At 68.9% G+C, this 115,343-nt stretch carries 102 protein-coding genes, 2 pseudogenes and 2 riboswitches (1 of these 106 running past the window's edge); of the genes and pseudogenes, 49 read left to right on the forward strand and 55 right to left on the reverse strand.

Annotated features, from left to right (window positions below; all coding sequences use genetic code 11):
• Positions 1-1,110 (forward strand): hypothetical protein (locus tag SREC43747_RS21230; RefSeq protein WP_029719351.1); only part of this gene is annotated, 1,110 nt, incomplete at its 5' end.
• Positions 1,107-1,565 carry a WD40 repeat domain-containing protein gene (locus tag SREC43747_RS21235; protein WP_029719352.1) on the forward strand — a complete coding sequence of 153 codons (459 nt, stop codon included), beginning with the start codon at positions 1,107-1,109 and terminating at the stop codon, positions 1,563-1,565. The genes SREC43747_RS21230 and SREC43747_RS21235, both read left to right, overlap by 4 nt.
• A 269-nt stretch (positions 1,566-1,834) precedes the next feature.
• Here the strand turns inward: SREC43747_RS21235 and SREC43747_RS20125 are convergent, their stop codons facing one another.
• The 4 genes from SREC43747_RS20125 to SREC43747_RS0101345 form a co-directional block, all read right to left on the reverse strand.
• Positions 1,835-2,419 carry a superoxide dismutase family protein gene (locus SREC43747_RS20125; protein WP_160173020.1) on the reverse strand — a complete coding sequence of 195 codons (585 nt, stop codon included), beginning with the start codon at positions 2,417-2,419 and terminating at the stop codon, positions 1,835-1,837.
• 112 nt (positions 2,420-2,531) lie between these two features.
• Positions 2,532-3,125, reverse strand: a complete 594-nt coding sequence (locus SREC43747_RS0101330) for a sugar O-acetyltransferase (protein ID WP_029719354.1) — start codon at positions 3,123-3,125, stop codon at positions 2,532-2,534.
• Between the two features lie 192 nt (positions 3,126-3,317).
• A complete protein-coding gene (locus tag SREC43747_RS0101335; RefSeq protein WP_029719355.1) occupies positions 3,318-3,743 on the reverse strand; it encodes an arsenate reductase ArsC in 426 nt (141 codons plus the stop codon).
• A gap of 321 nt (positions 3,744-4,064) precedes the next feature.
• Positions 4,065-4,427, reverse strand: coding sequence for an ArsR/SmtB family transcription factor (locus tag SREC43747_RS0101345; RefSeq protein ID WP_029719357.1), 363 nt, complete (start codon positions 4,425-4,427; stop codon positions 4,065-4,067).
• Positions 4,428-4,509: 82 nt separating this feature from the next.
• Here SREC43747_RS0101345 and SREC43747_RS0101350 point away from each other — a divergent pair, with 82 nt between their 5' ends.
• Together SREC43747_RS0101350 and SREC43747_RS0101355 are read left to right on the forward strand one after the other, a co-directional pair.
• Positions 4,510-4,941, forward strand: a complete 432-nt coding sequence (locus SREC43747_RS0101350) for an ArsI/CadI family heavy metal resistance metalloenzyme (RefSeq protein WP_029719358.1) — start codon at positions 4,510-4,512, stop codon at positions 4,939-4,941.
• Positions 4,942-5,059: 118 nt separating this feature from the next.
• The gene (locus SREC43747_RS0101355) at positions 5,060-6,538 is read left to right on the forward strand and encodes an aldehyde dehydrogenase family protein (RefSeq protein ID WP_029719359.1); all 1,479 of its coding nucleotides are present in this window, start codon (positions 5,060-5,062) and stop codon (positions 6,536-6,538) included.
• A 200-nt stretch (positions 6,539-6,738) separates the two neighbouring features.
• Here SREC43747_RS0101355 and SREC43747_RS0101360 read toward each other — a convergent pair whose 3' ends face one another.
• The 4 genes from SREC43747_RS0101360 to SREC43747_RS0101375 all read right to left on the reverse strand — a co-directional run bounded on the left by SREC43747_RS0101360 (position 6,739) and on the right by SREC43747_RS0101375 (position 10,187).
• On the reverse strand, positions 6,739-8,202 hold the full coding sequence (locus tag SREC43747_RS0101360) for an aldehyde dehydrogenase family protein (protein WP_029719360.1): 1,464 nt from the start codon (positions 8,200-8,202) through the stop codon (positions 6,739-6,741).
• A 101-nt stretch (positions 8,203-8,303) separates the two neighbouring features.
• Positions 8,304-9,500: an amidohydrolase family protein gene (locus SREC43747_RS0101365; RefSeq protein WP_029719361.1), complete on the reverse strand. Its 1,197-nt coding sequence runs from the start codon at positions 9,498-9,500 to the stop codon at positions 8,304-8,306.
• A gap of 32 nt (positions 9,501-9,532) precedes the next feature.
• Positions 9,533-9,823, reverse strand: coding sequence for a hypothetical protein (locus SREC43747_RS0101370; protein WP_037331149.1), 291 nt, complete (start codon positions 9,821-9,823; stop codon positions 9,533-9,535).
• The gene (locus tag SREC43747_RS0101375; RefSeq protein WP_029719363.1) at positions 9,804-10,187 is read right to left on the reverse strand and encodes a Rieske (2Fe-2S) protein; all 384 of its coding nucleotides are present in this window, start codon (positions 10,185-10,187) and stop codon (positions 9,804-9,806) included. Before SREC43747_RS0101375 ends, SREC43747_RS0101370 begins: the two co-directional genes overlap by 20 nt.
• A 117-nt stretch (positions 10,188-10,304) precedes the next feature.
• On the opposite strand from SREC43747_RS0101375, the gene SREC43747_RS19520 reads away from it, so the two are divergent.
• On the forward strand, positions 10,305-12,938 hold the full coding sequence (locus tag SREC43747_RS19520; protein WP_037331152.1) for a helix-turn-helix transcriptional regulator: 2,634 nt from the start codon (positions 10,305-10,307) through the stop codon (positions 12,936-12,938).
• 451 nt (positions 12,939-13,389) lie between these two features.
• Here the strand turns inward: SREC43747_RS19520 and SREC43747_RS0101385 are convergent, their stop codons facing one another.
• A complete protein-coding gene (locus SREC43747_RS0101385) occupies positions 13,390-13,662 on the reverse strand; it encodes a hypothetical protein (RefSeq protein WP_236622964.1) in 273 nt (90 codons plus the stop codon).
• A gap of 188 nt (positions 13,663-13,850) precedes the next feature.
• Between SREC43747_RS0101385 and SREC43747_RS0101395 the strand changes: the two genes are divergently transcribed.
• The gene (locus tag SREC43747_RS0101395; RefSeq protein ID WP_236622965.1) at positions 13,851-14,657 is read left to right on the forward strand and encodes a helix-turn-helix domain-containing protein; all 807 of its coding nucleotides are present in this window, start codon (positions 13,851-13,853) and stop codon (positions 14,655-14,657) included.
• Positions 14,658-14,670: 13 nt separating this feature from the next.
• Complete coding sequence (locus tag SREC43747_RS0101400) at positions 14,671-14,871, forward strand: DUF397 domain-containing protein (protein WP_029719366.1); 201 nt, start codon at positions 14,671-14,673, stop codon at positions 14,869-14,871.
• A 54-nt stretch (positions 14,872-14,925) separates the two neighbouring features.
• Here the strand turns inward: SREC43747_RS0101400 and SREC43747_RS0101405 are convergent, their stop codons facing one another.
• The gene (locus tag SREC43747_RS0101405; RefSeq protein WP_029719367.1) at positions 14,926-15,339 is read right to left on the reverse strand and encodes a hypothetical protein; all 414 of its coding nucleotides are present in this window, start codon (positions 15,337-15,339) and stop codon (positions 14,926-14,928) included.
• Between SREC43747_RS0101405 and SREC43747_RS22260 the strand changes: the two are divergent.
• The 4 genes and pseudogenes from SREC43747_RS22260 to SREC43747_RS0101415 all read left to right on the forward strand — a co-directional run.
• Positions 15,326-15,511 (forward strand): annotated as a pseudogene (locus SREC43747_RS22260) (hypothetical protein); the annotation flags it as partial. The gene SREC43747_RS0101405 and the pseudogene SREC43747_RS22260 sit on opposite strands and share 14 nt — an antisense overlap.
• A 326-nt stretch (positions 15,512-15,837) precedes the next feature.
• Positions 15,838-15,912: pseudogene (locus SREC43747_RS22125) on the forward strand (hypothetical protein); the annotation flags it as partial.
• A gap of 82 nt (positions 15,913-15,994) precedes the next feature.
• Complete coding sequence (locus tag SREC43747_RS21780; protein WP_269077836.1) at positions 15,995-16,513, forward strand: enolase C-terminal domain-like protein; 519 nt, start codon at positions 15,995-15,997, stop codon at positions 16,511-16,513.
• Positions 16,453-16,989, forward strand: a complete 537-nt coding sequence (locus tag SREC43747_RS0101415) for a gluconokinase (RefSeq protein WP_236622967.1) — start codon at positions 16,453-16,455, stop codon at positions 16,987-16,989. The genes SREC43747_RS21780 and SREC43747_RS0101415 overlap by 61 nt, the downstream gene beginning before the upstream one ends.
• A gap of 152 nt (positions 16,990-17,141) precedes the next feature.
• On the opposite strand, the gene SREC43747_RS0101420 is transcribed toward SREC43747_RS0101415, so the two are convergent.
• On the reverse strand, positions 17,142-17,567 hold the full coding sequence (locus tag SREC43747_RS0101420) for a roadblock/LC7 domain-containing protein (RefSeq protein WP_029719369.1): 426 nt from the start codon (positions 17,565-17,567) through the stop codon (positions 17,142-17,144).
• A gap of 678 nt (positions 17,568-18,245) precedes the next feature.
• Positions 18,246-18,968, reverse strand: a complete 723-nt coding sequence (pepE, locus tag SREC43747_RS0101425; RefSeq protein ID WP_029719370.1) for a dipeptidase PepE — start codon at positions 18,966-18,968, stop codon at positions 18,246-18,248.
• A 94-nt stretch (positions 18,969-19,062) separates the two neighbouring features.
• Here pepE and lhgD point away from each other — a divergent pair, with 94 nt between their 5' ends.
• Positions 19,063-20,265: an L-2-hydroxyglutarate dehydrogenase gene (lhgD, locus tag SREC43747_RS0101430; RefSeq protein ID WP_029719371.1), complete on the forward strand. Its 1,203-nt coding sequence runs from the start codon at positions 19,063-19,065 to the stop codon at positions 20,263-20,265.
• On the opposite strand, the gene SREC43747_RS0101435 is transcribed toward lhgD, so the two are convergent.
• Together SREC43747_RS0101435 and SREC43747_RS0101440 are read right to left on the reverse strand one after the other, a co-directional pair.
• The gene (locus SREC43747_RS0101435) at positions 20,246-20,983 is read right to left on the reverse strand and encodes an ESX secretion-associated protein EspG (RefSeq protein ID WP_029719372.1); all 738 of its coding nucleotides are present in this window, start codon (positions 20,981-20,983) and stop codon (positions 20,246-20,248) included. The genes lhgD and SREC43747_RS0101435 overlap by 20 nt on opposite strands.
• Before the next feature lie 79 nt (positions 20,984-21,062).
• Positions 21,063-21,452 carry a phage holin family protein gene (locus SREC43747_RS0101440; RefSeq protein WP_029719373.1) on the reverse strand — a complete coding sequence of 130 codons (390 nt, stop codon included), beginning with the start codon at positions 21,450-21,452 and terminating at the stop codon, positions 21,063-21,065.
• Between the two features lie 254 nt (positions 21,453-21,706).
• Between SREC43747_RS0101440 and SREC43747_RS0101445 the strand changes: the two genes are divergently transcribed.
• The 3 genes from SREC43747_RS0101445 (at position 21,707) to SREC43747_RS0101455 (ending at position 24,523) form a co-directional block, all read left to right on the forward strand.
• Positions 21,707-22,753: an LLM class F420-dependent oxidoreductase gene (locus tag SREC43747_RS0101445; RefSeq protein WP_029719374.1), complete on the forward strand. Its 1,047-nt coding sequence runs from the start codon at positions 21,707-21,709 to the stop codon at positions 22,751-22,753.
• Positions 22,754-22,844: 91 nt separating this feature from the next.
• The gene (locus SREC43747_RS0101450) at positions 22,845-23,936 is read left to right on the forward strand and encodes a Zn-dependent alcohol dehydrogenase (protein WP_029719375.1); all 1,092 of its coding nucleotides are present in this window, start codon (positions 22,845-22,847) and stop codon (positions 23,934-23,936) included.
• A gap of 89 nt (positions 23,937-24,025) precedes the next feature.
• Positions 24,026-24,523, forward strand: a complete 498-nt coding sequence (locus SREC43747_RS0101455; RefSeq protein WP_051387547.1) for a GNAT family N-acetyltransferase — start codon at positions 24,026-24,028, stop codon at positions 24,521-24,523.
• A 39-nt stretch (positions 24,524-24,562) separates the two neighbouring features.
• Here SREC43747_RS0101455 and SREC43747_RS0101460 read toward each other — a convergent pair whose 3' ends face one another.
• Positions 24,563-25,537, reverse strand: a complete 975-nt coding sequence (locus tag SREC43747_RS0101460) for a D-2-hydroxyacid dehydrogenase family protein (RefSeq protein ID WP_029719377.1) — start codon at positions 25,535-25,537, stop codon at positions 24,563-24,565.
• 73 nt (positions 25,538-25,610) lie between these two features.
• Between SREC43747_RS0101460 and SREC43747_RS0101465 the strand changes: the two genes are divergently transcribed.
• Entirely contained in the window at positions 25,611-26,405 is a 795-nt protein-coding gene (locus SREC43747_RS0101465) for a cupin domain-containing protein (RefSeq protein WP_236622968.1), read from the forward strand.
• Here SREC43747_RS0101465 and SREC43747_RS0101470 read toward each other — a convergent pair.
• The gene (locus SREC43747_RS0101470) at positions 26,353-26,796 is read right to left on the reverse strand and encodes a hypothetical protein (protein ID WP_152528283.1); all 444 of its coding nucleotides are present in this window, start codon (positions 26,794-26,796) and stop codon (positions 26,353-26,355) included. The two genes, SREC43747_RS0101465 and SREC43747_RS0101470, sit on opposite strands and share 53 nt — an antisense overlap.
• Before the next feature lie 380 nt (positions 26,797-27,176).
• Between SREC43747_RS0101470 and SREC43747_RS20130 the strand changes: the two genes are divergently transcribed.
• From SREC43747_RS20130 to SREC43747_RS0101485, 3 genes are all read left to right on the forward strand, one after another.
• A complete protein-coding gene (locus tag SREC43747_RS20130; protein ID WP_051387556.1) occupies positions 27,177-27,575 on the forward strand; it encodes a hypothetical protein in 399 nt (132 codons plus the stop codon).
• A 127-nt stretch (positions 27,576-27,702) separates the two neighbouring features.
• The gene (locus SREC43747_RS0101480) at positions 27,703-30,069 is read left to right on the forward strand and encodes a glycoside hydrolase family 2 protein (RefSeq protein ID WP_029719381.1); all 2,367 of its coding nucleotides are present in this window, start codon (positions 27,703-27,705) and stop codon (positions 30,067-30,069) included.
• Between the two features lie 293 nt (positions 30,070-30,362).
• Positions 30,363-31,859, forward strand: a complete 1,497-nt coding sequence (locus SREC43747_RS0101485; RefSeq protein ID WP_029719382.1) for an amino acid permease — start codon at positions 30,363-30,365, stop codon at positions 31,857-31,859.
• A 30-nt stretch (positions 31,860-31,889) separates the two neighbouring features.
• Here the strand turns inward: SREC43747_RS0101485 and SREC43747_RS0101490 are convergent, their stop codons facing one another.
• The 5 genes from SREC43747_RS0101490 to SREC43747_RS0101510 form a co-directional block, all read right to left on the reverse strand.
• Positions 31,890-32,684, reverse strand: coding sequence for an IclR family transcriptional regulator (locus SREC43747_RS0101490; RefSeq protein WP_029719383.1), 795 nt, complete (start codon positions 32,682-32,684; stop codon positions 31,890-31,892).
• A gap of 141 nt (positions 32,685-32,825) precedes the next feature.
• On the reverse strand, positions 32,826-33,461 hold the full coding sequence (locus SREC43747_RS0101495; RefSeq protein WP_029719384.1) for a sarcosine oxidase subunit gamma: 636 nt from the start codon (positions 33,459-33,461) through the stop codon (positions 32,826-32,828).
• Entirely contained in the window at positions 33,439-36,276 is a 2,838-nt protein-coding gene (locus tag SREC43747_RS0101500; RefSeq protein ID WP_029719386.1) for a 2Fe-2S iron-sulfur cluster-binding protein, read from the reverse strand. The genes SREC43747_RS0101495 and SREC43747_RS0101500 overlap by 23 nt, the downstream gene beginning before the upstream one ends.
• Positions 36,276-36,542, reverse strand: a complete 267-nt coding sequence (locus SREC43747_RS0101505) for a sarcosine oxidase subunit delta (RefSeq protein ID WP_029719387.1) — start codon at positions 36,540-36,542, stop codon at positions 36,276-36,278. The genes SREC43747_RS0101500 and SREC43747_RS0101505 overlap by 1 nt, the downstream gene beginning before the upstream one ends.
• Before the next feature lie 34 nt (positions 36,543-36,576).
• Positions 36,577-37,794 carry a sarcosine oxidase subunit beta family protein gene (locus SREC43747_RS0101510; RefSeq protein WP_029719388.1) on the reverse strand — a complete coding sequence of 406 codons (1,218 nt, stop codon included), beginning with the start codon at positions 37,792-37,794 and terminating at the stop codon, positions 36,577-36,579.
• Positions 37,795-38,263: 469 nt separating this feature from the next.
• On the opposite strand from SREC43747_RS0101510, the gene SREC43747_RS0101515 reads away from it, so the two are divergent.
• The 6 genes from SREC43747_RS0101515 to SREC43747_RS0101540 all read left to right on the forward strand — a co-directional run bounded on the left by SREC43747_RS0101515 (position 38,264) and on the right by SREC43747_RS0101540 (position 46,661).
• On the forward strand, positions 38,264-40,744 hold the full coding sequence (locus SREC43747_RS0101515) for a GcvT family protein (protein ID WP_029719389.1): 2,481 nt from the start codon (positions 38,264-38,266) through the stop codon (positions 40,742-40,744).
• A gap of 47 nt (positions 40,745-40,791) precedes the next feature.
• The gene (locus SREC43747_RS0101520) at positions 40,792-41,985 is read left to right on the forward strand and encodes a glycine cleavage T C-terminal barrel domain-containing protein (RefSeq protein ID WP_029719390.1); all 1,194 of its coding nucleotides are present in this window, start codon (positions 40,792-40,794) and stop codon (positions 41,983-41,985) included.
• 20 nt (positions 41,986-42,005) lie between these two features.
• Positions 42,006-42,839, forward strand: coding sequence for a methylenetetrahydrofolate reductase (locus tag SREC43747_RS0101525; protein ID WP_029719391.1), 834 nt, complete (start codon positions 42,006-42,008; stop codon positions 42,837-42,839).
• The gene (locus SREC43747_RS0101530; protein ID WP_029719392.1) at positions 42,836-44,533 is read left to right on the forward strand and encodes a formate--tetrahydrofolate ligase; all 1,698 of its coding nucleotides are present in this window, start codon (positions 42,836-42,838) and stop codon (positions 44,531-44,533) included. The genes SREC43747_RS0101525 and SREC43747_RS0101530 overlap by 4 nt, the downstream gene beginning before the upstream one ends.
• Positions 44,530-45,120: a cyclodeaminase/cyclohydrolase family protein gene (locus SREC43747_RS0101535; RefSeq protein ID WP_051387557.1), complete on the forward strand. Its 591-nt coding sequence runs from the start codon at positions 44,530-44,532 to the stop codon at positions 45,118-45,120. Before SREC43747_RS0101530 ends, SREC43747_RS0101535 begins: the two co-directional genes overlap by 4 nt.
• 362 nt (positions 45,121-45,482) lie before the next feature.
• Entirely contained in the window at positions 45,483-46,661 is a 1,179-nt protein-coding gene (locus SREC43747_RS0101540; RefSeq protein WP_236622969.1) for a benzoate/H(+) symporter BenE family transporter, read from the forward strand.
• Positions 46,662-46,683: 22 nt separating this feature from the next.
• Here SREC43747_RS0101540 and SREC43747_RS0101545 read toward each other — a convergent pair whose 3' ends face one another.
• Together SREC43747_RS0101545 and SREC43747_RS0101550 are read right to left on the reverse strand one after the other, a co-directional pair.
• Positions 46,684-47,097: a universal stress protein gene (locus tag SREC43747_RS0101545; protein WP_029719395.1), complete on the reverse strand. Its 414-nt coding sequence runs from the start codon at positions 47,095-47,097 to the stop codon at positions 46,684-46,686.
• 96 nt (positions 47,098-47,193) lie between these two features.
• Complete coding sequence (locus SREC43747_RS0101550) at positions 47,194-49,716, reverse strand: DEAD/DEAH box helicase (RefSeq protein ID WP_029719396.1); 2,523 nt, start codon at positions 49,714-49,716, stop codon at positions 47,194-47,196.
• Positions 49,717-49,813: 97 nt separating this feature from the next.
• Here SREC43747_RS0101550 and SREC43747_RS0101555 point away from each other — a divergent pair, with 97 nt between their 5' ends.
• From SREC43747_RS0101555 to SREC43747_RS0101580, 6 genes are all read left to right on the forward strand, one after another.
• A complete protein-coding gene (locus SREC43747_RS0101555) occupies positions 49,814-50,017 on the forward strand; it encodes a DUF8847 domain-containing protein (protein ID WP_029719397.1) in 204 nt (67 codons plus the stop codon).
• 309 nt (positions 50,018-50,326) lie between these two features.
• Positions 50,327-50,821: a TspO/MBR family protein gene (locus tag SREC43747_RS0101560; RefSeq protein WP_029719398.1), complete on the forward strand. Its 495-nt coding sequence runs from the start codon at positions 50,327-50,329 to the stop codon at positions 50,819-50,821.
• Between the two features lie 138 nt (positions 50,822-50,959).
• Positions 50,960-52,825, forward strand: coding sequence for a methylmalonyl-CoA mutase family protein (locus tag SREC43747_RS0101565; RefSeq protein WP_029719399.1), 1,866 nt, complete (start codon positions 50,960-50,962; stop codon positions 52,823-52,825).
• A complete protein-coding gene (gene scpA, locus SREC43747_RS0101570) occupies positions 52,822-55,026 on the forward strand; it encodes a methylmalonyl-CoA mutase (protein WP_029719400.1) in 2,205 nt (734 codons plus the stop codon). Before SREC43747_RS0101565 ends, scpA begins: the two co-directional genes overlap by 4 nt.
• Before the next feature lie 108 nt (positions 55,027-55,134).
• Positions 55,135-56,121, forward strand: coding sequence for a methylmalonyl Co-A mutase-associated GTPase MeaB (gene meaB / locus SREC43747_RS0101575; protein ID WP_029719401.1), 987 nt, complete (start codon positions 55,135-55,137; stop codon positions 56,119-56,121).
• A 163-nt stretch (positions 56,122-56,284) separates the two neighbouring features.
• Positions 56,285-56,638 (forward strand): GntR family transcriptional regulator, encoded by a 354-nt coding sequence (locus tag SREC43747_RS0101580; RefSeq protein ID WP_029719402.1) that lies wholly within the window; start codon positions 56,285-56,287, stop codon positions 56,636-56,638.
• Between the two features lie 109 nt (positions 56,639-56,747).
• Here the strand turns inward: SREC43747_RS0101580 and SREC43747_RS0101585 are convergent, their stop codons facing one another.
• The 5 genes from SREC43747_RS0101585 to SREC43747_RS0101605 all read right to left on the reverse strand — a co-directional run bounded on the left by SREC43747_RS0101585 (position 56,748) and on the right by SREC43747_RS0101605 (position 63,075).
• A complete protein-coding gene (locus SREC43747_RS0101585; protein WP_236622970.1) occupies positions 56,748-58,862 on the reverse strand; it encodes a diguanylate cyclase domain-containing protein in 2,115 nt (704 codons plus the stop codon).
• Positions 58,863-59,186: 324 nt separating this feature from the next.
• Positions 59,187-60,086, reverse strand: coding sequence for an oxidoreductase (locus SREC43747_RS0101590; protein ID WP_029719404.1), 900 nt, complete (start codon positions 60,084-60,086; stop codon positions 59,187-59,189).
• 46 nt (positions 60,087-60,132) lie between these two features.
• On the reverse strand, positions 60,133-60,828 hold the full coding sequence (locus SREC43747_RS0101595; RefSeq protein ID WP_236622971.1) for a M50 family metallopeptidase: 696 nt from the start codon (positions 60,826-60,828) through the stop codon (positions 60,133-60,135).
• Positions 60,829-60,961: 133 nt separating this feature from the next.
• Entirely contained in the window at positions 60,962-62,281 is a 1,320-nt protein-coding gene (locus tag SREC43747_RS0101600; RefSeq protein ID WP_201768603.1) for a M20 family metallopeptidase, read from the reverse strand.
• A 35-nt stretch (positions 62,282-62,316) separates the two neighbouring features.
• Positions 62,317-63,075, reverse strand: coding sequence for an EI24 domain-containing protein (locus tag SREC43747_RS0101605; protein WP_029719407.1), 759 nt, complete (start codon positions 63,073-63,075; stop codon positions 62,317-62,319).
• A gap of 481 nt (positions 63,076-63,556) precedes the next feature.
• Here SREC43747_RS0101605 and SREC43747_RS0101610 point away from each other — a divergent pair, with 481 nt between their 5' ends.
• Positions 63,557-63,982 (forward strand): peptidase inhibitor family I36 protein, encoded by a 426-nt coding sequence (locus SREC43747_RS0101610; protein ID WP_029719408.1) that lies wholly within the window; start codon positions 63,557-63,559, stop codon positions 63,980-63,982.
• A gap of 233 nt (positions 63,983-64,215) precedes the next feature.
• Positions 64,216-65,235 carry an iron-siderophore ABC transporter substrate-binding protein gene (locus tag SREC43747_RS0101615; protein ID WP_029719409.1) on the forward strand — a complete coding sequence of 340 codons (1,020 nt, stop codon included), beginning with the start codon at positions 64,216-64,218 and terminating at the stop codon, positions 65,233-65,235.
• Between the two features lie 353 nt (positions 65,236-65,588).
• On the opposite strand, the gene SREC43747_RS0101620 is transcribed toward SREC43747_RS0101615, so the two are convergent.
• The 7 genes from SREC43747_RS0101620 to ligD all read right to left on the reverse strand — a co-directional run bounded on the left by SREC43747_RS0101620 (position 65,589) and on the right by ligD (position 74,399).
• The gene (locus tag SREC43747_RS0101620) at positions 65,589-66,872 is read right to left on the reverse strand and encodes a dihydrolipoamide acetyltransferase family protein (RefSeq protein WP_029719410.1); all 1,284 of its coding nucleotides are present in this window, start codon (positions 66,870-66,872) and stop codon (positions 65,589-65,591) included.
• 25 nt (positions 66,873-66,897) lie between these two features.
• Positions 66,898-67,893: an alpha-ketoacid dehydrogenase subunit beta gene (locus SREC43747_RS0101625; protein ID WP_029719411.1), complete on the reverse strand. Its 996-nt coding sequence runs from the start codon at positions 67,891-67,893 to the stop codon at positions 66,898-66,900.
• A gap of 115 nt (positions 67,894-68,008) precedes the next feature.
• Complete coding sequence (gene pdhA / locus SREC43747_RS0101630; RefSeq protein ID WP_029719412.1) at positions 68,009-69,106, reverse strand: pyruvate dehydrogenase (acetyl-transferring) E1 component subunit alpha; 1,098 nt, start codon at positions 69,104-69,106, stop codon at positions 68,009-68,011.
• A 27-nt stretch (positions 69,107-69,133) separates the two neighbouring features.
• Positions 69,134-70,591: a dihydrolipoyl dehydrogenase gene (lpdA, locus tag SREC43747_RS0101635; RefSeq protein WP_029719413.1), complete on the reverse strand. Its 1,458-nt coding sequence runs from the start codon at positions 70,589-70,591 to the stop codon at positions 69,134-69,136.
• A gap of 217 nt (positions 70,592-70,808) precedes the next feature.
• Positions 70,809-71,981 (reverse strand): PucR family transcriptional regulator, encoded by a 1,173-nt coding sequence (locus tag SREC43747_RS0101640; RefSeq protein WP_236622972.1) that lies wholly within the window; start codon positions 71,979-71,981, stop codon positions 70,809-70,811.
• 68 nt (positions 71,982-72,049) lie between these two features.
• Entirely contained in the window at positions 72,050-72,901 is an 852-nt protein-coding gene (locus SREC43747_RS0101645) for an acyl-CoA thioesterase (protein WP_029719415.1), read from the reverse strand.
• Between the two features lie 505 nt (positions 72,902-73,406).
• Positions 73,407-74,399, reverse strand: a complete 993-nt coding sequence (gene ligD / locus SREC43747_RS0101650) for a non-homologous end-joining DNA ligase (RefSeq protein WP_037331158.1) — start codon at positions 74,397-74,399, stop codon at positions 73,407-73,409.
• Positions 74,400-74,559: 160 nt separating this feature from the next.
• Between ligD and SREC43747_RS0101655 the strand changes: the two genes are divergently transcribed.
• The 4 genes from SREC43747_RS0101655 to SREC43747_RS0101670 all read left to right on the forward strand — a co-directional run bounded on the left by SREC43747_RS0101655 (position 74,560) and on the right by SREC43747_RS0101670 (position 77,278).
• Positions 74,560-75,315 carry a DsbA family protein gene (locus SREC43747_RS0101655; protein ID WP_029719417.1) on the forward strand — a complete coding sequence of 252 codons (756 nt, stop codon included), beginning with the start codon at positions 74,560-74,562 and terminating at the stop codon, positions 75,313-75,315.
• A complete protein-coding gene (locus SREC43747_RS0101660; RefSeq protein ID WP_029719418.1) occupies positions 75,312-75,944 on the forward strand; it encodes a vitamin K epoxide reductase family protein in 633 nt (210 codons plus the stop codon). The genes SREC43747_RS0101655 and SREC43747_RS0101660 overlap by 4 nt, the downstream gene beginning before the upstream one ends.
• 90 nt (positions 75,945-76,034) lie before the next feature.
• Complete coding sequence (locus SREC43747_RS0101665) at positions 76,035-76,475, forward strand: ATP-binding protein (protein WP_029719419.1); 441 nt, start codon at positions 76,035-76,037, stop codon at positions 76,473-76,475.
• Complete coding sequence (locus SREC43747_RS0101670) at positions 76,472-77,278, forward strand: SigB/SigF/SigG family RNA polymerase sigma factor (protein WP_029719420.1); 807 nt, start codon at positions 76,472-76,474, stop codon at positions 77,276-77,278. The genes SREC43747_RS0101665 and SREC43747_RS0101670 overlap by 4 nt, the downstream gene beginning before the upstream one ends.
• 74 nt (positions 77,279-77,352) lie before the next feature.
• Here the strand turns inward: SREC43747_RS0101670 and SREC43747_RS0101675 are convergent, their stop codons facing one another.
• Together SREC43747_RS0101675 and SREC43747_RS0101685 are read right to left on the reverse strand one after the other, a co-directional pair.
• The gene (locus SREC43747_RS0101675; RefSeq protein ID WP_029719421.1) at positions 77,353-78,192 is read right to left on the reverse strand and encodes a M23 family metallopeptidase; all 840 of its coding nucleotides are present in this window, start codon (positions 78,190-78,192) and stop codon (positions 77,353-77,355) included.
• Positions 78,193-78,908: 716 nt separating this feature from the next.
• Complete coding sequence (locus SREC43747_RS0101685) at positions 78,909-80,078, reverse strand: NAD-dependent epimerase/dehydratase family protein (RefSeq protein ID WP_029719422.1); 1,170 nt, start codon at positions 80,076-80,078, stop codon at positions 78,909-78,911.
• 260 nt (positions 80,079-80,338) lie between these two features.
• On the opposite strand from SREC43747_RS0101685, the gene SREC43747_RS0101690 reads away from it, so the two are divergent.
• Positions 80,339-80,809 carry a GtrA family protein gene (locus SREC43747_RS0101690; protein ID WP_051387564.1) on the forward strand — a complete coding sequence of 157 codons (471 nt, stop codon included), beginning with the start codon at positions 80,339-80,341 and terminating at the stop codon, positions 80,807-80,809.
• On the opposite strand, the gene SREC43747_RS21785 is transcribed toward SREC43747_RS0101690, so the two are convergent.
• From SREC43747_RS21785 to SREC43747_RS0101725, 8 genes are all read right to left on the reverse strand, one after another.
• On the reverse strand, positions 80,778-81,602 hold the full coding sequence (locus SREC43747_RS21785) for a glycosyltransferase family 2 protein (RefSeq protein WP_236622973.1): 825 nt from the start codon (positions 81,600-81,602) through the stop codon (positions 80,778-80,780). The two genes, SREC43747_RS0101690 and SREC43747_RS21785, sit on opposite strands and share 32 nt — an antisense overlap.
• Positions 81,603-81,622: 20 nt before the next feature.
• On the reverse strand, positions 81,623-83,038 hold the full coding sequence (locus tag SREC43747_RS21790) for a hypothetical protein (RefSeq protein ID WP_236622974.1): 1,416 nt from the start codon (positions 83,036-83,038) through the stop codon (positions 81,623-81,625).
• 9 nt (positions 83,039-83,047) lie between these two features.
• Entirely contained in the window at positions 83,048-83,998 is a 951-nt protein-coding gene (locus SREC43747_RS0101700; RefSeq protein ID WP_029719424.1) for an NAD-dependent epimerase/dehydratase family protein, read from the reverse strand.
• Positions 83,999-84,063: 65 nt separating this feature from the next.
• A complete protein-coding gene (locus tag SREC43747_RS0101705) occupies positions 84,064-84,501 on the reverse strand; it encodes an SRPBCC family protein (protein ID WP_029719426.1) in 438 nt (145 codons plus the stop codon).
• Between the two features lie 11 nt (positions 84,502-84,512).
• Positions 84,513-85,337, reverse strand: a complete 825-nt coding sequence (locus SREC43747_RS0101710) for a phosphoenolpyruvate hydrolase family protein (protein ID WP_029719427.1) — start codon at positions 85,335-85,337, stop codon at positions 84,513-84,515.
• Positions 85,338-85,354: 17 nt separating this feature from the next.
• Positions 85,355-86,539: a Tm-1-like ATP-binding domain-containing protein gene (locus tag SREC43747_RS0101715; protein WP_029719428.1), complete on the reverse strand. Its 1,185-nt coding sequence runs from the start codon at positions 86,537-86,539 to the stop codon at positions 85,355-85,357.
• A 304-nt stretch (positions 86,540-86,843) separates the two neighbouring features.
• Positions 86,844-87,008, reverse strand: coding sequence for a hypothetical protein (locus tag SREC43747_RS21575; RefSeq protein ID WP_162832375.1), 165 nt, complete (start codon positions 87,006-87,008; stop codon positions 86,844-86,846).
• 73 nt (positions 87,009-87,081) lie between these two features.
• On the reverse strand, positions 87,082-88,257 hold the full coding sequence (locus SREC43747_RS0101725; protein ID WP_029719429.1) for an acyl-CoA dehydrogenase family protein: 1,176 nt from the start codon (positions 88,255-88,257) through the stop codon (positions 87,082-87,084).
• Positions 88,258-88,360: 103 nt separating this feature from the next.
• Here SREC43747_RS0101725 and SREC43747_RS0101730 point away from each other — a divergent pair, with 103 nt between their 5' ends.
• The 4 genes from SREC43747_RS0101730 (at position 88,361) to SREC43747_RS0101745 (ending at position 93,505) form a co-directional block, all read left to right on the forward strand.
• Entirely contained in the window at positions 88,361-89,008 is a 648-nt protein-coding gene (locus SREC43747_RS0101730; RefSeq protein ID WP_029719430.1) for a TetR/AcrR family transcriptional regulator, read from the forward strand.
• 143 nt (positions 89,009-89,151) lie between these two features.
• Positions 89,152-89,242: riboswitch (glycine riboswitch) on the forward strand.
• A riboswitch (glycine riboswitch) is annotated at positions 89,243-89,339 on the forward strand. It abuts the riboswitch before it with no gap.
• A gap of 104 nt (positions 89,340-89,443) precedes the next feature.
• Positions 89,444-90,547, forward strand: a complete 1,104-nt coding sequence (gcvT, locus tag SREC43747_RS0101735; RefSeq protein WP_029719431.1) for a glycine cleavage system aminomethyltransferase GcvT — start codon at positions 89,444-89,446, stop codon at positions 90,545-90,547.
• 24 nt (positions 90,548-90,571) lie between these two features.
• Positions 90,572-91,852, forward strand: a complete 1,281-nt coding sequence (gene glyA, locus SREC43747_RS0101740) for a serine hydroxymethyltransferase (RefSeq protein ID WP_051387565.1) — start codon at positions 90,572-90,574, stop codon at positions 91,850-91,852.
• 270 nt (positions 91,853-92,122) lie between these two features.
• The gene (locus SREC43747_RS0101745; RefSeq protein WP_029719433.1) at positions 92,123-93,505 is read left to right on the forward strand and encodes an amino acid permease; all 1,383 of its coding nucleotides are present in this window, start codon (positions 92,123-92,125) and stop codon (positions 93,503-93,505) included.
• A 230-nt stretch (positions 93,506-93,735) separates the two neighbouring features.
• On the opposite strand, the gene SREC43747_RS0101750 is transcribed toward SREC43747_RS0101745, so the two are convergent.
• The 3 genes from SREC43747_RS0101750 to SREC43747_RS0101760 form a co-directional block, all read right to left on the reverse strand.
• The gene (locus tag SREC43747_RS0101750; RefSeq protein WP_029719434.1) at positions 93,736-94,416 is read right to left on the reverse strand and encodes a DedA family protein; all 681 of its coding nucleotides are present in this window, start codon (positions 94,414-94,416) and stop codon (positions 93,736-93,738) included.
• Between the two features lie 118 nt (positions 94,417-94,534).
• Positions 94,535-96,118: a D-alanyl-D-alanine carboxypeptidase/D-alanyl-D-alanine endopeptidase gene (dacB, locus tag SREC43747_RS0101755; RefSeq protein ID WP_029719435.1), complete on the reverse strand. Its 1,584-nt coding sequence runs from the start codon at positions 96,116-96,118 to the stop codon at positions 94,535-94,537.
• A gap of 142 nt (positions 96,119-96,260) precedes the next feature.
• Entirely contained in the window at positions 96,261-96,872 is a 612-nt protein-coding gene (locus SREC43747_RS0101760; RefSeq protein WP_029719436.1) for a LysE family translocator, read from the reverse strand.
• A 94-nt stretch (positions 96,873-96,966) separates the two neighbouring features.
• Between SREC43747_RS0101760 and SREC43747_RS0101765 the strand changes: the two genes are divergently transcribed.
• Positions 96,967-97,470 (forward strand): Lrp/AsnC family transcriptional regulator, encoded by a 504-nt coding sequence (locus SREC43747_RS0101765; RefSeq protein WP_029719437.1) that lies wholly within the window; start codon positions 96,967-96,969, stop codon positions 97,468-97,470.
• Positions 97,471-97,554: 84 nt separating this feature from the next.
• Positions 97,555-98,688 (forward strand): hypothetical protein, encoded by a 1,134-nt coding sequence (locus tag SREC43747_RS0101770; RefSeq protein ID WP_029719438.1) that lies wholly within the window; start codon positions 97,555-97,557, stop codon positions 98,686-98,688.
• On the opposite strand, the gene tesB is transcribed toward SREC43747_RS0101770, so the two are convergent.
• Positions 98,689-99,627, reverse strand: coding sequence for an acyl-CoA thioesterase II (gene tesB, locus SREC43747_RS0101775; RefSeq protein WP_029719439.1), 939 nt, complete (start codon positions 99,625-99,627; stop codon positions 98,689-98,691).
• A 59-nt stretch (positions 99,628-99,686) separates the two neighbouring features.
• Positions 99,687-101,108, reverse strand: a complete 1,422-nt coding sequence (pyk, locus tag SREC43747_RS0101780) for a pyruvate kinase (protein ID WP_029719440.1) — start codon at positions 101,106-101,108, stop codon at positions 99,687-99,689.
• A 73-nt stretch (positions 101,109-101,181) separates the two neighbouring features.
• On the opposite strand from pyk, the gene SREC43747_RS0101785 reads away from it, so the two are divergent.
• Complete coding sequence (locus tag SREC43747_RS0101785; RefSeq protein WP_037331161.1) at positions 101,182-101,553, forward strand: VanZ family protein; 372 nt, start codon at positions 101,182-101,184, stop codon at positions 101,551-101,553.
• On the opposite strand, the gene SREC43747_RS0101790 is transcribed toward SREC43747_RS0101785, so the two are convergent.
• Positions 101,501-102,166: a DUF2461 domain-containing protein gene (locus SREC43747_RS0101790; RefSeq protein WP_029719442.1), complete on the reverse strand. Its 666-nt coding sequence runs from the start codon at positions 102,164-102,166 to the stop codon at positions 101,501-101,503. The two genes, SREC43747_RS0101785 and SREC43747_RS0101790, sit on opposite strands and share 53 nt — an antisense overlap.
• Before the next feature lie 112 nt (positions 102,167-102,278).
• On the opposite strand from SREC43747_RS0101790, the gene SREC43747_RS0101795 reads away from it, so the two are divergent.
• Positions 102,279-104,627, forward strand: a complete 2,349-nt coding sequence (locus SREC43747_RS0101795) for an ATP-binding protein (protein WP_029719443.1) — start codon at positions 102,279-102,281, stop codon at positions 104,625-104,627.
• A gap of 121 nt (positions 104,628-104,748) precedes the next feature.
• Complete coding sequence (locus SREC43747_RS21795) at positions 104,749-105,540, forward strand: transglycosylase SLT domain-containing protein (RefSeq protein ID WP_051387571.1); 792 nt, start codon at positions 104,749-104,751, stop codon at positions 105,538-105,540.
• Here the strand turns inward: SREC43747_RS21795 and SREC43747_RS0101805 are convergent.
• Complete coding sequence (locus tag SREC43747_RS0101805) at positions 105,534-106,235, reverse strand: FadR/GntR family transcriptional regulator (RefSeq protein ID WP_029719446.1); 702 nt, start codon at positions 106,233-106,235, stop codon at positions 105,534-105,536. The genes SREC43747_RS21795 and SREC43747_RS0101805 overlap by 7 nt on opposite strands.
• Before the next feature lie 150 nt (positions 106,236-106,385).
• Between SREC43747_RS0101805 and SREC43747_RS0101810 the strand changes: the two genes are divergently transcribed.
• On the forward strand, positions 106,386-107,771 hold the full coding sequence (locus tag SREC43747_RS0101810; protein ID WP_029719447.1) for a GntT/GntP/DsdX family permease: 1,386 nt from the start codon (positions 106,386-106,388) through the stop codon (positions 107,769-107,771).
• A 120-nt stretch (positions 107,772-107,891) separates the two neighbouring features.
• Positions 107,892-110,183, forward strand: coding sequence for a HelD family protein (locus SREC43747_RS0101815; protein ID WP_029719448.1), 2,292 nt, complete (start codon positions 107,892-107,894; stop codon positions 110,181-110,183).
• A 42-nt stretch (positions 110,184-110,225) separates the two neighbouring features.
• Here the strand turns inward: SREC43747_RS0101815 and SREC43747_RS0101820 are convergent, their stop codons facing one another.
• From SREC43747_RS0101820 to SREC43747_RS0101830, 3 genes are all read right to left on the reverse strand, one after another.
• The gene (locus tag SREC43747_RS0101820) at positions 110,226-110,723 is read right to left on the reverse strand and encodes a hypothetical protein (protein ID WP_152528284.1); all 498 of its coding nucleotides are present in this window, start codon (positions 110,721-110,723) and stop codon (positions 110,226-110,228) included.
• Positions 110,724-111,206: 483 nt separating this feature from the next.
• Positions 111,207-113,948: an arabinosyltransferase domain-containing protein gene (locus SREC43747_RS0101825; RefSeq protein ID WP_160173019.1), complete on the reverse strand. Its 2,742-nt coding sequence runs from the start codon at positions 113,946-113,948 to the stop codon at positions 111,207-111,209.
• Between the two features lie 134 nt (positions 113,949-114,082).
• A protein-coding gene (locus SREC43747_RS0101830) for a glutamate synthase subunit beta (protein ID WP_029719451.1) crosses the window boundary here: on the reverse strand, positions 114,083-115,343 show its 3' portion. It continues 245 nt past the right edge of the window; 1,261 of the gene's 1,506 nt are visible here — the last part of the coding sequence; its start codon lies off the right edge, out of view — the gene reads right to left on this strand; it ends in the stop codon at positions 114,083-114,085.

Consider the following 115,343-nt stretch of genomic DNA (forward strand, 5'->3'; position numbering starts at 1 on the left):
GAACTGCCGGTCGGCGCGGCGACGGTGGAAGTCGAGGCGATGACCGCCGAACAGGCGATAGCGGTCCTCAGCAGAGGATTGGAGAGCACCGAGGGGGTGGATTGGCGTCCTCTGCTGGCGAGGACCGGGCGCTGGCCAGTACTGCTCTCCTTGGTCAACAGGCAGGTCCACGACCAGGTTTCCCGCGGTCTACCCGCCGTCGAGGCGGCGCGGCAGGTGGCTGACCTGCTGGCAACCAATGGTCCGGCCACATTGGACGAGGACGATCTCGACCAGCTGAGCGAAGTGGACGTGAACGACCCCGAGCGGCGAAAAGAAGCGGTTGCCGCGACGGTCGAGAGCAGCTTGTCCCTGCTGGCGGAAAAAGACCACCGCAGGCTCGAAAGGTTCCTGGAACTCGCGGTTTTCGCCGAAGACAGCACCATCTACGAGCAGACCTTGCGGACTTATTGGGGCCATACGGCGGGACTGGACGAGCACGAGGTCCGCAAGCTGTGCACGCGCCTGGCGGATTTGTCCTTGGTCCAGGGCTATCGGCTCGACGAAGGGCAACCGCGCCTCTGGCTGCACGACGTCATGCGGGACTACATCCGTCACCGCACGGGCACCGATCTCCCCACACTCCACCGGGCTCTGCTGAACGCCTACCGCGAGCACCTGCCCACTGCGGACGGCGTCACAGCCTGGTGGGAACTCCCCGACACCGAGCCCTACATGTGGCACGCGCTGTCCCGCCACCTCCACGAAGTCGCTTCGGCAACTGGAGACGCAGAACTCAATGCGGTCATCTGCGATTTCCGGTGGATCACCGCGGTGCTTCGCAAGGAAGGCCCGGCCGCGGTGGAACGCGACCTCGAATGCACCAGCCACCCCCTCACGCCTGTGCTCCAACGCGTGATCCGGCAGAACGCGCACCTGCTCGGCGCTCTCGAACCGCACAACGCCTTACCGGCCACGCTGCTGTCCCGCATGTACAGCTCCCCGAGCTGGCCGACTACCGCGCTGCTGCCGCGCGGACCATTCCTCCGCCCTACCTCGCACCTCGGCACGCACTCCCCGACGCTTCCCACCCAGCACTGCAACGCACTCTCGGCCATGACGGGGGTGTGACTTCGGTGGCGATCAGCCCGGACGGCACGTGGCTGGCCAGCGCCAGCTACGACGGCACGGCGCGCCTGTGGAGCCCCGACGGAACACAACTCGCCACCCTCACCGGACACACCGACTCCGTCTCGTCAGTGGCGATCAGCCCCGACAGCACCTGGCTCGCCACCACCAGCCGCGACCGCACAGTGCGCCTGTGGAGCCCCGACGGAACACAACTCGCCACCCTCACCGGACACACCGGCTCCGTCTGGTCAGTGGCGATCAGCCCCGACAGCACCTGGCTCGCCACCACCAGCCACGACGGCGTAGTACACCTGTGGGAGACGGCGACGCGGGAACACGTCACCGCGCTGAAGCTGGACTCCGAGCTCAGGGATTTGAAGTGGTTCCCTTCCGGCAACGCCCTCGCTGTCGGCGGGTCCAGTGGTCTCTACCTGCTCGACCTGCGAACCGAATAGCACGACTGCCGCAAGGCGCTCTGCGCTTCACCTTCCCCGCAGCAACGCGGGAACGGAGACTTGTTCCCGCGAAGCACCGGGTCCTGAAGTGCGGGCACGGCCGGGGCGAAACGCCCGAGGGACATCACTACGGGGGAGCAGTTGGGAGCAGCGCCGTGCGTTGAGCCGCTGCGGTTCGCTCGAGATGCGCTGGACCGGGGAAAGGAGCCCAGCCCGATGTCAAAGGCGTCTCCCGGCGCGCCGGCACCGGGAGACGCGAGAAGCAGTGCTCAGAAGTCGGCGCAGGCGATCTTGCCGCCGCCCTCGGCCTGGTGCACCACGATCGACTTGGCCGCATCGGCGGACCGGTCGTTGTTCACGGTCGTGCCGCCTTCTCCGCGCTCGTCGGCGGTGAAGCCCAGGTGCACCTCGTTGGGCGGCTCCTCGGGCCCCTGCGGGTCGAACTTGAAGTGCGGGCCGCCCGCGTCCTGAGCGCAGGACTGGGCGTGCAGGTGCGAGACGTACTGCTCGCCGGGCTGGAGCCCCGTCATCCGGACGGTGACCGTGGTGCCGCCGTCGTGGAGGGCCAGCCACGCGGTGCCGGCCGTGCCGTCGAAACCGGGGGGCCGGGTGTCCAGCAGCTCGAACTGCCCGGTGCGCAGCTGAGCTCCCTCGATCTGGTCCGCCGGGGTGGCCGAAGGATCACCCATGTCCGCCTGGCCCGCGTGGTGCGAGTGCTCGGCCCCGTGCGAGTGCTCGGAGTGGGAAGGTGCTGGCGCCGACTGCTGTGCTCCCTCGCCTCCGCAAGCGCTGAGGAGGGCACCGGTGAGCAGCGCCGCCCCTAACGCGAACGAACGAGTAGCGGTGCTATGCATGGCATGAAGGTAAGCCATGCCGACTTCCACCAGGCGCCCTGGTCAACAACCTCCGACCCGCGGCTGCGCGATGTGATCTCCGCCGCGCCACCTGACCGCGCCCGGGGCGCCTTCAGCCCTCGTCGCCGATCTCGCGGACCACCCGGGCGGGATTGCCCACCGCGACCACGTTCGCCGGCAGGTCCTTGACCACCACCGACCCGGCGCCCACGACGGTGTTGTCCCCGATGGTCACCCCCGGCCCGACGATCACGCCGCCCCCGAGCCACACGTTGTCGCCGATGGTGATGGGCTCGGCCGCTTCGAGCTTGTCCCGGCGCATCACCGGGTCCACCGGGTGGGTGGGCGTCAGCAGCTGCACGTTCGGGCCGAGCTGGCAGTCCTCCCCGATCCGCACCTGCGCCACGTCCAGGCACACCAGGTTGTAATTGGCGAAGGTGCGCGCCCCCACGTGCGTGTTCTCCCCGTAGTCGAAGAAGAACGGCGGTTTGAGGAACACGCCCTCCCCCACCGAGCCGAGCAGCTGCTGCAGGATCGGGAACACCTTCGACAGGTCCTGCGCCGCCACCCGCCGGGCCTCCTCCTGCAGCGCCACGGCCCGCTGCGCCAACCGCTCGTTCTCCGGATCGTCAGCGATGTACAGGTCCCCGGCCAGCATGCGTTCGCGGTTCGTCCGCGGATCTCCGGCGAAGTAGTCCACAGCCACCCCGCCACCTTAGAGCCCGCTCCCGCGGACGCCAGCACAGCCGCCCGGTGGTTCCGCGAGGCGGAATCCGCGAACGAATGACAGCACCAGTCCACCGGACCGGCACGCGAACCAGAGCGCTTGAGCGACTCCCCCGCTGCAAGCTTCGTCGACCGGATACCGCCTCTTCACGCATCCGGCGCGGGACTGCCCCTACGGCCGGCCCGCACCATCAAACGCCGGGAGGAGCTCGGCGATCAGCTTCCGCACGCGCTGATCGATGTCCTCGCGGATTCGGCGGACTTCGGCCACGGACTTCCCAGCAGGATCGGCCACCTGCCAATCGAGGTAGCGCTTGCCCGGGAACACCGGGCAAGCATCACCGCAGCCCATGGTGATCACCACGTCGGCGGCTTCCACGGCACCGGTGGTGAGCTTCGTCGGGACGTTCCGGGAAAGATCGATGCCGAGCTCGCGCATCACCTCGACCACCGCGGGGTTGATGGTGTCCGCGGGGGCAGAACCGGCGGAACGAACGGCCACCCGGCCTCCGGAGTGGTGCTGCAGCAGTGCGGCGGCCATCTGGGACCGCCCGGCGTTGTGCACGCAGACGAACAGCACTTCGGGTGCAGCGGACAACAAGTCCTCCTCACAGGACAGCGGACGACGAACTGGGGTTCGGTGGAGCACCGCAGGCCGGTTTCCCGGGCTGGAAACCACCGCCGAGCAGCCAGACCGACATGACCCAGGACCGGAACCTCGATGAACGGACCACCGACTCCGGCGGGAGTCCGTCCACCGGTGACGCCGAAAGTCCCCGTGGCCACGGGGTTCGAATCGTTCCCGCGGCGGTGAACGGCGACGTCCCCGATGCCCAGCCCGAGTCGATGGCGTTGCTCAGAACGAACGAGCTGACCCGCACGACCGCGAAGCAGGTCAGCAGCGGCTGCACGGCCCGGGTCACGCCGCTCCTTCTTCGGCGGGGGCCAATGCCCGGGACATCAGCCGCAGGGTTTCGGGACGCACCCGGTAGTAGATCCACGTTCCGCGGCGCTCTCCCTCGATCACCCCGGCTTCCCGCAACACTTTGAGGTGGTGGGAGATCGTCGGGCCGGACAGGTCGAACGCGTCGGTCAGGTCGCACACGCAGGCTTCTCCACCGGGGTGCGAAGCGATCAGCGACAGCAGGCGCAGCCGCACCGGCTCACCGATGGCTTTGAACACCCGCGCCAGTTCCGCCGCTTGGTCCGCGGTCAACGGTTCTCGCAGCACTGGCGAGCAGCAGGGCACCACCTGCGCCGCACCCGAGCTTTGATTCGACATATTTCTATGTTGACAGTTGTCTATTCAAGGAGCAAGCTGCCGATACCAGATGGTTAGACGAACATCTAAACAAGGAGTTGGGATGTCCCGCGTGCAACTGGCCCTCCGGGTCGGCGACCTGGAAGCCTCCATCGCGTTCTACGCCAAGCTCTTCAACACCGAACCGGCCAAGCGGCGCCCCGGCTACGCCAACTTCACCATCACCGAACCCCCGCTGAAACTCGTGCTGCTGCAAGGAGAAGAGGGCCAGCGCGCAGTCCTCGACCACCTCGGCATCGAAGTCGGCAGCACCGAACAAGTCACCGAGGCCATCGACCGGCTCAACGCACTGGGCATGCCGACCCGAACCGAACTGGACACCACCTGCTGCTACGCCCGCCAGGACAAGGTGTGGGTCCAGGGGCCCGGCCAAGAACCCTGGGAGGTCTACACCGTCAAAGCCGACTCAGCGACCTTCAGCGCTCCCACCGCAGCGACCCCGCAGTGCTGCTCCGAGCAGGCAACCGCGGAGTGAGGCCCCTTCCAGAGCCCGGCGAACACCTGTGCCGCCACCTGCCTCTTGCCCGAATGGTTTGATCAAGCTCCCGCTCGGGGTAAGCGCGGAGCAACGAGCACCCGAGCAGGAGAGCGGAATGGCCGTGGTAGATCAGCAACCCACCCCGTACACAGGTTTCGACCGGATGCTGATCGACGGTGAATGGCGGCGCGGTTCCACCGGCGACACCTTCACCGACACCAACCCCTACTCCGGCGCAACGCTGACCGAAATCCAACTGGCCAGCGCCGACGACGTGGACACCGCCTACCGAGCGGCCCAGCGGGCGCAGCGCGACTGGGCCGCCGCTCCCGCGCAGGAACGCAGCGAAGTGCTGCTGCGCGCCGCGGAGATCATGCGGCAGCGCCAGGAGGAGATCGTCGGTTGGTTGATAGCCGAAGCGGGCGGCACTCGGCCGCGGGCCGAGTTCGAATGCCAACTGGTGCGGTCGTTCACCCTGGAAGCCGCGTCCTACCCGACGCGGATGAGCGGGCGGATCCTCACTTCCGGCATCCCCGGCAAGGAGAACCGGGTGTACCGCAAGCCCGCCGGGGTGGTCTGCGTGATCAGCCCGTGGAACTTCCCGCTGCAGCTGTCCAACCGCTCGGTCTCGCCCGCGCTGGCCCTCGGCAACGCGGTGGTGCTCAAACCCGCCAGCGACACCCCGGTCACCGGCGCGCTGCTGCTGGCCAAGATCTTCGAAGAAGCCGGCCTGCCCCCGGGCGTGCTCAACGTGGTGATCGGCCGGGGTCGGGAAGTCGGCAGCGCCCTGCACACCCACCCGGTGCCCAGTGTGGTGTCCTTCACCGGCTCCACCGAGGTCGGGAAGGGAATCGCCCAACAGGCCGGGCTCAAGCGGCTGGCGCTGGAACTGGGCGGCAACGGGCCCCTGGTGGTCCTCGACGACGCGAACATCGAACAGGCCGTCCAGGCCGCCCTGCACGGCAGCTTCGTGCACCAGGGCCAGGTGTGCATGGCCACCAACCGGATCATCGTGGACCGCAGCGTCCAGGACAAGTTCACCGAACTGCTCGTGCAGCGGGCCCGCGAGCTGCGCACCGGGGACCCCGCCTATCCGGAGACCCAGATCGGACCGGTCATCAACCGCACCCAGCTGGAGTCCATCCAGGACAAGATCTCGCGGGCCGAGCAGGACGGCGCGGACGTGCTGGTGTCCGGAGAGCCGGAAGGCCCCGCCGGACTGGTGCTGCCCCCGCACGTGGTCCTCGGGAACAACCGGTCGGCGACCGCGCGGGAAGAAGTGTTCGGCCCGGTGGCCACCATCATCCCGGCCGACGACGCGGAACACGCCCTGCAGCTGGCCAACGACACCGAATACGGCCTGTCCAGCGCGGTGTTCACCGGGAACCTCGAACGGGGGGTTCGCTTCGCCTCCCGGATCGAAGCGGGCATGACCCACGTCAACGACACCACCGTCAACGACGAGCCCAACATCGCCTTCGGCGGGGAGAAGGACTCCGGGATGGGCAGGTTCGGCGGCGAGGGGGCCATCGACGAGTTCACCACAGACCACTGGATCAGCGTCCAGCACCAGCCGCGCGACCTACCGCTCTGACCCCAGGTCGATGTCCTCCACATCGGACGATCCTGCTCCGATGTGGACTGATATCCGTCCCGTGGAACTGAACACCTCTCCCGCTTTGGCCTTGGGAAATCGACTCCACGCGCGACCGGCGCCGGCAAGAGCCGAAGCCTTGCTGCCGGAACGCAACCGCCGGCCCGCCGAACAGCGGACCGGCGGCACCGCGGAAGGGCTCAGAACGGGAACTGCGCGTGCCGGGAGCGGAACGTCAGCCACCTGGTCTCGGTGAACGAGTCCACCCCGTTGCGGCCCCCGAACCGGCCGTAGCCGGAGTCCTTCACACCGCCGAACGGGGCCTGCGGCTCGTCCCCGACGGACTGGTCGTTGATGTGGAAGATCCCGGTCTGCACCCGCTGGCCGATCTCCCAGCCGCGCCGGACGTCCTCGGTGATCACCCCCGCGGTCAAGCCGTACGGGGTGCTGTTGATGACCTCGACCGCGTCCTCCACCCGGTCGTAGGGCAGCACGGTGGTGACCGGGCCGAAGATCTCCTCGGAGTGGATCCGCTGCTGCGGGGTGACGTTGCTGAGCACCGTCGGGGCGAGCAGCGCCCCCTTCGGGGGCTCCCCGCCGCAGTGCGCCACCGCCCCCTTGGCGAGGGCGTCCTCCACCAGTCCGAAGATCCGCTCGGCGGCCGCGGCGCTGATCACCGGGCCGATCACGGTGTCCGGGGCGTCCGGGGCGCCGCAGGGCAGCCCGGCGACCTTCTCGGCGAACCGCTCGGTGAACTCCTGCTCGAGCTCCCGCGGCACCAGCACCCGGTCCGCGGACATGCAGATCTGCCCGGCGTTCATGAACGCCCCGAAGGTGACGGCGTTGACCGCGTAGTCGAGGTCGGCGTCGTCGAGCACCAGGATCGAGTTCTTGCCGCCGAGTTCCAGCACCGCCGGCTTGAGGTGCTTGGCGGCCTCCACCCCGATCGAACGCCCCACCGCGGTGGAGCCGGTGAAGTTGACCCGCCGCACCCGCGGGTCGGCGATGAGCGCGTTGCCGACCTCGGCGGCGTCCGCGCGGGCGTTGGTGACCACGTTGAGCACGCCGTCCGGCAGCCCCGCCTCCTGCATGATCTCGGCCAGCAGCAGGCCTGCCGAGATCGGGGCGTCCTCGCTCGGCTTGAGCACCACCGTGTTGCCGGTGGCGATCGGCACCGCGAACGAGCGGACTCCCAGGATCAGCGGGGCGTTCCACGGGGCGAACGCGGCCACCACACCGGCGGGCTGGCGCAGCGCGAACCCCCACGCCCCGCTGTCCGCACTGGACAGGACTTCGCCGCGCGGCGCGGTGGTCACCGCCGCGGCTTCCCGCAGGACGTCCGCGGCGAGCCCGACGTTGAACAGCGCCCACGGCCGGGTGCCGCCCACCTCCTGGGCCATCAGCGGCACCACGTCGTCGGCGCGTGCTTCCAGCAGATCGGCGGCGCGCAGGAAGATCCGGCGGCGCGTGCCGGGATCGGTGGCGGACCATTCGTCGAACGCGGCCGCGGCCGCGTCCACCGCCGCGGTCGCGTCGTCCGGCGAAGCAGCCGCGACGGTCGCGAACACCTCACCGGTCCAGGGATTGGTGTCCTGCTCGGTGCGCCCGGTCGAGGAGGGGCGGGACGCGCCGCCGATGAACAGCTGCCGCTCCACAGGAGCCATGTGCTTCTCGCTTCCACTCGTTGAAAAGACCCGCACTCGCCGCCCACTCCTACTCCGGTCGGACGGCCAGCGCGGGTCTTCGCTTCTGCTGGACGAAAGGATCAGAGGTTGAACACCTTGCGCGCGGTTTCCCCGAGGATGTTGCGCTTGCCCTGTTCGGACAGGAAAGGGATGCTCATGATCCGCCCGGGCACGTCGAAGTCCCAGTGCGGCCAGTCCGATGAGTACATCAGCGTGTGCTCGGCGTCCATCGCCTTGAAGGTGGACTCCAGCAACCCCATGTCGGTCATCTCCAGGGGCTGCGAGGTGTAGTACATCTCGCGCATGTACTCGCTGGGCAATTTGGTCAGCAGCGGGGCGTCCGACTGGCGCATCAGGTACTCGTGGTCCAGCCGCTGCATCATGAACGGGATCCAGGCCAGCCCGCTCTCGATCCAAATGGTCTTCAGCCGCGGGAAGCGCTCCGGGATCCCGTTGATCACCCAGTTCGTCAGGTGCAGCATGTTGCACGTGACGAACGAGATGGCGTGCGCGGACAAGAACTTGTTCATGTTGGACGTCATCGAGTCCGCCTGGTTCGGCCCGGCGTGGAACCCGATGGGCATCCCCCGCTCCTCCAGCTCGGCGTACACCGGCATGTACTCGTTGCGGTGCACCCCGACGGAGCGCTGGCTGGTGACCAGGAACCCGATCACTCCCGGGTGGTCGGCGAACTCGCGGATGGTCCGCAGCGACGCCTCGGGGTCGTCGAACGGCAGCCCGAGCATCGTCTTGATCCGGTCGTCCGCCGGCAGGACCGTTTCGGTGAACCACCGGTTGTAGGCCATCATCAGCTGGGTGGCCACCGCCTTGTTGGGGTGCAGCCCGATTTCCAGCATCGGCTGCGGGAAGACCACCTGGACGTCGATGCTCATCGCTTCCATCGCCCGGCGCACCAGGGTGACGTCCCGGTGCACGTCGGTTTCCGTCACCGGCTCGGCGAGCGCCGCCTGGTGCGGGATGCGCCCGCTGACGTCCTGCATGGTCAGTCCCGGCGGGTGGTTGTGCAGGGCGACGTGCTCGGCGTACGGCCAGTTCTTCATCATCTGCCGACCGCTGTCGCGCAGCACCGGGTTCTCGATGCGCTCGATGATCTCCGGCCAGGAGTCCAGCTCCACGTGGTGGGCGTCGACGTCGACGATGAAGTAGTCGTCCAGGCCGTAGCGCTCGGTGTCCCGGCGGGCGTTGGCCAGTATTTCCCGGGAGTCGGTGTGAACGGTGATCTCCTGGGTTTCACGCCGCCGAACGGAGTCAACCACGGTGTTGGTCCTTTCTTCGAGGTGCCAAGAGGTCAGCCGGCGACCCTGCTGCGGGAGAACCACAGCGCCAGGTCGAACGGGTTGAGGTCCTGGGACTTCAGCAGCGCGGTCGCCAGCACCACGGCGTCGGTGGTGGCGACGTCGTCGTGGAGCGGGAGGACTTCCTCGTCCGAGCCTTCGTTGGCCGCCGCGTACAGGCGCACCACCGAGCTGACCAGGCGGCGCAGGTCTTCCGCCGCGACCCCGGCTGCCCCGCCTTCGCCGATCAACCGCTCCACCTCGTCGCTGAGCCGGGTGGAGAGCTCAGACAGTGACGTAGACATTGCCGTCCTCCTCGGTGACGGGGAATTCGCGCAGGCGGATGCGCTGGTTCCCGGGGTGGGTCCCGGTGGCGAGGCTGAACTCGAAGCCGTGCCACGGGCAGACGATGTGCAGATTGTCCTCGTCGAAGCGCTGGCCGCGGGTGCGCTTGCCCTCGTCGAGCACCTCCACGACACGCGGCACCAAGCGGCCCTGGCACACCGGTCCGCCCTGGTGGGGGCAGACGTTCTCGTAGGCGTACAACCGGTCTTGGAACCGGAACACGCCGATCGTGGTGCCGGCGACGTCGACCACGCAGCGGCCGCCTTCGGGGACGTCCTCGCTGCGGCCGACCAGGTGCCGTGCAGTCGGCTGAGTCGCGGTCATGTGTCCTCCGTTGGACTCCCGTGCAAGCCCCGGGCGGGGCACGCCCAGACGATGCCCCGGGAGTGACCCAGATCGCATCTGTCATCTGACTGGTCGCGTTAACATCACCCGCCAGCCATGTCGAACGAGGACCATTCCGGCGAACCGGACCACGTCGTCGAAGCGGTTCGGTCCGGAGCCGGGTTCACCTGCGTGCTGCGCGGAGCGCCCGCCTCGGGCAAGACCACCGCGCTGCGGCGCATCGCCCGCGGTGCCGGCGATGTGCGGGTGCTGTGGGCGGTCGGCAGCCCGGACGAGACCGACCAGCCGTTCGCGCTGCTCGAGCAGTTGTCGGACGAGCTGCGCGGGGACGAGGTCGACCCGGTGCGCCGGCGACTGCGCTCCTTCCTCGACTCGCGGCAGCCGGTGCTGCTGCTGGTCGACGACGCCCACTGGATCGACCCGGCGTCCGCGCGGGTGCTCGGCCACGCCGCCCGGCGAGTGCAGGGCCGTCGGATCGGCGTCGTGTTCGCCGCCTCCCACGCGCACCCGCTTCCCGAAGCGCTGGCCGGCCTGCCGGACCTGGAACTGCCCCCGCTCGGCCTGGACGAGGCGCGCGCCCTGCTCACCAGGGCCTCCCTGTCCAGTGCGGACATCCCGGACGGCGTGGTCGCCGAGCTGCTCCAGCGCTGCGCCGGGAACCCGCTGGTGCTGCGGGAGTTCGCGGAGTCCCTCAGCGACGGCCAGTTGTGCGGCAGACAACCGCTCCCCCGCCAGCTGGTCCTCGGCCCCCGGTCCCTGGAGGTGTTCCGCCGGTCGTGGGCGGCGCTTCCCGAGCGCTGCCGCCGTTGGCTGCTGCTACTCAGCCTGGGCCCGGAATCCTTCCCGGTGTGCCTGCGGGCCGCCCAGCTGCTCGGCCTGGAACTCGCGGACCTCGCGCCGGCCGAGTGGGCCGGTGTGGTGCGCGCGGCCGACGCGCCGCGGTGGTCCTCGCCGTTGGAGCGGATCGCGGTGCAGCAATCCGCCACCCGGGAGGAGACCGCGCTGGTGTGCGCCGCGCTGGCCGAGGCCGTGGACGCCGCGGAGTGGCCGGTCGAGCACGCCCGATACCTCGCCGGGGCGCTGACCGATCCCGATCGGGCCGCCACCGCGCTCGCCGCGGCAGCCGTGCCCATGGCGCAGACCGGGCAACTGCTGGAGGCCTACGAGGCCGCGCAGCAGGCCTCCGTGCTCAGCACCGACGCCGCCAAGCGGGAGCGGTACCGCATCGTCACCGCCGAGCTGGCCTGGTTGGCCGGCTACAGCGACCACGCCCTGGACCTGCTCGACCGCGCCGCTCCGCAGCGGTCCGCCGACGCCCGCACCAGCGCCACGATCATCCGGGCGGTCATCCGCGGTTTCACGGACTCGTGGACCAGCGGGTGGCGCCTGCTGCCCGAGGAGGTGCACCACGAGCCGGGCAGCGCCGAGCACGCGTTCCGACTGCTGGTCACCGCCATCACCGCCGGTTGGGAGAACGCTTCGGTCCCGGCGCTGCAGCGAGCCGTGGCCCGGCTGCGCAGCACCGTCGACCCCCCGTTGGAGCTCTCCCCCGGGGTGATGGCCGCGCTGGAGCGCGTGGTCGCCGGGCACAGCGACCTGGACCGGGAGGAGCGCCGGGCGCTGCGCGCCTTGGCGTGGTGGGCGCGACCGTCGGACGCGTTGCACCCCAAGGCGTGGCCGCCGCCGCTGCTGCCGATGTTCCTCGGGGAGGAGGAGCGCTACGCGGAGCTGTTCGCCGAACTGCTGCGCAGCGAGCCGGTGCAGGCCGCGCACAGCACTCGGGCTCTGCTGCTGCTCAAGCTGTCCAGCGCGCAGCTGGCGGTGGGCCAGTGGGACCGCGCGTTGGACAACGCCGGCAAAGGCGCTCGGCTGGCCGACGAGTTGGGCCACCACGCCCTGCGCCAGCAGACAACGCTCTGCTCGGCGTGGATCCACGCCGCCCGCGGCGACCAGGAGGAGTACGCCCGGTGCGCGGACGCCGCCGCGCGGCACCCGGGGCAGCTGCCGCCCACGATGCGGTGGGTGCGCGGCTTGGCCGCGCTGTCCGCCAGCCGCCCGGCGGAGGCCCTGGACTGGCTGCGCGGCCTGCACCACGGCACCGGCACCCCGCACCTGGTCACCCTCCGCCGCATGTCCACAGCGGACCTCGTGGAGGCGGCGGTGCAGGCCAACCGCGCCGACGAGGTCGCCGAGGTCGTGGCGGACTTCGCCGCCTGGGTGTCCGGCGGCGCGGCTCGCTGGGCTCAGTTCGACCTGGCCCGCTGCCACGCCCTGCTGAACCCCGATGAGGCCGAGCACTGGTTCGCCGAAGCCCTCGAGCTCGGCACCAACCGGTTGTGGTCCAACGCCCGGCTGGAGCTGCAGTTCGGTTCCTGGTTGCGCCGCCGCAAGCGCTACCAGGAGGCCCGCGAGCACCTCCGGATCGCCGAGGAGCTCTTCCACCGGCTCGGCGCCACCGCGTGGCACCAGCGGGCGCACGCCGAACTGCGCGCCGCCGGGGAAACCCAGCGCGCCGAACCGCACGACGACCTGACGCCGCAGGAGCACCGGATCGCGCTGCTGGCCGCCGAAGGCCTCAGCAACCGGCAGATAGCCGAGCGGTTGGCGTTGAGCCCGCGCACCGTCGGCTACCACCTTTACAAGATCTTCCCGAAGCTGGACATCACCTCGCGGGCCCAACTCGCTTCCGCGCTGCAGCGGGCCTCCACCCGGAACCGCGGGAGCGGGTGAGGGGCGCGTCCGCCGGCGCGGAAGCCCCGTCAACCACCGCGTTCGGGCTCCCAACTTGCGTCCAATGAGGACTTGTGGCGGCCACCAGCGCGAAGAACGCGATGGCGGGCCCGCTTCGACCGCTCGAAGCGGTGTTGACCGGACAGGTCCTGCGGAGCACGACAAGACGGGGACGAGCATCCGCTCGTCCCCGTCGGGGTGCGCTGGTGGACCCCACCCCGATGCCGGGTCGGGGGGCGCGACACCGGGGTGGGAGTTCGGGGAGCGCGCAGGCGCGGCAGCACGACCAGGCGGGTACCCAACCGGGCTCGGGGGAACACCACTTCGGCCACCCGCACTCGTCATCCCTCGCCTGCACGAATCGGGGGATCGGAAACGGGGGAGGATTTCTCACCGTTCGGCCAACCGGCGCGGAAACGCGGTGCCCGGTTGACCGAAGCCGAACGGGGGTTCACCGTTCAACCGCTCTCGTGGTCTTCAACGCGGCGCGCACGATGGTTTCCATGCAACTCATGCAGGGCATGCCGCCGTATTCGATGTGCTCGATCTGATCGGCGGGGATGGTCAATTCGCATCCGGTGACCACGACCTCGCCGTGATCAGCACCGACGTGCACTACCCGTCGGGATTCCCCGACGACCCCAGCGCGGTAGCGCACCCGCACTACAGGTGGACCCGCACCCTCCTCTTCCGCATTCGGACCCTGGCCCGGTGCTCGCGCCACTGCTGGATCTTCTTGTTCAGCCACGTTCGCATCTCTTTCAGTTCACCTTTCAAGATCCGACGCGTTTGAAAAATAGCTAATTGCAATTGCAGTTAGCCATTCCCCAAAAGGATCAATTTCATAGTTGCAGTTGATCGCGTAGGGCAAGATGACAGGCCATGAGCAACTCGTGGCCTGCAGTGCGACGCGTGCAAGTGGGACTGATCCTCAAGGGGTTGCGGGAGCGCTCCGGCGTCAAACCCTCCCAGATCAACGAACGGCTGGACTGGTACGCCGGCAAGCTCACCAAGGTCGAACGCGGCGACCTGACCGTCTCCGCCGCCGAAGTCGAAGTGCTCCTGTCGATGTTCGGTGTCGAGGACGAGGAAGAAGCCAACCGGCTGCGGGCATTGGCCAAGGAAGCCCGGCGGCGTGATCAGCCCGCACGGGTGCCGGACTGGGCGGCCACCTACGTCGCCTTGGAAGGCGCGGCCGCTGAGCTGAAGGCCTACGATCCCGAGGTCATCCCGGCGGTGCTGCAGACCGAGCACTACGCCCGGGCGATCCTGTCCAACCCGCTCGACAAGGGCCAAGACGTCGAGCCGGCGGTGGCCGAGCGTATGCAGCGTGCCGAGCGGATCCTCAACGGCAACACCACCGAGGTGTGGTGCGTGCTCGGCGAGGCCGCCCTGCACCGGGAGGTGGGTGGCCGCCCGGTACTGCGGGATCAGCTGGAGCACCTGCGCGAGGTGACGACCTGCCCCAACATCACCCTGCAGGTGGTGCCGTTCGACGCCGGCGAGCACGTTGCCCTGGGCTCGAACTTCCGAATTCTGCACCTGGCTGAGCCGGCCGCTACCTACGTCTATATGGAAGGTTTGACCGGCTCGGACTATCTAGATAAGCCCAGCCACACCAGCCGATATGTGAAGGCGTTCGATATGCTTCGTGCCGTCGCGGCATCCGATCGGGAAACCGTGCGGATGCTCGATAAGAGGATCAAAGACCTGACCTAGCAGGGAGTTGACCATGGCCCCGCAGAAGCTCGCCAAGGGATGGCGTAAGAGCAGCTACAGTCAGGGGGCCGAGAACTGTGTTGAGGTCGGCCAGGTTGAGGGCGGCGCAGCTGTGCGCGACACCAAGAACCGCGAAGCCGGGTACTTCACCGTCGACCGAGCACAGTGGGCGGCCTTCATCGACAAGATCAAGTCCGGTGAGCTCGACGGCTGACCACCACAACCACGCTTGACCACGTGAAACGCCCCCACATCCGTGGGGGCGTTTTCAGTTGGATTCCCTCCCGAAAGGAGGCAATGCCTCCCCGGTTCCCACCGGGCGGCCGCACCCGTCCGAGCGCGACCTGCCACGGCCCCAGCTCCGCCAGCGCGCCGGTCCGCACCCCGGGAAATCCAGGGAGCACAGGTGATTGCCCCGGGAGAAGTGGTCGGTGACCAGCGCTTCCGGATTCCGCGGAGACCTCGCCGTTCCCGATCCCGTCGAGCGCGCCGGTTCCTGGACGGTCTCGCCCAAGGTGGGGACCACCGCGCGGAAGTTCGGGTGCACGCCGAATCGCTCCAGCACCGGCCGCAGGTTGCGGGTGAACCCGGCCCGAGCGGGGATGTCGTGGCCGGTGTCCAACCCGTAGCGGGCGAAGGCCTCCGGGTGGTGGTTGCGCAGCACCCCGGTGTGCAGGGGCATCACCGAACCGTCCTCGGCGGCCATCCGGGCGTTCTCACCGAACAGCTGCTGGGAGCAGCTCGGCCTGCGCCGGTGCCGCCTTCCCGACCGGACCTGGGCGAACAGCCGGGAGGTCTCGTCCTCCGACAGGAAGGCCATCGCGGCCGCGGACACCGCGCTGTGGGACATCAAGGCCAAAGTGGCGGGTCGCCCGCTGTACCAGCTGCTCGGCGGAGCCAGTCGGGAACGCTGCCTGGGCTACGGGCACGCCAGCGGACGCGAACTGCCGGAGCTGTTCGACTCCAGCAACGAGCACCTCGAGCTCGGTTTCGAGGCCATCCGGATCCAAACCAGAGTGCCCGGCTTGCCTTCGGTCCACGGGGTCGCCTCCAGCCCCGCCGCCTCCCCGGCGACAGCGGCCGGTACGACTACGAGCCGGCTCGACGTGCTGCCCGACCGGCCGAAGAGACCTGGGACACCCGGGCCTACCTGCGGCACGTCCCGGGCGTCTTCGAAGCCGTGCGCAACGAGTTCGGCCCGGAGCTCGTCCTCCTGCACGACGCGCACCACCGGCTCACCCCGCTGCAGGCGGCGCAGCTCGGAAAATCGCTCGAACCCCACGACCTGTTCTGGCTGGAAGACGTCACCCCCCGCCGAGGACTAGGAAGCGCTGCGGCTGGTCCGCCAGCACACCACCCCGCTGGCCATCGGCGAAGTCTTCAACACCGTCTGGGACTACCAGACGCTCATCAGCGAACAGCCCATCGACTACGTGCGCTCCCCCATCACGCACGCCGGCGGCATCACCGCGGTGCGCCGCATCCTCGACTACGCCGGCATGTACCAGGTGAAGTCCGGGATGCACGGCCCCACCGACGTGTCCCCGATCGGCCTGTCCGCCGCTGTCCACTTGGGCCTCGCCGTGCACAACTCCGGCATCCAGGAGTACATGGTCCACAGTGATGAGACCAACGCGGTGTTCGGGCCCGCCCTCGAGTTCGCCGAAGGCGGGCTGAAGCCCGGCGAAGAGCCGGGGCTGGGCATCCACTTCGACGAAGAACTCGCCGTCGAGCACCCGTACGAACCCGCGTACTTGCCGACTAACCTGCTGCTGGACGGGACGGTGCACGACTGGTGGTGGACACGTCGAAGACACCCGGCGAACCGACCGCCCCCGGCCAGATCGCAGTGGTGATGGGAGTGGCCGGTTGCGGCAAGAGCACGCTCGCCGAGGCCCTGGCCGAGCAGCTGAACTGGAAGCACCTGGACGCGGACGACTTCCACCCGCGCAGCAACATCGAGAAGATGCGCGCCGGGACACCGTTCACCGACGAGGACCGGTACCCCTGGTTGGAAAGCATCCGCGCCGAACTGGACAGGATCGTCGCGCAGGGCAACTCGGCGGTGCTGGCGTGCTCGGCGCTGAAGCGGAGCTACCGGGACATCTTGCGCGCCACCCGGGCCCCGGTGCTGTTCGTGCTGCTCCAAGCCAGCAGGCAGCAGGTAGCCGAGCGGCTGGCGAAGCGGAGCGGGCACTTCTTCCCGGCAGCTCTGCTGGACAGCCAACTGGCCGCCCTGGAGCCGCCGGACAGCTCGGAACCGCACGTGGTCGTGCCGGCTTTCCAACCGGTGGCGGACATGGTGGAAGCGGTGCGCGCCGCCCTGCGGTGAACCGCTCCCCGCTCGAACATCGCTCCCACCACGGGCCCCCGAACCACCCCACCCGGGAAACAGGAAGGGAACTTTCCTCCTCTCTCCGGTAGGAAAGTTCCCTTCCCGCGCACGTTCGTCCGAAGCCGCTGCCGACCGCAGCGACCGCTCGGCTAGGACTGCTCCACTTTGGCGGCCTTCTCGTCGCGCGCCGGCGTGCTCAAGAAGTTCCCGACCCGGGAGACCAACAGGTTCATCTCGTAGCCGATCATCCCCATGTCGGCGTCCTCAGCTCCGAGCACCGCCAGGCACGCACCGCTGCCGGCCGCGGTCACGAAGAGGTAGGCGTGTTCGAGTTCGATGATCGTCTGTCTGGGAGCCCCGCCGCGGAAGTGCACTCCGGTCTGTCTGGCCAGGCTCTGGAAAGCCGCCGAAACCGCCGCCAGGTGGTCGGAATCGGCATCCGACAACTTGCCGGACTTGCCGAGCAACAACCCGTCGGACGACAACACCACCGCGTGCTCGACCCCGACGACCCGGCGCACCAGATCGTCCAGGAGCCAGTTCAGCTTCTCGTAAACCCCAGTGCCTTCGCTCATACCAACCGGCGCCTTTCTTCAAGCTGGACAACCACAGGACCGGAACGGAGCCAGCCCGGCCCTGCACAGCGACCGGGTCCGCCCCAGTCCCCATCCGCGCGCAACGCCCGCGTCCGCAACGCGGCCACCCGCACTGCTGATTCACCTCGCCCGGCAGCGGAAGCACCTCGCTCCCCCGATCGCCGCGCCGCTCCGCCCCCTGGCGAACCAGCAGTCGCAGCAGTGCCACCAAGCCGGGAAACCTTCGAAGACCGGTCGCTGAGCGAGCGGAGCGCAACGGGACGCATCCGCGTCCTCCGGTCATTGCAGACAGTACGGACTGGCCTCACAGCGCCCCACGGCTGGGTTGCAGGAGCGACCTGCTCGTCGTGCTGGTGAGTCGACGCGTCCTCGGAGCCAGCGCAGCGCCGATTGGCATGACCATGCACCGGTCCCCTCGCACTATCTCAGCACACCCAGCCAGTCCGTGGTCCCGTTCCCGGGAAAACCGCCCGGACTCTAGCACAAATGGCGGTGCACAAACAGGAAGTGCGCAGTTCTTCCGGTGGCAGGACACGAGTTGTGCACGAGCGGACACGACCGCCGCCGAAAGCGGCGGAACGCCGTCCCCGGTCGGCGAAATCCGAGAACACCGGCCGGATCCGGACGGTCACTCCCCGCGCGTGGAGCGGTCGGACATCACCGGCAGTCGTACCGCGGTTCGCTGGTGAGCAGGAAGGAGAGGTCCTCCCCTCCGGCCACTTCGCGCACCGGGGCGTTCCGGGTGAACAAGCGGGCGTCGGGCTGCCCGCCGAGAACCGCCTGGTCACCGCTGATCCGCAGCCACGACCCCTCCCGAACGCCCAGCACCGGGACGTCGTTCTCCTCGAGGAATTCCGCGATCCGCTCGTCGCGGGTCTCCCCCATGTGCGTGCTGCGCGGGTCGGGGTCGACGTAGTGCGGGTTGATCTGGAACGGCACCAAGCCGAGGGCCTCGAAGGACGCCGGGGGCACGATGGGCATGTCGTTGCTCGTCCGCAGGCTCGGGCAGGCGACGTTGGTTCCCGCGCTGGCCCCCAGGTACGGCATTCCTTCCTGGACTCGTTCCCGGATCACCTCGACCAGCCCGGTCCGCTGCAGCGCGGACAGCAGTCGGAAGGTGTTCCCGCCGCCCACGAACAGGGCCGCAGCTCGGCGAAGAGCGGCGACCGGGTCGGGCTCCTGGTGCAGGCCGTCCACCGCCACCCCGAGCGGCGCCACCGCCGAACGCACCACCTGCAGGTAGGCGTCCCCGTCGCGCTTGGCGCAGGGGATGAACAGCAGTCGGTCCCGACCGTCCAACCAGTCCGCCACCGCTGGGAGCGCGTGCTCCAAGAAACCCGTCCCGTGCGTGGCCGAGCTCGACAACAGCAGCAGTTCCACGAACACCTCCTCAAGCACTCCTCCCGGCCCGCGCCCCAGCAGGAAAGCTCACAGGTGCTGGCCTCCGGGCCGGTTGATGACCAGGATGTCAGGCATGGCAGGCACCAGCGACGTCACGATCATCGGTGGTGGCATCGTCGGTCTGGCAACAGCGCACGCGCTCGCCCAGCAGTTGCCGGACAGCCGGATCACGGTGATCGACAAGGAACCCGACTGGGGAAGCCACCAGAGCGGCCACAATTCGGGCGTCATCCACAGCGGCCTGTACTACGCGCCGGGCAGCGCCAAGGCCCGGTTCGCCCGGGCCGGCGGTGAAGCCATGTACCGATTCTGCGCCGAGCACGGGATCCCGGTGCACCGCACCGGCAAGGTCGTGGTGGCCACCGGTGAGCACGAACTGCCCGCCCTGCGGGAGCTGTTCCGGCGCGGCAAGGCGAACGGGGTGCAGGTGCGCGAGCTCAGCCGGGCCGAGCTCCGGGAACGCGAACCGCACGTGCGCGGGCTGCGGGCCCTGCTGGTGCCGGAGGCGGGCATCGTGGATTTCCCAGCGGTTTGCCGCAAGCTGGCCGAACTGCTCGCCGAGCACGGCGCGCAACTGCTCCCGGCCACCGAACTGGTCGGGGTGCGCCGGGACGGGAACCAGCTCGTGCTGGCGACCGATCGCGAGGAGATCCGCACCCGGTGGGCGATCAATTGCGCTGGTCTGCACAGCGATGCGGTGGCCGAGCTGGCCGGCACCGAACCACCGGCCCGGATCCTGCCGTTCCGCGGCGAGTACTACCACACGACCTCGTTCCGGAGGCGCCTGGTCAACGCGCTCGTGTACCCGGTTCCGAATCCGGCGTTCCCGTTCCTCGGCGTGCACTTGACCCGGACGATCGACGGTGGCCTGCACGTGGGCCCGAACGCGGTGCTGGCCATGGCGCGGGAGGGCTACGACTGGTGGACCTGGTCGCGGTCGCACGTGCGCCGGCTGCTCCAGGACCGGGCGCTGCGGGAACTCGCCCGCGAGTACTGGCGGACCGGTCTCGGCGAGATCGCCCGTTCGGTGGTGAAGCCGCTGTTCGTGCGGGAGGTGCAGCGGTTGCTGCCGGAGCTGCGGGGGCGGGACCTGCTGCGCGCGGAGGCCGGGGTTCGGGCCCAGGCGGTGACCCCGGACGGCAAGTTGGTGGACGACTTCCTCGTCGTCGAGGACGAGCACTGGGTGCACGTGCTCAACGCTCCGTCGCCCGCGGCCACCGCTTCCCTGCTGATCGGCGAGGACATCGCGGCTCGGATCAGCTCCCGGGCGCGCTGATCGGCTGCGTCCGCTCGACGTCGGCGGCCCACAGGGCTTCCACCTGTTCTTGGAGGGCGCTGGCGAGCACGAAGAGGTCGGCTGGCGACACCAAGCAGTGGTCCGCCGGCTGCGGGATCACCGCCACCCGGCCGGTGGGCGCGTGGTGGACTTCGATGTGCTGGTCGGCGGTGCGCAGTTGCCCGTCGGCGCGCCGCAGGCCGGTGTAGAGCCGAGCGGTGAAGTCGTCCGCTCGGCTCAAGAGCTGGGCGGCTCGTCCGACTCCTTCCCCTCCGGTGCCCGGTCGGGTGGCGAACTGCCGCACGGAGTCGAGCGGGACGGTCACCGCATCGCCCTCGGCGGGTCGTTTCGGCGGCAGGCAGCCGGCCAAGGCCGGCCACGGGGCGTCGTGCCGGATCTTCTCGGCGGTCACGACGCCGTCCACGGCTTGCACCCGCACCGCCCGGCCCGCGCCGATCGCCACCACGGCGGACAGCTCGGCGGTGCCGGCCCCGTCGAACCGCGCGAAGCCGTAGACGGAAGCGGACGCGAGTTGCGCTGCAACACCGGACCAGAAGTCCTCGCACTCGGCGGAGATCGCCTGGTGCTCCGGTTCGCCCGAGGAATTCCGCTCGTCCAGGAGGAATTCGGCGACCTCGGGTGCGCGGCCGGTCAGCAGGCCGCTGAACGCGCTGAGGCTGCACCGCATCACCGGCTCCAGGATCCACCTGTCGGGCATCCGGGAGCATAGTCGACCTCACCCCACCGGGGCGGTGTTTCCAGGAGCGCCACCCGGATGACGCAGTGCCCGCGGCGGTTCAGGACTCGGACTCGGCGTCCGAGCGCCGGCGGACGATCCCGTGCAGCACGCTGCTGACGATGGTGACCACGAGGGCGCCCCAGAAGGCCGGCCAGAACCCGTCGACCTGGAACGGCAGCTGCAGCTGCCCCGCCAAGTAGCCGGTCAGCCAGTACAGCAGGGCGTTGACCACCAGCCCGAACAACCCGAGCGTGAGCACGTACAGCAGGCAGCCGAGGGTTTTCGCGATGGGCTTCAGCACCGCGTTGACGATGGCGAAGATCACCGACACCGCCAGCAGGGTGAGGACTTTGGCCAGCGTGTCCTCACCGGACAACGTGATGCCCGGCAAGGCGGTGGTCACCCACACCGCCACCATCGTGATCAGGACGTGCACCAGTGCCGACACTGCCCAACTCCCCCCTGCGGTCGTCGCGTGGTGGTCGCTTCCGCGATCTACGGTACTTGATCAGCGCTGATCGCCGGAGGAGAGCGAGGGGTGGTCCGCTGCGCTCCGGCGGGGCGGAACCACCGGGGCAAGTGAGACTTGCGCCACATCTCCTTCGAGCTCCCCTCATTGGCGTACTCGGCGGTAGCCTCTGAGCAACTCCGGCGGCGCGGCCGGCACCGGTGGCGCCGCTGCCGCAAGTCGAGAGGAACAGCATGCGCATCGGGATGCCGCTCAACTACAGCGGAGGTTTCAAGGAAACGGTCGACGAGCTCGCCCTGTACGAGAAGGCCGGCCTGGACATCGTCTACGTTCCCGAGGCCTACTCGTTCGACGCGGTCAGCCAGCTGGGCTTCATCGCCGCCCGCACCGAACGCCTGGAGATCGCCTCCGGGATCCTGCAGATCTACACCCGGACCCCCACCCTGACCGCGATGACCGCGGCCGGCCTGGACTACGTGTCCAACGGCCGCTTCACCCTGGGCATCGGCGCTTCCGGGCCGCAGGTGATCGAGGGCTTCCACGGCGTGCCGTACCACGCCCCGCTCGGCCGCACCCGGGAGATCGTGGAGATCTGCCGCCAGGTGTGGCGCCGCGAGCGGGTGCAGCACCAGGGCAAGCACTACAACATCCCGCTGCCCGCCGAGCAGGGGACCGGGCTCGGCAAGCCGCTGAAGCTGATCAACCACCCGGTGCGGGAACGCATCCCGATCATGATCGCCGCGATCGGCCCGAAGAACGTCGCGATGGTCGCCGAGATCGCCGAGGCCTGGGAACCGATCTTCTACCTCCCGGAGAAGGCCGGCGAGGTCTGGGGCGAATCCCTGGCCGCCGGCAAGGCCAAGCGCGACCCGTCCCTGCCGGAGCTGGACGTCGTCGCCCAAGCCCCGCTGGCGATCGGGGACGGTACCGAGGAGCTGCGGGAGCTGATCCGCCCGCACATCGCCCTGTACGTGGGCGGCATGGGCGCGAAGGGCAAGAACTTCTACAACAACCTCGCCCGCCGGTACGGGTACGAAGCCGAAGCCGAGAAGATCCAGGACCTCTACCTGAGCGGGAAGAAGGAGGAAGCGGCGGCCGCCGTGCCCCAGGACCTGCTGGAGAAGACCTGCCTGATCGGTTCCGAGGGCTACGTGCGGGAACGGCTCGCGGCGTTCAAGGAATCCGGGGTGACCACCCTGAACGTCACTCCCCTGGCGGGTACCGCCGAAGAACGCACCAAGCTAATTGAGAAGGTCAAGAATTTGGCCGCAGAAGTCTGATCGTCCCGGCGGCGACGCGGTCCGACCGCGGGAACACCTGCCGGCGCAGATCGACGCACCCGGCGATGGCACCGGGTGAGGGGAGCTGATTATGGCAACAGCACTGGCAGCGGTGCTCCGGGAAACCGGTGGGGACCTCCAGCTGGAGGAGATCGAGCTCAACGAGCCCGGACCTGGTCAGGTGCGGGTGCAGCTGGCCGCCACCGGGGTGTGCCACTCCGACCTGTCGCTGGCCACCGGAGTGCTGCCGCACCCGGTTCCGGTCGTGCTCGGCCACGAAGGCGCTGGCCGGGTGGTGGAAGTGGGCCCCGGGGTCACCGAGCTCGAACCGGGTGACCCGGTGGTGCTCAACTGGACTCCTCCGTGCGGGGAGTGCTGGCACTGCCAGCACCAGGAGCCGTACCTGTGCCCGGTCGCCGGAGAAGAGGCCAAGCAAACGCCTTACGCCAAGCTCGGCGACGGGACCCCGGTGCACCCGGGACTGGGCACCGCGGCGTTCGCGACCGAGACGGTGGTCGGTGCGAACTCCTGCGTCCGCGTGGCCGACGACGTGCCGCTGGAGAAGGTGGCACTGCTGGGTTGCGCGGTGCTCACCGGGGCCGGCGCGGTCTTCAACGCCGCCCGGGTGCGCTCCGGGGAGAGCGTCGTGGTGTTCGGGCTCGGCGGCATCGGCCTGAGCGCCGTGCAGGCGGCCCGGATCGCCGGGGCCGAGCAGATCATCGCGGTGGACCCGGTCGCGGAGAAGGCCGAGATCGCCCAGCGGTTGGGGGCCACCGACTTCCTCGAGGCCTCGTCCGACGTGGCCAAACAGGTCCGCGAGCTCACCGGAGGCCGCGGCGCGGACCACGCCTTCGAGTGCGTCGGCCGGGCCGATACGATCCGCGCGGCGTGGTCGTCCACCCGGCGCGGCGGCCAAGCCACGGTCGTGGGCATGGGGGCGGCCTCGGACCAGGTCAGCTTCAACGCCCTGGAGGTCGCCTACTTCGCGCGGACGCTGCGCGGCTGCATGTACGGCAGCACCGACCCGAAGACCGACATCCCGGTGCTGCTGGACCACTACCGCGCGGGTCGGCTCGACCTGGACTCGCTGGTGTCGGAGCAGATCGGGCTCTCCGACATCGGGGAGGCCTTCGACCAGATGCGCGCCGGGAACGGCGCCCGCAGGTTGATCAACTTCAACTGAGCTGCTGGACCGGTGCCCGGTCGGGGACGAGCGGGCACCGGTCCCCGACGTCCAGCTCAGCAGATGACCGTCTGGAAAGGACTTCGCCAGTGGTGGGCATCGCCGAGGCCCGGTTCCCGGAGCACACCGGTGCGGTGCGCACGCTCTTCCAGGAGTACGCCGATTCCCTCGGCGTCGACCTGTCGTTCCAGGACTTCAAGGTGGAACTGGACACCTTGCCCGGGAAGTACGCGGCGCCGCACGGCCGGGTGCTGCTCGCCCACGACGGGCCCACCGTGCTCGGCTGCGTCGCGGTGCGTCCGCTGCAGGACAGCATCTGCGAGATGAAGCGGCTGTACGTGCGGCCCGCGGGGCGAGGGCTCGGGCTGGGAAGGCAACTGGCCAGCCGGATCTGCTCGGTGGCCGGGGAAGCCGGGTACACGCACATCCGCCTGGACACGCTGACCGGCATGACCGCGGCGAGGAGCCTGTACCGGTCGCTGGGTTTCCGCCCCATCCCGCCCTACTACCGCAACCCGCTGCCGGACGCCCAGTTCTTGGAGCTCGATCTGCGGACCGCCGAGCTCCCCGAACCGCAGGCGGGATAGCGCCGCCCCGCCCCGGGGACGCCCGTTCCGGCGGCCCGGTCAGTCCGCGTTGAGCACCCGGATCGGTTCACCGCGCAGGAACGCGTGGATGTCCTCCACCGTCTCGGCGTAGAACGTGCGGTAGGTGCCGTCGGTGACGTAACCGATGTGCGGGGTCAGCACGGTGCGCGGCGTGCTGCGCCACGGGTCGTCGACGGGCAGCGGTTCCCGACCGAACACGTCGATCCCGGCACCGGCGATCCGCCCTTCGCGCAGCGCTGCTTGCAGGGCGGCTTCGTCGACGATCGGGCCGCGCGAGGTGTTGATCAGGTAAGCGGTGGGTTTCATCAGCGCCAGTTCGGCGGCGCCGACGAGTCCCCTGGTGCGCCGGCTGAGCACGGTGTGGATGGTCAGGATGTCCGAGTCGGTGAACAGCTCCTCCTTGTCCACCCGGACCGCACCGACCTCCTCGGCCGCCTCGTCGGTGAGGTTCTGGCTCCAGGCGATGACGTTCATGTTGAACGCGCGCGCGATGGAAGCCACCTGCTTGCCGAGGCGCCCCAGGCCGAGCACGCCCAGGGTGCGGCCCTCGAGTTCCACTCCGATGTGGTGCTGCCAGCCGCCTTCCCGGATGATCCGGTCCTCGGCGGGGATGTTGCGGGTGAGCGCGAATATCAATCCCCAGGTCAGCTCCGCGGTCGGCGCCCAGGAGCGGTCTTGGGCCGCACCTCCGCTGTTGGTGCCGCACACCGTGATGCCGTGCTCCGTGGCCGCTGCCAGGTCGATGGCCGCGTTGCGCATCCCGGTGGTCACCAGCAGCTGCAGGTTCGGCAGCGCGGCGAGGACCTCGCGGGGGAAGCGGGTGCGCTCGCGCATCGCGGCCACCACCTGGAACGGCTGCAGCTTCCGGACCAGTTCGCGGGGGTCGGCGATGTGCTCGTGGAAGAACTCGACTCGTGCTGGTAAGGACTGCCAGTCGGCGTAGTCCCGGGCAACGCCCTGGTAGTCGTCCAGGACAGCTACTCGAACGTCCATCCGGCCTCCTCCGTGGAATCGCCGGTGATCCTATGCTGAATTTCTCACGTCGAGATCACATCGGGAGCGGCCGGTGGGCGACACTGTAACGATGAACGGCAAACTGCTCCACCTGCTTCCGTTGAGCGAGTACCAGGCCGCTCGAGCGCAGCCGATCCGGCCGGACACCCTGGACCGGGAAGGCTTCACGCACTGCTCACCCGATGTGCCCACCGCGCTCGCCGTGGCCAACACGCTGTTCCAGGAGTCCACCGAGCAGCTGGTGGCGATCGAGCTCGATCCGGAGAAGCTGAGCGCACCGGTCCGGTGGGAGAAGCCGAGCCCCCGCCCTCCTGAAGGGGTGTCCCCGGACGTGCTGATGCCGCACGTCTACGGTCCTCTCGACCCGGAAGCCGTGCTCGACATCCGGTACGCGCGCCGGGACACCCGGGGCCGGTACATCGCTCTGGAGACCCGCAGCCAGACCGCCGAGGAGTACGACCTGCTGCCGCACCCGGAGGGCGGTTGGTACCGGCGGACGTGGACCAGTCCCCGAAGCGTGGAGACCCCCAACGGGCCGCGCCCCACCGCGACGGCCATCTACTTCCTGCTGCCGCCCGGGCAGACCTCGGCCTGGCACGTCGTGTCGTCCGCCGAGTTGTGGCTGTGGCACCGCGGGGGCCCGTTGACCCTGTCCCTCGCCGGGACCGGCGAGGAGCCGGCTGACGACCCGCAGCAGGTGGTGCTCGGCGTCGGGGCGGGCCAGTCCCCGCAGGCGTTGGTGCCCGCGGGCACCTGGCAGCGAGCCACCGCGTCGGCCACCGTGGAGACGTTGGTCAGCTGCGTCGTTTCCCCGGGGTTCGACTTCGCGGACTTCCGCGCGTTGTGAACCGGCCCTTCGGGCGCCGCATCGCTCCCGGCCCGCCGGCCGGGACCGCCCGGCGGACGCCGACCGGGTGCGGGAGCCGCAGCAGCCGGCGCCGGCTCACCGACACCACGGCGAAGGCCATCGCAGCGATCATGATCAGCACGGACACCGCGGGAATGCGGCGGCTGCCGGCGCGCTCCTGCAGCGCTGCCCGCTGCTGGTCGTACACCGCGAGCAGCCTGTCGGCCGGTTCAGCCGGGCTGGGCTCGGAGGCGACCGGCTGGGGCTCGCGTCTGGGCGGGCCCGGCTGGACCAGTTTGTGCTCCACCCAGGCCATGGCGAGCAGCGACCCCATGACCGTGCCTATCCCTGCTGAAGCGGCCAGCACGAACCCGGCCAGTGAATTAATCACTGGCATCACCCCCCGACGCCGTATGACAGGCTGCAGCGATTGCGGTAAAGATCGGCAAAGCCCGCTGGACAGGCCGTGCACCGACCTGAACAGGCATGGATCCCCCTGTGGTTAACCGTATGGCGGCTGCTGCCGGCACGCCGGACACCGCCCGCGCACCTCGCTCGAACAGGGGACGTGACCAGGCCGTTCGGTGAATGACCAACTTGCGGGGCAAATCAGGACTCGTGCACCGCGACCCCCGGCGGCAGAATGGGACATACAACCCGAGGTGTGACACAAGCCCCGTGCGGGCAACGCGGTGTTCCTCGCCGGCGTGTTCCTCACCAGGGGTCCAGCGCTTCTCCAGTCGCCGGTCAACCGAGGGGAGGTAATCGGCCGTGAGGGATTATGCCGTCCACCTGGTCTTCCACCTGCTGGCCGGGCTCCTGGGCGCGATCGCGGGAGTGGCCGCGGGGATGTGGTGGACCGGCCGCAGCCCGGCGGCCTTGTGGCTCGCCATCGGAGCGCTGATCATCGGATTCGTCGTACTGCTCCTGCAGAACCTGTACATCAACGCTCTTCCGAGCCGAGCACGACGAGCGCGACCGGCAGCGCGGCGCCCGGGAACCGCTTCCCGGGAGAGCCGGGCGAACAGGACCCTCCCGGAAGGCGAGTTCCCCTCCGCAACACCGAACACGTGGGTGCAACCGGCGGACCGGGAAGGCCCCGGCGAGGCCGCGGAAGCGGACGTCCCCCGGGAGCGGCGGAGCGCGCACCCACCCACCAAGCGCCTGTGAAGGGCTTCCTCCACCAGGGCGAAACCCGACTCGTTGGCTGGTCAGCCCACTCCCTCTGTGTTCGAATCACCTGGATCGCGGCTGCCGCACGCCGCTCGCTGACCGACGCCAGAGGTGCTGGCCCCCGATGCCCAACGAGTTCTTCCCCTCCGCCAGCAGGTTCTCCCGGCGCGCGCTGTGGCGCACCGCCGCCGTGGTCGCCGCCCTGCTGGCCTTCCCCCGTTCCGCGCCAGCGACCGGCAGCGGAGCCGCCCGCCAGCGCTTCCCCCTGCTGCGGGGGTGGTCGGTCCGCCCGTCGCCCGCGGGACGGGCGGACGCGGTCGACCTCCCGCACAGCCCGGTGCAGCTGCCGTGGCGCGACTGGGAACCGGCCAGTTGGGAACGCTCGTGGCACTACGAGAAGACCTTCGCCTTCCACCCCCAGCGGGGGATGCGGTACTTCCTCGATTTCGACGGGGTGCTGACCAGCGCGACACCCGTGCTCAACGGCCACGAGCTCCCGCAGCACCGCGGCGGCTACCTGCCGTTCCGGTACGAGGTCACCGACCTGCTCCGCACCGAGAACCACCTCGCGGTGACGGTGGACGGCGCCCCCGACCCCGAGGTGCCGCCGAACCACGGACCGGGCCAACCCAGTTCCGCCGTGGACTTCTGGCAGCCGGCCGGGATGTACCGGGAGGTGTGGTTGACCTGCCTGCCGGCCGACCACATCAGCGATGTCTTCGCCAAACCGGTCGAGGTGCTCGACGAGCGGCGTCGCGGTCTGGTCGTGCAGTGCGAGCTCGACCTGGCGGTCGGTGGGCCGGGGTACCGGTTGGGCGTGGAGCTGCGGCGGGACGGGGTCGTCCTCGCCGCGACGAGCCGATCGCTGGCCGCCCTGCCGCCGGGGCGGCACACCGTTCGCTTGGGCCTGGAGCGGTTGTCCGGGATCGAGTTGTGGCACGTGTCCCGCCCCGAGCTGTACGACGTGGTGGTCACGCTCTCGGCGGGCGGTTCCCCCGTGCACGACTACCGGGTGCGGACGGGGTTCCGGGAAGCGGTGTTCACCACCTCCGGCTGCTACCTCAACGGCGAGCGGCTGCAGGTCTTCGGGTTGAACCGGCACCAGCTGTTCCCGTTCGTCGGCGCGGCGATGCCCGCCCGGGTGCAGCGGCGGGACGCCGAAATGCTGCGGCGGGAGCTGAACTGCAACATGGTCCGCTGCTCGCACTACCCGCAGCACCCGGCTTTCCTGGACGCCTGCGACGAGCTCGGGCTGATGGTGTGGGTGGAGCCGCCCGGCTGGCAGCACCTGGGCGGCCGGGAGTGGCTGGCCCGCTCCTACCGGGACGTGCGGGAGATGATCCTCCGGGACCGCAACCACCCCAGTGTCGTGCTGTGGGGCGCCCGGTTGAACGAGACACCGGGGAACGCCGAGTTCTACACGGCCACCGAACGGCTCGCCAAGTCCTTGGACGACTCCAGGCAGACCACCGGCGGCATGCACCCGGCCGATCACGACAGCACCGATTTCCAGCACGACGTCTTCGGCTACAACGATTACGCGTGGACACCGGGCCCGGACGGCGCCCCGCAGCCCGAGCCGCTCCCCCCGCGCACCGATTTCCCCTATCTGATCAGCGAAGCCGTGGGCACCCTCTCCGGACCGGCGAAGTTCTACCGGCGCACCGACCGGCAACCGGTGCAGCAGGGGCAAGCACTGGCGCACGCCCGCGTGCACGATCGCGCGATGCGCGATCCGGCCTGCACCGGGGTGCTGGCCTGGTGCGGGTTCGACTACCCGTCCGGGAACGGGAACGTCTTCCACGGCATCAAGTGGCCCGGCGTGGTCGACCTGTTCCGAGTCCCCAAGCCCGGCGCCGCGTTCTACCGGGCGCAGGTGGATCCCCGGCAGCGGGGGGTCATCGAGCCTTCGTTCTACTGGGACTTCTCGATCATCCCGGTCACCGAGCTCGGCGACCGGGCGGCTATATGGTCGAATGTGGATCTTCTGAAGATCTATTTGGACGGTCTGCACCACTCAGATCTTTCCGCCGCGAGGGAGGAATTCCCCCACCTCGCCTATCCACCGTTCTTCGCCAATTTTTCCAATGTGGATCCTTCGGAACTGAGGATCGACGGCTATCTGGACGGACAACTGGTGGCCAGCCGCAAGTTCTGCGCGGACCGTGGTCTAGACCGGCTGGAGCTCAGCGTGGATTCCGCTGCCCTCACCGCAGCAGAACCGGACGCCCCCCGAGCCGAGCTGCGAGCCACGGACCGCTACGGGAACAACCGACCTCACGTCCGGGGAAATGTTGATCTGACGCTCACCGGACCGGCAATTCTGATCGGCGCAAACCCCTTTCCGCTGTCCGAAACAGGAGGAGCTGGGGCGGTGTGGCTGCGCAGCACCGGAACCCCCGGGACCGCGCTCCTGCGCGCCGAGCACCCCGTTCTCGGCTCAGCAACGGCCCGAATCCACATCACCGCGGACCCCGCGGTCAGCGGTTGACGCCCCCCCGCCACCCGACGCCCCGGGCAGCGCCACAACGGTCCGCGGTGTCGAAAACTCGCCAACACCACCACTGGTCCAAAAGGACCAACGAAGCCCCCGGGGCCGCTTTCACCTCTGCTTTCGCTGCTCGAAAAAACCTTGCGGCGCCAAGGGATTGATCACCACTCGGCAACGAATCCTTGACCGTCTTGCCGAGCGTGATCTGACGAACAATCCTGTTCGTGACAAGTCCCCGGGTTCGCCGGCTCTGCCGGCTTCTCGAGGACACGGGGGGGAGGAGGGCCATCCCAATGACTATTTTGCGGGTCAAATCAGTCGAGCAGTCCATCCGAGACGCGGAAGCCCCTGAATTCCGACTGCGCCGGGTGCTCAGCGCGTGGGACCTGCTGGGTATCGGGATCGGCGCGATCATCGGTACCGGCATCTTCGTGCTCACCGGGGTAGCCGCCGCTACCGATGCCGGACCGGCCATTTCGATCTCGTTCGTGCTCTCCGGCATCGCCTGCGGACTGGCTGCGCTGTGCTACGCCGAATTCGCTTCCGTGGTGCCGGTCGCCGGTTCGGCCTACACCTTCTCCTACGCCTCGCTGGGCGAGTTCTTCGCCTGGCTCATCGGGTGGGACCTGATACTCGAGTTCGTCATCGGTGCCTCCACCGTTTCCGTGGGGTGGTCCCAATACCTGGTGGAGGCGCTCAGCTCGGCCGGACTGGCCTTGCCGGAAGAGCTGACCGCGGCACCCGGAGCAGGTGGGGTCATCAACCTGCCCGCGCTCCTCATCGCGCTGGTGCTGACCGTCGTGCTGGTGGTCGGGATCAAGCTGAGCTCGGCGGTGACCAACGTGATCGTGGCCATCAAGGTGGCCGTCGTCCTGTTCTTCATCATCTTCGGCGCGTTCTTCATCAACACCGCGAACTGGAGCCCCTTCCTGCCTCCGCACCAGCCGCCGGAGCCCGGCACCTCCGCCTCGCCGCTGGAAGACCCGTTGATCAACGCCATATTCGGGCAGACCGGTTCGTACGGGCTCAGCGGTCTGGTCGCCGGTGCCGCGCTGGTGTTCTTCGCCTACATCGGTTTCGACATCGTCGCCAGCGGCGCCGAGGAAACCCGGCGACCGCAACGCGACATGCCCATCGGCATCCTGGGCTCCCTGGCCGTCTGCTCCGTGCTCTACGTCCTGGTGTCGCTGGTGATGACGGGGATCGTGAAGTACACGGACCTGAACACCGCGGCCCCGATGGCGACCGCCTTCCAAGCGATCGGAGCCCCGTGGGCGGTGGGGCTGGTCTCGCTCGGCGCGATCGCCGGTCTCACCACGGTCATCCTGATCCTGATGCTCGGTCAGGCCCGGGTGGCGTTCGCGATGAGCCGGGACGGCCTGCTGCCGACCTGGTTTGCCAAGGTGCACCCCAAGTACCGCACCCCGTACCGGGTCACCCTGTGCACCGGTGTCGTGGTGGCGCTCATCGCCTCGCTCACCCCGATCGACGTGCTGGCCGAGATGACCAACATCGGCACCCTGTTCGCCTTCGTGCTGGTGTCCGCGGGCGTGCTGGTGCTGCGGCGCACCCGACCGGACCTGCCCCGGGCGTTCCGGGTCCCCGGCGTCCCGGTCGTTCCGGCGCTGGCGGTGCTGGCCTGCCTGTACCTGATGCTCAACCTGGAAGGCTGGACCTGGATCCGGTTCGCGGTCTGGATGCTGTTCGGCCTGGTCGTCTACTTCCTCTACAGCAAGAAGAACAGCAGGCTGGCCAGGGCCGAGAGCGGGGAGAGCACCGGCGAGCAGTGACCGGGCGTTCGAGCCGCCGACCAGCTCCGCTCAGGGCGCGTCCAGATAGCCCAACTGGGTGGACAGCTGGTCGGCGGCTCCGCGCAGCAGGTCGATCACTTCCCCGATCCGCTTGCGGGAGAAGCGGTACGACGGCCCGGAAGCGCTCAACGCGGCCACCACCGTGCCGTCGCGGCCGTGCACCGCGACAGCCACCGCGTTGAGCCCCAGCTCGAGCTCCTCGTAGCTGGTGGCGTAACCGTCCCGGGCGATCCGGTCGAAGTCCTTGCGCAGCTGCCCCGCGTCGACGACGGTGCGCGGGGTGTACCGCTCGAGCGGCTCCCGCAGGATCTTCTCCCGCTCGTGCTCGGGCGCGTAGGCGAGCAGGACCTTCCCGCTGGAGGTGGCGTGCAGCGGCGTGCGCTGCCCCACCCAGTTGTGCGCGGTGACCGCGGCGGTTCCGCGGGCCTGGCTGATGTTGATGGCAACGGCGTCGTCCCGAACCGCGATGTTGACCGTTTCCCCCAGCTCGGCGGCCAAGTTCTCGCAGAAGGGGCGTCCCAACCTGGGCAGGTCCATCCGCTCGGTGGCGGCCCCGGCGAGCCGGACCACGCCGAACCCGATGGTGTACTTCCCGCGTTCGCCCTGCTGTTCGACCAGCCCGCGGGCTTCCAACACGCTGACGAGCCGGGAAGCGGTGGACTTGTGCACACCGAGTTCCGCGGCGATCTCGGTGATACCGGCTTCTCCGTTGCGGGCCAGCAGTTCCATGATCGTTATCGCTCGGTCGACGGATTGGACCAGAGCACCAGAACTCCTGCCGCGTCCCTCATCTGCGCTACTCACAGGCCAACCGTATCCGTAGCGGGTCCGTTTCCCGTATTGTTCGCTCGCGCTTCCCACATTCGCACATCAAGAAGAGCGAACCAGGGGCACAAGACCCCCGCCGCGTTCGGGCGGACCCCGGCACCGGCCGCTCGGGCGCGCTCAGCTCCCGTCCCGGTATTCGGCCATCGCGTCCAGCAGCAGGTCGGCCAGGTAGCCGGCGAACGAGCACCGCACCAGCAGCCGGTAGCGCGGTTCCTCGGTCAACTGCCACAGGATCGCCTGGGTCCGGCCGAGGAGCGTCTGGGCGCACCGGCCGGGGCCGAACGACCTCGGGTGCAGATCCAACGAGCAGACCTTCTCCAGCACGTCGCGGGCCATCGGTCCGCGGAGGTCGAGCGTGGTCTGGTTGGCCGAAACGTCCACCACGGAGCCGAACGAATCCGCCAGGCCTCGCGTCAACCGGTCGACGACGTCCCCGATCGCGCCGTCCGGAGCGACCACCAACCACTCGTCCGGGCCGAGCCGCAGCACGGCGGTGGTCTCGTCGCCGTGGACCGCGTTCGGCCGCTCCGTCGGCAGTTCCACCCCGAGTTCCCGGCCGATCCCGGCCACCGCCGGACTCCCCGGGTGGACCCGGAGGTTCACCTGGGTGAGGAAGGGTTCTTCGGCGAGCTGGACGCCGCGGGGACCGGGGACGCTGCGGGCGGCGAGCTCAGCAGCCCGATCGGCGAGCGGGCTCTGCCGCACCGCGCTGCCCGCTCCGGATCGCCGGTCAGCCGGATGCACGACCGTCACGACGGGCTCCTTCCTCGTCGTAGAACACCGGTTTGGTGACTCGTACCGGGATCTTGCGCCCGGCCACCGGGGCGTGCAGGACTTGGCCGGTGCGCTGCCGTCCAGCGCGGACGAGGGCCAGCGCGAAGGTCCTGCCCAGCACCGGGCTGCGGTAGCTGGAGGTCACGTGCCCCAGCATCGGCACCGGTGGCTCGTCCCCCGCCTCCGGGGCAACCAGCTGCGCCCCTTCCGGCAACCGCTCTTCCGGGTCCACCGGCAGCAGACCGACGAGCTGCTCGCGGTCCTCGCGAGCGGTGTCGGGCCTGGCGAGCGATCTGCGCCCGATGAAGTCCTTGTGCTTGGCCACCACCCAATCCATGCCCAGGTCCAGCGGGGTGACCGTGCCGTCGGTGTCCTGGCCGACGACGACGAACCCCTTCTCCGCCCGCAGCACGTGCATGGTTTCCGTGCCGTACGGGGTGATCCCGTGGTCCGCGCCGGCCTGGTGCACCATTTCCCACAGGGCCATCCCGTACCAGGAGGCCGTGCTGACTTCGTAGGCGAGTTCTCCGGAGAAGGAGATCCGGCTGATCCGGGCGGGAATCCCGCCGCGCAGCCGGGTTTCCCGGAACTCCATGAACCGGAAGGCCTCCGGGGAGACGTCCAGTTCCGGGGCGATCCGCCGGACGACCTCACGGGAGTCCGGCCCGACAACGGCCACCGTCGCCCACTGCTCGGTGACCGAGGTGCAGTGGACGGCCAGGTGCGGCCACTCGGTCTGCAGCCACTCCTCCAGCCAGTCCAGGACCGCCTCGGCGTTCCCGGTGGTGGTGCTCATCAGGAACCGGTCCTCGGCCAGCCGCGTGGTGACCCCGTCGTCGAACACCATCCCGTCCGCGGTGCACATCATGCCGTAGCGGGCTTTGCCGACCGGGAGCTTGGCAAACCCGTTGGTGTAGACGCGGTTGAGGAACTCGGCGGCGTCGGGACCGACCACTTCGATCTTGCCGAGCGTGGTGGCGTCCATCATCGCGACCCCGGTGCGCGCGGCGAGGCACTCCCGCCGCACGGCGGCGTCCATGTCTTCACCGGGCCGGGGGTAGTAGCGCGGCCGCTTCCACTGGCCGACGTCCTCGAACACCGCGCCGTGTTCGACGTGCCAGCGGTGCATCGGCGTGGTGCGGACCGGGTCGTAGAGGGCCCCGCGCTCCCGACCGGCCATGAGGCTGAACGAGACCGGGGTGTACGGAGCGCGGAAGCTGGGCGGTCCGAGCTCCGCGGGGGAGGTCCCCAGCAGGTGGGCCAGCAGCCCGATCGCGGTGGTGCTCGCGGCCTTCCCCTGGTCGCTCCCGGTTCCGATGGTGGTGTACCGCTTGACGTGCTCGGCCGAGCGCATGCCGGCGTCGATGGCGCGCTGGACGTCGGCCGCGGTCGCGTCCCGCTGCAGGTCCACGAAGTGGTCCTGCCACTGCCCCGGATCCCCGGAGCGCGCCGGGATCAGCCACAGTGGACGGATCTCGTGGGCCGGTTGTTCCGGGCTGACCACCGGATCCGGTGGTGCGGGCACCGAGAACCCGCAGGCTTCAGCGGCTTCGGCACCGGCGGCCCCGCCCTGCACCAGGCAGCCGGCCAGGTCGAAGGTGCCGCGCGCAGCGCCGACGACCCGCGTGGTGCGGGTGTCCGCGGCGGGGACGAAAGCAGCCGTGGACTCCTCCCACCGGAGCTGGCCGCCCTGCTGGCCGAACAACTGGACCGCGGGGTTCCAGCCACCGCACACCGCCAGCAGATCGCATTCGACGCTGGAGGGGTTCCCGACCAGCTGGCCCTTCTCGTCCAGGCGGTCGAAGTCGATCCCGGTGATCCGGGGATCCCCGGTGGTGTCGATGACCGCGGCGCCGGCGACGACCCCGATGCCCGCTCGCTCCACCTGTTCGACGAGCCGGGGCGGCGGTTCGGGCCGGGCGTCGAGCAGCACGGGGACGGTGCCGCCCGCGCGCTGCACGTCCAGCGCGGTCCAGTAGGCGCTGTCCGATGTGGTGCACACGGCCACCGCGCTGCCCGGCAGGACCGCGTACCGGTGGATGTAGCGCCGCACCGCGGAAGCGAGCATGATCCCGGGGCGGTCGTTGTTGGCGAACACCAGCGGACGTTCGTGCGCGCCGGTCGCCAGCACCACCTGGCGGGTCCTGACGTGCCACAGCCGCTGCATCCCGGGCCGTTCCTCGGCGGCCAGCAGATAACCGTGGTCGTAGCAGCCGACGGCCGTCGTCCGGGTCAGCACCCGCACTTCGGGGAGTTCCGCCAGCTGCAGCACCGACCGGTTGACCCAGTCCGCGGCGTCGAGACCGTCGATGGTCTCCGAACTGCCCTCCAACGAACCACCGAGCTCCCCGTCCTGCTCCACCAGCAGCACCCGGGCCCCGCTGCGCCCGGCGGCGAGCGCGGCAGCTATCCCGGCCGGTCCACCTCCCACCACGACCACCTCGGCGTGCACGTGCTTCTTGTCGTAGCGCGTGCTGTCGGAACCGGAGGACAACCACCCCTTTCCGGAGAGGCTCTGCACCCGCAGCCCGTCCTGGAGCTCGAGCTGGGTGGCCGGCACCATCGGTTCCGGTGCGCCGGTGAGCACCTGGACCAGGGCGTTCGGCTCGGTGCAGTCGGCGGTGAAGATCCCCCGCGGTCGACCGCGGTAGAGGGAGGGGGCCACTTCCACCTGACCGGCCGCCAGCAGCGCGGAGGCCACCGTGTCCCCGGGGTGGCCGGTCAGCTCTCGACCGTCGAAGCTGAACCGCAGCAATCGGCTGCGATCTATCCTCCCGCCGTTGGCCAGCCGCATCAGACCTGCTCCTCGTCGGACTCGTCGGAGCGGAACTCGTTGGTCGCGGTGTTGCGGACGACGGTGAACCAGCGCCGGCAGCCAGCGGTGTGCACCCAGCGTTCGCGGAACTCGCCCGCCGGGTTGTCCCGCATGAACAGGTAGTCCGCCCACGCCGCGTCGTCCAGGGCCGCCGGGTTCTCCGGGTAGGCGGGGCGGACCTGGCCGCCGTAGCGGAATTCGACCTCGTCCCGCGGACCGCAGTGCGGGCATGGGATCAACAGCATGCCGTCTCCTGCTCGTTCCTGATCGGTCTGCTGGTCAATGCGCGACGGCCGCAGCGCCGTGCTCGTCCACCAGGGCGCCGGTGCGGAACCGCTCGAGACCGTAGGGCTCGGCCAGCGGGTGCGGCTGCCCGGTGGCGATGGTGTGGGCGAAGACCCAGCCCACCCCGGGGGTTGCTTTGAACCCTCCCGTTCCCCAACCGCAGTTGAGGAACAACCCCTGCACCGGGGTGGGCCCGATGATCGGGGAAGCGTCCGGCGTCACGTCGACGATCCCGGCCCAGGTCCGGATGACGTGCGCCTGGGCGAACACCGGGAACAGCTCCAGCGCGGACGCCATTTGCCGTTCGACCACCTGCACCGAACCGAGCTGCCGGTAGCTGTTGGGGGCGTCGATGCCCGCGCCCAGCACCAGCTCCCCCTTGTGCGCTTGGCTGCAGTAGACGTGCACGTGGTTGGACATGACCACGCAGGGGTGGACCGGCTCCAGCAGCTCGGAGACCAGCGCTTGCAGCGGGTGGGTCTGGATCGGCAGCCGCAACCCCAGGCCGGCGGTCAGCTGGGACGTCCTCCCGGCTGCCGCCAGACCCACCTTCTCCGCCCCGATCGGCCCTCGGGTGGTCTCCACTCCGACGACCCGGTCGCCCACCGTCCGGATCGCGGTCACCTCGCAGTTCTGGATCAGGTCCACCCCGAGCTGGTCGGCTTTGCGGGCGAACGCCCACGCGACGTGGTCGTGCTTGGCGATTCCACCGCGGGGCTGGAAGGTGGCTCCGAGCACCGGGTAGCGGATCTCCGGGGAAAGGTTCAGTATTGGACAGATTTCGGCGATCTGGTCCGGTTCGAGCCACTCGGCATCGATCCCGTTGAGCTGATTGGCGAAGGCGCGGCGCTGGAAGTCCCGGACTTCCTGCTCGCTGTGCGCCAGGTTCAGCACGCCCCGCTGGCTGAGCAGGAAGTCGTACTCCAGCTCGGCGGGAAGCTCCTCCCACAGCTTCAGCGAATGCTCGTAGATCGCGGCGCTCTCGTCGAACAGGTAATTCGAGCGGATGATCGTGGTGTTGCGGGCCATGTTGCCGCCGGCCAGCCAGCCCCTCTCCAGCACCGCGACATCGCGGATCCCGTGGTTGCGGGCGAGGTAGTACGCGGTGGCCAGGCCGTGCCCCCCGGAACCGACGATGATCACCTCGTAGTTGCTCTTCGGTTCCGGGTTGCGCCAGAGCTGCGGCGGTGGCTCGGGTTGCGACGGAGACACCGGTGCCTCCTGCAGGACAAGTGCTGGGGTGGTTGGGAAGAACAGCCAGCGCCGGAATGCGCGGTGTGCCAGGAAGGCTACGAGCGGGAATCAGCACCGTCAACCAGCGCTCCCCGAACGCTCCCCTTGCCATCCGGACGGATGATCCTTCTTGCTCTCCAAATTAGACGATCTTGGAAATCCGCCCTTCGGGATTCCGAAGTGATCAGTTCTCCTCGCTCGGAGAAGATCAGCAATTCCGATCTCCGCCAGCAGATCACTGTGCGGACCCGGGCATCCGCGTTCTCCTCACTCACCCAGGTTGGCCATGCCCTTTGACAGCAACGAATTCAGGCACTCTCGGTCAGGTCCGCCAGCGGACCGGATGAGATCCGACGATGCCCCTGCCGTGTCCTTGACGCACCCCCGGAACGAGGCGCACTGTTGCGTATAACACACGGAGTTGTCGTAGACGCAACAGGCGGCAACCATGAAATCCAACCCCCAAGTCTTGATCATCGGTGCTGGCATCGTGGGCAGCAGCACCGCGTACCACCTCGCGGAACTTGGGATTTCCGATGTTCTGGTGGTGGAACAAGGCCCCCTGTTCGCCACCGGTGGCTCCAGCTCGCACGCCCCGGGGCTGGTCTTCCAGACGAACGCGTCGCAGATGCTCAGCCAGCTGGCCGCCTACACCGTCCAGTTCCTGTCCGGACTGGAGCACGAAGGCCGCCCCTGCTACTACCGGGTGGGCGGCATCGAGGTGGCCACCACCCAACAGCGCTGGGACGACCTGAAGCGCAAGCACGGTCTTGCCGCCAGCTGGGGCATCGACGGTGAACTGATCACCCCGGAACAGGTCCACGAGCTCTTCCCGCAAGTAGAACCGTCCCGGATCCACGGCGGCTGGTACGTGCCCAGCGACGGGATCGCCAAACCGGTCCGGGCCGCCGCCGCGATGGCAGCCCGAGCCCGCCAGCGCGGGGTCCGCTACCTGGAGCGCACCGAAGTCACCGGTTTCGGCCTCCGCGGCGGCCGGGTCCAGAAAGTGTGCACCAGCCGAGGAGATTTCACCGTGGACGCGGTGATCTGCTGCGCGGGCATCTGGGGTCCCGAGATCGGCCGGATGGCCGGGGTGTCGGTGCCGGTGCAACCACTGGCCCACCAGTACGCCGTCACCACACCGGTCCCCGGGCTGACCGCCGGGCCCGACGAAGTGCAGCAGCCGATCCTCCGGCACCAGGACTGCTCGATGTACTTCCGGCAGGCCGGCGACCGCTTCGGCATCGGTTCCTACCAGCACCGGGTCATCCCGGTCAGCAGCGAAGAACTGGCTCCCACCGCCGCCCCGGGCGACGGCGCGGAGGCTCCGCCGGAAGGGGGCGGCTGGGCCGGGATGGCCTCGGTGCACCCGTTCACACCGGAGGACTTCGCCCAGCCGTGGAAGGACGCCTGCCAACTGATCCCGGCGGTGCAGCAGACCGAGATCGCCGAAGGCATGAACGGGGTGTTCCTGTTCACCCCCGACGGCATGCCCGTGCTCGGCCCCACCACCGAGGTGCCGAACTTCTGGCTCGCCGAAGCGGTGTGGCTCACGCACGGCCCAGGAGTGGGCAAAGCGGTCTCCGAGTGGTTCGCCCACGGCGTGCCCAGCATCGACCTGCGCGCAGCGGACGTGCGCCGGCTGGACCGGTTCGCGCACAGCCCGTCCTATGTGGCCCAACGCAGCGCGCAGAGCTTCCGGGAGGTCTACGACATCATCCACCCTCAGCAGCCGCCGGAGCAGCCGCGGCCGCTGCGCACCAGCCCGTTCTACCCCCGCCAGCAGGAGCTCGGCGCGGTGTTCCTGGAAGCCAACGGGTGGGAACGGCCGCACTGGTACGAGTGCAACACCGGGCTGCTCGACGACCGCGACATCCCCGAACCCGACCCGTGGGCCGGTCGGTACTGGTCGCCGGTGGTCGCCGGCGAGCACCGGGCCACTCGCGAGCGGGTGGCCATGTACGACATGACTTCGTTGACCAGGGCCGAGGTGAGCGGCCCGGGAGCGCTGAAGTTGCTGCAACGCCTGACCACGAACCAGCTGGACCGCGCACCCGGTTACGTCACCTACACCCTGATGCTGGACCACAACGGCGGCATCCGCTCCGACATCACCGTCGCCCGGCTGCGGGAAGACCTCTTCCAGGTCGGCTGCAACGGGCCGCGCGACATCGCCTGGTTGCGCCAGCACGCCGACGACTCGGTGCACATCAGGGACATCACCGGTGGCACCTGCTGCATCGGCCTGTGGGGACCGCGCGCCCGGGACGTGCTGCAGGAACTGGCCGATCAGGACGTGTCGAACGAGTCCTTCCGGTTCTTCCGGGCGAAGCAGCTCCACGTCGGGGAGGTACCGGTGACCGCGCTCCGCCTGTCCTATGTGGGCGAACTCGGTTGGGAGCTGTACCCCTCCGCTGACTTCGGGCTGCGGCTGTGGGACCTGTTGTCCGACGCCGGGAAGGAGCACGGGATCTTCCCCGGGGGGCGGGCCGCCTTCAACGGGCTGCGCCTGGAAAAGGGCTACCGGGCCTGGGGAACGGACATGTGGACCGAGCACGATCCGCACGAGGCCGGCCTGTCGTTCGCGGTCCGGGTGGCGAAGGGGGACTTCATCGGTCGAGAAGCGCTGCTGCGCCGCCAGGAGAGGCCTCTGCGGCGGAAGCTGTGCTGCTTGACCATCGACGACGGGACCGTGCTGCTCGGTTCCGAAGCGGTGTTCGCGGAGGAGAGCAGCAACCGAGCGGTCGGCTTCACCACCAGTTGCGGGTACGGCCACAGCGTCGGCAAGAGCCTCGCTTACGCCTGGCTTCCCGCCGACCTCTCCTCCCCCGGCAGTTCCGCCTTCGTCTCCTACTTCGGTCGACGACATCCGGCAACGGTCGTCGAAGACCCGGTTTTCGACCCCGGTATGGCGCGCATGCGCAGCTGAACACCGGTCGGCAAAGCGTTCAACCCAACCCCAAAGGAGCTTCTCCAATGATCAATTCGGCCCCAGGAGTCCTGCTCTACCCGCGAATCCGCAAATCCCCGTACTTCTACGCCTCGCGGAAGCACGGCGTGGCCATGTACAGCGTGTACAACCACACCTACCACCCCCGGCACTACGGTGATCCGATCGCGGAGTACTGGGCGCTGCTGGAAGGCGTCACGCTGTGGGACGTGGGCGTGGAACGGCAGGTGGAGATCACCGGGCCGGACGCGTTCGAGTTCACCAACATGCTGGTGCCGCGCGACCTCAACAAGTGCAAGGTCGGGCAGTGCAAGTACGTCTTCATCACCAACGAGGACGGCGGCATCATCAACGACCCGGTGCTGCTGCGGCTCGATGAGAACCACTTCTGGCTGTCCCTAGCGGACAGCGACGTCCTGCTGTGGGCCAAGGGATTGGCCTACAGCCTGGGCATGGACGTGCAGATCCGCGAAGCGGACGTGGGCCCGGTGCAGATCCAGGGGCCGAAATCGCTGGACGTGATGGTCGACCTGTTCGGCGACTCGATCCGGGAAGTGCCGTACTACTACGCGGTCCACAAGGAGATCGAAGGCATGCAGGTCGTGGTCTCCCGGACCGGGTACACCGCGGAACTGGGTTACGAGATCTACCTGCACGAGGCCAGCAAGTACGGCGTCAAGCTGTGGGACCTGATCTGGGAAGCCGGCAAGCCGCACGGCATGAAGGTCATCGGACCGTGCCACATCCGCCGCATCGAGGCCGGGATCCTGTCGTGGGGCTGCGACATCACCTACGAGACCAACCCGTTCGAAGTCGGCTACGGCTTCGAGAAGACGTGGATGGTGGACCTCGACCAGGAAGCCGATTTCATCGGCAAGCAGGCGCTGCAGCGGATCAAGCAGCAAGGCATCTCCCGCAAGCTCGTCGGGGTGGAGATCGACGGCCCCAGCGTGGGCTCGTTCAACGACGGATCGATGATCGACGTCTTCGACGTGCACGACCCCCACGGGCTGCGGATAGGCGAGGTCACCTCCGCCTGCTACTCGCCGCGCCTCGGTCGCAACATCGGGTACGCGATGGTGCCCATCGCCTACCAGGAGCTGGGCACCCAGCTGGTGGTCGACACCCAGCACGGACCGCAGGACGCCGTCGTGGTCGAGAAACCGTTCCTGGACCCGACCAAGGACATCCCCAAGCGCGTGGAACAAGCCCCGGCGTAGCTGGATCGCGGTGAACGGACATGAGTTCTGGCCAACTCCAACAAGCGGTGAGCACCCGGTTCGAGGTCCTGCCGCTGAACGACACCGCTGCGCTGGTCGACCACCTGCCGGCGGGCACCACCGTCACCGTGACGGCTTCCCCGCGCCGGGGCCTGGAGCCGACGCTGGAACTGTCGGGCCGCCTGCAGAGCGCGGGATACCGGGCTGTGCCGCACATCGCGGCCCGCTCGGTGTCCAGCACCGGGCACCTGGTGGACGTGCTGGACCAGCTCACCGCCCACCGGATCTCCGAGGTGTTCGTGGTGGGCGGTGACTCCACCGCTCCCGCCGGGCCTTTCCCGGACGCGCTCTCCTTGCTGCGCGCCGCGGAGGAGCTCGGCCGGCTCCCGGAGCGGATCGGCATCACCGGGTATCCGGAACCGCACGCGCTCATCCCCGACGACAGCACGGTGCAGGCGATGGCGCAGAAATCCCGCTACGCGCACTACATCGTCTCGCAGATGTGCTTCTCCGCGGAGACGATCACCAACTGGGTGACCGCGGTCCGCCAGCGCGGGATCCAGCTGCCGATCTACTTGGGCATGCCGGGTGTGGTCGACATGCGCAAGTTGATGCGGATCGCGCTGCGCATCGGCCTCGGGGAATCGACGCGCTACTTGCGCAAGCAGCACGGAATCCTGTCCAAACTGGTCAACCGGTACAGCGCTGACGACTTGCTCGCCCAGCTGTACCCGTTCGCCAACGACCCGGCCAACGGCATCGCCGGTTGGCACTTCTTCACCTTCAACGAAGTCGCCCGCACCGCGGACTGGTTCCAGGAGTTCACGACTCGACACGGGGAGGTTTCGGCATGACGATCCCGTCCGATTTGGAAATCTCCCGGTCCACGCCGTTGAAGCCGTTGCCGGACATCGCTGCCCAACTCGGCATCGGCTCGCACCTGCTGGAACCCCACGGGCGGAACGTGGCGAAGATATCGTTGGAAGCCATCGACGAGCTCGCCGGCAACCCGCAGGCGAAGTACGTGGTGGTCTCCGCGATCACCCCCACCCCGCTCGGCGAGGGCAAAACGACCACCACCATCGGTTTGGGGCAGGCGCTGCACCACCTCGGCAAGCGGTCGGCGGTGGCGGTCCGGCAGCCCTCGATGGGACCGACCTTCGGCATCAAGGGCGGCGCGGCGGGCGGCGGGTACAGCCAGGTCGTGCCGATGGAATCGCTGAACCTCCACCTCACCGGGGACATGCACGCGGTCACCTCGGCGCACAACCTCCTCGCCGCCATGGTGGACAACCACCTGCACAAGGGGAACGCGCTGGGGATCGACCCGATGCGGATCACCTGGCGCCGGGTGATCGACATCAACGACCGCGATCTGCGGAACATCGTCACCGGCTTGGGAGGCCGCAACGACGGCACACCGCGGCAGACCGGGTTCGACATCACCGCTGCCAGCGAGGTGATGGCGGTGCTGGCGCTGTCCACCTCGCTGCACGACATGCGGGCCAGGCTGGGACGGATCGTCGTGGGGTACACCTGCGACGGGAAGCCCGTGACCGCCGAGCAGCTGCGGGCCGCGGGGGCCATGGCCGCGATCATGCGCGATGCGATCAAACCCAACTTGATGCAGACCACGGAGAACACCCCGGTCCTGGTGCACGCCGGCCCGTTCGGCAACATCGCGCACGGCAACAGTTCGGTGGTCGCCGATCTGATCGCCGGGAAGTGCGCCGACTACCTGGTCACCGAAGCCGGTTTCGGTGCCGACATGGGGGCGGAGCGGTTCTTCAACATCAAGTGCCGGGTTTCCGGTCTGCGTCCGGACGCGGCGGTCCTGGTGGTGACGGTCAGAGCGCTCAAGGCCCACTCCGGACGGTACAAAGTGGTCGCTGGCAAACCGCTGCCGGAGGAAATGCTGGCGGAGAACCCCGACGACGTGCTCGCCGGGGCGGAGAACCTGCGCAAGCAGATCGACAACATCCGGTTGCACGGGGTGTCCCCGGTGATCGCGATCAACGCGTTCCCAACCGACTTCCCCAGCGAGCACCAGGCGATCCGGGAAGTGGCCGAGTCCGAGTCCGCCCGGGTGGCGGTGTGCAACCACTTCGCCGAAGGCGGCAAAGGCGCGTTGGAACTGGCCGAGGCGGTCGTGGAAGCGGCCGAGGAGCCCGGGAGCTTCCGGTTCCTGTACTCGGATTCGGCCGGGCTGCGCACCAAGATCGAGACCATCGCCACCAAGGTCTACGGCGCGGACGGGGTCTCGTACCAGCCGGCAGCGGCGCGTGCGTTGGACGACTACGAGGCCAACGGTTTCGGCCACCTGCCGGTGTGCGTGGCGAAAACGCACCTGTCGCTGAGCTCGAACCCCTCTCTGGTCGGCGCCCCCACCGGGTGGACGCTGCCGGTGCGGGAAGTGCGGGCCTCGGTCGGGGCCGGGTTCATCTACCCGATCTGCGGGGAGATGCGGACCATGCCGGGTTTGGGATCGCACCCCGCGGCCGAGCAGATCGACATCGACGAGCACGGGCAGGTGGTCGGTCTGTCGTGACGGCCGAGCGCGAACCGGGTGCCTTCCTCGACATGCCGCTGCGGGAGGCGTTGGCCGAGATCGCCGCGCCCCGACCCACCGCGACCGCGGGAGCGGTGTGCGCGGTGACCACGGCCGCGGCCGCCGCCCTGGTGGAGATGACCGCCCGGTTGTCGGACGGCGCTGCCGGGGCGGCCGCGGCCGGCGCGCTCCGGTCCCGGGCCGAGTCGCTGGTCGACGAGGACGCCGCTGCGTACGCGCGGGTGCTCGAGGCCCAGCGGCGAACCGGCGTGGAACGCCGCGAGGCCCTTCGGGAGGCGTTCACCGCGGCGGCGCAGCCACCGCTGCGCATCGCTCGAGCAGCGGCCGAAGTCGCGGTGCTGGCCGAGCGGGTCGTCGGTGCGGCCGAACGCGCTGTGCGCGGGGATGCGGCGACGGCGGCGTCGCTGGCCGCGGCAGCCGCCCGCAGCGCAACCCGCCTCGCTCGGGTGAACCTCGCGGCAGCGGGTGGCGACCTGGACGCGGCGGCCGCGGGCGATGCGGCGAGCGCCGCGGCAGCCGAAGCGGCGGATTCAGCGTGGCTGGGGGCGCTGGCCGCTCAGGAATGAGCCCGGACCTGCACCAATACCACCCGATCGCTTTCCGCGCGGATGATCACCGGTCGCGCCACCGGAAAGAATCAGATCCACCGGAAAAGTGATCAGCAGCACATTCTCCTGTTCTGGTTTCGCATCGGAAAGGTAGAAACGGCCTGCACTCGGCGCCGCGGCGCTCGAAAATCCCGAACACACCCTTGACCTGCTGAAACTCTGCTGAATCCGCATTTGCAGAACCACCACCGGAGTCCTTTCCGGGGTGGTTCTTCGCATGTGCGGGGAATTGAGACGGGAGGAATATGAAAACTGCGACCCAGCATATGGATCGCCGCCTCCTCGAATCTCCACCGCGCCCGTTTCCGGGTTTTCGGAAATTGCGCGAGGATTTCGGCGCTCGCTACGCCGCCAACGGCTTCGTCGGCCTGGTCTTCGCGGCCACCGGGCCGGTGGCGGTGATCCTCGCCGTCGGTCAGCAGGGCGGGCTGTCCGCGGCCGAGATCGCCTCGTGGATCTTCGGCGTCTTCTTCCTCAACGGCGTGCTCACCGTGCTCGCGTGCTGGGTGTACCAGCAGCCGTTGTCGTTCTTCTGGACCATCCCCGGCACGGTGCTGGTCGGCCCGGCCCTCACCCACCTGACGTGGCCCGAGGTCGTCGGCAGTTTCGTGGTGACCGGGCTGCTGGTGCTGGGGTTGGGGCTGACCGGGTGGATCCGCCGGGCGATGGCGGCGGTGCCCATGCCCATCGTGATGGGCATGGTCGCCGGGGTGTTCCTCGGCTTCGGCCTCGACCTGGTGCGCTCGGTGACCGCGGACGCGCTGATCGCGGTGCCCATGGTGGCGGTGTTCCTGCTGCTGAGCTGGCACTCGGGGCTGGGGAGGCGGATCCCGCCGGTCCTCGGCGCCCTGGTCGTCGGGGTGATCGCGGTGGCGCTGTCCGGCCGTTTCACCGGCGGGTTCGGTTCCGGCGACTGGCTGGCGCGCCCGGTGCTGCAGACACCGGTCTTCTCCGGGCAGGCGATCCTGGAGCTGGTGGTCCCGCTGGCGATCACGGTGCTGGTGGTGCAGAACGGCCAGGGCGTGGCGGTGCTGCGGTCGGCGGGGCACACCGCCCCGGTCAACACCGTCACGATCGCCTGCGGCACGTGGTCGGTGCTGACCTCCTTCACCGGCGCGGTCTCGACCTGCCTGACCGGGCCGACGAACGCGCTGCTGACCGCCTCGGGAGAGCGCTCCCGGCACTACGTCGCGGGCATCTGCTGCGGCGCGCTGGCGGTGGTCTTCGGGCTGTTCGCACCCCTGTTCACCGGGTTGATGCTGGGCGCCCCGGAAGCGTTCATCACGGTGCTGGGCGGCTTGGCGATGCTGCGGGTGCTGCAGAGCTCCTTCGTCACCGCGTTCTCCGGCCGGTTCACCCTCGGCGCGCTGATCACGTTCGTGGTGACCGTTTCGGACGTGCAGCTGTTCAACATCGGCTCGGCGTTCTGGGGCCTGGTCGCCGGCCTCGGCGTGTCCTGGCTGCTGGAGCGGTCCGACTTCACGGCCGCCCGCTCCTGAAGCCGCGGCCTCGCTGGCCCGGTCAGCGCACGATCGTCACCGGGCAGCGGGCGTGGTGCACCAGCTTCAACGCCACCGACCCCACCATCATCCCGGTGAACGCGCCGTGCCCCTTGTTGCCGGCCACCATCAGGTCGGCCTGCATGGACAAGCCCACCAGTTCGTCGACCACGTGGCCGCGGATCAGCCGGGGGCGGATGTCCACGTCCGGGTACTCGGCCTTGACCGGTTCGACCACCTTCGTCAGCGAGCTCCGGGCCTGCTGCTCCAGGTCGCCGTCCGAGACGTGCAACCGGTAGCCGAATTGGACCGGCTGGTGCCACACCGTGATGGCGTGCACCAGGCCTCCGACCTCGCGGACGTAGTCGGCCGCCCAGCGAAGCGCGCGAGCGGATTCGTCGGACCCGTCGATCCCGACCACCACAGTCTTGGGCATGACCGCTCCTCCCGCCCTCGACGACCTGGCTGCTGGCGAACCAGCCGCGGCGGCCCGGCTTCCCGCTGCCGCCATCGACTACCTGCGTCTACTGTGTCACAACTGGTTCACGTCGGTAACTCGAACGACCGCGGTGCCGAGCTCGTCGGATTCCGCCAGGTCGACCTCGGCGCTGATGCCCCAGTCGTGGTCCCCTTCGGGGTCGTCGAAGATCTGGCGCACCAGCCAGCGGTCCTGTTCTTCGGTGATCATCAGCAGGTGCGGGCCGCGGGCATCGGCATCGGTGCCGATTTCGTCGTGCTGTTCGAAGTACTCGTCCAGCGCTTCGGCCCACGCATCGGCGTCCCAGCCGCTTTCGGCGTCGAGCTCGCCCAGCTCCTCGTAGCGCTGCCGGGCGGCCAGTTCCACTCGCCGGAACATGGCGTTGCGCACCTGGACCCGGAACGCCCGCTTGTTGCGGGTGATCCCGCCGGTCTCTTCTTCGACCGGCCCCTCGACCACCGGTTCCGCACCGGGGTTCCGCAGCTTCTCCCACTCGTCGAGCAAGCTCGAGTCGGTTTGGCGGACCAGCTCGCCGAGCCACTCGATGATGTCGACCAGTTCCTCGTTCTTCGCGTCGTCGGGAACCGTGTGGCGCAGCGCGCGGTAGACGTCCGCCAGGTAGCGCAGCACCAGCCCTTCCGAGCGGGCCAACCCGTAGTACCCGATGAACTCGACGAAGTTCATCGCGCGCTCGTACATGTCCCGCGCGACCGACTTCGGGGAGAGCTCGTGCTCCCCGACCCACGGATGCCCCTTGCGGTAGGTCTCGTAAGCGGATTCCAGCAGGTCGGCCAGCGGCTGCGGATGGGTGATCTCCTCCAGCAGTTCCATCCGCTCGTTGTAGTCGAGCCCTTCGGCCTTCATCTGCGCCACGGCTTCTCCGCGCGCCTTCTTCTGCTGGGCCGAGAGCACCGGCCGCGGGTCGTCCAGAGTGGATTCGATGATGGAGACCACGTCCAGCGCGTAGCTGGGCGAGTCGGCGTCCAGCAGTTCGATGGCGGCCAGCGCGAACGGCGACAACGGCTGGTTGAGCGCGAAGTCGAACTGCAGGTCCACCGTGAGCCGCACGCGCCGCCCCTGCTCGTCGGGCTCGTCGAGCTGTTCGACCACCCCGGCGGCCAGCAGCGCCCGGTAGATCGCGATGGCACGCAGGATGTGCCGCCGCTGCGCGGGCCGGTCCTCGTGGTTGTCGGTGAGCAGGTGCTTCATCGCCTGGTAGGCGTCCCCAGGCCGGTTGATCACGTTCAGCAGCATCGCGTGGTTGACCGCGAAGCTGGAGCGCAGCGGCTCCGGTTCGGCGGCCACCAGCTTCTCGAAGGTCTTCTCGCTCCAGGAGACGAAGCCTTCCGGGGGTTTCTTGCGCACCACCTTTTTCTTCTTCTTCGGATCGCTGGCGGCCTTGGCCAGGGCCCGCTCGTTCTCGATCTCGTGCTCGGGCGCCTGCACGACCACGTAACCCGCGGTGTCGTAGCCGGCCCGCCCGGCTCGCCCGGCGATCTGGTGGAATTCGCGGGCCTTCAGGTGCCGGGTGCGCACCCCGTCGAACTTGGTCAGCGAAGTCAGCACCACGGTCCGGATGGGGACGTTGATGCCCACCCCGAGGGTGTCGGTGCCGCAGATGACCTTCAGCAGCCCGGCCTGGGCGAGCTGTTCGACCAGTCGGCGGTACCGCGGCAGCATCCCGGCGTGGTGCACGCCGATGCCGTGCCGGAGCAGTCGGGAGAGCGTCTTGCCGAAGCCGGCGGTGAACTTGAAGTTCCCGATCGATTCAGCGATCTGGTCCCGCTGCTCCCGGGTGGCCACCTTGATGCTCATCAGCGCCTGGGCCTGCTCCACCGCCGAGGCCTGGTTGAAGTAGACGATGTAGATCGGCGCTTGGTTGCCGTGGAGGAGCTCCTCGATCGTCTCGTGCAGCGGGGTTTTCGCGTAGCGGAAGGTCAGGGGCACGGGGCGTTCCGCGGAGGTGACCACCGCGGTTTCCCGCCCGGTGCGGCGGGTGAGGTCCTTCTCGAAGAAGGAGACGTCCCCCAGGGTGGCCGACATCAGCAAGAACTGCGCCCGGGGCAGTTCGATCAGCGGCACCTGCCACGCCCAACCGCGCTCCGGTTCCGAGTAGAAGTGGAACTCGTCCATCACGACCTGGTCGACGTCCGCGCGCTCACCGTCGCGCAGCGCGATGTTGGCCAGGATCTCCGCGGTGCAGCAGATGATCGGCGCGTCCGGGTTCACGCTGCTGTCCCCGGTCATCATCCCGACGTTGTCCGCCCCGAACACGTCCACCAGGGCGAAGAACTTCTCCGAGACCAGGGCCTTGATCGGCGCGGTGTAGAAGCTGCGCTTGCCCGCGGCCAGGCTCGTGAAGTGGGCGCCGACCGCGACCAGGCTCTTGCCCGAGCCGGTGGGCGTGCTGAGGATGACGTTGGCGCCGGTGACGACCTCCATGAGCGCTTCTTCTTGCGCCGGGTACAGCTCGATGCCCTGTTCGGAGGTCCAGCTGGTGAACGATTCGAACAACGCGTCCGGGTCCGGAGCACCGGTTTCCGGATCCGCTGGCGGCAGGTAGTCGGTGAGCTTCATCGTCCCTCCATCGTCCCCGGCAGCCCCCGCGTGCTGAAACCGGGGTCAGCCTTGCTGACGACAGACACAGCAGCTCCGGTCCCCGACAATGGGGGGCATGGCGAACCGGAATGTGCGCTTCGTGGGTGGCCCCTTGGATGGACGTGTGCAGGACCTGCGGGATTCCGAAGCGGTGGCCGGACGTAGGCTGCGCCACATCCACCTGCACGAAGGCCCCAAGATCGAGACGTTCTACGAGCTGCACTACTCGCCCGACGCCGGGTGGGAGTACCACCTCTGCGGGTTCGGCAAGGACCCGTGACGCGCCCGCCCCTCGTCCGGTGGGTCGAGCTGCGCCCGCACCCGGCGAGGTGCGCACCTGATCGGTGGTCACCGATCGGCCAGCTCTCGCGGTCTTCCGGTCTTCCGCGTCCCCACCCGCTCTTCCGCTTCGCCAACGCGTGCGCCCGCCCCAGTTCGAAGTCCTGACTGGACGGAAGGCGGTGCGCCGAACGGCCGCTCCCGCGCTGGGCCCCCTCGGGAGGACGTGCCCCCCAACAGCCCCGCAGCCGGGGGATTCCCAGCTCGCTCGGCAGGCGCTGCCCCGGCCCCCGGACTAGCCTCAGTCGGTATGACGCGATCTCGACCGACAGTGCTCGGGGCCATCGGCGCTGCGGCGGTGTTCGCCGCAGCGGTCGGCGCCGCTGCCGCGATCGGAGCGCTGACGGCGTCCTCGTCGGCCGAGCAGTACGCCGTGCTGCGGCGCCCCTCGTGGTCACCCCCGTCCTGGCTGTTCGGCCCGGTGTGGACGGTGCTGTACGTCCTGATCGCCATCGCCGGCTGGCGGGCCTGGTACGTGAGCGCGCGGCGCGGCTCCGAGCAGCGGCGGTGGCTGCCCTGGTACGCGGTCAACCTGGTGTTGAACGCGCTGTGGCCGCCGCTGTTCTTCGGCGCGGGCGCCCGCAAGGTGGCACTGGGCGAGATCGTGCTGCTGGACCTGGTGACCGCGGCGACCGTGGTGGTCCTGTGGCGCATCGACCGGCCCGCTGCGCTGCTCCTGCTCCCCTACCTGATCTGGACGGTGTTCGCCACGGCCCTCAACGGGGCGATCGTGGCCCTCAACTAGCCCCGGCGCCACCGCTCCGACCTGCGAGGGGATCGATTCCGCGGCGGTGTCGACCGCGGACCGCGCCCGAACTGCTGCGAGACGTGTCACAGAATTGACCAGTTCTTCCCCCGTGACCTAGGCCTACCATCAGGTCCCATGGCGCACTCAGTGTCGAGGGGTCTGCCGCTGGCAGCGGAGTTCCCGGAACCGACCCGGGAGCAGTGGCGGGCGCAAGTGACGAAAGTTCTCCGCAGGTCAGGTCTGCTGCGCGAAGACACCGAACCCCCGGAGGCCGTGGAGGACGTGCTCGCCTCCTCGACGTACGACGGGATCACGGTGCACCCCCTCTACACCGAGAGCCCGCAGGACCCGGGAGTTCCCGGCCTCGCCCCGTTCGTCCGCGGCAGCCTTCCGCAGGGCACCAGCACCGAGGGCTGGGACGTCCGCCAACTGCACCACGACCCGGATGCCGCGCTGACCAACCGGGAGGTGCTGGCCGATCTGGAGAACGGCGCCACCTCGGTGTGGCTGCGACTGGGCACCGGCGGCATCCCGATCAGCGACCTGCCGGAGGCGCTCAACGGCGTCCACCTGGACATGGTGAGCATCGTCCTGGACGCCGGGGCGGACACGACCAAGGCGACCGAGGAACTGCTCGCCTTGGCCAACGCGCAGGGCGTGGCGCCCCGGGCGCTGCGCGGCAGCCTCGGCACCGACCCGCTCGGCGCGCAGGCCCGGACCGGTGAGACCGCCAGCCCCGCGACCGCTGCCGAACTGGCCCGCAAGTGCGCCAGCGAGCTGCCCGGGGTGCGGGCCATCACCGTGGACGGGCTGCCCTACCACGAAGCGGGCGGTTCGGACAGCCAGGAGCTCGCCTGCACCCTCGCCGCCGCGACCACCTACCTGCGCTGGTTGACCGAAGCCGGCTTGGACGTCGACGCAGCGGCGCGGCAGCTGGAGTTCCGCTACGCCGCCACCGCCGACCAGTTCCTCACCATCGCCAAACTGCGGGCCGCCCGGCAGCTGTGGGAGCGGGTCACCCGGGCCTGCGGGGTCGAGGAGTCGGCCCGCGCCCAGCAGCAGCACGCGGTGACCTCGCCGGCGATGCTCACCCGCCGCGACCCGTGGGTGAACATGCTGCGCAACACCATCGCGACCTTCTCCGCGGCGCTGGGCGGGGCCCAGGCGATCACCACCCTGCCGTTCGACGCGGCGATCGGCTTGCCGGACTCGTTCGCGCGCCGCATCGCCCGCAACACCCAGACCCTCCTGCTGGAGGAGTCGCACCTGGCCCAGGTGATCGACCCGGCCGGGGGTTCTTGGTACGTGGAGTCGTTGACCAGCGAGCTGGCCCAGCGGGCTTGGCAGCGGTTCCAGGAGATCGAGCGCGCCGGTGGTTTCCCGACCGTGCTGGCGGACGGGACGCTCGCCGAGCAGCTGGCCGAGACGTGGCAGCAGCGCCGGCGGGCGATCGCCCACCGAACGGACGCCATCACCGGGGTCAGCGAGTTCCCGGACCTCTTCGAGAAGCCGCTGCCCCGACGGCCGGCACCGCAGCAGCCCGGTGGAGGGCTCCCCCGGCACCGGTACGCCGAGGACTTCGAGCAGCTGCGGGACGCCGCTGACGCGGTGACCGAAGCGACCGGTTCCCGACCAGCGGTCTTCCTGGCCACCCTCGGTTCGCTGGCGGAGTACAACGCGCGCGCTTCGTTCGCCCGCAACCTCTTCGCCGCCGGCGGTATCGACGCGACCGAGGCCGGCCCGACGCAGTCCACTTCGGAAGTCCTGGCGGCCGCTCCGGAAGCAGCTCCGGTGGTGTGCCTATGCTCCACCGACCAGGTCTACGCCGAACGGGCCGCGGAAACCGCGCGCGCTCTCAAGGAAGCCGGCGCTGGCCACGTGCTGCTGGCCGGCAAGCCGGCGGATCCGCCAGTGCCCGATGTGGACGGTTACATCCATTCCGGGTGCGACGCGCTCAGCGTGCTCACCGAGGTTCACCGCAGGTTGGGAGTGGGGCAATGACGCAGATCCCGAACTTCGCCGACATCCCGCTGGACAGCCCGCCCCCGGCCGACTCGGCGCGGTGGGAGCAGGCGCTGCGCGAAACCGCCGGCAAGGACTCCGACGCGCTGGTGTGGGACGCGCCGGAAGGCATCGGCATCCGCCCGCTGTACACGGCGGACGACGTCGACGGGCTGGACTTCCTGCGCACCTATCCCGGTCTGGCGCCGTTCCTGCGCGGCCCCTACCCGACGATGTACGTCAACCAGCCGTGGACCATCCGCCAGTACGCCGGGTTCTCCACCGCTGAGGAGTCGAACGCCTTCTACCGGCGGAACCTCGCAGCCGGGCAGAAGGGCCTCTCGGTGGCCTTCGACCTGGCGACGCACCGCGGCTACGACTCCGACCACCCGCGGGTGGCCGGGGACGTCGGGATGGCCGGCGTGGCGATCGACTCGATCTACGACATGCGCCAGCTGTTCGACGGGATCCCGTTGGACCGCATGAGCGTGTCGATGACCATGAACGGTGCCGTGCTGCCGGTGATGGCGCTGTACATCGTGGCGGCCGAGGAGCAGGGGGTGCCGCCGGAGAAGCTGGCGGGCACCATCCAGAACGACATCCTCAAGGAGTTCATGGTCCGCAACACCTACATCTATCCGCCGCAGCCGTCGATGCGGATCATCTCCGACATCTTCGCCTACACCTCGCAGCGGATGCCGAAGTTCAACTCGATCTCCATCTCCGGCTACCACATCCAGGAGGCCGGGGCGACCGCTGACCTGGAGTTGGCGTACACGCTGGCGGACGGTGTCGAGTACGTGCGGGCCGGGTTGGACGCCGGGTTGGACATCGACGCGTTCGCGCCCCGGTTGTCGTTCTTCTGGGGCATCGGGATGAACTTCGCGATGGAGGTCGCCAAGCTGCGGGCGGCGCGACTGCTGTGGGCGAAGTTGATCCACGCCTTCGAGCCGAAGAACCCCAAGTCGCTGTCCCTGCGCACGCACTCGCAGACCTCCGGTTGGTCGCTGACCGCCCAGGACGTCTACAACAACGTGGTGCGCACCTGCGTGGAAGCGATGGCCGCCACCCAGGGGCACACCCAGTCGCTGCACACCAACGCGCTGGACGAGGCGCTGGCGCTGCCGACCGACTTCTCCGCCCGCATCGCCCGCAACACCCAGCTGGTGCTGCAGCAGGAGTCCGGGACCACCCGGGTCATCGACCCGTGGGGCGGCAGCTACTACCTGGAACGGCTCACCAAGGAACTGGCCGAGCGGGCGTGGACCCACCTGCGGGAGATCGAGGACGCCGGCGGCATGGCGAAGGCCATCGACGCGGGCATCCCCAAACTGCGGATCGAGGAAGCCGCGGCCAGGACCCAGGCGCGGATCGACACCGGTCGCCAACCGCTGATCGGGGTCAACAAGTACCGCTACGACGGGGACGAGGAAGTCGAAGTCCTCAAAGTGGACAACGCCGAGGTCCGGGCGCAGCAGATCGCCAAGCTCCGCAAGTTGCGGGAAGAACGCGACCAGCAGGCTTGCGACGACGCGCTGCGCAGGTTGACCGCCGCGGCCGAGGCGGCCATGTCCGGGGAGCGCCCCAACGACCTGGAGCACAACCTGCTGGCCCTGGCGGTGGACGCCGCCCGGGCCAAGGCAACGGTCGGGGAGATCTCCGACGCCCTGGAGAAGGTTTTCGGCCGGCACTCGGGGCAGATCCGTACCATCTCCGGCGTGTACCGCGAGGAATCCGGGCCCTCCCAGCGACTGGCCGAGGTCCGCAAGCAGGTCGAGGAGTTCGCCGAGGAAGAAGGACGTCGGCCGCGCATCCTGGTCGCCAAGATGGGCCAGGACGGGCACGACCGCGGTCAGAAGGTGATCGCGACCGCGTTCGCCGACCTGGGCTTCGACGTGGACGTGGGGCCGCTGTTCCAGACTCCGGCCGAAGTGGCTCGCCAGGCCGCGGAAGCCGACGTGCACATCGTCGGCGTCTCCAGCCTCGCGGCCGGGCACCTCACCCTGGTCCCGGCGCTGCGGGACGAGCTGCGCGCGGTCGGGCGGGAGGACATCATGATCGTCGTCGGCGGGGTCATCCCGCCGGCCGACTTCGACGCCCTGCGCCAGGCCGGCGCCAGCGCGATCTTCCCGCCCGGGACGGTGATCGCCGACGCCGCCGCCGACCTGCTGCAGGAGCTGCGTACCCGGCTCGGGTACTGACAGCCGCTTGCCAAGCCGGTGGGCTGGCAGGTGGGCCGGCGCGCGGCGCCTCCCCACCTGCCAGCACCGGTCGGAGCCGCTCGTACTCGGTTAGGCTGAGAGCTGATCATGCCCCGTAACATCGATGTCCAGGACTACGCCAAAGGCGTGCTCGCCGGGTCCCGGGCCAAGCTCGCGCAGGCCATCACCCTGGTCGAGTCCACCCGCGCCGACCACCGGGAGAAAGCCCACCAGCTGTTGGCGGAGCTGCTCCCGCACAGCGGTGGGGCGCACCGGGTGGGGATCACCGGTGTGCCCGGTGTCGGCAAATCCACGTTCATCGAGTCCCTGGGCACCATGCTCACCGCGGCGGGCCACCGGGTCGCGGTGCTGGCGGTCGACCCCTCCTCCACCCGCAGCGGCGGGAGCATCCTCGGTGACAAGACGCGGATGGCCCGGCTGTCCACCGATCCGGCGGCGTTCGTCCGCCCCTCCCCCTCCGCCGGCACGCTGGGCGGGGTGGCCCGGGCGACCCGGGAAACGATCGTCCTCATGGAGGCCGCCGGGTTCGACGTCGTGCTGGTGGAGACCGTGGGGGTCGGCCAGTCCGAGGTGACCGTGGCCGAGATGGTGGACTGCTTCCTGCTGCTCACCTTGGCCCGCACCGGCGACCAGCTGCAGGGGATCAAAAAAGGGGTGCTGGAGCTGGCCGACATCATCGCGGTCAACAAGGCCGACGGGGAGCACCAGGCGGACGCCCGCAAGGCCGCTCGGGAGCTGCGCAGCGCGCTCCGGTTGCTGCCCCCGGCGAGCAGTTCCTGGAAGCCGCCGGTGCTGACCTGCAGCGGTCTGCACGGGACCGGTTTGGCCGAGGTGTGGGAGCAGGTCGAGCGCCACCACGCCGCGCTGAGCGAAACCGGTGAGCTGGCCGAGAAGCGCAGCCGGCAGCAAGTGGAGTGGACCTGGGCGCTGGTGCGCGACCAGTTGATGTCCGAGCTGACCAACCACCCCGGGGTGCGCAGCATCGTCGGCGAGGTGGAAGAACAGGTCCGTTCCGGCGAGCTCACGGCGAGCATGGCCGCGGACCGGCTGTTGCGCGCGTTCCGCGGGGCCTGACCGCATCCGCTCGGGAACCGTCCGGGGAATTTCCGATTACCGGGTGGGGGCGGATCAGCGTTCCGTGCGGCAGGATTACGAGTTGCCGGATCTCCACCGAGGACCGAGCGGATACTGGACGGCAGCACGGCACAGTGAGCGGGAAGGCGCGGGAATGATCGACATGCGGCTGACCATCGACAGCAACTCCGGTGTGCCGCCTTTTGAGCAGGTGCGTTCCTCGATAGCCGAACAGGTCAACAGCGGTGAACTTCCGGTCGGGGCGAAGCTGCCCACCGTGCGGGCCTTGGCCGCCGACCTGGGGATAGCGGTGAACACGGTGGCCAAGGCCTACCGGGAGCTCGAGCAGGCCGGGCTGATCGAAACGCGGGGTCGGGCCGGCACTTTCGTCAGCGGCACCGGTAGCGAGAGCCATCGCAGAGCAGCGGCCGCCGCAGCCGAGTACGCCCGCACGGTGCACGCCCTGGGCATCAGCCGCGACCAGGCGTTGGCCATCGTCGAAGCAGCCCTGTCCTGAGCCGGCACCTCCCCTGTTCCACAGCGGACCGCAGCGCTCCGGGGCGTTGCCGAGCGCGTCGTCGTTCCCGCGGAAAAGCCCGCGCAGCGGGGGAACGGTGGGAACCCGCTCAGTTCGCCGACGTGGACCGGGCCAGCAAGTCGGGCACGTCGAAGGACAGCACGGGATCGCCGAACGCGGGACCCGCCGCGACCGCGCACCCCAGTTGCCGCCACACCTGCGCCTGCTGCTCAGTGTGGACACCGCTGACCCACACCTGCGCACCGCACTGCTGCAGCAGCGGAACGAAGGCGTGCACCGCCCGCACTTCGGGCGCCTCGGTGGATTCCGCCGAATGCACCGCTTGAACCAGGTCTTCGGCCAACCGGACGGTGTCCACCTCGAGTTCGCGCAGCAGCCGCAGCTCCGCCGCGGCACCGCGCAACCCGTGCAGACCGGTCCGCAGGCCGAGCTCGCCGAGCAGCGCGAGGTTCTCCCTGGCCTCCTCGTCTCCGGTTTCCAGCACGGTCACCGGTAGCAGCAGCCGCAGCCAGCCGGGACCGATGTCGTCCCACGCCAGGACCTGGCGCGCGGCCGCCACCAGGTCCGGATCGCGCGCTTGGTTCTCGCTCAGCGCCACCGTGACCGGCACCGGTTCACCGCTCTGCTGCCAGTCCCGCTGCTGCTCCCGCACTTGCCGCAGCACCCAGTCCCGCACCACCAGAGCGGCACCGGACTTCTCGGCCAGGCGCAGGCAATCCGAGTGCTCGACGGTGTCGTGCACCCCGGTTTCCCACAACAGCTGCGCTTCCAGCTCGAGCAGCTCACCGGACTCCAGCGAGACCAGCGGCCGGTAGACGATGTCCATCTCCCCGAGCTCCAGGCCGCCGGCGAGCACCGCGGCCAGCTTGGCCTCGACGCGCTCTTCCGACCCCCGGTCCGGGTCGAACAGCGCCCACTGGCGGCTCCCGGTCCGCTCGGCGCGGCGCAGCGCCACATCAGCGGCCCACAGCAGGTCCGCCGGATCGCTGCCGGCGGCCTGCCGCTGCACCACACCGATGCAGGCGGAAGTGGTGACACCGTGCTGGTCCACGTAGACCGGCTCGGCCAGGGCCCGGTTGATCATCCCGGCGAATTCCCCGATGGACGGGGTCTGCGCGCGCTGCCGGACCACGATCGCGAATTCGACCCCGCCGAATCGGGCCACCAACGCGTCCTCACCCTCGACGAGCTGGCGCAGCCGGTGCGCGACGGCGCGGAGCAGCTTCTCCCCCGCTTCGTGCCCGAGCCCGTCGTTGATCAGCTCGAAGCCGTCCAGCGCCAGGTGGTAGACGGTGAGCGTGTCCTCCGGGTGGTTGGCCAGTGCGGTCTCCAGCCGGGTGCGGAAGTACTGCCGGTTCGGCAGATCGGTGAGGGGGTCGTGCAGCGCCTGGTGCTGGAACCGCTTCTGCAACAGGTGCAGGTCGGTGACGTCCTGCACCATGGTCAGGAAGTTGGCCGGCTTGCCGTCCTGGTCCGGCAGCACCGAAATCGCCAGGTTCGCCCACACGTGCCCGCCGTTGGCCCGCAGCAGTCGCTTCCGCTCCGGCAGCTGCCAGGCCCCCTCGCTGCCGGAGAGCTGCCGGTACGCGGCGGAGACGTCCGCCACGTCGTCCGGATGGCACAGGTCGAAGATCGTCTTCCCGGCGAGTTCCTCGGCCGGATAGCCGAAGGTCTCCTCCCAAGCCGGATTGACCTGCAGGAACGCACCGCTCGTGTCGCAAACGGCGATCCCGACCGGGGTGTTGGCGAAGGTTTCGCTGAACCGCGCTTCGCTGCGGTCCGCCCGGCGCTTCGTCTCCGCCAGCTCACCGGCGAGGCGGTCCCGGATCGCGGTCGCGTAACCGGTGGTCACCTCGGACAGCGCCGTCGCCAGGCGGTGCAGGTCACGGGGCGGGTCCTCGCCCAGCAGGAGGTCGCACAGCACTCGCAGACTGGCGCCGGGGTCCTCCTCCGGTGACGTTTCGGCCAGCCGCCGGCCGAGCTGCTGAGCGGTTCCGGCCAGGGCGGAGTCCTCGGTCATCGCTTCCAGCAGCCGGTCGATGAGCTTCCGCAGCGATTCCTCGGCGGCCGAGCGGAGTTGACCGGAGCAGGAGGCACCGCTGAGCCGGGCGGCCCAGCGGCCGGCCAGTTCGGCTCTCCGGCCGGCGTCGCAGTAGCCGCGGGGGAGCACATCCGCTGCCGCTGGTTCTTCCGGAGTTCCCAAGTCCGCACACCTGCCCATCGAGATCGCGGTGTCCTGCCGGTCCCACCCGGTCCGAGACGCTCCACCGCTCGCCAGAGGACTTCTCGAGCGGCTCGGTGCGGTCGACACCCGCTCCGGCGATCCGCGGCGGAGCGGCAGCACGCGCTCTCCGGAGTGCAGTTCTCCTCGTCCTTCCCGGCTGGTTCCGGCCACTGGGCGACGCCGCCTTCCCGCGAGCTGTAATGGTCCGGCGACGCAGAGTGTCGATCAAGATCCTTTACATTCTTAGCACGAATCACCGACCTCGGAAGTGTTAATTCGAACTGGCGTGCAGTCACCGCGCGCTCAGTGCGCTTCTTCGAGGGCCTCCCCCTCCGCCACCAGGTCGTCCAGTTTCGCGAGGTCGTCGGCGCTGAGCTCGAGATCACCCGCCGCGGTGTTCTCCTCGAGGTGCTCGAGCTTCGAGGTGCCGGGGATGAGCAGCACGTTCGGCGACCGCTGGAGCAGCCACGCCAGCGACACCCGCGCTGGTGCGACCCCGTGCCGATCAGCGACCTCCTGCAGCACCGAGTCGCGTCGAGCCCGGCTGTCGGCGAAGCCGGAGCCGAGCGGGAAGAACGGCACGAAGGCCACGCCGAGCTCGGCGGTGCGCTGCAGCAGCGCCACCGAGGTGCGGTTGACGAGGTTGTACAGGTTCTGCACCGCGGCGACCGGGGCCAGTTGCCGCGCCTGTTCGAACTGCTCGACGTCGACGTTGGAGAGGCCGATCGCCCGGATCAGCCCCTCCTGCTGCAGTTCCACCAGAGCACCGAGCTGGTCGGCGAGGGTGATGCCCGGTTGCTCGACGACGTGCCGCAGGTACACCAGGTCCAGGGCCTCCAGCCGGAGCCGGCGCAGGTTGTCGTGCACCTGGGCCTTCAGCGCGTCCGGGTGCCCCAGCGGCAGCCAGGCCGCCCGGTGGTCCCGGTAGGCGCCGATCTTGGTGGCGATCACGAGCTGCTCGGGGTAGGGGTGCAGGGCTTCCGCGATGAGCTCGTTGACCACCCACGGCCCGTAGTAGTCGCTCGTGTCGATGTGGTCCACGCCCAGCTCCACCGCGCGCCGCAGGACCTGCAGCGCCTGCTGCCGGTCGGCCGGCGGGCCGAACACCCCGGGTCCGGCGAGCTGCATGGCACCGAACCCCACGCGGTGCACGTCACGTCCGTCGATCAGCGGGAAAGTACCGCCCAGTGCATTGCTGGTCACGACGCGATGCTGCTGGATGGAGGCCCGACAAGCAATGCGCCGGAGATCACACCTGCGGCAGCAACAGCATCCAGCGGGCCCCGAGGACGAGCGAGACGACACCGGTGAGGAACCAGCTGGCCAGCCACAACCCGGCCGGCACCCCGGTGAGCCGGGCCAACTGGTCGGCGTCGGAATCGGGCACCCGACGGCGAGCCCGCTTCGCCCGCAGCTCCAGCACCGGCCGGATACCCCCGAACAGCAGGAACCAGCTCAGCAGCGCACCGCACACGGCCTGCCACGCCGGGTCGGCGTACCACGACACCGCGCCCAGCAGGCCACCGGTCACCAGCACGGACAGCACGCCGTAGGCGTTGCGGACGGCCAGCAGCATGGCGGCCAGCAGACCGACGCACACCCACAGCAGCAGCTGGGTCCGGCCGGCGGTCACCAACCACGCCCCGCCCAGCCCGAGCAGCGAGACCGCCGGGTACCCGGCGAACAGCGTGAGCACCATGCCGGGGCCGGTGGACTTCCCGGTGGACACGGTCAGCCCGGAGGTGTCCGAGTGCAGCCGGATCCCGTTGAGCTTGCGCCCGCTGAGCAGCGCCACGAGCGCGTGACCCCCTTCGTGGGCGATGGTCACCGCGTTCCGCAGCAGTCGCCACGAGCGCCGGCCGATGACCAGCAGCAGCGACACCAGTCCGGTCACCAGCGCCACCGCGTTGCCCGCATCGAGCAGCTGCGCTGTCCAGTCACGCACTAATTCGTCCACAACAGATTCTCTAGTTCGCCGCGTCAGCGCGGAAAGCGAGTTCTCCGACGGGGCACAGCGTAGTCACCGGAGCCGACCCCGACCGCAATCCGTTAGCCACGCCGCAATCCCCGCCGGCCGCTCAGTCGAAGAAACTGGCCACGTCCACCGGTCCACCGGCCGCGGCGAACTCCTCGGACACCGCTTCCCGCAGCTGCGGATCCGCCAGGTAGTCCAGCGCGGTCAGGGCCAGCCCCACCGCCCCGTCCAGCACGGCGCGGTCGCCGCCCGGCGAAGCCGCGGCCGCGGCGAACTCCTCGGTGTGCAGTGCCAGGGTCGGGTTCCCCAAGCCGATCATCGGGTGGATAGCCGGCAAGCGGTAGCTGAGGTTGCCCAGGTCCGTCGACCCGGTCAGGTATTCCGGGACCGCCCCGCCGGGCAGGGCTTTCCGCCCCCGCCGCGCCTGGTGCTGCGTCCAGCGGGCGGCGAGCGCGGTGTTGTGCCGGATCGGCAAGTAAGGCGGGTTGGCGTCCCAGTTCAGCTTCACCCCGCAACCGGTGGCCGCCGCCGCGCCACGGGCGATCTTCTCCACCCGGCGCGCCATGTCGGCAAGGGCTCCGGGCACCGAGGAACGCAGGTAGAACAGGAGCGCAGCCCGGTCCGGGACGACGTTGGGGCGCTTCCCGCCGTCGGTGATGACGCCGTGCACCCGGTCGGTGGGCGGGATGTGCTGGCGCAGCGCCGCAACCCCCTGGTAGGTCGCCACCGCCGCGTCCAGCGCGTTGCGCCCCATGAACGGCTGCGCAGCGGCGTGCGCGGCCACCCCGTGGAAGACGATCTCCACCTGGCGCCGCCCCAGGAACGGGTGCGTGGCGATGTCGTGCGAGAACGGGTGCAGCATGACCACCGCGTCCACGTCGTCGAAAACCCCGGCCCGCGCCAGGTGCTCCTTGCCGCCACCGCCCTCCTCGGCCGGGGTGCCGACCAAGCTCACCCGACCACCGGTCTCCGGCAGCTCCGCGGCAGCGGCCAAGAACGCGCCGACCGCTGAAGCGCAGATGATGTTGTGCCCGCAGCCGTGGCCGATGCCGGGCAGCGCGTCGTACTCGGCGAGCACCGCCACGTGCGGCCCTCCGGTCCCCACGACGGCCTGGAAGGCCGTCTCCAAGCCGCCGATCCCGGTGCTCACCTGGTGCTCGTGCGCCCGCAGCAGCGCGGCGACCTTCTCCACCGAGCGGTGCTCCGCGAACCCCTCCTCCGGCTCGGCGTGCAGCTGCCGGCTCAGCTGGACCAGCTCCGCGGAGAGCTCCTCCACCCGCTGCTCAACGGCGGTGCAGGTCTTCTCCCCGGCCCCGGCGAAATCGGAGCGCAGCGGTTGAGCAGTTCGCACCGCTCGCTCCGTGAGCTGCTCGACGGCCTGCAGGTACGCGTCATCCGGCTGCACTGGCTGAGACTGAGTCACAGCCAGGACTGTAGGCGAAACTCAGAGCGGTGACATCAACTTCCGGTTACGCGTTGCGGCTCATCGGTCAGCCGGTGCGCCAGCAACGTCCCCCCGACCACCGCGGAGGGGATCACCACCAGCTGCGCGACCGGGATCAGGCACAACAGGTAGACCGGCAGCCCGAAGCCGAAGGTCATCGGCCGGTTCCGGCGCAGCGCTCGATGCCGGTGCCGGATCCCCAGGCCGCGCCGCTGGAACAGCAGCCCGACCATCTCCAAGCTGATCATCCAGGCCCCGAACAGCGCCCCCAGGACCGGGGAGGCGAGTTGCCCGGCCACCGGGACCAGGCCGATGGCGAACAGCACCACCGCGCCGCAGACGGTGATGCCGATCAGCTTCAGCGAGTCGGCGAGGCCGCGGAGGGAAGAGCGGACGAACCCGGCCCCGTCCCCGGAGGTGTCCAGCCCGAGCTCCTCTTCCACTTCCTCCGCGATGTACTCGTAGAACGGTCCGCCGACGAACAAGGTCACCGCGATGAACGAGATCGAGGCCAGCAGCACCGCTGCCCCCACCACCAGCACTCCGAGGACCACTCGCAAGGTCGTCCGCAGCGCTTGCGACCAGTCCTGCGCGAACGGCGTCATCCAGGTGACCAGGTCACCGCTGAAGTACAGGAGCGTCCCGACACCGCCCAGCAGCAGCAGGGTGCTGAGCACCGCGGGCAATGCGCCGAGCAGCAGCAGCCGGGGCCTGCGCGCGATGGTGGTGAATCCGGAACCGAGCGTGCGGACTCCAGCCAAGAAAGAACTCATGTGGAACGTTCTCCGGTGCAACGCCAATCGATCATCTTCACCATAACTGGTGAGTTATACCGCCGATCGAACTACCGAACACAAGAACTAGTCGTTGCCCACCGGCACGTTTCCACCGCACCTTCAGCAGATCGAGCAGCTCATGGAGGTGCGGCCCGCGGCAATACCCCAGTCCCCACTGGACCGGTGCCGGTACGGCGACCACACGAACAGGTGCTCGCGCTGCAGTTTTTCCGCCTCGCAAGTTATTTCGCAGCGGCCGCTTTCCGTTGGCTGGGTTATTTTTGCTGCGTCCGCGGAAGCCAGGCACATTAATTTCCGCCGCTGGCAACCTTTTGGGTTTTGTCAGCGTACTGACTGATGTGGAGACACCAAGGGGGGATGTCCCCGGGTGCTCCATTTGACCGCCTGGCTCAGGCGGAAAACCGTAATACGCACACACCCGAACCTTTGTGGCATTCCGATGAGAGGTAGAACCGCCATGCGCAAAGCCCGCTCGCGTATCTTCGCCGTCGCCGCCGGTTCAATGCTGACCCTGGCCACGGCTTTCGCCGGTACCTCTACCGCCCAGACCGAGGAACAGGTCGACGTCCAGGAAGCGCACCACGCCATGGCCGCTGCGTGCCAGGACGGCTACCTCTGCATCTGGGAGGGCCCGTACGGACAGGGCAAGCGAGTCGACCTGTTCTACTGCAACCAGACCGTGCACCTCAAGGACTACGGCCTGGAGCGGGTCGGCTCGTTCGTGAACAACCAGTACGACGGGACGGTCGCGTACTTCTACGGCCCGAAGGACCCGATGGACGGTGACAGCCCGATCGTGCAGCAGTACACCTCCACCGCCTTCGAGATCCGGGACAACGACCAGAACAAGTACACCACCCACGTGGAGGCCTGCCGCGGCTGACGGCTCCCCCAACAGCTGACCCGTCCCGGCTGCGGGGCGGGTCAGCACGCGCTCGGCTTGCACCGGGAGCAGCGCTGCACCGCACGAGCAGCGATGCGGCGCACCACGGGCAAGTGTCTCGAATCACCGCTGCAGCAGCACCCGGCGCTCTCCGCAAACAGAGCAAGTTAGGTTAGCCTTGCTTTGCATAGCACGGCGATCGCCTGAGGAACTCTGCTACGAAGGGCGCGGTGATGACTTCGTTGACACAACTTGCTGGCTCCTCTGTCAGCAGACGTGGTTTTCTCATCGGTGCGGCCGGCCTGGTCGCCACCGCAGGCCTGGCCGCGTGCGGCAGCGGGGACAACACTTCCGGCAGCGCCGCCCCCTCCGGCCCCGGCTTCCCGGTGAGCATTCCCAACCGCTACGGCACCGCCACGATCGAAACGGCACCGCAGCGCATCGTGAGCCTCGGCATCACCGACCACGACGTGCTCCTGCCGCTGGGGATCGTCCCGGTCGGACTGACCCAGTGGGGACCGTGGGAAAGCGGTGTGGGCCCTTGGGTGGAGCAGCACCTCAACGGGCAGCAGCCGAAGCTCTTCGGCAGCGAAGTCGACATCGAGAGCGTCATCGCGCTCAAACCCGACGCCGTGGTGGCCCTGCAAAGCGCGCTGACCCAGGACCAGTACAACCGGCTCAGCAGCTTCTGCCCGGTCGTGGCGCAACCGCCCGATTCGATCGACTACGGCGTGAACTGGCGCGTCCAGGCCGAGACCATCGGCCAGCTCACCGGAAAGCAAGCCGAGGTCCAGAAGCTCATCGACAGCACCCAGGCGCACATCGACAAGGCGCGCAACGACAATCCGTCCTTCGCCGGCAAGACGCACGTCACCGTGCGCACCGACTCGCAGGGAACGTACGCCGCCTACACGAAGCAGGACGCCCGGACCGCGCTCCTGGAGCAACTGGGCCTGAAGCTGTCACCGGCCATCGACGACCTCGACAGCGGCGGCAAGTTCAACGTCAAGGTCAGCAAGGAGCAGGTGTCGCTGCTCGACGCCGACGTGGTCATCGTCACCACGGCCAAACCGACCGACGTCGAAGCAGTGCGCAACGACCCGTTGCTGAACAACCTCCCCGCCGCGAAGCGGGGCGCGCTGCTGCTGGTCGACGACTACGACCTGACGATGGCACTGGGCTCGGCGACGGTGTCCAGCATCCCGTTCGCCCTGGACCGCCTGGTGCCGCAGATCGCCAAGGCGCTGCAGTGATCCGCGGTGGCGTGCTCGCTCCCGGACAGCGGGCACGCCACCGGACCGCAGGGCCAGCAACGGGGCGAACGCCGCAGCGCGCCCCTCTTCCAAATCAGTGCTTTGTGGACTGATCAGAGGACCGATCGGGCTGATCGATCCACCACCAGAAATATCACATTGGACTCTTTCCGAAATCTCCCCTGAATAAAGGAGATCCGCAAATCCGAGCACCCGCGCCAGATTGCTTCACAGTGGACGAACGTGGTGCGGGGCGGGAGGAGAAGCGGATCCGCGGGAAAGACGAACACGCATGGAACGGCCCCCACCGCGAGGTCGGGGAGCGTCGCGGTGGGGGCCCGAGTCCGCTTCGGTCAGGCGATGATCCGGAGCGGATCCTCCAGCAACCCGGTCAATTGCTGCAGGAACGCGGCACCGACCGCACCGTCGACAGCGCGGTGATCCGCGGACAAGGTGACCCGCATGATCTTCCGGGCGACGAACTCGCCCTCCCGGACCTGCACCTCGTCCTTGACCGCGCCGACGGCCAGAATCCCGGCCTCCGGCGGGTTGATCACAGCGCTGAACTCCTCGATGCCGAACATGCCCAGGTTCGAGATGCTGAACGTGCTGCCGCTCATCTCGTCCGGCCGGAGCTTGCCCTCCCGGGCCCGCACCGCTTTCTCCTTGGCTTCCGCAGCGATCTCGGAAACGCTCTTGCGGTCGGCGTCCCGGATCACCGGCACCACCAAACCGTCCTCGAGGGCGACCGCCACCCCGAGGTGGATCCGCTTGTGCTGGAGCAGCTTGTCCTCGGCGAACGAGACGTTCAGCGAGGGGTTCGCCCGCAGCGCGGTGGCCACCGCCTTGACCACCAGGTCGTTGATGCTGACCTTGGGGCCACCGGCGGCCAGCAGCCGCTCGTTGAGCGTGGCTCGGAACTCGACCAGCTCGGTGACGTCGATGGCGCTGGTCAGGTAGAAGTGCGGCGCCTGCTGCTTGCTCTCGGTCAACCGCTTCGCCGTGACCTTGCGGATCCGGCTGAGCGGGACCTCCTCCACGTCCTCTGTGCCCCGCGCCGGCTGGGCGGCCGCCGGGGCCGGCTGCGCGGGCTGCGGCGCCGCCGGTTGAGCGGCCTGCTGCTGCTCGGCAGCTGCTTCGACGTCCGCGCGGATGATCCGACCACCCGGGCCGGTGCCCTGGACGTCCGCCAGGTTCACGCCGAGCTCCCGGGCCACCGCCTTGGCCAGCGGAGAGGCCTTGGGCTTCGGCGGAGCCCCGGCGTCCTGCTGCGGCTGCGCGACCGGCGCCTCCGTCGGGGCCGGCACGCCGTTGGTCCGCGGAGCCGACTGCTCGGCGGTGTCCTCAGCGCTCTGCTCGCTCGGCGCGCTCGGGGCCGGCTCCGGCTCGGAGGAAACCCCGGAACCGTCGCCGAGCACCGCGATCGGCGTGCCGATCGGCACGGTCTCGCCTTCGGCCACCAGGATTTTCTCCAAAACCCCGTCGTCGTAGGCCTCCAGCTCCATGATGGCCTTGTCGGTCTCGATGTCGGCCACCACGTCACCCCTGCTGACCTGGTCGCCCACCTGCTTGCGCCAGGCCGCGATGACGCCCTCCTCCATCGTGTCGGAGAGCCTCGGCATGTGAATGTCGGTCATGATCTTCCCTCGGTGTGCACCGTTCTCAGCGACGGCGGCCGACCGCATCCAGCGTCTGGAGTACGGCGGTGGTCAGCGACTCAGCGGAAGGCAGTGCCGCCCGCTCCAGCGGCTTGGCGTACGGCAGCGGAACTTCCGCGGCGGCGACCCGGCGCACCGGAGCGTCCAAGTAGTCGAAAGCACCGTCGGAAATGGACGCGGCGATCTCCGCGCCGATTCCGTAGGTGAGCCAGTCGTCCTCAGCGACCACGGCGCAGCCGGTCTTGCGCACCGATTCCACGATCGTCTGCCGGTCCAGGGGCCGCAAGCTGCGGAGGTCGATGACCTCGGCGTTGATCCCCTGCTCGTCGGCGAGCTTCTCGGCGACCTGGTTGGCGACCATCGCCATCCGGGAGTAGCCGATGATCGTGATGTCGGTGCCGGGCCGGGTCACCTTGGCCTTGCCGATCTCGGCGGGCTCCAGGTTATCCGGGACTTCGCCCTTGGTGTTGTACAGGCCCAGGTTTTCCAGGAACAGCACCGGGTCGTTGTCCCGGATCGAAGCCTGCAGCAGCGCCCTGGCGTCCGCCGGGGTGCTGGGGGCGACGACCTTCAGCCCGGGCACGAAGGCGTAGTACAGCTCGATGTTCTGCGAGTGCGTGGCGCCGAGCTGCTGCCCGCCGCCCCCCGGGGTGCGCAGCACCATCGGAACGCTGCACTGGCCGCCGAACATGCCGTAGATCTTGGCCGCGTGGTTGACGATCTGGTCGAGGGCGATCAACGAGAAGTTGATCGTCATCAGCTCGACCACGGGGCGCAGTCCCAGCATGGCCGCGCCGATCGCGGCGCCGACGAAGCCTTCTTCGGCGATCGGGGTGTCCCGGACCCGCTTCTCGCCGAACTCCTGCAGCAGCCCCGCGGTGATCTTGTAGGAGCCTTCGAAGACCCCGATCTCCTCGCCGATGAGGAACACGTCCTCATCGCGCAGCATTTCCTCGCGAAGCGTGTCATGTAGTGCTTGGCGGTACGTGATGACGGCCAAGGTGTTCTCTCCTGGAGATGGACAAGGAAGGCCGTGAGCCTCCGGCGCCGGGTGCGGCAGCGCGAAGACTCACGGTCCGTGTGGCGGGGTGTCGGTAGATCGCGGTGCGGAAGTCTCAGAAAACCGGGTCTTCCGGAAGTCGCCGCGAATCGTTGGCCACCGGGGTGGCGTAGGTGTAGTCGAACAGGGTGGCCGGGTCCGGGTGCGGGCTGTCGTCGGCGAACGCGACCGCCGCATCCACCTCGGCCTGGGCCTTGCGCTCGATCTCGGCAGCGGATTCCTCGCTGAGGATGCCGGCCTCGATGAGCTTCTGCCGGAAGTTGAGCACCGGGTCGGCCTGCTTGGCGGCCTCCACCTCTTCCTCGCTGCGGTACTTGGCGGGGTCCACGACCGAGTGCCCCTTGAGCCGGTGGCTCACCGCCTCCAGCAGAGCCGGGCCCTCACCGGAGCGAGCCCGCTCCACCAGCCGCGTGGCGGCGTCCCGGACGGCCAGCACGTCGTTGCCGTCCACCCGCTCGCTGTGCATGCGGTAGGCGGCCGCCCGCTTGTACAGCTCGGGTTCCGCGGAGGAGCGCTCCACCGTGGTGCCCATGCCGAGCTGGTTGTTGACCACCACGAAGACCACCGGGAGCTTCCACAGCGCGGCGATGTTGAGCGCTTCGTGGAAGGCGCCGATGTTGGTGGTGCCGTCCCCCATCTGGCACATGACCACCTGGTCGCCGCCCCGGTAGTCGATGGCCAGCGCAGCACCGGTGGCCAACGGGATCTGGCCGCCGACGATGCCGTAGCCGCCGAGCAGGCCGGCTTCCACGTCGAACATGTGCATCGAGCCGCCCCAGCCCTTGGAGGTGCCGGTGGTGCGGCCGTACAGCTCCGCCATCACCCGGCCGGGCTCGATCCCCTTGGCGATGGCGTAGCCGTGTTCGCGGTAGTTGGTGAACAGCAGGTCGGTCTTGCGCAGCGCGCGCATCAGACCGACCACCGTGGCTTCCTCACCGAGGTTCAAGTGGCAGTAGCCGCCGATCTTGGCCTGGGTGTAGCCCTGGGCCGCCCGCTCCTCGAAACGACGGATCAGCGTCATCTCGTGGAAGTAGTCCTGCAGCAGCTCGGGGGATTCACCCCGGAACGGCTTGTCCCCGGAGCGCCGCGGCGAGCTGCTGCGACGAGTCTTGCTCCGGGTGGCCGGTTTGCTGCGGGTAGCTGTCTGTGCCATCACAGAGCCCCTTTCGACAATGCTCGGTCAGCGTTTCCTGGGCGGTGCCACGTGGATCGGCAGCCCCAGTGCGGCCATCGCCGCCTCCATTCCGACCTCCCCGAGCGTCGGGTGGGCGTGGATGGTTTCGGCGAGTTCGTCGAGGGTCGCCTCGAGCGCGATGGCCAGTGCGCCTTCGGTGATCAGATCGCTGGCGGAGGGACCGATGATGTGCACGCCGAGCACTTCGCCGTACTTCTTCCCGGCGACGATCTTCAGGAATCCCTCGGTGTCACCGTAGGTCTGCGCGCGGCCGAGGGCGGCGAACGGGAACTTCGCGGTGACGATCTCGTGGCCGGCCGCGGTCGCCTGTTCCTCGGTGAGCCCCACGCTGGCGATTTCCGGGTGGGTGAACGTGGCCGCCGGGATGACGTTGTAGTCGATGGCGGCGTGCTGTCCGGCGATGGTCTCCGCAGCCACCACGCCCTGGTGGGAAGCGACGTGCGCCAGCAGCGCCTTGCCGGTCACGTCTCCGATCGCGTAGACGTGCTCGACGTTGGTGCGCAGCTTGTCGTCGACCTGGATGAAACCGCGCTCGTCGACGCCCACTCCGGTCTTGTCGAGGTCGAGGTGGGCGGTGTTGGGCTTGCGGCCAACGCCGATCAGCACCACGTCGGCGTCGATCTGCTGCGCCTTGGCGCCGTCCACGGTGACCTTCAGACCGGACTTGGCCTGCTCGATCTTCGAGACGGTGGCTTCGGTGAGCACCTTGATGCCCCGCTTGCTGAACGAGCGGCCCAGCGCCTTGCCGACCTCGGCGTCCTCGGCCGGCACCAGGGTCTTCTGCATCTCGATGATGCTGACCTCGCTGCCGAGGGTGGCGAACAGGCTCGCCCACTCGGCACCGACCGCGCTGCCGCCGACGATGGCGATCCGCTTGGGCACCTCGGTCAGCCCGAAAGCGCCGTCGGAGGTGATGACCCCGGGAAGGTCGGCGCCTTCGATCGGCAGCTGGACCGGGACCGAGCCGGTGGCGATGATGACGTCCTTGGCCCGCACCTGTTCGAACGCCGCACCGCTGGGTTCAGCGGCGTAGCGCGGCCCGTCCGCGCCGAGCGGTGGCTCCCCGGTCGGGTAGACGTCCACTGTGGTTGGTCCGGTGAACCGGGCGTGCCCGTTGATCACGGTGACCCCGTTGCTCTTCAGCAGACCGGCCACCCCGTCGGTGAGGCCCTTCACCACGCTGTCCTTGCGCCGCCGGACCGTGTCGTAGTCCAGGGCGACGCCTTCCACCTGCACCCCGAAGTCGGCCGCATGCAGAACGGTCTCGTAGACCTCGGCCGAGCGCAGCATGGCCTTGGTGGGTATGCACCCCCAGTTCAGGCACACCCCGCCCGGCCGTTCCTTCTCCACCACGCCGACGGAAAGTCCGCGCTGCGCAGCCCGGATCGCGGCAACGTAGCCGCCAGGACCGCCGCCCACAACCAGTAGGTCGAACTCTTGCACTTCGCTGTGCTCCTTTTACTGCACGCGCCGGTTACAGAAACGCCCGGATCGAGCGGACGGATCTCACTGAGAGTGTCGTGAGCGACACCACTCGCACGCCAGGCGCGCTTGCCCAGAGTTGAAATCGCGCAACTGTGCAGCCCGCACATTTTCGGCAATGCCAACTACGCCAAGCGACAAAACTATCACTTGGCGTAGTTGTCCGTGTGGAGGGCGATCAATCGAGCACTTCCCGGCGCAGCCGCAGCGCGGACAGCGCGAGGGAAAGCGCGACGTAGGCATCGCGCCCGTTGATCGGATGGCCGATCAACGACGTGATCCGGTGCAACCGGTTCAGCACGGTGTTGCGGTGGCAGTGCAGGCGGAGCGCCGCGTTCGCGGTCGAGCAGTTCTCGTCGAGCCAGGCGCTCAACGTGTCCAGCAGCATGTCCCGCTCCTTGGGCGGGAGTTCCAGCAGCGGGCCGAGCTGCGATTCCAGCAGCCGCTGCGCCAGGTCCGGCGACTGCACCAGCAGGGCCTCGGGGAAGCGCTCCTCCAGGGTGACCAGTCCGGCCTTCCCCGGGCGCATGGTGTTGAGCGTGGTCAGGGCCAGCTGGTGGGCCAGCCCCACCTCGACCAGACCGTTCACCGGTGGCGACACCGCCACTCGGGCGCGGGCCAGCGGCCGCAGCGCGTCCAGGGCCATCTTCGGCTCGCGCTGTTCCAGGGCCACCAGCCCGACGACGGTGTCGGCGCGCATGTGCCACACCGACCGGAGGTGCAGGGCGTGCAGCGCGTCGTGCTGCCCGCGCAGTCCGGATCCGCCGTCCGCCGCGCTCTCGGCCACCACGACCAGGTACCGCCCGCCGACGGGCAGGTCCAGTTCCTTGGCCGCGCGGTGGGCGAACGCCGCTTCCCGGGCTCGACCGCTGAGCAGGTCCTCGACCAGCGCGTGCCGGCGCTGGTCGTCCCGCCGCAGCTTCTCCAGCTCGGTGCTGCGGTAGTAGGTCGACAAGGTGGACGACAGGCCGTCGATCACCCGCCACATGGCGGTGGCCAGGTGCAGCATCGCGTCCGGGTCGGCGCCGTCCCGGTGCGCCTGCTCGACCAGCGCTTCCCACACGATGCGCCCGCCGAGCCGGAAGGTCCGCAACATCACTTCCAGCGGCACGCCTTGCTCGGCCCGGCGCCGTCCGATGGCCGCGGCGACGTCGTCGCCGTCCGGGCCGGAGACCTCACCGCAGAGTATTTCCAGAATTCTGCGCAGGTAGTTCTTGCAGCCCTCCCACAGATCCTCCCGGGGGACGGGACTGTAGTCCGTCCACTCCGGGTTGTCCGTGAAGATGGCCGCCATCAGCTGCTCGGCCAGCACCGGGACGTCGTCGAGCCGAGCACGGGCGAGCCCGGTCAAGGCTTCCGTCGAAGATTGGGCAGGATCCGCTACCACGCTCTTCGACAATACCGCCTCAGGCGGGCGGATCACCGCTTCATCTGCAGCAGGCCCTCCTGCGCCACGGTCGCGACGTGCTCGCCGGCGCGGTTGAACACGTTGCCGCGCCCCAGCACGCGCCCGGAATTGGCGACCGGGCAGTTCTGGTCGTAGAGCAGCCACTCGTCGGCCCGCAGCGGCCGGTGGAACCAGATGACGTGGTCCAGGCTCGCCAGCTGCACGCCCTTGGCGTGCCGGTCCACCCCGTGCAGCAGGAACACCGGCTCCAGCAAGGTCATGTCCGAGGCGTAGGCCAGCGCGCAGGCGTGCAGCAGCGGATCGTCCGGCAGTCCTTCCGCGGTCCGCATCCACACCAGGTGCCGGGATTCCCCGCTCGGCTCCACCGGAGCCGGGTACGGAGGTGCGTCGACGTGGCGGAGCTCGATCGGCCGGGGCTTGGCCCACCAGTCCGGGATCGGCACCTCCGCGTCCGCCAGTCGCTCGTGCAGGGGGAGGAGGTTCTCCGGCGGTTCGGCGGGCGGGCACGGCTCCTGGTGCTGCAACCCGTCGGGGCGGGGTCGTTGGAAGGAGACGAGCGCGGTGAACACTTCCGCCCCGCCCTGGCGCGCCGTCACTCGCCGGGAGGAAGTGGCGCCACCATCCCTGATCCGTTCCACTGTGTACTCGACGAGGTCGGTGGGATCAGCGGCCCGCACGAACAGCGCGTGCATCGAGTGCACCGGACGGTCAGCGGCAACCGTGCGCCCGGCGGCGGCAACCGCTTGCGCCAGCAGCAGACCGCCGAACAACCGCTTTTCCGGCAACGGCTGGGTCCGACCGAGGAAGCGGTCCCGGTCCGGTTCGGCCAGTTCGAACAAATCCAGCAAACGCGGAAATTCCATGTTCGAAATCAACTACCCGCCCGTCGAACTGACAAGGGCTCGTGAGGGTCCCCACACCGGCGCCGAGGCGATCAACCGACCATTCACCCACACGTGAATCGGCCTTCAAGCGCTGGACACTTCGGGTAACTTGCACCTACTTGGAGTATTCAGTTAATTACCCTGGGCGACCGAATAGCTTCACATAAGCCTCAAAACGAACAGCTTTAACAGGGAGGTGCGCATCACACCCTGGTGTGCATCAGCGGCGCTAACGTTCTGTATCGTGGTGGCGAAATCCCTGGTGGAACGACACTTCGCCGCCGTTCCGGCTTCAAGATCCCTACGTCCAGAATTCGGGGGCAAACGCACCATGCAGACAAACAGCCGCACTGTCGTGTCGGTTGTAGCGACGTTAGCAATGGTCATCGCGACCGTGCTGCTCGCCGCATGGAATCCTGCGCAGACACCGTCTCCTGCCAGCAGTCAATCCGCGATAATCAGCACCTCCCACTGACCCGCCGGATCACCGCTCCCGCACCACGTCCCGCGGTCGTTTGTCGTTGCGCAACCCCGAATACCGGGGATGCCGCAGCCTGCCGTCGCCGCTCCATTCCGAAAAACCGACCTGCACGACGAGTTCCGGGTGGATCCAGTGCGGATTCGGTTCCGGAACTGGATCGGCGAACGGCGAATCCGTTCGGCGCAAAGCGGCCATTCTCCTTCGGAGCGCTCGCAACGTCCGCTCGGTGTACCCGGTGCCGACCTTGCCCGCGTACCGCAACCCGGCCTCGTCGTAGTAGCCGACCAGCAGTGCGCCGAAGCCGTACCGGGTGCCCTTGGGATCGGTGTAACCACCCACCACGAATTCCTGTTCGGCAACGCACTTGAACTTCAACCAGTCCCGGGTGCGCCCCTTGGGGTAGGGCCGGTCGGCCTGCTTGGCGATCACCCCTTCCCAACCGCTGTCGCAGGCCTGCCGGAAGAACTCGTCTCCCCCGCCCCGGCGGTGCGCGCTGAAGCGGAGCGGATCGGTGAAGTCGAAGCACTGCGCCAACAGGTGTTTCCGGGTCAGCAGCGGCAGAGCGGAAACATCCACCCCGCCGAACTGCAGCAGGTCGAAGAAGTAGCAGTAGACCGCAACACCGCTCTGCTCAGCTTCACGCGGATCGGTGAGGTGGATGCGGTGCTGCAAACGCGCGAAACTGGTCCGCTCCCCCTCGAACGCGACCACCTCGCCGTCCGCGACGAAGCTGTCCGCCCCTTGGTCCGCCAGGGCGGCCACGACTTCCGGATACGCCGCATCGGCCCGCTTCCGGTTCCGCGTCCACAGCACCGGGCGCCCGCCCGAACAACCGGCGATGATCCGAACCCCGTCGAACTTCCGCTCGAACACCCAGTCCGGGGAGGAGAACCGCTCATCGGTGAGGGTCGCCAGCGCCGGTGGGTGCCAAGTGCCGCCGTCCCACGGCCGCAGCAACTCGCGCTGATCATCACCGATCAGAACCGGCGGATCCATGGCAGTCAGTTACCCGGTTGATCAACCGGGGAAACGGCGGTGCGGCAGGGAGAAGATCCACCCGCTCACTTTCACTTCCGGGTGAATGCGGGAAACTGGGCGTGCTAGCGAAGCCAACACGAGCATCCTTGCCGACAAGACCCCCGAAGGTGACCAGCCGATGCCGAAGACACCGAATCCGCTGACCAGCCGAAGCGGCCCGTCGATGAACGTCATCCTCACTGTCGTGGTGGTCCTCGTCGCCGTCTTCGTGATCGGCGGCGTCCTGCTCTTCTCCCGCAGCGGAGAACAAGCACCGACGACCGAGAACGGGCAGCCGGCGCCGGAACTGCTGCAGCAGCCGCACGACAACGTGCTGACCGAAGCGTCGGACGACAAGGTCACCCTCGTCGAATACCTCGACTACCAGTGCCCTGCTTGCTACCAGTACTACCAAGCGGTGACCCAGGACATCGAGCGCGAGTACGAGGGGAAGATCGACTTCGTCGTCCGCAACTACCCGATCCAGAAGGCGCACCCGCTGGCCCGCAGCGCGGCGCAAGCCGCCGAAGCGGCCGGCAAGCAGGGCAAGTACGCCGACATGTACCACCTGCTCTACGGCAACTGGCAGGAGTGGGCGCTCTCGACCAACCAGGAAGGCAAGCCCACGATCAGCGACGACCAGCAGCGCGCCGAGCAGATCTTCACCAAGTACGCCCAGCAGATCGGACTGGACGTGGAGAAGTTCCGCCAGGACGCGAACTCCGAGGAGGTCAAGAACAAGATCGACCAGGACGCCCGGGTCGCTGAGCGGTTCGGGGTGAAGGGGACCCCGACCCTGTTCCTCAACGGCGAGCGGTTCCAGCCGCGGGTCGAGAACCTCCTGCAGGTCAAGGACGAGCTCCGCAAGCAGATCGACGAGGAGCTGGCGAAATGACCACCACCGCTGAACCCGCACCTGCGGCGAGCCCGGCCGGCCCGCCGGAGGACCGGAGACCTCGCGGACTCGCTTGGCTCTACGTGATCGGCGGAGCGATCGGCTTGGCCGGCTCGTTCGCGCTGGTGCTGGAGAAGCTGCAGAAACTGGCCAATCCCGACTACGTGCCGACCTGCAGCATCAACCCGATCATCTCCTGCGGGTCGGTCATGGACAGTCCGCAGGCCGGCGTGTTCGGCTTCCCGAATCCGCTGATCGGGCTGGTCACCTTTCCGGTGGTCGTCACCGCGGGTGTGGCGATCCTGGCCGGTTTCCGCCCGCCCCGCTGGTTCTGGCTGGGGATGCAGGCGGGCACCCTCTTCGGGATCGGCTTCGTCCACTGGCTCATCGTGCAGAGCCTCTACGAGATCGGGGCGTTGTGCCCCTACTGCATGGTGGTGTGGGCGGTGATGGCCCCGTTGTTCTGGTACACCACCCTGCACAATCTCCGGAACGGTTACTTCGGCGGCGGAGTGTCACTCGGAGTAGCCCTAACGAGGGTCCACACCGTCATTCTTGTGGTGTGGTATCTCGCCATCGTGGTAATGATCTTGCAGAGGTTCTGGTACTACTGGACTTCGTTGATCTAGCCGGAACGTCCGTTTGTTCGGCACGGACGTCGGGTACCAGGTGACTGTGAGTAAGGTGCGCGTGCACCGACCGAGACGAGGTGGCCCCGGATGAGCGTGGAGCGCGATGTCGCGCGTGTCGACCCTGACCCTGCCACGGACAACCTGGTCGAGGTCCGCGTAGCAGCCGAGCCCGCCCAGCTGCCGGTCATGCGGGCCGTCGTGGGCGATCTGGCCATGCGCGCCGACTACGACATCGACTCGATCGCGGACCTTCGGCTGGCGGTCGACGAGGCGTGCTCGTCCCTGGTTCGGCTGGCAGCCCCGGACGCGACCCTGATCTGCCGGTTCCGCACCGACGACAGCACTTTGGCGATCAGCGCCGAAGTCACCAGCAAGGATTCCTTCGGCCCCCGAAAGGACACCTTCAGCTGGCGCGTGCTCAGCGCTCTTGCGGACACTGTGTCAACCTCAGTGGAGTCGGACGATTCTGCCGAAGGCAGCCACCGCGTGAGGATCGATTTGACCAAGGGACGGACGGGGAACGTGTGAAGCGAACGGATTCTCGGTCAGCCAGCCGCTCACGAAACGATCGATACGAGAAGCTGGCGCCGTTGTTCCGCGAGCTGGCCAATCTGTCCAAGGGCACACCGGAGTACGAAGAACTGCGCGACAAGCTGGTCACCGAACACCTGCCGGTCGCCGAGCACATCGCCCTCCGATTCAGCAACCGCGGTGAATCCCTCGAAGACCTGACCCAAGTGGCCACACTCGGGCTGATCAACGCGGTGGACCGGTTCGATCCCGACCGGGGCGTGGATTTCCTCTCCTACGCGGTGCCCACCATCATGGGAGAAGTCCGGCGGCACTTCCGGGACACCGGCTGGGCCGTGCGGATGCCGAGGCGGATGCAGGAGCTGCACCTGGCGGTGTCTTCGGCGATTTCCCGACTGTCGCAGGAACTTGGCCGGGCCCCGACCCCGAGCGAGCTGGCCAAGCACCTCAACATCAGCACCGATGACGTCTACCGCGGCTTGGAGGCGGGCAGCGCCTACCGGAGCTCGTCGCTCGACGAACTGCTGAGCGACACCGACGAAATCCCGTTGGGCGACGCCCTCGGCTCGGACGACGCCGAGCTGGTCGAGGTGGAGAACCGGGAAACGGTCAGACCGCTGCTGGAGCGGTTGCCGGAGCGGGAACGGCGGATTCTGGTCATGCGGTTCTTCCGCGGGATGACCCAAACGCAGATCGCCGAGCAGATCGGCATTTCCCAGATGCACGTGTCCCGGTTGCTGTCCCGGAGTCTCAGCCAGTTGCGGGAGCACTTGGGAGAGCCCGCGTCCGCCAACGAGTAGCGCTGCCCGGGTCCCCGTCGGGGGCGCAGGGCCCCGGGCAGCGAACCTGCGGAAGACGGCCTTCCGCAGGGGCTTCAGAGCTGCACGCCGTGCTCCTCCAACCACGACAGCGGGTTGACCTTGCTGCCGTTCTGCAGCACTTCGAAGTGCAGGTGCGGGCCGGTGGACTGACCGCGGTTGCCCATGGTGGCGATCTGCTCCCCGGCCGCCACGCGTTCTCCGACGCTCACGTCGATCGTGTTGACGTGCCCGTAGACGGTGATGGTCCCGTCGTCGTGCTGGACGCGGACCCACAGGCCGAAACCGCTGGCCGGCCCGGCGGTGATGACTTCCCCGGCGGCCGCTGAGCGGACGGGGGTGCCGATCTCGTTGGCGATGTCGATGCCCTGGTGGGTGCTGCCCCAGCGCGCGCCGTAGCCGGAGGTGAGGACGCCTTCGGCTGGTTTGGCGACTTCAGCGCGCTGGGCGGCTTCTTCGGCAGTGCGCCGCGCTGCTTCGGCGCGGGCGGCTTCCTGGGCGGCGCGGCGTTCGGCCTCGGCCTTGGCCTTGGCAGCCGCGGCTTCGGCGGCCTTGCGCGCGGCTTCCGCGCGGGCGGCGCGCTGCCGGTTGATGGTTTCGCTCTTCTGGATCTTCTGCTGTTCGGCCGCCGTGCTGATCGGGGGTTCGGCGGCCAGCAGTTGGATGGCCGGTGCGCTGGTGCTGCCGTGGACGCGAGCGACGTCGTCGTCCGAGGTGCGCTGGCCGCTGCCGGAGGCCAGCGGCTGGCCGATGGCGGTGAGCGCGCCGGTGGCCACCAGCGCAGCCACGATCTTGCCGCCCACTTCACCGCGGTGGCGCCGCAGCGTTCGGGCGATGCGGCGGACCGCTGCCGGAAGGGTTCCGGTCGGGGGTCCGCCCCGGCTGTGCTTGCCCATTCCTGCCTCTCGCTTTCGGGGGTGGTCACGGCCCGCCGGGGGATGCGGGCGACCTCTCGGGGAGCGAGGCTGGTCGTAACCAAAACGTGATCTGCGAGCAGCAAAAGTAGCCGAGGGTAATCAAAAAAGCAAGCATTCACCCAAAAAGAGCTGAACAGAACTACCGAGCGGTCTGCAATTGACCACTAAAAGTAGTCAATTCTGATAAAGATCGAATAACACCCCGGTGAGGAATCCCCTCGGCGCACCCACCGGCGAACCGGCGGTCAGCAGCGCTCGACCGCACCGCGATCCCATCGTCCGCGCAGGTCGAAGGCCGCCGCGGCCCCGCGCGGCAAAGCGCCCGTCGCCGACCGGTGCCGCGACGGTCGTCCCTCCGGTCCCCGAAGAACCGCACCGATGCCGCACGAGCGGGGAGCGGCGAGGCCGGAATGGTGCCCTTGGCCATGTTCCGCGTGATCCGCGCCCCAACCCGAGCGCTCACCCGGGATACAGCAGGTGCAGCGGGCCACCGCGCTCGAACCCGCTGGCCCGGAGCGCGCAGCACCGGACCGGGCACAGCACGCCCCGCACCACCCGGAAAGCGCCGGCACGAAAGCAGGTGCTCCGGGTGCGGAACTTCCTCCGCACCCGGAGCACCTGGTCATCCACCTCTCCACCGCCGTGCTGCCGACACCGCGGAGCCGGCGGGAAAGGCGATCGCCCGAACCGGCGGTTCAGTTCTCCTCGCGCACCGGGTTCGACGGCTTGCGCCAGTTGATCGTCGGCCGCATCGCCGCCAGGTCCACGCGGTGCTTGTACTTCTCGGTGATGCCGAACATCGACTCGATGAGCTCGTTGGACAGCAGGTGCGGCTGCAGCCCGAGCTCGACCAAGCCGGTGTGCTTGACGTTGTAGTAGTGCTCGTGCTGCTCGACCCGCGGGTTCTCCAGGTACTCGATCTCGACGTCGCCCGAGAAGCTCTCGGCCACGACCTTGGCGATCTCACCGACCGAGAAGCTCTCGGTCATCTGGTTGAACACCCGGAACTCACCGCGGTCGGCCGGGTTCTCCGAGGCCAGCCGGATGCACTCCACGGTGTCGCGGATGTTGATCAGACCACGGGTCTGGCCACCGCTGCCGTAGACCGTGAGCGGGTGGCCGAGCACGGCCTGGATGACGAACCGGTTCAGCACGGTGCCGAACACGGCGTCGTAGTCGAACCGGGTCGCCAGCCGCGGGTCCTTGGCCGTCTGCGGCGTCTCCTGGCCGTAGACGATGCCCTGGTTCAGGTCGGTGGCGCGCAGCCCCCAAGCACGGCAGGCGAACTCGATGTTGTGGCTGTCGTGCACCTTGCTGAGGTGGTAGAACGAGCCGGGCTTCTTCGGGTAGAGCATCCGGTCGGTCCGCCCGTTGTGGGTGACCTCCAGCCACCCCTCTTCGATGTCGATGTTCGGGGTGCCGTACTCACCCATCGTGCCCAGCTTGACGAGGTGGATCTCCGGGTCCACCTCCTGGATCGCGAACAGCACGTTCAGCGTGCCGATCACGTTGTTGTACTGGGTGTAGGTAGCGTGCTTGCGGTCGATCATCGAGTAAGGCGCCGCACGCTGCTCGGCGAAGTGGACGATGGTGTCCGGCCGGAAGTCCCGGATCATTTCGACGGTGAACTCACCGTCGACCAGATCACCGCAGTACATCTTGAGGCTCTTGCCGGAGACTTCCTTCCAGGCCTGCAACCGGACCTGCATGGGTTCGATCGGGACGAGGCTCTGGACCCCCAGCTCGTGGTCGTAGCCCCGGCGGGCGTAGTTGTCCGCGATCGCGACGTCGTGCCCGCAATCGGACAGATGCAGAGCGGTCGGCCAGCCCAGGTAGCCGTCCCCCCCGAGGACGAGGATTCGCACGCCTTCTCTCCCTACTCCTCCAGCCGGTGCGCACCGATCGGTGCGCATCTCGAACTATGGATTGATACAGAAACACCCATCTCGGATACAACCGGATCGTCTCACTCAACGGCCATTTGGCGAAGCCCTCCCCTTCCTCGCTCAACACCTCCTGCCGGCCTCGGTAACCTGCACACGGGTCCCGCGACGGCAGTCCGCCATCCGAATGAGATCATGCCCGATCGTTGATCGATGCCAAACAGCAGCGTGGAGGCCACCCCGTGCAACAGGTGCTCAGCTGGGGCAGCAGACTGCGGCGGAGCCGCTACTGGCGGCTGGCGAGCCGGTTCGCGGCGGCCTCGGTCGTGGCGACCGCCATCAGCCAAGTGGTCTTCCTGCTGACCTACGGCCTCACCAGCTCGGCCGGAGCGGCCACCGTGCTGGGCTGGCTCGCCGGCGCGATCCCCAACTTCCTGCTCAACCGCCGGACCTGGGGCGGCGGCGGTCGAGAAGCGCTGCGCCGGGAAATCCTGCGCTACGGCGCCATCTCGATCGCCACCGCGGTGCTCGCCGCAATCGCCACGCACAATGCCGAGCATCTCGCCCACCTGCTGTTCCCGCACGCCCGAACCGGGCAGGTCGCGGTCGTCTGGGGAGCGTTCGTCGGCACCTACGGGGTCATGTTCGTGGTCAAGTTCTTCCTCATCGACCGGCTGGTGTTCACCGATCGGCGACACCGGCGGGCTCAGTAGCCCGGCTCGTGCGGTTCTGGGCCAGGGCGCGGCGCTCCCGCAGCCACGTGCCGAACACCACCCTCGCGTACCGGTAGCCGTAGAGGAAGTTGTTGCCCTTCTTGCTCTGCCCTGCCGCGCGCGGCAGCATCCGCATCGGCTGCTCCATCACCCGGTAGCCGCGGCTGAGCACCCCGACGAGCAGTTCGGAGGACTGGTACTGCTGTTGTTCGAGCGTCACCGAGTTCGGCACCTCGGCCTTCATCCCGCGGAAGCCGAACGAGGTGTCGGTGATGCGCTGCCTGGTCAGGGCGCTGATGATCCACGCGAACACGTAGGTGCCGATGCGGCGCATCAGGGCGGGGCGCTCGTTGCTGCCCAGCCGCCGCGAGCCGGTGACGAAGTCGGCCCGGTCGTCGATCAGCGGTTGCAGCAGCTTCGGCAGCTCGGTGATGTCGTACTGCCCGTCGGCGTCCGTGGTGACGATGTACTCGGCACCGCGCTCGGCGGCCAGGTGGTAGCCGAGCCGCAGCGCCGCCCCCTGCCCCCGGTTCACCGGTGCGATGCAGGTCTTCGCCCCGTGCTCGACGGCGACCTTGGCGGTCTGGTCGGTGGCGCCGTCCACCACCACCAAGGTGTCCACCTCCAGGCCGCAGCTCTCCCCGGGGATGCTGTCGAGCACTCCGCCGATCGCCTCCTCCTCGTTGTAGGCGGCGATCAGCACGACGACCGGAGCGAAGCGGTGCTCCCCGTAGCGCTGCGCGTAGTCGTCCAGAGCTGCCCGGTCCACTTCGTCCGGGAACGTCAAGGCCATCTGAGCTCCTCGTGGTTCGTTCAACGGGTGGTCGGGGTCTTCCGGAAGATGGCCGTGATCGCGATAGCACCGGCCAGCGGAATCAGCACCAGCCCTGGCAACTGGTAGCGCCAGGAGAACTCCATCGCCGCAGCTGTCCCCAATACGGTGATTGCCAGGCCAGCCGGCAGCAAACACACCGCGCGCAGGCCGGAGCGGCGGGCCCGCCCCGCCCCCAGCACGGCGGCCACCGCCAGCACCAGCCCGGCCCCCAGCGCCGTGCCGGAAGCGTAGCCCCCGTTGAGCTGGTAGGCGCGCAGGAAACCGGCCAGGTCGGGGTTGACGTGGATCTCGCCGTCGTCGTACAGCTCGGTCCACTCGACGACGTACCACTCCTCGTCGTACATCGGGTAGGTCGTCTGGAACTGCCAGCGGTGCAGCGGGACGTCACCGGGCGACTGAGTCCTGGTCGGCGCGAACCCCTTGAGGAAGTCCTGGAGAACACCGCCGAGCACGTCGAACGGCTGGTGCATCAGCACCTTGGCGGCCAGTCCCCCTTGCGCGGCCACGTGGTCCATTCCCTCCGGGAGGAGGCGTCGCACGTTCTCCTGGACGTTCCAGAAGTGGATGTAGTGGTCTATCCCGATGCGCTTGCGCTCCTCCACCGGCTCGTCCGGGCACACCAGCTGCTCTTCCGGCGTGAGGTCCAGCTCTTCGCACTTCGCCACCATCGCGGTGCGCCCGTAGACGACGCTGCCGGTCGCCCCGCCCAGCGCCGGAGTCCCGGTCCACGCCATGTGGTACATGGCATAGCCTGCCAGGAGCGCTGCGAACGTGCCGGCCAGCGCACCGGCCGAGCGGAGCCGGCGCTTCCACCCGTCCCGCGGCCGCAGGCCGGCCGACAACAGGACGAAGACCACCGCCGGGACGATCAGCGTGATCCCGACGATCCTGGTGATGACCGAGAAGGCCAGCAGCGCGCCGGCGACAGCGGCCAGTTTCGGACCGGGGGTTCCCCACCAGGTCAGCACGTAGACGACCGCCAGCAGCAGCACCTGGAACTGCAGGTCGGACATGATGTTGTGCTCGATCTGCAGCTGGTAGGCGTCCAACAGGGCCGGGGCCGCCGCCAGCGCCGCCAGCCACCTCCAGGTGCCGAACCGGAGCAGCAGGACGTAGATCCCGATGCCGAGAGCCATCCCCATCAGGTGCTGCACCGCGACGACGAAGGTCAGGTCGCCCACCGCGAGCAGCGGCCACAGGAACAGCTCGTAGCCGATCGGGTTGATCCCGCCCGGGAAGAAGACCCCCAGGTCGTTGAGGTAGCGGAACGAGTCGATGTACAGCAGCGCCGGGCGGTAAGCCAGCATGACGACCCCCCGCAGCGCTGCACCGGCCAGGACGAACAAGGCGAGCAGCCAGTGCTGCCGGAGGAAGCGTGCGGTAGTGGCGATCATGGGTGCGGCTCAGACCTCCGCAGCGCGCCGGAAGTCGTCCCACACGGTGCGCAGCCCGCTGGTGAGGGATGTGCTCGGCGCGTAGCCGAGCTCCTGCTGGGCCTTGGTGATGTCCACGATCACCGCGGGCATCTCGCCGTTCTTGGCCGGCACGTGCGTGGCCGGGACCGGCTGGCCGGTGGCTTCTCGAACCGCGTCGATCAGCTCCAGCACGGAGATGGACTTGCCGGAACCGATGATGACGGTCCCGCTGTACTGCTTGTCCCAAGCCGCGAGGATGCCCTGCACGACGTCGCTGACGTGCACGAAATCCCGTCGCTGCGACCCGTCGCCGTAGATCTCCACCCCGTCCCCGGAGAGCGCGGCGCGCATCAGCCGCGGGATGAAGCTGTCCTTGTGCGTCATTCCGGGGCCGTAGATGTTGGTGAACCGCAGAGCGCAGGTCCGCATGCCGTAGGCCCCGGCGTAGCCGGAGAGCAACATCTCGCAAGCGGCTTTGGTGGAGCCGTAGGGGGTCAGCGGCCGCAGGGGCAGCGATTCGGAAATGGTGCCGTGGCCGATGTCGCCGACCACCGCGTTGGTCGAGGCGAAGATGAACTGGTTGACTTCCCGGCTGCGCGCCAGCTCCAGCAGAGCTTGCGTGACCGCCACGTTGTTGTCGTACGTCTCCACCGGACGGTCCACCGAGCGCAGCACCGAGGTGATGGCCGCGAGGTGGACGATGCCGGTCGTGCCGGGGGTCACCGCGGCTTCCCGGACCGCGGCATCGCGCAGGTCGCCTTTGACGAAGGTGACCAGGTCGGAGCGCACCGATTCCGGCGGGTCCTGCAGGTCGACGACGGTCACCGGGACACCGCGGTCGACGAACGCGCGCACCACGGACCGGCCGACGAAGCCGGAGCCTCCCGTGACAACGACTCGAGCGGTATCTGCTGTGGGAGATTCAACGCTGCTTGGCACGGGCCAGACTTTAACCGGAACGCCGGAAGCTCAAACGCGTACCCAGTCCGGCCCGGCCGTTGCGGTCATCCGCCCAGATGCTCGCGCAGCCCGTTCAGCCCTGGTAGGTACACGCCCTCGGCGAAGGTGCGCTCCAGGTCCGCTTCGTCGGCGGCTTCGGCGTCGTAGTCCGCGTACCACTCGACGAAGCTGTGCCCGCTGTCCGTCACCGGAGCCACCCTGATGGTGGCGCGGTAGCTGCGCACCGCGAACCCGCTCTCCAGGATGTCGTAGGTGTAGCTGCGCTGGGCGTCGTCGAGCGCCACCAGGCGTTCCCTGACCACCCCGCCTCCGGAGAGCTGCAGTCGGCGCACGCTGCCGACCGAGTCCGCCGCACCGCCGCCTTCGATCTCGCTGCGCTCGATCGCCGGGTGCCACTCGGGCAACCCGTTGAAGTCCCGCACCACTTCCCACACCCGGTCGGCCGCGATCGGCAGCACCGTGCTGACGTAGGTCCGCGCCACGATCTCTCCTCCTAGCTCCGGACAGCGGTGAACGCCCGCGTCTGCTCGGTGATCGCCTGCTCGGTGGGGAGGCGTTCCATGCTGCTGGCGCCGTAGAAGCCGTGGCACCGCTTCGTCCGGGCCAGCACGTGGGCGGCGTCCTCCGGGGTCGCGATGGGGCCGCCGTGGCACAGCACCAGGACGTCGTCCCGGACTTCGGCCGCCGCCTCGGACCACTCGTCGATCAGCCGCACGCAGTCGTCCAGGTCCTTGGCCGTTCCGGCCCCGATGGACCCGCCCGTGGTCAGTCCCATGTGGCAGACGATGAGGTCGGCCCCGGCTTCGGTCATCTTGCGGGCGTCCTCGGCGGAGAACACGTACGGGGTGGTGAACAGCCCGTGCTGGTGCGCGGCGGCGATGAGCTCCACTTCCAGGTCGTAGCTCATGCCGGTCTCTTCGAGGTTGGCTCGGAACACCCCGTCGATGAGCCCGACGGTGGGGAAGTTCTGGACACCGGCGAAGCCGAGTTCGGCCAGTTCGGACAGGAACTTGTCGCGGATCAAGAACGGGTCGGTGCCGTTGACCCCGGCCAGCACCGGGGTGCGCTCGACCACCGGGAGTATCTCCCGGGCCATCTCCAGCACGATGTCGTTGGCGTTGCCGTAGGCGAGCAGCCCGGCGAGGGATCCCCGGCCGGCCATCCGGAACCGCCCCGAGTTGTAGATGACGATCAGGTCGATCCCCCCGGCCTCTTCGCACTTGGCGGACAGGCCGGTACCCGCGCCACCGCCGATGATCGGCTGGCCGCGCTCGACCTTCTCCCGCAGCCGCTGCAGCAGCGCAGCCCGGTCTTGCATGCTCACCTCCGATTTCCTCAGCAGATCTCGTGGAACGCCGCGACCGCTGCGGCAGCGAACTCCGGATCGTTGATGTTGTGCGGAACCCGCTGGAGACGGCGGTTGTCGGTTTGCCGCACCTGCTCCTCCAGGGTTTGGAAGAGCACCTCGTCCGCTTCCGGGTCGTGGAAGGGCTGGCCCGGCGCGTCCAGCAGGGACACTCCTCCCTCGGGCAGCAGGAAGCGCACCGGCCCGGGGCAGGAGTTGAGCTTGGCGGCGATGAACTCGGCGATCCGCCGGCACTCCTCCGGAGTCGTGCGCATCAGCGTGACCTGGGGGTTGTGCTCGTAGAACAGCCGTTGCCGGTAGCGCTCGGGGACGGTGTCCCGAGCGCCGAAGTTCACCATGTCCAGCGCGCCGCACGAACCCACGTAGGGAACACCGGTGCGGGCGATGACGTCCAGCCGCTGCGGACCGGCGCTCATGACGCCGCCCGCGATGAGGTCGCAGATCTCGGTGGTGGTGATGTCCAGCACCGCGCTGACCAGGCCGTCCCCGACCAGCTTCTCCATCGCCCGACCGCCGGTTCCGGTGGCGTGGAAGACCAGCGCGTCGTAGTGGCTCTCCAGCTGGTCGCGGATGGCGGTCACGCACGGGGTGGTGACCCCGAACATGGACAGCGCCACGGCCGGCTTGCTCTCCTCGGACGACTGCGGTCCGGTCAGGGCGCCGAGCAGCGCGTTGGCCGCATTGCCCAGCACGCGGCGGGATATCCGGTTCAAGCCAGCGATGTCGGTCACCGAGGGGAACAGCACCACGTCCGAGCAGTCCACATAGGAAGAAGTGTCTCCGGACGCCACAGTGGACACCATTATCTTCGGCAACCCGACCGGGAGTTCCCGCATCGCGGGGGTAATGAGCGCCGTGCCCCCGGATCCCCCCAGTCCGATGATTCCGGCGACCTCCCGATCGGCCAGGAAGTTGCGCAAGGCCAACGACATCTCGGTGATCGCGGTCCCCCGGTCACCGGTGAAGACGGCGTCCGCTCCCGCCGGATGGCAGGCTGCGACCTGCTCGGCCGGGAAGTCCACTCCCTCCGCGCTCGCGCCGCTGGTGGACACGTCAACGGTGGCCACCGGGTGTCCGCGGGCCACCAGGCCAGCGACATAGCGGAGTTCGTCCCCCTTGGTGTCGAACGTCCCGACTACGTAGGCGTGGCGCACTGTGGACCTCCACGAGTTGGTCACCCGGCGCGACTCTACTGTCAACCCGGCTGCTGCGCAGTCGGTTGATCAGGGGAATTCACGCTTCCGAAGAGCACTGTCCGAAACCGATTCGGCGCTGTTCCGGAACGTTCCGGGAAATCGGTCGGGTTCGACGTCGAGGACCGCGGGAACTCCGCTTCAGCGCACCTGTCCTCCGGCGCGACCGGAGGACATCGAGCACGGGCGCTCCGCGCTCTGGTCCGCGGAGCACCGCGCCCCCCAGGCGCGGACGTCCACCCCTGGGGGGCCGCGGAAGAGCAGGTCAGCGCTGCTGGCCCTGCCCCTTGTCCTTGCCCATGAACTTGTTCTTGACCTGCTCTATCTTCTCCCGGTTCTTCGGGTCGGAGGCGTACTTCTTCGCCTGGTCGAGCACCTTGCGCCCTTGCGGGCTGCGGGCGAATTCGGAGACCTTCTTGAACAGCGACATCGACGGCTCCCGGGTAGGATTCGGACTCCTCCAGGCTACCGACGGAGCGCTGTTCCTCGCGCCCGCAAGACGCTCAGCCGAGCACGCCGTTCACCGAAGCGTGGCCCTTCAGCAGGTTCCGGGCGATCGTGCGGCGCTGGATCTCGTCGGTGCCCTCGAAGATGCGCAGCAGCCGCAGGTCCCGGTACCAGCGCTCGATCGGCAGTTCCCGGGTGTAGCCCATGCCGCCGTGCAGCTGCAGGATCCGGTCGACGATCTCGTTGGCCCGGACACCGCCGTAGAGCTTGGCCATGGACTGGGCGTGCCGCGAGTCCATCCCCTGGTCGACCTGCCAGGCGGCCTGCAGGACCAACCAGCGCAGCGCCTCGATCTCCACCGCGGAGTCGGCCAGCATCCACTGGATGGCCTGCCGCTCGGCGATCGGCTTGCCGAAGGTCTCCCGGGTCTTGGCGTAGTCGATGCCCATCTCCACCAGCCGCATGCAGCCGCCCAGGGCCCGGGCGGGCAGCAGGTAGCGGCCCCGGCCGATCCACTGCATCGCCAGGGCGAAGCCCTGCCCGACCTCACCGAGCACGTTCTCCTTGGGCACCCGCACGTTGTCGAAGACCAGGGCGGCCGGCTGGCGGTCCCACTCCCCCATGATGTCGATCGGTTCGGAGGTCCATCCCATGTCCCGGTCCACCAGGAAGCAGGTGACCCCGCCGTTGGCGCCCTTCTCCTTGTCGGTGACGGCGAAGACCATGGCGAAGTCGGCGTCGATGCCGCCGGTGATGAAGGTCTTCTCCCCGTTGATCACCCACTCGTCACCGTCCAGGTGCGCGGTGGTGCGGATGTTCTTCGCGTCCGAACCCGCTCCCGGCTCGGTGATGGCGAAGCAGGACTTGCGCTCCCCTTCGATGGTCGGGATGAGGTAGCGCTTCTTCTGCTCCTCGTTGGCGTGGTAGAGGATGTTGTCCGCGTATCCGCCGAAGCGGAAGGGCACGAAGGTCCGCCCCAGTTCGATCTCGATCAGCGCGGCCATGACCGCGCCCAGGCCCATGCCGCCGTACTCCTCGGGTGTCTGGACCCCCCAGAACCCGGCCTTGCGCGCCTTCTCCTGCAGTTCCCGCTGCTCTTCCTTGGTCAGTCCGCGCTCTCCAGCGCGCTCGCGGCGCAGCACCTCGGGTTCCAGCGGGATGAGCTCGCGCTGGACGAAGTTGCGCACCCAGTCCCGGATGTCGCGTTCGGTGTCGGACAGCGAGAAGTCCACCATCGCCGGGTTCCTTTCCCATCAACTAACTAACGACGTTAGTTTTGTGGCAGCCTAAAGCTGTCCCGCCACGAACCGCAAGGGACATCGACGAGGAGCTGCCGTGCCCAGACCAACGACGCCGCTGCTTTCCCTGGAAGCGATCCGCCAGGCCGGCCTGGAGATCATCGACAACGAAGGCCTGGAACGGCTGTCCATGCGGCGCCTGGCCGAACGGCTGGGGGTTCGGGCCGCCTCCTTGTACAACCACGTGCCCACCAAGGAGCACCTGCTGCACGAGATCGCCGACGGGGTGATGGCGCAGGTGGACGTCTCCGGGTTCGAGGTCGACTGGGTGACCGGACTGCGCTCGTGGGCGCGCTCCTACCGGGCCGCGCTGGCCGCCCACCCCAACCTGGTGCCCTTCCTGGCCTCCGGTCCCGCCCGGCGGGAGAACGCGCTGCGCCGCGCCGACGCGGTGCACGGCGGCCTGACCAGCGCCGGCTGGCCGGAGCGCTACGCGACCATGATCGGCGCCTCCACCAAGTACCTGGTCGTCGGCTCCGCGCTGAGCTCCTTCTCCCGCGGCTTCCCGGACGACGCCGCGGTCTACACCGACCGGTTCCCGCACCTCAAGCACGCCCACCTGCTGCCCAGCCACGCCGGCGAGATCGACAGCGACAGCTTCGAGCTGGCCCTGTCGGCGCTGATCGACGGTCTGCAGCAGCTGTACCGGGAGATCACCGGCCAGGGCGGCTCCAGACGGAGCTGACCGCGCGAACAGCCGGCAGAACGGCCTGTGCACCGAATGCAACCCGGGTGAGATCACCCTCGCGTTTTTGTTGACTCCCCACTGGAGGGGTTCGTAGCGTCCCGGTAAAACCGAACACCGCGCAAAACCGAATATCGCGCCGATGAAGCTGCGCGGGAGAGACCCCGCCTCGAGCGGGGCGCCGAAGGAGCAAACTCCCCACAAACTCTCAGGCACCAGTACCGCGCAGTCAGGCGACCAAGGAGAAAAGCAGGAGCGGCTCGCTCCTCGCCCACGGTGCAAGCCGCCCCGCCGGCGGTGAAACTCTCAGGCCAATGACTCCGGGGAGCTGTCCGACCAGCGCAGCGCTAGGTCGGTGTCGAACAGCGCGCCCGATAAGGTTGGACGGAGGCGACCAGCCATTCGACTGCCGACCCAGCCCGACAAGGAGTCATCATGCCGTCGCCGCGACCGACCCCGCTGCACCAAGTACACCAGTCGCTCGGGGCCACCCTGACCGATTTCGCCGGCTGGCACATGCCGGTCCGCTACTCCGGGGACACCGCGGAGCACAACGCGGTCCGCAACAACGCCGGCCTGTTCGACATCTCCCACATGGGCGAGATCCGGGTGAGCGGCCCCCAAGCCGGGGAAGCCCTGGACTACGCCCTGGTCGGCCACGCTTCGGCGATCAAGCCGGGCCGGGCGCGCTACACGATGATCTGCAACGCCGAAGGCGGCGTGCTCGACGACTTGATCGTCTACCGCCTCGAGGAGCAGGAATTCCTCATCGTGGCCAACGCGGCCAACGCCGGCGTGGTGCACGGCGAACTGGTCGAGCGCGCGTCCGGGTTCACCGCCACCGTCACCGACGCCTCCGACCAGTACGCGCTGATCGCCCTGCAAGGTCCGGAAGCCGCCGCCATCCTGGGACCGCTGACCGACACCGACCTCGACCAGGTCAAGTACTTCGCCGCCTACTCCGCCCAGGTCGCCGGCAAGCAGGTGCTGCTCGCCCGCACCGGGTACACCGGCGAGGACGGTTTCGAGCTGTTCGTCGCCCCGGACGACGCCGAAGCGCTGTGGCAGGCGCTGACCGAAGCCGGCCGCGAGCGCGGTCTGCAGCCCTGCGGGCTCTCCTGCCGGGACACCCTCCGCCTGGAGGCCGGGATGCCCCTGTACGGGCACGAGCTGTCCAGCGAGGTGACCCCGTATCATGCGAACCTCGGGCGCGTGGTGAAGCTGGACAAGCCGGGTGACTTCGTCGGCAAGAAGGCGCTGGCCGAGGCCGCCCAGCAGCCGACCGGGAAAACCCTGGTGGGGCTGGTCACGGAGCAGCGCCGGGCTCCCCGGCACGGCTACCGGGTGCTCGACCCGGAGGGCACCGAGATCGGTGTCGTCACCAGTGGTGCTCCGTCGCCCACTCTCGGCCACCCGATCGCAATGGCCTACGTCAACCGCGACTTCAGCGACCCCGGGACCGCCCTGCAGGTCGACGTCCGTGGCAAGGCGATGGCGGTGGAGGTCGTCGAGCTGCCGTTCTACCGCCGCAAAGCCTGACGAGAGCGAACACAGGAGGCAATCATGTCTACACCGGACCTGTTCAACGATCAGCTGTCGGTGGTGGACCCTGAAGTCGCGGAAGCCGTCAACGCCGAGTTGCGGCGGCAGCAGACCACGCTGGAGATGATCGCGTCGGAGAACTTCGCTCCGCAGTCGGTGCTCCAGGCGCAGGGGTCGGTGCTGACCAACAAGTACGCCGAGGGCTACCCGGGCAAGCGCTACTACGGCGGCTGCGAGCACGTCGACGTCGTCGAGCAGCTGGCCATCGACCGGGTCAAGCAGCTGTTCGGGGCCTCGTTCGCCAACGTGCAGCCGCACTCGGGCGCCCAGGCCAACGCCGCGGCGATGTTCGCCCTGCTCAAGCCGGGCGACACCATCATGGGCCTGGACCTGGCCCACGGTGGGCACCTCACCCACGGCATGCGGATCAACTTCTCCGGCAAGCTCTACAACGTGGTGCCCTACCACGTCAGCGACGACGACCACCGGGTGGACATGGACGAGGTCGCCCGGCTGGCGCGCGAGCACAAGCCGCAGCTGATCATCGCCGGTTGGTCGGCCTACCCGCGGCAGCTGGACTTCAAGCGGTTCCGGGAGATCGCCGACGAGGTCGGCGCCTACCTGATGGTGGACATGGCGCACTTCGCCGGGCTGGTCGCCGCCGGACTGCACCCCAACCCGGTGCCGCACGCGCACGTGGTCACCACCACCACGCACAAGACCCTCGGCGGCCCGCGCGGTGGCGTGATCCTGTCCTCCGACGAGGAGTTCACCAAGAAGTTCAACTCCGCCGTCTTCCCCGGCCAGCAGGGCGGTCCGCTCGAGCACGTCATCGCGGGCAAGGCCGTGGCGTTCAAGATCGCCGCGGGTGAGGAGTTCAAGGACCGGCAGCGCCGCACCCTCGAAGGCGCGCAGATCCTGGCCGAGCGGCTGCTGGCCGACGACGCCCGGGAAGCCGGGGTGCAGCTGGTCTCCGGCGGCACCGACGTGCACCTGGTGCTGGTGGACCTGCGCAACTCCGAGCTGGACGGCAAGCAGGCCGAGGACCGGCTGCACGAGATCGGCATCACGGTCAACCGCAACGCGGTGCCCAACGACCCGCGCCCGCCGATGGTGACCTCCGGTCTGCGCATCGGCACCCCGGCGTTGGCCACCCGCGGCTTCGGTCGGACCGAGTTCACCGAGGTCGCCGACATCATCGCCGAGGCCCTCAAGCCCAACTTCGACCAGGACACCAGCGCCAAGCTGCGCTCCCGCGTCGAAGCCCTGGCCAACGCGTTCCCCCTCTACCCCAACATCTGAGCGAATCAGCTGCAACACGCCTTCTCCGGCAGCGCCGGAGAAGGCGTGTTTTTTATCACACATCCGGCCGTGCTGCCCGCTGGAGTTTCCGTAATGGACAGATGACGATCTGGAAAACCTCGCCAGAACAACAAGTTTCCTCTTGCCATCTGTCACCCCAATAGCGGAGTATCTCCGCAGTTTTTGCGCAACCTGCTCCGTCCACGGATGCTGACGGCCCACCCACAGCCGCGGAATTTCCGTGGACACACTGGTGAGGAGTCCGCTTCGATGAACCAGCCAGCACCCGGGGAATACCGCAAGGAACTGAGCAGCCGGCACATCAACATGATCGCCATCGGCGGCGCGATAGGTGTCGGCCTCTTTCTCGGCTCCGGCAAAGCGCTCAACCAGGTCGGCCCTGGGCTGATCCTGATCTACGCGATTGCTGGACTGATGATCTTCTTCGTCATGCGCGCGCTCGGCGAACTGCTGATGTACCGCCCGGTCAGCGGTTCGTTCGCCGAGTACGCCGGTGAATTCGTCGGCCCGTGGGCTCGGTTCGCCACCGGTTGGGGCTACTGGCTGGTGTGGATCGTCACCGGCATGGCCGAGATCACCGCGGTTGGCGAGTACTTCCAGTTCTGGTTCCCGAACTTGCCACAGTGGATCCCCGCACTCGGTGCCCTGGTGACGCTGAGCGCGGTCAACTTGATCGCGGTGAAGTTGTTCGGAGAATTCGAGTTCTGGTTCGCGCTGATCAAGGTGGTGGCGATCATCGGTCTGATCGTGCTCGCCGCCCTCATCCTGGTCTTCGGGTTCAGCGACGTCGGCCAAACCGCCGCGGTCAGCAACATCTGGGAGCACGGCGGGTTCTTCCCCAACGGCGGGGTGCAAGCGCTGCTGGCCTTCCAGATCGTGATGTTCGCCTTCGTCGGTGTGGAGATGGTCGGCCAGACCGCCAGCGAGAGCAGCGACCCGCAGCGAGTGCTGCCGCGGGCGATCAACTCGGTCATGTGGCGGATCCTGATCTTCTACGTCGGCGCGCTGGCCGCCCTCACCGCCCTGGTGCCGTGGAACCAGTTCCCCGCCAACGGCAGCCCGTTCGTGCACGCCTTCACCCTGATCGGCATCCCCGCCGCCGCGGGAGTGGTGAACTTCGTGGTGACCACGGCCGCGCTCTCCTCCTGCAACAGCGGCATCTACTCCACCGGCCGGATGCTGCGCACCCTGTCCCTGGAGGGCCAAGCCCCGCGCGCGGTGCAGAAGCTGAGCAAGCGAGCCGTCCCCGCCCGGGCCATCGGCATCACCTTCTGCTCGATGCTGATCGGCGTGGTGCTCAACTACTTCGTCCCGGAACAGGCGTTCGTCTACATCACGAGCGCCAGCACGGTGGGCGCCATCTTCACCTGGGGCATGATCGTGCTGTCCCACCTCAAGTACCGGAAGAAGGTGGCCGCGGGTGAACTGCCGGCGGGGACGTTCCAGATGCCGTTCTCCCCGTACTCCAACTACGTCGTCCTGGCCTTCCTCGCGTTCGTCGTGGTGCTGCTGGCCTTCGACTCCGAGACGCGGATCGCCCTGTACGTGGCCCCGGTTTTGGCCGTCGCGATCGGGGTGGGTTACGCGGTCTCGCGCAACCGCCAGGCGCAGCCGGAACTGGTGGAGGACTGAACGAGTCGTCCGCGCTCGTCCGGCCCCGCAGCCGGGTGAGCGCGGACGAACACCGGCTCAGCAGAACAGCAAGACACCCGCACGCTGTTTTTCGAGGAGCAGAAAGGATCTTCTGACCGGAGGCCTTCTGCTACTGTCCGCAGTGAACTGAACGCGCTCCGAACATGACCGCGTTCAGCGGCTGCAGCTCCACAGCGGATCTTCCGACTCCGCTGTGGAGCTCTTGTTGTTCAAGCGACCGATTCCATGTCGTCTTCGTCGTCTTCCCGACGCTCGGGGATGGGTTCCACCACGGCAGCGCGCTTGGCCTTGCGCCGGCGGCGCCACCAGAACCCCGCACCGGCGAGCACCAGCAGGACCATGGCCACCCAGCTGGCCCGGCCCAGCGCTTCTTCGACGTACTTCGCCGAGGCCCCGGCCGCCCAGCCAACCCCCACGTGCAGGGTGGACCAAGCCGACGCCCCGAGCACGGAGGCGAACAGGAAGCGCCCGAAGCGCAATCCGCCGGAGCCGGCCGCGGCAGGCACCAACGTGCGCACCACCGGGAGGAAACGGCCGGCCAGCACGGCACCGAGCCCGTAGCGGCGCAGCAGCCGACCAGCCCGGTCCCAGTGGTGCTGGCCGAGCTTGCGGACCGCCCGGGTCTCCCGGATGCGGAAGCGGTAGCGGCGGCCGAGCCAGTAACCGATGTTGTCGCCCACCACCGCGCACAGCGTGACGGTGCCGGACAGGACGAAGAAGAACCCGACATCGGTCACCGCTGCCGAAGCGATCAGCAAACCGCTTTCCCCGGGAACCAGGAACCCGATCCCCAGCGTGCACTCACCGAGCACCAGCGCACCGGTCACCAGGATGAGCAGCGGTCGGGGCAGAAGGGCCACCACTGCCAGGAAGTCACTTATCAGCGTCACGGGGTGGGACTCTCCTCGGCTTCGGGTGTCTGGCGGAACACGCTACCCGCCCCCGGGGAGTGGAGCCGGCGCCCCCACTACCGGCACCGCTCGGCTCGAGCAGCGAACTGCCGGTCGGTCAGCACGCCTTGAGCCAGGAGCACTCCAGTGAAGTCTCGTCCACGGGGGTGGCTGGGTTGTCAACCAGGTAGCGGCTGTTTGGCACAGCGGGCCGCCCTGAGGGACGTTCGTCCGGACCACTGTACTCAGCCAGCCGAACCGCGATGGAGTCCTCCAGGTCTTTGGGGGCGTTGCCGAGGAATTGGTTGAAAACGACGGAAAACACCAGCGGCTGGCCGTTGGCCGCGGTGACGTAGCCGGACAGCGAGGTGACCCCGGTCAGCGAGCCGGTTTTGGCGTGCACGTTGTTCTCCGCCGCCGTCCCGCCCATGCGGTTGCGCAGAGTTCCGCCGGTCATGCGATCCGCCGCTCCGGCCACCGGGAGCGAGTCGTACCAGACCTGGAACCAAGGGCGCTCCCGGGCGTTGTCGAGCAGCACGGCCAACTGCTCCGGCGTCACACCATCCATCGTGGACAAACCGGACCCGTCGACCATGCAGAGCACATCGGGCTCAACGCCCAGCCCGCGCAATTCGTCGTTCAGCACCGCGAGGCCGGCGTCCCAGCTGCCGACTCCTCGCTCCACCCGCCCCATGGTCTTCACCAGGATCTCGGCGTGGCCGTTGTTGCTCAGCTTCATGAACGGCACCAGCAGCTCGCCCAGCGGCATCGACTGCCGCTGGGCGACCACCCGCGCCCCGGCGGGCACCACCGCCCGCCCCGCGGGATCCGCGACGGTGACCCCGTGCCGCTGGAGGGCCTGGGCGAACAGGTCCGCCGCATAGGCGGTCGGATCGGGCACGGTGGTGAAGTCCTCGACCGGCTCCGCCCCGGCCGGGACGGTGCCGCTGACCACCACGGTGGTCGAACCGTGCTCCCGCTGCACCGACACGTCCGGCTCGGTGCCGGCAGCAGCGGTGCGCACCCGGTTCTCGACGCGCAGCACCGACGTCGGCGGATCCAGCCGCACCTCGGCCGGCTGGCCTTCCGCGGTCGGCGCCACCTGCACGATCGCGGTCCCGGAGTCGTAGTCGGTGTTGGGGGAAGCCGTCAGCGCGGAGATCGGCGCGGCGTAGTAGTAGGGCTCGTCGTCCCACATCCAGCCGGTGCCCAGGGGCACGTCGTCGAAGAACGAGTCGTCGGCGAGCAGCCGCCCCTGCACGGCTCGGATCCCCGCGTCGGCGACCTGTTCGGCCAGCGCGTCGTAGTCCGCGGCCAGCATCGTCGGGTCCCCGGTGCCGCGCAGGTAGAGGTCTCCCCGCAGCACGGATCCGACTTGTTCCCCGGCGGCCAGCACCTCGGTGCGGAACCGGTGGTCGGGCCCGAGTGCTTCCAGGGCCGCCGCGGAGGTCAGCAGCTTGGCGTTGGAAGCCGGGGTCACCCGCTGCCGCGCCTGCCGGCTGTAGAGCACTTCGCCGCTGACCGGATCGCGCACCACGACGCCGACGTGGGCCCCGTCCAGGCGCGGATCGGCGAGGATCTCGTCCAGGTCGGCCCGCAGCGCGTCCTCGCCCACCGGGCCCGCGCTGATCGGACCGGCCAGCAGCACCGAAGCCCCCAGGGTCGCCGCCAGACCGGCCGCCAGAACCGATCGCCGCCGCATCGCCCACCTCCCGCTCGCAGATCAGCGAGCAAACCTAAGCACGGCGAACACCGGCGGTCAACGATTCACCACTGAGCGCGTCGGACGGTGGCTCGCGAACACCGGTCCGGTGCAACGCGGGAGCGGGGCCGGAGCAGCGGATTCAGCTGAGCGCCACCGAGGTCGCCATCACCAGCAGCGCGCTCCCGCAGCACCGCTCGAAGACCTTGCGGCGACGCGCGTCCGCGATGAACCGGGCGAACCAGCGCACCGAGGGGATGACCAGCAGCCACCACGCCGCGAACGCCGCCACGGTCACCGCGCTGAGCAGGCTCGCCTGGGCCACCGGATCGCCTCCGGCGTCCATGGCCTGCGGCAGCAGCGTCAGGAACATCAGCATGATCTTCGGGTTGAGCACGTCGGTCAGCAGACCGCGCAGGAAGACCGACAACCCCGACCGCGGGGGCGCGGCAGCGGTGAACTGCCCACCGGACTTGCCCGCCTGCCGCAGCAGCTGCACCCCCATCCAGATCAGGTAGGCCGCCCCCACGGCCTTGACCACCAGCAGCGCACCGGGAACCGTCACCAGCAGCGCCGACAGGCCCGCGGTCGCAGCGGTGGCGTGCACCAGCAGCCCGCAGGTGACTCCTGCCGCGGCCAGCCAGCCGTACTTGGTCTTGGTCGCCGCATTGCTGGTGACCATGACGAAGTCCGGGCCCGGAACCACGACGATCACGAACAGGGCGACCAGGAACGGTCCCCAAGCGATGTGCAACGCGCGTCCCCCTCCAAAACCCCACGTCGGTAGCAGAGGACATGGTCTGCCACTTGTTCGCTGCAATGCCATTCGGCGCGTACGATGTTCGGTTGTGCCCGAACACGTCGAACTGGATTCGGTCGACTGGCTGATCCTGGAGGAACTGCAGAACAACGCCACCCTGCCGAACCGGACCCTGGCCGAACGGGTGGGCCTGGCCCCCTCCAGTTGTCTGCAGCGAGTCCGCCGATTGCGGGAACGGGGAGTGATCACCGGGTCGCACATCGACGTGGACCTGGCCGCCACCGGGCTGCGCCTGGAAGCCATCGTGGCGATGAACGTGCGCCCGCAGACCCGGCAGGTGATCAGCCAGTTCCGGGAGTTCATCATGGCGCAGCCGGAAACCCAGTCCCTGCTGCACGTCAGCGGCCAAGCGGACTTCCTGCTGCACGTCGCCGTGGAGGACCCGCAGCACCTGCAGCGGTTCCTGGTCGACAAGCTCGCCCCGCGCACCGAGGTCCGGCACTTCACCACGTCGATCGTGCTCGAGAAGATCCGCACCCGAGCGCTGTCCCCGCCGAAGCACCTGCGCCCGAAGCGGCGCCGCAGGAGCTGACCGGCCGAGGTTGCATCTGCCTCCGGAGGGCTGCAGAGTCACAGGGGCAACCAATCGGCCTACCCCGACAGGAGAACGCGCAGCTTGCCCGGAACCGATCCCCAGCACCGGGTGTTGGGCCTGGTCACCGACCCCGACATGCCCACGCAAATAGGAGGGAGGCTGCTCGACCACGTCACCCGGTGGCTGGAAGAACGCACCGGTTCGGCGTGGAAGGTCGACCAGGTGTCGGACCCGATCACCGCCAGCGACTACGAGAGCGAGAAGATCCTGCAGGCGGTGAACGCGCACCGGCAGCAGTACGGCTGGGAATGCGCCATCTACGTCACCGACCTGCCGCTGCTGCTCCCCCGCGGACCGTTGATCGCCGACATCAGCGCAGAGGGCCGCGTCGCCTTGATCTCCTTCCCCGCGCTCGGGGCGCTGCGGTCCTTCCGCCGGACCAGGCAGGCGATCGAACAGGTCCTGGACGACCTGTTGACCCGGCAAGAGCAACCGGACGAGGACAGCGGGGAAGGCCACCGGCTGGAGAACCCGCTGACCCGGGCCCTGGCCCCGGTGGAGCGGATCGAACAGCCCAAGGAGTGGGTCGACGTGCGCTACGCCTCGCCGCGCCGGCGCGGCTGGGTGCGGCTGGCCACGGGAATGGTGCGGGCCAACCGCCCGTGGCGGATGGTCTGGGGGCTGTCCAACGCGCTGGCCGCGTCCCTGGCCGCGACGGGCTTCGGACTGTTCACCTCCACGGTGTGGCAGCTGGGCGACACCCTCACCCCGCTGCGCGCCACGGGCACGACGCTGTTCGCGATCGGGCTGATGATCGGGTGGTTGATCGCCATCCACGACCTGTGGGAACGGGTCGGGCGGCGCGCCGTGCGGGACCGCCGGCTGGCGGTGCTGTACAACGCCTCGACCGTGACCTCGCTCAGCTTCGGCGTGCTCAGCCTGTACGCGCTGGTCTTCCTGGTCAGCATCGCGGGTGCCGCCACCGTCATCAACCCGCAGGTGCTGGGCAGCACGCTCGGGCATCCCCCAGACGCCAGCGCTTACCTGCGGCTGGCCTGGATGCTCTCCTCCATGGCCCTGATCGCCGGGGCCCTGGGTTCGAGCTTGGAAAGCGACGCTGCCGTTCGCCAAGCCGCTTACGGCTATCGCGAACGGCAGCGCCGGGAGAAGTACGCCCAGAAGGAGAAGGAACAGGAACGGGAGAACCGCTCCTGATCAGTCGCGGACCCGGAGCAGGCCTTCCTGCACGACGGTGGCCACCAGCTTGCCGTCCCGGGTGAAGAACCGCCCGGTGGCCAGTCCCCGCGCGTTGGACGCGCTGGGGGAGACGCAGTCGTACAGCAGCCAGTCGTCCGCCCGGAACGGGCGGTGGAACCACATGGCGTGGTCCAGGCTGGCCCCGGAGACGTCGTCCAACCCCCAGTAGACCCCGTGCCTGCCGAGCACGGCGTCCAGCAGAGTCATGTCCGAAGCGAACGCCATGATGCAGACGTGCAGCAGGTCGTCGTCGGGCAGCACCCCGTCGGCTCGCATCCACACCTGGTTGCGGGCCCCGGGGTTCTGCTCGCCCCGCTGCAGCCACGGCGGCGTGGTCACGTAGCGCACGTCGATGGGCCTGGGGTTGAGGTTCCCCATGACCTCGATCACTCCCTTGGCCTGCTCGCCGTAGGTCGGCAGGTCCTCCGGGTCCGGAACTTCCGGCATCTTCTCCTGGTGCTCGAGCCCGGGCTCTTGCACCTGGAAGGACGCGGACAGCGAGAAGATCGCCTTGCCGCGCTGCACCGCCACCACCCGGCGGGTGGTGAAGGAGCGGCCGTCCCGGGTCCGGTCGACCTCGTAGATGATCGGAATGCTCGGATCCCCGGGCCGGATGAAGTAGGCGTGCAGCGAGTGCACTTTCCGCTCCTGCGGCACAGTCCGCCCCGCGGCCACCAGTGCCTGCCCCGCGACCTGACCACCGAAGACCCGCACCGAAGAGGTCTCCGGGCTGACCCCGCGGAAGATGTTCTCCTCGATGCGTTCCAGGTCGAGCAGTGCAACGAGGCTGTCCAACACCGGCTGACCGTGGGGGATCCCGTTGACGTCCAGCGGAACGTCCTTGCTCCGGCTCGTCCCGGCCAGGTCTGCGGCCGCAGCTCGTGCCGCTTCGGTCACTGCACGCTCCTCAACTTGTGTAGCCACGGCTGGAAGCGGGCAGCTCCCACCGGGCTTGATCAGACGTGATCTTCCTCGCCCAACCTGTGCACCCTGATCAGGTTGGTAGAACCGACCGTTCCCGGCGGCGAACCGGCGACGATGACCACCATGTCACCGCGCTGGTAGCGCCCCAGGGACAGCATCGCCTGGTCCACTTGGCGAACCATTTGATCGGTGGTATCCACTTTAGGCACCAAGAACGTCTCCGTCCCCCAGGTGAGAGCGAGCTGACTTCGCACCGACTCCTCGGGGGTGAAGGCCAACAGCGGCAGCCGGGTGTGCAGTCGGGCCAACCGCCGCACCGTGTCACCGGACTGCGTGAACGCGACCAGGGCTTTCGCGTTCAACCGCTCCCCGATGTCCCGCGCTGCGTAGGAGATCACACCTCGCTTGGTGCGCGGCACGTGGCTGAGCGGCGGCGGGGTCGTCGAACCGGCCTCCACCGCTTCGACGATCCGGGCCATGGTCTGCACGGTCTCCACCGGGTAGCGACCGACGCTCGTCTCGCCGGAGAGCATCACGGCGTCCGTGCCGTCGAGCACGGCGTTGGCCACGTCGGAAGCTTCCGCCCTGGTCGGCCGGGAGTTGTTGATCATCGAGTCCAGCATCTGCGTGGCGACGATGATCGGCTTGGCGTTCTCCCGCGCGATGCGGATGGCCTTCTTCTGCACCAGCGGCACGTGCTCCAGCGGCAGCTCGACGCCCAGGTCACCGCGAGCGACCATGATGCCGTCGAAGGCCAGCACGATGGCTTCCAGGTTCTCCACCGCTTCGGGCTTCTCCAGCTTGGCGATCACCGGTGCCCGGCGGCCCACCCGGTCCATCACCTGGTGCACCACATCGATGTCGGCCGGACTGCGCACAAAGGACAGTGCGATGAAGTCGACGCCGAGCTCCAACGCGAACTCGAGGTCCTCAACGTCTTTTTCGGACAGAGCCGGCACCGAGATGTCCATGCCCGGCATGGACAGTCCTTTGTGGTCAGAAACCGGACCGCCCTCGACGACCTCGCACACCACGTCGTTGCCGTCCACTTCCCGGACGACGAGGCCGACCTTGCCGTCGTCGACCAGCAGCGAGTCGCCCGGCTTGGCGTCGTTGGCGAGCCCCTTGTAAGTGGTGGAAACCCTGTCGTGGGTCCCCTGCACGTCATCGACGGTGATGCGCACCACGTCCCCGGTGCGCCACTCGACCGGACCGGCCGCGAACTTGCCCAGACGGATCTTCGGCCCTTGCAAGTCGGCGAGGATGCCTACGGCCCGGCCGCTCTCCTTCGCCGCCGCCCGGACCATCTCGTAGACCTGTCGGTGATCTTCGTGACTGCCGTGGCTGAAATTCAGCCGGGCGACGTTCATTCCGCTGCTGACGAGCTCGGCCACCTTCTCGGGAGTTGCGGTGGCCGGGCCCATGGTACAAACGATTTTGGCTCGTCGACTCACATTAACCCACCCTAGTCTCTCGACATGGCTGCGCAGCACGCAGCCGACTCCTCCAACGGCCCGGTGAGGATCTGTGCTGAATCATTACAGAAACTACCTGCGGCATCTGCCGTTCGCGGGGACCGTCGTGGTGAGCTGGGTCATCCTGTTCACCCCGGAATCAGGGGTGCCGACCGCTCCCCCGGGCACCGACAAGGTCGTCCATCTGCTGCTGTTCGCCGCGCTGGCCGGCACCGGACGCCTGGCCCGGCTGCCCGCCGCTCCTCTGCTGGTCGGACTGGTCGGCTACGCGGCGCTGTCGGAAGTGCTGCAGGAGCTGCTGCCCATCGGGCGCAGCGGGGACTGGGTGGACGCCCTGGTCGACATCATCGGAGCCGGGCTCGGGTGGGCCTTCACCGCCGAGCTCGCCGGGAAACTCCGACGTGATCGGCGAACCACTGGTTGAGCTCCCGCAGCTGGCTCCACGCCCGCCGCACCCGCCGCAGGCAGCCCCGCTCGAACAGCAAGTCGTCCGGCTCCCAGGACTTGACCACGAACAGCGTGCGGTGCCGCAGCAGCTCCAACCTGGGGTGATCGGGTGACACGCCCCGGGGGCGGCTCTTCAACTCGTCACCGCGGACCTGCCAGCCCCGCCTGGTGAGCGCCGCCAGCAATTCCCGCAGCCGTTCACCGTGGACCTCGGTGTCCACCGCGGCGCGGTAGCGGGCCAGCTGATCGGGCTCGGTGTGGAAGCACCCGCCGCCGACCAGCAGCCCTTCCGCGCTGATCTCGACGTAGTAAGCACCACCGCCGCGGCCCGGTTCGATCACCGCTCCGCAGTGGGTCTTGTACGGCGTCTTGTCGGCGCTGAACCGCAAGTCCCGGTACGGGCGGAAGACCTTCCCGGTGCCGAAGCCGGGCGCGAAGTCCGGCTCGAGCTCGGCCAGCAACGCCTCCATCGGCCCGCGCACGTGCTCCTGGTACAGCTGCCGGTTGTCCGACCAGTACGCCTTGGAGTTGTCCGCTTCCAGGCCCTCGTAGAAGTCGATCGCCGCTTCGCCGAAACCTTCGAACCGCACGGCCGACAGGCTAATCACCCACCCGCGGCACTCGGCCGGTACCGGGGCCCCAGACCCCGTCGCGAGGAGCAAGATCGCAGGTCAGAGCCCTGAAAGCGGGTACGATCGTAGCGTGGTTTCCACTGCCCGAGCTCGTGTCAAGCAATCAGCGGGCAACCTACCGGCCGACGTCACCAGTTTCGTCGGCCGGCGTCGTGAGGTCACGTTCACCAAGCGCCTGCTGGCCGAGTCCCCCGTGGTCACCCTCACCGGACCCGGCGGGGTGGGCAAGACCCGGTTGGCCCTGCGCGTGGCCAGCAACATGCGCCGCTCCTTCCGGGACAAGACGTGGGTGGTGGAGCTGGAGGACCTGCGGGACGGCTCGATGGTCCCCGACGCCGTCATCGAGCAGCTCGGCATCGGCGGGAGCACCGCTGGCACCGACGCCATCACCGAGCACCTGAAGGACAAGGAAATGCTGCTCGTGCTCGACAACTGCGAGCACGTCGTGGAGGACGTCGCGCTGCTCGTCGACGCCATCACCCGCTGGTGCCCGGGAGTGCGGATCTTGGCCACCAGCCGCCAGTCCCTCGGGGTGGCCGGCGAGAGCACGATGGTGGTCCCTCCGCTGCAGGTGCCGGACATCGAGCACCTGCCCCCGGCGGAAGCCTGGCAGCAGTACTCCGCGGTGCGGATGTTCGTGGACCGGGCCAAGGCCGTGATCCCCGAGTTCGAGGTCACGCCCAGCAACGCCCCCGCGCTCATGCGGCTGTGCTACCACCTGGACGGCAACCCGCTGGCCATCGAGCTCGCCGCGGTGCGGCTGCGCTCGCTCTCCCTGCAGCAGCTGGACGAGCGGTTGGCGGAACGCTACGACCTGCTCACCGAAGGCCGCCGGAGCGCCCCGCCCCGGCAGCGGAGCCTGCGCGCGCTCATCGACTGGAGCTACGAGCTCTGCTCCGAGCAGGAGCAGCTGGTGTGGGCCAGGGTCTCCGTGTTCTCCGGAACGTTCGGCCTGGACGCCGCCGAGCACGTCGCCGGCGAGGGCTTCAGCGGCAGCGAGGTGCTCCGAGCCCTGCACGCCCTGGTGGACAAGTCGGTGCTGATGCGCGAGGAGGACGACGGCGAGGTGCGCTACCGGCTGCCGCACCCGCTCCGCGAGTACGGCCAGGACAGGTTGGTCGAGGCCGGCCAGTACGAGGCCACTGCCGAGCGGCACCGCGTGTGGTTCACCGGACTGGTCGACCGGTTCGCCGCCGAGTGGCTCGGCGAGAACCAGGTCGACTGGGTGCGGCGCCTCCAACGGGATCAGGGCAACCTCCGCCTAGCCATGCAAACGGCCGTCTCCAACGCCAAGACGGCCGACGACGCCTTGGGCATGGCGGCCAAGCTCGGCCAGTACTGGGGGATCCGCGGGCTCACCGGGGAAGGCCGGCACTGGTTGAACCACGCCCTGACGATCACCCCGGCGGATGCGCCGAACCGGGTGCGCGCGCTGCGGATGAGCGCCTGGTTCGCCCTGCTGCAAGGGGAGGTCCGAACGGCCATACCGCTGGTGGAGCAGGCGACCGTGCTGGCGACCCAGCGCAGCGACGAGGTCGAGAAGGCCCACCTGGCGCTGATCCGCGGCATGAGCGAGCTGTTCACCGACCAGGTCCAGCAGGCCGATTCCACCCTGTCCGCGGTGCTCCCCCGCTTCCGCAGGCACCAGGCGCTGGGCGGGGAGCTGTTCGCGCTGTTCGGGCTCGGCCTGGCTCGAGGGCTGAACGGGGACTACGACACCGCCAGGGAACTGCTCAACTCCTGCATCGAGCAGACCACGGCCCGCGGCGAGCTGTTCTGGCGCTCCTACGCGCTGTGGGCCACCGCGGTGGTGAACGTCCTGCGGGACAACACCGCCCGCGCGGAGGCCTCGGCGAAGGAGTCCCTGCGGATGCAGCGCAAGCTGGACAACCGGCTGGCCATCGCGTTCTGCTTCGACACGCTCGCCTGGACCGCGCACCGCCACGACCGCAACGAGCGGGCGGCCCGGTTGTTCGGCGCGGCCAGCCGGTTGTGGGAAGCGGTTCGGACCGCGCCGGAGTGCTACGCCCCGTTCGCGCACGCGCACAGCAAGTTCGAGCACCAGGTCCAGGAGGCGCTCGGCGCGGAGGGCTTCCAGGAGGAGTTCAACCGCGGCCACCAGCTGTCCCTGGACCAGGCGGTGGACTACGCTCTCGAGGTCAAGCGGCACGCCCGCGCTCGGCCCGCTCGAGCGGCCAACGTCCACCCGATGCCGTTGACCCGGCGGGAGCGGCAGATCGCCGAGTTGGTGGCGAAGGGCAGCACGAACAAGGAGATCGCCGAGATCCTGGTGATCGCCCAGCGCACCGTCGAGGGGCACGTGCAGAACATCTTGACCAAGCTCGACTTCTCGTCGCGGGCGCAGATCGCGGGGTGGGTGGCCGGCCAGCGCCAGGGCGAGGAGAGCAACGCGAACTGATCGTTTTCACGGTGAGTAGTCAGTATAGACCTGACCAGTACGCCAAATAGGGCAAAATAGGTACCGATGCCCGGGTATTCCTCGGTGTGCAGATACCCTCTGTGCCGGAACCTGGGTACTCGTGTTCCCCGATGACCATTCCCCCGAGACCAGGACCTCCGCCCAGACCCCGAACGGGCGGAAGAAGCACCCGTTCCGCGATCAGGTGCGCCACGCGCAACGGTCGCTGTCCGCCTCGCGCGGACGCGGCAGCAGAGGCCGGAGCCGGCCGGCGCAGATCGGCGCCGCACTGGCCGCCGCAGGGCTGCTCAGCTCACTCGCCACCGGTCTGCTGCAGGATGGCGAACCGGAGGTGCACAACGCGGCGCAGTCCCAGCAGCTCGCGGGCTCGCAGCCCGCGACGCCGAAGCAGGAGCTGCGGACGAACCTGAAGCTGGGCGTGCAGCCCGACGGCCTCGTCCCCTCGGACGTGCCGGAACCCCCGAAACCGGCACCGGCCGAGCCGGCCCCCCGGGCAGCCACCACGTCGAGCTCGGCACCGACCAAGTCGTCGAAGGACCCCATCGACGAGTGGATCGACCAGGCGGTGGCGGTGCTGCAGAAGCACGGGGTCCCGCCGGAGAAGATCAACAAGAAGGCGATCCGCACGATCATCATGCACGAGTCCGGCGGCAACCCCCGAGCCGTCAACAACTGGGACATCAACGCGGCCAACGGCACGCCCTCGATCGGTCTGATGCAGACCATCGAACCGACCTTCAAGTCGTACGCGCTGCCCGGCTACACCAACATCTACGACCCGGTGCACAACATCGTGGCGGCCACGCGCTACGCGCTGGACCGCTACGGATCGCTGTCCAGCGTGCCGGGCGTCTCCGGCCTGCGGTCGGGAGGCAGCTACCAGGGCTACTGACTCGCAGCTCGCAGCCCGGCGAGCGTGCCCTCCAGGGCTTCGGCGACCAGTTCCCGCATCGCCTCCTCCGCCCGCGCCCGGTCTCCGCAGCGGATGCACTCGGCGATCTCGCAGTGCAGCCGCAAGGCGACCGGGCGCGGGCGCTCGGGCATCAGCCCTTGTCCCACCCGCCAGCGCAGCACTTCCTCCACGACCTGCTGCAGCTGGGCGAACATCTCGTTCCCGGAAGCCGACAGCACCAGCCGGTGGAAGGCGACGTCGGCATCGGTGAAGCTGAGCAGATCACCAGCCCGGGCGGTGGCCACCATCCGCTCCGCGAGGGAGACCAGCTTGGCCGCGTCGGCGTCGCTGGCCCGTTCGGCAGCAGCACCGGCCGCCGCGGGCTCCACCGAGGTCCGCAGCTCGGCGAGGGTCCGCAACTGCTTGATCCGGTCCACCTGCAGCAACCAGCGGATCAGCACGGGGTCGAAGAGGTTCCACTCCGCGCGCGGCCGGACCACGTTGCCGACCCGCTTGCGGCCGAACACCAGCCGCATGGACGCCAGCGTGCGCATCACTTCTCTGGCCACGCTGCGGGAGATCCCGAACCGCTGTTCGGCTTCCTCGGTGCGCAGCACCGTTCCCGGCGGGTGCACTCCGCCAGCGATCTCCCGACCCAACACCTCCACGACCTTGTCGTGCAACTCTCCGCCCATTCGGCGCCCCTTTCTGTCGGCGTTCTCAACATATGTCGACTTTTTCCGGTGAGCGGAGCAACAACCCTTACTTAATCGGTAAACCTTATTAATAAGTCATATTTATTGCTTAGGCTGTGCCGGCAGTCTCTCAACGAGGAGTCCGACCGCATGCTGTACAGCCTTCCCCTCCAGCTGGCCGCACAGCCGACCTGGACGGCCCACGACACCCGCCTGACAGCCGCTGCGCTCGCCGGGATCGCGGTCATCGTCGTCCTCATCAGCTGGGCCAAGCTGCACCCGTTCCTCTCCCTGGCGCTCGGCGCCGCCACCCTCGGCGCAGTGGCCGGAATGCCGTTCAGCGACCTGGTGGAGTCGTTCACCGACGGCGTCGGGAGCACCGTCGGGGACGTCGGCCTCCTCGTCGCGCTCGGCGCCATGCTCGGCAAACTGCTCACCGACTCCGGAGGCGCGGAAGAAGTCGTCGAAACGGTGCTGCGCCGCACCACCCGGCGCACCCTGCCCTGGGCGATGGTGTTCATCGCCGCCCTGCTCGGCCTGCCGATGTTCTTCGAAGTCGGCGTGGTGCTGCTGATCCCGATCGTGATGATGGTGGCCAGCCGCTCCGAGCAGCCCGTGCTGCGGATCGGCATCCCAGCCCTGGCCGGCCTGTCCATCCTGCACGGCCTGGTGCCCCCGCACCCGGGACCGCTGGCCGCCGTGGACGCCCTGCAGGTGGACCTCGGACTCACCCTCGCCCTCGGCATCGTGGTGGCCATCCCCACCGCGATCATCGCCGGCCCGCTCTTCGGCACCTTCATCTCCCGCCGGGTGCAGCTGCCGCCCGCGACGAACCTGCTCGGCACCTCCACCGAAGAACCGACCGGCGAACGCCCCGGGTTCTTCTCCTCGGTGGCCATGCTGCTGCTGCCGGTCGTGCTGATGCTCGGCAAGTCCGTGGCCGACCTGCTGCTGGCGGAGAACACCCTCGGCTACCGGGTGCTGGAGACCATCGGCGAACCGGTGGTCGCGCTGACCATCACCGTGCTGATCGCCATCGTCGTGCTCGGCCGCGGCGCGGGCCTGACCCGCAAGCGCGTCTCCGACATCGTCGGCGGCGCACTGCCCCCGATCGCAGGGATCATCCTGATCGTCGGCGCCGGCGGCGGCTTCAAGCAAACCCTGGTGGACAGCGGCGTCAACGAAACGATCACCGACCTGGCCACCGGCGCCCACCTCTCCCCCCTGGTCCTCGGCTGGCTCATCGCGGTCGGCATCCGGGTGGCCACCGGTTCGGCGACAGTGGCCACCATCTCCGCGGCCGGCATGGTCGCGCCCCTGGTGGTCGAGCTCGACCCGGTGCAAGGCGCCCTGGTGGCGCTGGCGATCGGCGCCGGATCGCTGTTCCTGTCCCACGTCAACGACGCCGGGTTCTGGCTGGTGAAGGAGTACTTCGGGATGACGGTCGGCCAGACCCTGAAGACCTGGTCGGCGATGGAGACCCTGCTCTCGGTGGTCGCCTTCGCGATGACCTTGCTGCTCTCCGCCCTGCTGTAGGGCTGCACCGGGGACGGCGGGAGGCAACGGCAAGCGCCTGAACGGGTATATTGGCAGGCTGTGCCTGTGCCGCCAGGCGCTTCCGTGTTCCCCCAGAAATCCCAGTGCAAGGTGGAGCCATTGTCCGACACCCGGACTGATCGGGATACCGCGCGCCAACACGAGATCGCCGCCGAACAGCAGTACGTGTCCGTGCTTTACCAGAAGTTGGACGCGCTGCGGCAGGAAACGACCGATCGACTGCAGCGCACCCTGCTGGAAACCGGCGGCACCCCGCAGGCCCGGACCGAACGCGACATCTCCGCTCGGATGTACACCGAGCGGCTCTCCCAGCTCAGCGCCGTGGAGCACGGACTGTGCTTCGGGCGCCTCGACCTGGACAGCGGAGAGACGTTCCACATCGGCAGGATCGGGCTGTTCGACGAGGAGAACGACTACGAGCCGCTGCTGATCGACTGGCGCGCCCCGGCCGCCCGCCCGTTCTACCTGGCCACCGCCGCATCCCGGGACGGGGTGCGGCGACGCCGCCACCTGCACACCAAGTGGCGGAAGGTCGTGGACTACGAGGACGAGGTGCTCGACCTGGACGCCGCCGACGAGAGCAGCGACCTCGGCCTTGCCGGAGAGGCCACCTTGCTGGCCCGCCTGGACGCCCGCCGCACCGGGCAGATGCAGGACATCGTCGCCACGATCCAAGCCGAGCAGGACCGGATCATCCGCGCACCGCTCAACGGCGTTCTCGTCGTGCAGGGCGGGCCGGGCACCGGGAAGACCGCGGTGGCGCTGCACCGGGCCGCCTACCTGCTGTACACCTTCCGGGAGCAGCTGACCAAGCGAGGCGTCCTGGTGGTGGGGCCCAACGCGACCTTCCTGCGCTACATCGGACAGGTCCTGCCCTCGCTCGGCGAAACCGGCGTCCTCCTGTCCACTGTGGGGGACCTGTACCCGGGGATCACCGCCACGGCGGAAGAATCCCCGCGGGCCGCCGAGATCAAAGGCCGCGAGTGCATGGCCCAAGTCCTCCACGCGGCGGTGCGCGACCGCCAGCAAGTCCCCAAGGACTACTTCGAAGTGGTCTTCGACCGGGAGAAGCTCCTGGTCGACCGGCGCACCGTCGCGCAGGCGCGCACCAAAGCCCGCCGGTCCCGCCGACCGCACAACCTGGCCCGGCGGATCTTCCAGAACGAGATGTTCTCCGCGCTCACCCTGCGGGTCGCCGACCGGCTCGGCCGGGACCTGCTGGACCAGCGCGACCTGGAGGACATCGACCGCGAGCTGCGCCAGGACCCGGAGGTGACCAAAGCGCTGGACGCCCTGTGGCCCCAGCTGACCCCGCCGGAACTGCTGGACAGCCTGCTCAGCTCCCCCGAACGGTTGGCCAGCGCCTCCCGCAAGTTCCTCACCGAGGAAGAACGAGCGGCGATCCTGCGGGAACCCGGGGCCCCGTGGACCCCCAGCGACGTGCCCCTGTTGGACGAGCTGGCCGAACTGCTCGGCGAGGACGACGCCCAGCAGCGGGCCGAGCAGGAACGCCAAGAGCGCGAAGAGCTCGCCTACGCGCAAGGCGTCCTGCACATCATGGAGGAGGACGAGGAGATCCGGGACGAGGAGCGGCTCCGGGTCAAGGACGTGCTGGACGCCGAGCTGCTCGCCGACCGCTACCGGGCGCGCAGCGAGCTGACCGCCGCCGAACGGGCCGCCGAAGACCGCACCTGGACCTTCGGGCACGTCATCGTCGACGAAGCGCAAGAGCTGACCCCCATGGCTTGGCGGGTGCTGATGCGCCGCTGCCCGAGCCGTTCCATGACGCTGGTCGGCGACACCGCGCAGACCGGGGCGCTCGGCGGCACCTCCTCCTGGGAGGAAGTGCTGCACCCGTACGTGCAGGACCGCTGGCGGCTGGCCGAGCTCACCGTCAACTACCGCACCCCCTCCGAGATCATGGCGCTGGCCAGCCGAGTCCTCGACGCGATGGACACCGACCTGACCGCTCCGCGGTCGGTGCGCAGCAGCGGCCACCGACCGTGGGCCAAGCGCGTGCCGGCCGAGTCGCTGGCCGACGAACTGGCCGCCGCGGTGCGCAGCGAACTGCAGGAGGTCGGTGACGGCCGGCTCGCCGTGCTGCTGCCACCGGACCTGCTGGCCGAGATCGGTGACCAGGTGGCCGCGGAAGTCGAGCAGGCGGTGGTGGCCAGAACCCCCGACGACCTCGAATCACCCGCGGCGCTGCTGACCGTGGAACAGGCCAAGGGCTTGGAGTTCGACTCGGTGGTCGTGGTCGAGCCGCAGGAGATCGTCGACGATTCCGAACGCGGCCTCAACGACCTCTACGTGGGCCTCACCCGCGCCACCCAGCGGCTGGGGATCGTGCACACCGGTGACCTCCCCGAGGCGCTGAGCGACCTCGAGTGACCCGCGGCCCGCGGGAACGCCGGTGTTCCTGCGGGCCCGGTGTCAGCAGAAGACCGGAGCCCCGTAGCGGGACAGCGCGGTGCGGAGCTGCTCCTCGCCCCCGTGGACGTCGTTGACGTCGATCAGCCGGTAGCCGACCCGACCATCGCGCTGGAACGCCCAGTCCTTCGGCACACCGGGGTTCGCCCCGTCGTGCGGCCACACCGCCAGGTAGACGGCAGCTCCCCGGTCGCTCTTCTTCGGCTTGGGCAGCTTCGTGATCGAGACCTGCGCGATGTGCTGCCAGCCCAGCGCGACCCGCACCTTCCGCGCCGGGTGCTCCAGCAGGACGCCGCGCTCGTCGATCCGCATCGTGAACGGCCGCAGGCTGTTGACCAGCATGACGAGGCCGCTCACCCCGAGCACCGGAGAGGCGAAGAACCCCGTCCAGATCCGACCGCCGTAGATGAGAACACCGATCACCCACGCGGTCCCCACCACGCCGAGCACGAGGAACGCGATGGCCGTGATCAGATGGTCCGAACTCTTGCGGAAATCCACCATTCCCCCGAAGACACTCCACTGAGGACATTTCTGTCCGGCTGCGCCGAACCCTCGGCAGGGTACTGGACCACCGCCTCGCGAACGGGCCGATCGCGCGCAAAACATGGCGCTGCACAAGGAGTTCTCGGACAAAAGCCCCCATTCCGGGTCCCCGAACACCGAGCACCCGGCGCAGCTCCGCCCCACGAGGAACTCCTCGTGGGGCGGAGATCCTCACGGCCAGAACACCGCTGGCGGAACCTCGGGCGTGGCACCGACTTCGAAGGTGGACAGGGATGAAGGGCACCTTTCTCCAACACGAGGGAGGAAGGCGCCCTTCATCCTGCGCGCCGTGGGCGCGGACCTCACCGCTCGGCGTCGACCTCCACCGCTGCGGGTCACGCCCTCGAGGAAGTCATGGTCCGACCAGGGCGGGGACTCCCCGCAGCGCGGCGGAGCTGATCCAGCCCCGGGTGGCGAGGACCCTCGGAGGTCACCGCACTACCCCTCGGCTTCCTCCGGAACGGGCACCAACACCCTTCCCTCGCGGTACCAGGCCGGGACCGACACCTCGGTTGCGCGCGGAGCCACCTCGGTGGCCGTCTCGGGCACCCAGCGGTAGAGCTGCACCGGTTCGCGGAGCAGCTCGCTGCGCAGGTACACCGGGACCCGCTGTTCGGTGACCAGCATGCGGGCCCCGGCCAGCGGACCGTCGTACGCCGGCGGGTCCTCCGCCTCCGCGGATTCCTGCACCGGCGGGGCGATCCGCCACCCCGGCAGTTCGGCCCGGCCGTGGGGAAGCGCGGCCGGCCGCAAGCACGGGAAGGCGAAAGCCACCGGCTGCTCCAGCAGCGCCGCGGAACCCGCGGGCACCACCTCGCTCATCGGGACCAACCGCGGTGCCCGGGGAACCCCGGCCTCCCCGTCGACCACCCGGACCGAATCGGCGCCGGGCGGGGCGAACAGCCTGACCTCCGGCCCCTCCGGGGACAGCGTGCGGGCGAACACCGTCGTACCGGAGTGCCCGAACTCCACCTCGACCTCCCCGGTGGCCGGCAGCACCACCGGCAGTTCACCGCTGCGCTGCTCGGGAGTCAGCACGAACCAGGACTGGCCGCCGTAGCTGGCGGTCGACAACTCCCCCTGCGCGGGTTCCGGCTCGACGAGCAGGAAATCGGCGAGCCCGCAGCTCTGACCGGTCAACTGCGCGAAGTTGTCCGCGGCCACGGTGTAGGTGTTCCGCCGGTTCAGCGCGGCCTCGGCGAACGAGGTCACGGTGAACAGCACGACGAAGGCCGTCACCACGGCAGCGGCCGCCGCCGGCGGGGGTACGAGCCGCGGCCACCGCGCCGCCCGACCGTCCTCGCGGGAGACGGCCACCGCGAGCGCGAACGCCAAGCCGAAGCCGGCCGCCAGCACCAGTTCGGCCATCCGGTACCCGAGCAGGTCCAGCGGCAGCGCGTTGCCCGGCAAACCGTAATCGGACACCCACGGCCACCGGTTGAGCGCGGTCAGGACCAGCCCGGTGACCGCGGTGAGGACCGCCGTGCCCGCGATCACCTCCCAGGTGCTGCGCACCCGGTGCCAGCTGGCGATCCCGGCGACCAGCACCGCGCTGCCCACCCCGGCCAGCTCGCCGAAGTGCTGGGTCGACTTGTCCGGGGTGAGGGAGAGCGCGGCCAAGCACAGCAGCAAGGTGGCGATCAGCCGCTTGACCGGCCCGGCCGCGAGCTCCGCGCGCCGGGTCAGCAGCACCCAAGCGACAGCGGGCACCGCCAGCAGGGTCAGCAGCATCGCGGCCCGCTTGGCCAGCGCCCCTTCGAACCGCTCGGGATCGAGCAGTCGGGCGTAGCGCTCGTACTCCGCGTACCAGGGCTGGCCGTCGTCGAGGAGCTGGCGAACCCGGGTCGCTTCGCTGACCGCGGCGAAGTTCTGGTCGGCGAACATCAACAGCACCGCGATGCCGCACGCCGCGGCGGAAACCGCCAACACGGCGGGCCAGCGCCAGTGCTCGTTGTGCCGCACCAGCAGGGCCAAGGACCGCACCTGGGCGAGGAACGGGGCGAAGGCGACCAGACCGGCGGGGCTGATCGCGGCGGTCGCCGCGGCCACCGCCAGCCCGATCGCGGCGGGCAGCAGGCAGCGCGTGGCAGCCGCCCGCTCCACCAGGCAGAAGACCAGCAGCGTGCCGACCGCGATCCACGCTTCGGGGCGCAGGCCCAAGTTGAACGGGATCCACCACGCGGCGAACCCGAGAGCGGTCAGCCAAGGCGCCCACCGGAGGCGGGACCAGCCGCCCAGCCGGGGCACCACCAGTCGGGACAGCAGCAACCAGCACAGCAGGCCGAGCACTGTGGACGGCAGGCGCATCCACAGCAGATCGGGGGAAACCCCGGCCCACAGGTGGTAGAGCTCGTAGAGCCAGCCGAACGGGGCCTGCGGAACGCTCATCCACCCGTAGTGGTCGCTGACGAAACCCGTCTCCCCGCGTTCGCGGACGATTCCGGCGAGGTAGCCGTCGTCCGCGGTCACCGGACCGATGATCGTCCAACCGGCCAGCAACGCGACCACCGCGGCATCGGGGAGCTGGGGTTTCCACCACCGGCTCGGCAGCAACCGGACCCGGCGCCGGCGGCGTTCGGTCCAGGCGATGAGCCCGAGCGCACCCAGCGAGCAGCACCCGAAGACCACGGCCAGGCCGATCTTCAACGGCCCCGGCGAGGTCTGGAAACGGGTGTCCGCGGTGAGCTCCACGGCCAGGCCACCACCGGCGGGGACCTCCGAGAACAGTCCCGCGACCGCCGGCCGGATGTCACCGGTGTACTTGGCGACCGTCACCTCGTCCAGCAAGACCTCCGTGCTGTCGGGAGTGGACCGCAGCTGCCACTGGCACTCCCCGGACGGCAACGCCCGGTCGGCCAGCAGCGTTTCCCCGCTGGTCACCACCACCCGTCCGGAACTGGCGCGCAGCACCTGCAGCCCGGGCAGCTCCGGGGTCCGCTCGGCGGCCTGCGCCGGCACTGTGGACAGCACGATCCCGCCGGGCGGCACCTGGGCGGCAGCCGAGCAGTCCCAGGAAGCCACCAGGTGCACCGGCTGGTACGGCACCAGCGGCAGGGCCGCGGCCGGACCGCCTTCCCACCGGTAGGTGCTGACCTGCTGTTGAACCGGTGCGAACGGGAAGAGCAACGCGGCCAGCGCGGCGATGACTCCCAACCCGGTCACCCAACGGGCATCGGTCAACCGGGCGGACACTGGCCGCAGTGGTGCAACTACCTGCTGTGACGTCAGCACCAGCACAGAGTAAGCAGAACCCGATCAACCCAGTTGGGCGACCACGTCCCAACCCGTTGGGGTTACACCACAGGGGGTGCGGGTCACTGCACGGCGAGCGGCAACGCGGTGGGGTGGACCGGAGCGGGGAGCTGCGACCCACCGGTCAAGTAGGTGTCCACCGCGCTGGCCACCGAACGGCCCTCCGCGATGGCCCACACCACCAGCGAGGCCCCGCGGTGCGCGTCCCCGCAGACGAACACCCCGGGCGCCGCGGTCTCCCAGTCCGCCCCGCACCCGATGGTTCCCCTGCGGCTCAGCTCCAACCCGAGGCCGTCCAGCAGCGGCATGCGCTCAACGCCCTCGAACCCGATCGCCAACAGGCACAGGTCGCAGGGGACCTCCTCGACCTCGTCCGAGACCGGGACGACCTGCCTGCGCCCGTTGGCATCCCGCGACACCTCGACCTGGCGCAACCGGGCCGCGCGCACGTTGCCGTCGTCGTCCCCGACGAACTCCTCGATGGCGACGGCGAACTTGCGCTCCCCCGCCTCTTCGTGCGCGGGGTAGGTGCGCAGCACGTAAGGCCACGTCGGCCAGGGCGAGAGCTCGTCGTCCCGGCTCAGCGGAGGCTGCGGGTAGTTGTCCAGCTGGGTGACGCTGAGCGCGCCCTGCCGGGTCGCGGTGCCGTAGCAGTCGGCTCCGGTGTCCCCGCCACCGAGGATGAGCACGTGCTTGCCCGCCGCCGAGATCGGGGACGGACCGTCCCCCTCGCACTCCCGGTTGGCCGGCACCAGGTAGTCCATCGCCAGGTGGATCCCGTTGAGCTCGCGACCTTCGATGCCGCGGTCGTCCCGGCCGCGCAGCGCGCCGACCGCCAGCACGACCGCGTCGAACTGCGCTCGGAGCTGTTCGACCGGCAGATCGACGCCCACTTCGCAGTTGGTGACGAACTTGGTGCCCTCGGCGCGCATCTGCGCCAGCCGGCGGTCCAAAACGGACTTCTCCATCTTGAACTCGGGAATGCCGTAGCGGAGCAGGCCGCCCAAGCGGTCGTCCCGTTCGAAGACCGTCACCTCGTGCCCCGCGCGGGTGAGCTGCTGGGCGGCGGCCAGGCCGGCCGGGCCGGATCCGACCACGGCCACCCGCTGGCCGGTCTGCTCCTCCGCCGGCTGGGGCTGGACGTAGTCGTTCTCCCAGCTGTTCTCGGCGATGGTCTCCTCGACCCGCTTGATGGTCACCGGGCCGCCGGCTTGCGGGGAGATGGACAGCACGCAGGCGGCCTCGCACGGAGCCGGGCAGAGCTTCCCGGTGAACTCGGGGAAGTTGTTGGTGGCGTGCAGCCGCTCGCTGGCGCTCTGCCAC

The sequence above is a fragment of the Saccharopolyspora rectivirgula DSM 43747 genome, assembly GCF_000497205.1.
GTDB classification, from domain to species: domain Bacteria; phylum Actinomycetota; class Actinomycetes; order Mycobacteriales; family Pseudonocardiaceae; genus Saccharopolyspora; species Saccharopolyspora rectivirgula.

Coding starts and splice junctions, on each gene's coding strand:
- SREC43747_RS20125 (WP_160173020.1), bottom strand. CDS start 2,419: ATGCATAGCACCGCTACTCGTTCGTTCGCGTTAGGGGCGGCGCTGCTC.
- SREC43747_RS0101345 (WP_029719357.1), bottom strand. CDS start 4,427: ATGTCGAATCAAAGCTCGGGTGCGGCGCAGGTGGTGCCCTGCTGCTCG.
- SREC43747_RS0101350 (WP_029719358.1), top strand. CDS start 4,510: ATGTCCCGCGTGCAACTGGCCCTCCGGGTCGGCGACCTGGAAGCCTCC.
- SREC43747_RS0101355 (WP_029719359.1), top strand. CDS start 5,060: ATGGCCGTGGTAGATCAGCAACCCACCCCGTACACAGGTTTCGACCGG.
- SREC43747_RS0101360 (WP_029719360.1), bottom strand. CDS start 8,202: ATGGCTCCTGTGGAGCGGCAGCTGTTCATCGGCGGCGCGTCCCGCCCC.
- SREC43747_RS0101370 (WP_037331149.1), bottom strand. CDS start 9,823: ATGTCTACGTCACTGTCTGAGCTCTCCACCCGGCTCAGCGACGAGGTG.
- SREC43747_RS0101375 (WP_029719363.1), bottom strand. CDS start 10,187: ATGACCGCGACTCAGCCGACTGCACGGCACCTGGTCGGCCGCAGCGAG.
- SREC43747_RS19520 (WP_037331152.1), top strand. CDS start 10,305: ATGTCGAACGAGGACCATTCCGGCGAACCGGACCACGTCGTCGAAGCG.
- SREC43747_RS0101400 (WP_029719366.1), top strand. CDS start 14,671: ATGGCCCCGCAGAAGCTCGCCAAGGGATGGCGTAAGAGCAGCTACAGT.
- SREC43747_RS0101405 (WP_029719367.1), bottom strand. CDS start 15,339: ATGCCCCTGCACACCGGGGTGCTGCGCAACCACCACCCGGAGGCCTTC.
- SREC43747_RS0101420 (WP_029719369.1), bottom strand. CDS start 17,567: ATGAGCGAAGGCACTGGGGTTTACGAGAAGCTGAACTGGCTCCTGGAC.
- lhgD (WP_029719371.1), top strand. CDS start 19,063: ATGGCAGGCACCAGCGACGTCACGATCATCGGTGGTGGCATCGTCGGT.
- SREC43747_RS0101435 (WP_029719372.1), bottom strand. CDS start 20,983: ATGCCCGACAGGTGGATCCTGGAGCCGGTGATGCGGTGCAGCCTCAGC.
- SREC43747_RS0101445 (WP_029719374.1), top strand. CDS start 21,707: ATGCGCATCGGGATGCCGCTCAACTACAGCGGAGGTTTCAAGGAAACG.
- SREC43747_RS0101450 (WP_029719375.1), top strand. CDS start 22,845: ATGGCAACAGCACTGGCAGCGGTGCTCCGGGAAACCGGTGGGGACCTC.
- SREC43747_RS0101460 (WP_029719377.1), bottom strand. CDS start 25,537: ATGGACGTTCGAGTAGCTGTCCTGGACGACTACCAGGGCGTTGCCCGG.
- SREC43747_RS0101480 (WP_029719381.1), top strand. CDS start 27,703: ATGCCCAACGAGTTCTTCCCCTCCGCCAGCAGGTTCTCCCGGCGCGCG.
- SREC43747_RS0101485 (WP_029719382.1), top strand. CDS start 30,363: ATGACTATTTTGCGGGTCAAATCAGTCGAGCAGTCCATCCGAGACGCG.
- SREC43747_RS0101500 (WP_029719386.1), bottom strand. CDS start 36,276: ATGCGGCTGGCCAACGGCGGGAGGATAGATCGCAGCCGATTGCTGCGG.
- SREC43747_RS0101505 (WP_029719387.1), bottom strand. CDS start 36,542: ATGCTGTTGATCCCATGCCCGCACTGCGGTCCGCGGGACGAGGTCGAA.
- SREC43747_RS0101515 (WP_029719389.1), top strand. CDS start 38,264: ATGAAATCCAACCCCCAAGTCTTGATCATCGGTGCTGGCATCGTGGGC.
- SREC43747_RS0101520 (WP_029719390.1), top strand. CDS start 40,792: ATGATCAATTCGGCCCCAGGAGTCCTGCTCTACCCGCGAATCCGCAAA.
- SREC43747_RS0101525 (WP_029719391.1), top strand. CDS start 42,006: ATGAGTTCTGGCCAACTCCAACAAGCGGTGAGCACCCGGTTCGAGGTC.
- SREC43747_RS0101530 (WP_029719392.1), top strand. CDS start 42,836: ATGACGATCCCGTCCGATTTGGAAATCTCCCGGTCCACGCCGTTGAAG.
- SREC43747_RS0101545 (WP_029719395.1), bottom strand. CDS start 47,097: ATGCCCAAGACTGTGGTGGTCGGGATCGACGGGTCCGACGAATCCGCT.
- SREC43747_RS0101550 (WP_029719396.1), bottom strand. CDS start 49,716: ATGAAGCTCACCGACTACCTGCCGCCAGCGGATCCGGAAACCGGTGCT.
- SREC43747_RS0101555 (WP_029719397.1), top strand. CDS start 49,814: ATGGCGAACCGGAATGTGCGCTTCGTGGGTGGCCCCTTGGATGGACGT.
- SREC43747_RS0101560 (WP_029719398.1), top strand. CDS start 50,327: ATGACGCGATCTCGACCGACAGTGCTCGGGGCCATCGGCGCTGCGGCG.
- SREC43747_RS0101565 (WP_029719399.1), top strand. CDS start 50,960: ATGGCGCACTCAGTGTCGAGGGGTCTGCCGCTGGCAGCGGAGTTCCCG.
- scpA (WP_029719400.1), top strand. CDS start 52,822: ATGACGCAGATCCCGAACTTCGCCGACATCCCGCTGGACAGCCCGCCC.
- meaB (WP_029719401.1), top strand. CDS start 55,135: ATGCCCCGTAACATCGATGTCCAGGACTACGCCAAAGGCGTGCTCGCC.
- SREC43747_RS0101580 (WP_029719402.1), top strand. CDS start 56,285: ATGCGGCTGACCATCGACAGCAACTCCGGTGTGCCGCCTTTTGAGCAG.
- SREC43747_RS0101605 (WP_029719407.1), bottom strand. CDS start 63,075: ATGAGTTCTTTCTTGGCTGGAGTCCGCACGCTCGGTTCCGGATTCACC.
- SREC43747_RS0101610 (WP_029719408.1), top strand. CDS start 63,557: ATGCGCAAAGCCCGCTCGCGTATCTTCGCCGTCGCCGCCGGTTCAATG.
- SREC43747_RS0101615 (WP_029719409.1), top strand. CDS start 64,216: ATGACTTCGTTGACACAACTTGCTGGCTCCTCTGTCAGCAGACGTGGT.
- SREC43747_RS0101620 (WP_029719410.1), bottom strand. CDS start 66,872: ATGACCGACATTCACATGCCGAGGCTCTCCGACACGATGGAGGAGGGC.
- pdhA (WP_029719412.1), bottom strand. CDS start 69,106: ATGGCACAGACAGCTACCCGCAGCAAACCGGCCACCCGGAGCAAGACT.
- SREC43747_RS0101645 (WP_029719415.1), bottom strand. CDS start 72,901: ATGGAATTTCCGCGTTTGCTGGATTTGTTCGAACTGGCCGAACCGGAC.
- ligD (WP_037331158.1), bottom strand. CDS start 74,399: ATGGATCCGCCGGTTCTGATCGGTGATGATCAGCGCGAGTTGCTGCGG.
- SREC43747_RS0101655 (WP_029719417.1), top strand. CDS start 74,560: ATGCCGAAGACACCGAATCCGCTGACCAGCCGAAGCGGCCCGTCGATG.
- SREC43747_RS0101660 (WP_029719418.1), top strand. CDS start 75,312: ATGACCACCACCGCTGAACCCGCACCTGCGGCGAGCCCGGCCGGCCCG.
- SREC43747_RS0101665 (WP_029719419.1), top strand. CDS start 76,035: ATGAGCGTGGAGCGCGATGTCGCGCGTGTCGACCCTGACCCTGCCACG.
- SREC43747_RS0101675 (WP_029719421.1), bottom strand. CDS start 78,192: ATGGGCAAGCACAGCCGGGGCGGACCCCCGACCGGAACCCTTCCGGCA.
- SREC43747_RS21785 (WP_236622973.1), bottom strand. CDS start 81,602: ATGGCCTTGACGTTCCCGGACGAAGTGGACCGGGCAGCTCTGGACGAC.
- SREC43747_RS21790 (WP_236622974.1), bottom strand. CDS start 83,038: ATGATCGCCACTACCGCACGCTTCCTCCGGCAGCACTGGCTGCTCGCC.
- SREC43747_RS0101710 (WP_029719427.1), bottom strand. CDS start 85,337: ATGCAAGACCGGGCTGCGCTGCTGCAGCGGCTGCGGGAGAAGGTCGAG.
- SREC43747_RS21575 (WP_162832375.1), bottom strand. CDS start 87,008: ATGTCGCTGTTCAAGAAGGTCTCCGAATTCGCCCGCAGCCCGCAAGGG.
- gcvT (WP_029719431.1), top strand. CDS start 89,444: ATGCCGTCGCCGCGACCGACCCCGCTGCACCAAGTACACCAGTCGCTC.
- glyA (WP_051387565.1), top strand. CDS start 90,572: ATGTCTACACCGGACCTGTTCAACGATCAGCTGTCGGTGGTGGACCCT.
- SREC43747_RS0101745 (WP_029719433.1), top strand. CDS start 92,123: ATGAACCAGCCAGCACCCGGGGAATACCGCAAGGAACTGAGCAGCCGG.
- dacB (WP_029719435.1), bottom strand. CDS start 96,118: ATGCGGCGGCGATCGGTTCTGGCGGCCGGTCTGGCGGCGACCCTGGGG.
- SREC43747_RS0101805 (WP_029719446.1), bottom strand. CDS start 106,235: ATGGGCGGAGAGTTGCACGACAAGGTCGTGGAGGTGTTGGGTCGGGAG.
- SREC43747_RS0101810 (WP_029719447.1), top strand. CDS start 106,386: ATGCTGTACAGCCTTCCCCTCCAGCTGGCCGCACAGCCGACCTGGACG.